This window comes from Thioalkalivibrio sp. ALE17 (assembly GCF_000425605.1).
GTDB lineage: Bacteria > Pseudomonadota > Gammaproteobacteria > Ectothiorhodospirales > Ectothiorhodospiraceae > Thioalkalivibrio.
The window spans coordinates 55,695-171,037 of record NZ_AUDT01000007.1 but is presented as its reverse complement, the minus strand read 5'-3'; the positions used below and the strand labels follow the sequence as shown (position 1 = coordinate 171,037).

Here is a 115,343-nt window from a genome sequence, read left to right as displayed (position 1 = left end):
CGGATCCCGGCGCTGGAGGTGTTCGCCATCCAGCCGCCGCAGCTGCCCACCCCGGGCGATGGCGCGCCGGTCAGCGTGGTCCTCGGGTCGACCGGTTCGTTCGAGGAACTGGAGCAGTTTGCCGACGAGATCGTGGGTCGGGCGATGGAGACCGGGCGCTTCATCTTCATGGATACCGATCTCGACTTCGACCAGCCCCAGGTCGACCTGAAGATCGACCGCGAGCGCGCCGCCCAGCTGGGCATCGACATGGCCACGCTGAATGCCGATCTCGCGACCATGCTGTCCGGCGGCTTTGCCGGGCGTTTCGCGATGGAGAACCGCAGTTACCGCGTGATCCCGCAGGTGCAGCGCAGCGAGCGCCTGAACCCGGAGCAGCTGGAGGAGTTGTTCACCCGCACCCGCGATGGCGAGCCGATCCCGCTGTCCAGCATCGTGACGCTGGAGGAGACGGTGACCCCGCGCTCGCTGAAGCGCTTCCAGCAGCTCAACGCCGTGACGCTGTCCGGCGTCCCGCGCCCGGGGGTGACCCTGGGTGAGGCGCTGGACATCATCGACGAGATCGCCGCGGAGGTCCTGCCGCCGGACGTCAGTGTCGACTACGCCGGCCAGTCGCGGCAGCTGAAGGCCGAGGGCGGGGACCTCGTGGTCACCTTCTTCTTTGCCCTGCTGGTCATCTTCCTGGTCCTGGCGGCGCAGTTCGAGTCGTTCCGCGACCCGCTGATCATCCTGACCACGGTGCCGATGTCGATCGCCGGGGCATTGATCTTCATCAGCCTCGGCGTGACCTCGCTGAACATCTACACCCAGGTCGGCCTGCTGACGCTGATCGGACTGATCGCCAAGCACGGCATCCTGATCGTGGAGTTCGCCAACCAGCTGCAGCGTCAGGGGCGCAGCCTGCGCGAGGCCATCGAGGAGGCCGCGTCCCTGCGTCTGCGCCCAATCCTGATGACCACCACGGCGACGGTGGTAGCTATGGTGCCGCTGCTGATGGCCGCCGGGGCTGGCGCCGGCTCGCGTTTCGCCATGGGGCTGGTGATCGCCAGCGGCATGGCGATTGGCACGCTGTTCACCCTGTTTGTGGTGCCGGCCATCTACCTCTACCTGGCCCGTGATCACCAGGCGGCCAGCGGCGCCGAGCCCGCTGCGGACGCCGCTTCCTGAAGCCGTCCGCCCCGACCCGGGCGTCGGGGTCCGGGCGGTCGGTGAAGCCGTCTGTGCAATCCGTCGCGACAAAGGCATGCACGGACTACGGTCTTGGACTACAATCGCAAACCGCATTGCGGCGCGAGCGACGGATTGAGGTCTGGCCGCGCCGCTGCGAACCGAACCCCTGCCGGTCAGCGGCCCTCCCGCTGCCCGGCTTTTATATAAACGATAGTCTATTGGTCGTATCTAGATTATTTATTTGTTATTAGTGATTGCCCTCCCTAATCTAGTCGACCGTCACGATTAACCAACGCGTAGGAGAAAGCCACATGGCCGCCAAGAAGTACTCCGCGGGTGTCAAGGATTACCGCGAAACATACTGGATGCCGGAATACATGCCGCTGGATACCGATCTGCTGGCATGTTTCAAGATCACCCCGCAGCCGGGCATCGACCGCGAAGAAGCGGCAGCCGCTGTGGCGGCCGAGTCGTCCACCGGTACCTGGACCACGGTGTGGACCGACCTCCTGACCGACATGGATTACTACAAGGGTCGGGCGTACATGATCGAGGACGTCCCGGGTGACGACGAGTCCTTCTACGCGTTCATCGCCTACCCGATCGACCTCTTCGAAGAAGGCTCGATGGTGAACGTGTTCACCTCGCTGGTCGGCAACGTGTTCGGCTTCAAGGCCATTCGTGCCCTGCGCCTGGAAGACGTGCGCTTCCCGATGGCCTACGTGAAGACCTGTGGTGGTCCGCCTTCCGGTATCCAGGTCGAGCGCGACAAGATGAACAAGTACGGTCGTCCGCTGCTGGGCTGCACCATCAAGCCGAAGCTGGGTCTGTCCGCGAAGAACTACGGCCGTGCCGTGTACGAGTGCCTGCGTGGCGGCCTCGACTTCACCAAGGATGACGAGAACATCAACTCGCAGCCGTTCATGCGCTGGCGTGATCGTTTCGAGTTCGTGCAGGAAGCGACCGAAAAGGCCGAAGCCGAAACCGGCGAGCGCAAGGGTCACTACCTGAACGTCACCGCGCCGACCCCGGAAGAGATGTACAAGCGTGCCGAGTTCGCCAAGGAGATTGGCGCGCCGATCATCATGCACGACTACATCACCGGCGGCTTCTGCGCCAACACCGGCCTGGCCAACTGGTGCCGCGACAACGGCATGCTGCTGCACATCCACCGTGCCATGCACGCGGTGCTCGACCGCCATCCCAAGCACGGTATCCACTTCCGTGTGCTGGCCAAGATCCTGCGTCTGTCCGGTGGTGACCACCTGCACACCGGTACCGTGGTCGGCAAGCTGGAAGGTGACCGCGCCGCGACTCTGGGCTGGATCGACCTGCTGCGCGAATCCTTCGTGCCGGAAGACCGCTCGCGCGGCATCTTCTTCGATCAGGACTGGGGCTCCATGCCGGGCGTGTTCGCCGTGGCCTCCGGTGGTATCCACGTCTGGCACATGCCGGCCCTGGTCTCCATCTTCGGCGACGACTCCGTGCTGCAGTTCGGTGGCGGTACGCTGGGTCACCCGTGGGGCAACGCCCCGGGTGCGACGGCCAACCGCGTTGCGCTGGAAGCCTGTGTGCAGGCGCGTAACGAAGGTCGCGAGATCGAAAAGGAAGGCAAGGAGATCCTCACCCAGGCCGCCCAGCACAGCCCCGAGCTGAAGGTGGCGATGGAAACCTGGAAGGAGATCAAGTTCGAGTTCGATACCGTCGACAAGCTGGATACCCAGCACAAGTGATCGCCCGAGTGCGGGCGGCCTGACGGGTCGCCCGCACCCTGACAGAACAAGAGCATAGGATTACCGACATGTCCGATATTCAGAACTTCAAGCCGGTACAGAAGTACGAGACCTTCTCCTACCTGCCCGAGATGAACGCCGATCAGGTGCGCAAGCAGATTGAATACTGCCTCGCCCAGGGCTGGAACCCGGCGGTGGAATATTCCGAGAAGGAAAACGCCATGTCCCATTACTGGTACATGTGGAAACTGCCGTTTTTCGGCGAACAGTCCGTGGAAGCGGTCCTTCAGGAAATCGAAGAATGCCGCCGCTCCAATCCGGGCATGATGGTTCGCTTCATCGCCTACGATAACTACGCCCAGAGCCAGGGCATGGCCTTCGTGGTCGATCGCGGTCGTTAAGAGAGGCCCCGGTGCCTGCCGGGCCCGGTTGCGGGCCCGGCAGTTCAGTTCAGCGTTATTTACCGTTGCTGCCGCCAACTGTAAGGAAGTGCCATGAGTAATCCGACATCTGCGTCTGAAGGTCTCTCGGGGCGCGAACGTGCCCTGGAACGGCGCAAGGCCATGTCTCGTAATGGCAAGGCTGCCGTGAAGTCGACCGGCCAAAACAAGGGGAACAGCCGTTCCGCCGCGGCTGCGCAACAGGCGCGCCAGGCGAAAGCGGAACCCGCCCCGGCACCCCAGGCGCGGGAGCCGGAGACGCACTCCAGCGAATCGTCGTCGCCGGTCTCCTTCGAGACCCGCGACACCACCCCCGAGCGCCGTCCCGAGCCGGGCGCGCACGCGGGTGCCTCCAACGGCCGCCAGGCCGCCCTCGAGCGCCGCCAGAAGATGGCGCGCCAGGGCAAGAAGGCCGTAGGCCGCACCAACACGCGAGCGCAGGTATCCGGCGGCATGGCCCGCGCCGGCGCCGAGCGTTCGCGCCAGCTCGACGCACTGGCCCAGTCGCAGAACGTCGAGGTCGACTGCTCGAACATGAGCGGTCGCGAGATTTGCCGCCTGCGCCGCCAGGCCCTGTCGACCGACGGCAAGAAGGCCGTGGCGCCGGAGCCCCGGCGGGAAGACCGCATCAAGGGCACCGAGCCGACCGCGTCTGATCGCAGCGAGGCGAAGAAAGACTGCGGCTGCGGTTGCAAGGGTGACAAGTCCGGGCGGGAAGAGGCCCGCGACACGGCCCCGTCGCAAGAGAATGCCGTGGTCGAGAGCGGTCTCGATCAGCTGTGCGACAAGGTCGAGTCCGGAGGCGAGGCCGCCGGTCCGCACCCGATGATCTCCGAGGTCCGTGCGATCTGCATGGCCCGCCGTGATGCGATGGCGCAAAACGGTAAGCAGGCCCTGCGCCGCCGCTTCAAGAGCGGACAGGCCCGGGGCACGCTGCCGCAGGAAGGTGCCTGGAAGGCCGCCAAGCGCAAGGGCATGTCCACGCGCGAAGTGGCGCGCCAGCGGCGCGAGGAACTCTGCAAGCTGGGGCGCGGCTCCTCCGAGCCGGGCCGCCCCTGCGGACGTCCGCGTCCGGCCGAGGGCGAAGCCCCGCCGAAGGTCGAGGAAGGCACGACGCTGGCGGGCAGCCATGTTAGCGGCACCCAGGTGGAGCGTACCTCCAGCGTGACCGGGACCGAGGCGGGCAGCTGCTCGTCGATCACCGGCACCGAGTACCTGGGCCTGGAGCACTACGAGCGCTACTGCGGCGTGCGCCCGACGGGCAACCCGCCCAAGGTCGGCACCTCGCATACCTCGCATGGCCAGTCCGTGAGCGGTACCGAGGTGGGACGTTCGACCCGCGTGACGGGTGACGAGCGGGGTTCCTGCGAGACGATCACCGGTACCGAATACCTCAGTACCGAGCAGTACGAAGGCTTCTGCGGCACCCGCCCGCAGGCGGGTCCGGCGCGCACCAGCGTGATGGTGACGCGGCATGGTGAAGGCGTGTCGGGGACGTCCGTCGGGCGCAGCCCCAAGGTGACCGGTGACGAATCCGGGTCCTGCCGCGACGTGACCGGTACGGAGTACCTGAACACCGCCGCCAGCGAGGTCCCCTGCAGCACGGGAAAGCCGAACGGAGCGCCGATGAAGGTCGGCGTGATGCATACCCTTCGCGGTCGTGAACTGACCGGTACCGAAGTCGGGCGCTCCGTCCACGTCACGGGTGATGAGTACGGCAGCTGCAAGCCGGTCACCGGAACCGAATATCTTGGCACCGAGCAGTTCCAGGGCTTTTGCGGCACCCGCCCGGAGCCGACGCCGGCGAAGGTGCAGGAGTCGCATACCATGGAAGACCAGAGCGTGACCGGCGTGGCCGTGGGCCGCAGCCCCAAGGTCACCGGCGACGAGAGCGGTTCCTGTGCCTCGTTGACCGGTACGCCGTACTACAACAAGTCCGACTTCGGGGATCTTTGTGATCGTCCGGCAGCCGGAGGCGTGCCCAAGGTCGGCGTGATGCATACCCTGCGCGGTCGCGAGGTGTCCGGTACCCAGGTGGATCATTCCATCCACGTCACCGGTGACGAGTACGGCGGCTGCAAGCCGATCACCGGCACCGAGTACGCCGGCTCCGAACATTATGACGCCTTCTGCGGCGGCCAGCGTCCGGATGCGGCGCCGGAAAAGGTGACGGTCGGCCGTACCTGGAACCAGCAGTCGGTGTCCGGGACGGCGGTGGGTCGTTCCGCCCGGGTGACGGGTGACGAATACGGTGCTTGCAAGCCGGTGAGCGGCACGGCGTACATCGGGCCCGACCAGTACGACCAGTTCTGCGAGACGCAGGATGCACGGGTCGCCGAGACCCGCGTGGCGGAGCGTCATTCGACGCCGGCCCATCCGGTCTCCGGCAGCCAGCCGGGTTACGACGAACGCGTGACCGGTACCGAGCGCGGTGCCTGTCAGGATGTCTCGGGGGCCCCGTATGTGGGTGCCAACGAGTTTGCCCAGACCTGCGCCAGCGCGCCCGGCAGTCTGCATCCACGTCTGCGCCCGGAAGGGATGCAGGCTGCGGCTCCGGCTCAGCCGGCACCGCAGGCGGCGGAGCGTCCGATGCCGAACGCCGGGTTCAGCGTGGCGACGCCCGCCCGGTCGGCAGCGGAACGCCGCGAGCGCGTTACCGGCACTGCCTATGGCACGAGCGGGCGCCTGACCGGTTCGATCAACAAGGCCATGGGGCTGGTGTCCGGTACCGAGGAGTTCCGCTACAACGGCGGCCAGCAGGCCGTCGCGGCGGCCCCGGTCGAGGAAGGCCAGAAGATCGGCGCCGATCGTGTGACCGTGAACGGCAGCAGCAATGGCGTCTCCATTACCGGCGATGACTGGCAGCGCGGCGACCGGGTCACCGGCACCGAGGGCTTTTCCACGCGCCGTAACGCGACCCAGAAGGGCAATCCGCGCGGCGAAGGCCGCAGTGCCTACGTGAATCGCGAACTCGAACGCAAGGACGTGCCGCCGAGCAAGATCACGGGTTCCTCCGGGAACAGCGACGCCGGTTCCCTGGTGACGCTGTCCGGCGGGGCGCGGGGCTAAGGCCGGGCGAGGGCACAGGACGCCATGGTGCGAGGTCGTCGCAAGAACAGCACCCCGGGTTCGCGGTTCGCGAAGTCCCGGGCGGTGGCTGCGCGCGCGGCGTCCCCGTCCCCGGCGGCGCCCGTTTCCGCCGTGCCACCGGCGGCGCCGACCGGCTCGGCCGGTATGGAGGCGACCCGGGAGCTGCAGCCGGGCCATCCGCTGGCGGATGTGGCGATGAACGAGCGGCTGCATGCCTTCGAACGGGGGTTCCGCGAGCGCTTCGCGCAGCTGGTGCCGGTTCTCAAGGAGGTGCACGCGCTGCAACACGAGCGTGACTTCGAGGAACGGGCCCAGGCGATTGTGCAGGAGCAGCTGGGTTACCGCCTTCCGGAGAAGGCGCTGGAAGATGCGTGGATCAACGACCTGGACACCCGCGAGCTGTACCTGCACGGGACGTTCGAGCTGTTTGACCAGGTGGTGAACGAGTACTGGGCGGGTCGGGATGACCTGGTCGCGGAGGCGGAAAGCGCGATTGCGTATTTCCTCGACTGCGACTTCCACGAGGTGGACATCTCGCCCTGTTCCGATGGCCGTCTGCTGGGTCTGCGGCGCTTCATCCTGCGCCTGCCGGACCTGGCGGTACGGGTGAAGAGCTATGCCGGCGCGCAGTTCGACATCGAGGAGGATGTGCGCCACTGGACCAAGCGCGAGTTGCTGCGCTTCCGCGAGGGGCGGCCGACGACGGCCGATGTCCCCAGCCGCTATCTGAAGATCGCGGCCTACCACTACAGTGGCGCGGATCCGCTGCATCAGGGTTGCGCGGCGCACGGGAACAGCGAACGCGACGCGGCGGATGGCGCGCTGCACCAGTTGCGCGCGTTTCGCCAGGCGATCGAGAACACCTACTGCTGTGGGGCCTCGGTGGACACGCTGCTGATTGGCGTGGATACGGATACGGATGCAGTGAAGATCCATATCCCAGATGCCGATACGCGCATGAGCCTCTACCGCTTCGTGGACAGCGCCGAGCTGTACCGCGCGACGCAGGGGCTGGACGAACAGACGGCGTCGCTGCGGGTGTACCAGGCGATCCAGGACGCGATCCACCAGCAGGGCTGGGGACGCGGGAACGGCGCCCCGCACGAGGGCATGCTGCGGCTGATCTCGCGGCTGCTGCTGAACAATATTTCGCAGCTCGACTATGTGGCGCGTTACCACGGGGGGCACTACGCCGACGTGGGCCACCGGGAACGGGTGATCATCGTCGGCCAGGAGATCGAAGAGATGCAGGTGCGGAACTTCGCATACTTCGCGCACCTGGAGACGATGGAAGAGGGCTCCGAAGGTACGGACGTCGGGGTGAACAAGATTTTTCGGAAGTTGAATGTCGAGCGCGGCCTGCCGGTGCCGGTGGTGATTCATTACCGCTATGACCGCAAGGTGCCGGGATCGCGGGAACGGGTGGAGGCACGCTGCCGTCGCATCCGCGACCAGATCATGGATCGCTATCGCGACCTGGCAGAGAAGGGCCTGATTGGCTGCCACATGGTGATCCGCGACAAGCGTAGCGGAAGCCGTCTGGAACCGCTGGCCGCCTGACGCACACGGGAACGGGAATGAAGATCTGCAAGGTTGAGAAGACGCTGGTTTCGACCAACCGCATCCGCGATCTGGGGCACCGGCCGTTGCTGGTGGTCCAGGAGAAGGCCGGTGGTCCGCGCACCGTCGCGGTGGACGCGGTCGGCTGCGTACCGGGTGACTGGGTGATCGTAGTCGGTAGCTCGGCGGCACGTGAGGCGGCCGGTGACAAGTCCTATCCCAGTGACGCGACGATCGTCGGGATCATCGATTACTGGGAGGAGCAGTAGCTCCATGGAAATCATGCAGGTGCAGGACGAACTGGTGGTGACCCGTCGCGTGGACGGGCTCAAGACCATGTCGCTGCGCGTGCTGGTGGACCAGAAAGGGGCCCTGAACGTGGCGGTGGACACGGTCGGGGCGCATCCGGGCAACTGGGTGTTCACCATCAGTGGCTCGGCCGCGCGCTACGCGCTGGACGACAACAGTATTCAGACCGATCTGACGATCGGCGGCATCATCGACCACTGGGACGATGGTGGAAAGAAGACGGAAGGGTCGAAGGACGAGGCAGGACGAGACCAGACCGATGCACAGCGCTCTGCTGGTTCCCGCAAGGCGGCGTGAGCGTCATTTTTTGAAAAACTGTAACTCCAGGAGAGAAGACAATGGCAACTGAACGTTTTGGTGTGGCGCTGGGCATGATCGAGACCCGTGGTCTGGTGCCGGCGATTGAAGCCGCGGATGCGATGACCAAGGCCTCCGAAGTGCGCCTGATCGGTCGTCAGTTCGTGGGCGGTGGCTACGTGACCGTGCTGGTCCGTGGCGAAACCGGTGCCGTGAACGCTGCCGTGCGCGCCGGTGCGGATTCCTGCGAGCGTGTGGGTGACGGCCTGGTGGCCGCGCACATCATCGCCCGCGTGCATTCCGAAGTGGAAAGCATCCTGCCCGAGCAGGTTGAAAAGTAATTCATCTGTAACGCTTGATAGGAGTTGAGTAATGGCTAGCGAAAACTTTGGTGTGGCCCTCGGCATGATCGAGACCCGTGGTCTGGTGCCGGCGATCGAAGCCGCCGACGCGATGACCAAGGCCTCCGAGGTGCGCCTGATTGGTCGTCAGTTCGTGGGTGGCGGCTACGTGACCGTGCTGGTCCGTGGCGAAACCGGTGCCGTGAACGCCGCGGTGCGTGCCGGTGCGGATTCCTGCGAACGGGTGGGTGACGGCCTGGTGGCCGCGCACATCATTGCTCGCGTCCATTCCGAGGTGGAAAACATCCTCCCGGAAAAGCCGTAACTCGCGGTAGTCGAACGCCGTCGGGCCCCGGTGGGTCCCGGCGGCTTTTTTCAAGAAGAGGTAGATGATGGCTAGCGAAATTTCTGGTGTGGCCCTTGGCATGATCGAGACCCGCGGTCTGGTCCCGGCGATCGAGGCCGCGGATGCGATGACCAAGGCCTCCGAAGTGCGCCTGATCGGTCGTCAGTTCGTCGGTGGTGGCTACGTGACCGTGCTGGTCCGTGGCGAAACCGGTGCCGTGAACGCCGCCGTGCGTGCCGGTGCGGATTCCTGCGAACGCGTGGGTGACGGCCTGGTGGCCGCGCACATCATTGCGCGTGTGCATTCCGAAGTGGAAGGCATCCTGCCGACGGCCCCGACCGCCAGCGGTTCGGCCAGCTGAGGCGACATCCATGTCCGATCCACGGATCGTGGGATACCTGAACCGCGCGGTCGCGCACGAGCTGTCGGCGGTTCAGCAGTACCTGGCCCAGGCGCGGCTGACCGCGATGTGGGGTATGAATGACGTGAGCGACTGCCTGCGTCGGGATGCCCAGGAAGAGCTGGATCATGCGGATCGCTTCATGACCCGCATGTTTCACTACGGGGTCGCCCCGAACGGCAGCCAGCTGGCGCCGGTCCGGCTTGGCCGCTCCATGGCCGAGCTGATGGCCCGCAACCGCGAGCTGGAGATGGAGGCAGTCCGTCTGTATGACGAGGCGGCTGTCTACTGCCGGCGCGTAGGCGCGGTGGACGATGCCGCGTTGTTCGAGAGCATCCTTGAGGATGAGCTGGAACACGTGCGCGAGATCGACGCCCAGGGCAGTCCCGCGTGATGCACGCGGACGCGGCAAGACGAGCGGAGTAGGCAATGGCGGATACCGATCTGGTGGTTCCGGCCGGGTGGGAGCCCGGCAAGGGGACCTCGGCGTCCATGAGCAAGCAGTTCACGTTCGAGCGCTACGGCATCACCCGGGAGTTTCTCGACCGCGTGGCCGAGCTGTCCGAACAGGACGGGTATCATCCGAACATCAGCTTCGGAACCACGTACGTGAACATCACGATTGACGCCCGAGACGGCGAACAACTGGGAGAGGGCGACAAGGCCTTTGCCCTGGAGGTCGATCGCCTGGCCGCTGCCACCACCGGCTGAGCCGGGGGCATACTTGACGGGCCGGGTCCGTCCCGGCCCCTTCCGCAGGAGGCTGTTGCGTGGGTTCGAGGGTAATCGCGGTAGTCAATCAGAAGGGCGGTACCGGCAAGACCACCCTGACCATGAATCTGGCCGCCGGGCTGGCGCGCCGGGGTCGAACCCTGGTGGTCGATGCCGACCCGCAGGGCTCGGCCGCCCAGTGGGCCCGCATGGCCTCGGATGAGCGGCCGTTCCCCGCATCGGTCTTCGCGGTAGCGGGTCCCCTGGATCGGGAGCTGAAAGCGCTGCGCAAGGATTACGAGCACATCGTGGTGGACTGCCCGCCGACCCTGGAGGGCGGTGCGGTCAACGGCGCGCTTGCGGCCTCCGACGAGGTGCTGATCCCCGTGCTGCCGTCTCCGGTCGATCTGTGGGGCAGTGTCCGAATGGGCCGGGGGCTGGAAGAGGCGCGCCTCAAGAACCCTAGCCTGCGCCCGTTTATCGTGGTCAATCAGCTCGAGGTCCGCAGTGCGCTGTCGCGCGCGATGAAGCATGCACTGATGGAGATTGACATCCCCGCCCTGGAGCAGACGCTGCGCCGGCGGGCCATCTATCGGCGCTCGGCGCTCGAGGGCTGTTCCGTCTTTGATCTGGGCAAGCCCGGCGAGGCCGCGGCGTCGGAGATCGAAGCCATCATCGAGGAGGTGTCGCAATGAGCAATCTGCAAGACAAGCTGGCAGCCGGCGTGCGCAGTGCACGCGAGGATCAGGACAAGGACAAGAGCCAGGACGCGGGCGCCAAGCCCGAAGCCTCGGGCCAGAAGGACACCAGTCAGGAGCCGGCGAGCAGCCAGCCGCGGGCCGCCGCCAGCACCAAGGCCGCCGCCACCAAGAAGGCGGCCACCACGACCGGCAAGGCACCGGCACGCAAGCGCACGACCACGCGGAAGAAGCCGGCCGCGACGCGCAAGTCCGGCGCATCGGCGCAGTCCACATCCGCCAGCCGGAAGTCGACCCCCGCGAAAAAGCCGGCGGCGAAGAAGGCGCCCAAGGCGGACAATACCGGAACCGACCTGCATCCCGAGCGGATCTGGCCCGACTGAGGGGCAGGGTTCCGGCGGCCGGGGCTTGCCCCGGCCTTTCTGATTGAGGAGTCGAAAAGATGCAGGACGAACTACGCGATCACCTGATCACCGAAGAGCCGTACTACCAGCCGACCGCGGACGAGGTGGAGCTGTACGAGGCGGCCTATTCGGTGCGCATGCCCATGATGCTCAAGGGACCGACTGGCTGCGGCAAGACGCGCTTTGTCGAGCACATGGCATGGAAGCTGGGCAAGCCCCTGATCACCGTGGCCTGCAACGAGGACATGACCGCGTCGGATCTGGTGGGGCGCTACCTGCTGGACGCCGACGGAACGCGCTGGCAGGACGGGCCGCTGACCCAGGCGGCACGGCATGGTGCGATCTGTTATCTCGATGAGATCGTCGAGGCGCGTCAGGACACGACCGTGGTCATCCACCCCCTGACGGACAACCGCCGCGTCCTGCCCCTGGAGAAGAAGGGCGAGATGGTGGAGGCGCACCCGGACTTCCAGGTGGTGATCTCCTACAACCCCGGGTACCAGAGCCTGATGAAGGATCTGAAGGAGTCCACCAAGCAGCGCTTCGGCGCGCTGGACTTCAACTACCCCGATCACGAGACCGAGGCGCGCATCGTGGCGCACGAGGGCGGGATCAACGAGGAAATGGCCGGGAAATTGGTCAGCGTGGCCGAACGGGCCCGCAACCTGAAGGGACATGGTCTGGACGAGGGGATCTCCACCCGCATGCTGGTGTATGCCGCATCGCTGATTGCCAACGGCGTGGCCCCGCTGGCCGCCTGCCGCATGGCGCTGGTGCGCCCGATCACGGATGACCCGGACATGCGCGACGCCCTCGACTCCGCCGTCACGACGTTCTTCTAGACGCCCGCGCGGGATACGATGAGCATCCATCTGGAGGACTACCAGGACCTCCTCGAAGACCTCGGGGGACAGGCGGCCGAGGTGCTCGAGGCCTCGTGGCAGGAGGCTTCGCGTGCGTTCAGTGCCGCGGGCCTCAAGCGCTACTACCTGGAAGGGGCGCGCAGCCTGCACTCGCTCGGGCGCGGCTCCGAGATGGTGATCGCCTTCGTCCAGGAGACGCCGGATGTGGCGCAGGAACTGGGCGAGGACGCGGTCGGCGAGCTGGTCAGCTCGGCGATCAAGATGTACTCCAAAACCAGTGCCGCGGTAATCACCCTGCTGATCTCCACCAGCCCCATCGCCGCGCGGCGACTGGGGGACCAGGGTCTGTTCTCGGGCTATCTGCGCCTGGTGGATAACCTGCTGGGGCAGGCGCCGCGCGGCGTACGCCCGATGCTGGAACACCTCGACGAACTCCTCACCCACCTCACGCTGGGGGGGCTGCGTCGCTGGGCGAGCTGGGGGGCGCAGGCCCACCGCACGGACCTGGAGGCTCAGATCGCCTATTTCGGCCTGGAGTCGCCGGAGTCCCGTTCGGTGTTCCAGAAGGAACGCCGCGGGACACTGTTCGTGGATGTCCAGCGCCGCATCAACCTCTATCTGCGCTCGCTGTGGGCGCGCGACTTCTTCATGCGCCCCACCAGTGGCGACTTCGAGTCGCGCGAGGGCTACAAGCCCTACATCGAGGGCTTCACGATCTTCCTGCCGGACGCCTTCGACGACTGGGAGGGTCTGACCGGTCTGGATCTCTATCGTGCTGCGGCGGCGCATGCGGCGGCGCACGTGGTCTTTACCCGCGAGATGCAGCCGGAGGAGGCCCCGCGCGGCGTCATCGGGGTGCTGACCGAATTGTTCGAGGATGCGCGCGTCGAGGCCCTGGCGACGCGAGGCTTCCCCGGACTGCGCAACCTTTGGATCCCCCTGCACACCGCGACGCCGGATGACGGTGAGGCCCCGCAGGCGCTGCTGGCCCGCACCGCGCGGGCCCTGCTGGACCCCGACTACCGCGACGATCACCCGTTTGTAGGCAAGGCGCGCGCGGCGCTGGCGGAGCGGGCGGAGGGCCTCGAGGCTGCGGGTCTGGCGCGCGAGCTGGCCGAAGCCCTGGCGTCGGAGTTCCCGGAAAAGGGTTACATGAATCCGCGGCAGGTGGCCCCGGATGTCCTCTACCGCGATGACAACCGCTATATCTGGGCCTTCGGCCGCGAGGAAGACGACTTCGAGACGCTGATGGCCAGTGGCTCGAACCAGGAGCGCGTCTACGTCACACCCATGGAGATGATCAACACCCTGGATGTCCCCGGGGCCGGGGATGATGCCCAGATGATCATGGTGCTGGCGACCGAGTGGTTCCGCGACGGTGAAGACGAAAGCATCAACCAGCAGGAGGGCAAGGAGCCGATCTCGCTGCCCTACCACTACCACGAGTGGGACTACCAGATGCAGCTGGAACGGCCGCACTGGGTCACTCTGCTGGAGCGGCGTCCGAAGAAGGGCGACGTGGAAGAGATCGATGCCATCAACGAAAAGCACAAGCCGCTGATCTCGCGTCTGAAGTTCCTGATCGAGGCAATGCAGCCGCAAGGCGTGCAGCGCATGCGCAAGCAGGCCGAGGGCGACGAACTGGACGTGAACGCCCTGGTCGAGGCACAGATCGATCTGCGTATGCGCCGCCAGCCGGACGAGCGGATCTACGTCCGCAATATCCGTCAGGTGCGCGACCTGTCCGTGCTGGTGCTACTGGATCTGTCCGAGTCCACCAACGAGCCCCTCGCCGATGGCGAGACAACCGTGGTCCAGCTGGCGCGCGAGGCCACCGCGCTGCTGGGCGGGGCCATCTCCAAGATCGGCGACCCTTTCGCGATCCACGGCTTCGCCTCCGATGGCCGCCACGATGTCGAGTATTACCGCTTCAAGGATTTCGATGCCCCCTACGATGATCACGCCCGGGCGCGGCTGGCCGGGATGAAGGGGCAGTTGTCCACGCGCATGGGCGCGGCGATCCGGCACGCCGGCCACCTGCTGCACCAGCAGGGCACGCAGAAAAAGCTGCTGCTGATCGTCACCGACGGCGAGCCGGCGGATACCGATGTGCGCGATCCGCAGTACCTGCGCCAGGATGCCAAGCGTGCGGTGGAAGAGGTGGGCAAGAACGGCGTCTACAGCTTCTGCATCAGCCTGGATCCGCAGGCCGACGAGTACGTGGAACGCATCTTCGGTGCGCAGCACTTCATGGTGCTGGACCACATCGAGCGGCTCCCGGAAAAGCTGCCGATGCTGTACGCCGGCCTGACCCGTTAGGGCGCACACGGTACTCGCATGGCCAAGACGGGGGGCAGCTCGACACCGCCGAAGGAGTCCAGCCTTCCGCAGGTGATGTTGAAGTCCGAGCTGCCCGCGCATCTGATCCGGCATGCGACCCTGCGCCAGTTGCAGGTGTTCGAGGCGATCGTGCGCCTGGGCAGTTTCACCCGGGCGGCGGAAGAGCTCTATCTGACCCAGCCGACCGTCTCCATCCAGATCAAGAAGCTCTCCGGTGCGCTCGGCCTGCCGCTGTTCGAATACGTCGGACGCAAGGCCTTCCCGACCGAGGTCGGGCTGCTGCTGTACGACACCTGCCGCGAGATGCTGGGGGCGCTGACCAATCTCGAGATGAAGCTCGCGGAGATGCACGGACTGAAGCGCGGGCGCCTGCGCCTGGCGGTCATCACCACGGCGCAGTACTTCGCGCCCACGATCCTCGGGCAGTTCGCCAAGCGCTATCCGGATATCGAGCTGTCGCTGGAGGTCAGCAACTTCGACCGGGTGCTGGATCGCCTGGCCAGCAACGACGATGACCTGTACATCATCGGGCACGTACCCGAGCGGCTGACCGATATCGCCGTCTACCCGTTCGCGCCGAACCCGCTGGTGGTGATGGCCAGCCGCGACCACCCGCTGGCGGGGCAGCGCAACATCCCGATCGAACGCCTGGAGCAGGAGACCTTCCTGATGCGCGAGCCGGGTTCCGGCATCCGCGAGGCGACCCTGAAGCTGTTCCAGGAGCACGGCATCAACCCCACCGTGCGCATGGAGCTCGGCTCCAACGAGGCAATCAAGCAGGCGGTCATCGGTGGCCTGGGGATTGCCGTGCTGTCGCTGCATACCCTCAGCGCGGAAGGGGCCGGGGGGCCGGTCGCGCTGCTGGATGTGGAGCACTTCCCGATCCACCGCCAGTGGCACATCGTCCACCCCAGGCAGAAGGTCCTGTCGGTGGTCGCCCAGACCTTCCTGGATTTTGCCATCCAGGACGAGGCGCGGGTGCGCGGTCAGGTCGAGGACCTGCTGGCCGCGTTCAAGGCGCAGGCGAGCTGACCAGGCGGCCCGCGACCGGCGCCCTGACAGCCCCTCCAGGGTCCCTTATAATTCACGTTTTATCCGGCCGGCAATGGCCGTATGCGGAGATCAGTCAGTGACCAAGAGCAGCCGGCCGCGTATCAGCGGCACCCAGTTCATCAATGCCGACGAGTCGCCCCGTGCGCGCCTGAGCCTCAGCGCCTCGCATCGCGACCAGCACCACCCGGTGACCGGGACGGGTGGCGATCCGGCGTTCGGTGCCATCGACACCCCGCCGAACGAGAGCTGCGTGGTCTGCGCCCCGGCGACCCGTCGCCTGGCCGAGGAACTGTTCGAGGGCTGGAACGACGCCCTGCAGACCGGGGATGCGCGCAAGGTCACCGAACGCTATGCCGAGGATGCGGTCCTGCTGCCGACGGTCTCCAACGTCCCGCGAACCACGCACGCCGAGATCCAGGACTACTTCGAGCACTTCCTCGAGAAGAAGCCCTTCGGGACGATCAACACCCGCAACGTGAAGCTCGGCTGCAACAAGCTGACCGACGCCGGCACCTATACCTTCCGCGTCACCGACGGCGGCGAGACCAAGGATGTCCCCGCGCGCTACACCTTCGTCTACGAGAACCGCGACGGCGAGTGGAAGATCGTCCACCACCACTCCTCGATGATGCCGACCGACTAGTCTTCACGGGGCGACCGTGCCCGGCCTTTTGGGGCTCGCAAGAGTAGGCGGTCTCCCTCTCGATTAGTGGCTTTCTGTGAGGGTTGGCTGTATTCCGGCATGACCAGTGTGTGATACTCGTCACGTTTCTGCGCAAACACCGCGCGGTCGGGTGGCCCCGTTTCCGGCGTGGCGCTTGAACGTACGGCAGGGGACGGCGCCCAATCGGGCCATGACTGGCGGGACGGATGACAAACGGGTCGGCACAACGGGAAAGCACTTCACCCCATTTGGTGGTTTTTACTCGGCAGTCGGGGCTGGCGGAGCGACTGGCAACGGGGCTTGCATGTACCGCCTTCGAAACCGTAGCCGATTACGAGGCCAGCCGGATCGATGGAGCCGGCATGCTGGCCTTCGTGATCGATGCGGATGCGCTGCCCGACACCGCAGCTGTGGCGCGGGCCTTACGGTGTCATCCACAGGACCGAATGCGGTTGCTCTGGCTGCATGGCGACGCCGATGCCGAGACGCGGGCCCTGTCCGACGGTCCCTTTCACTCCGTAGATGAGCCCTCCCAGCGTATCGTGGATTGTGCAGCACGCCTGGAAACCGCCAATGGCGGGCGGGCCCCCCGTAGTCAGGATGAAGTGCTTCTGGCTTTGCTGTGGAGTCACCCGGGCCTGCATCTGGTGCCGGTGCGGGACTGGCATGCCCAGCAGCTGTATCGCTATCCGCTCCTAGATGCTTTGCTCGAAGAAGATACGCCCGAGTTCTGGTTGCGGGGGGTGCGCCAACGCCGCCTTCTCGAAGGTGTGGAGCTGGTCGACCGCGTGCGCCTTTGCCCGGGATGCCGGCAAGGGCATCTGAGTTTTGTTGATGTGTGCCCGGAATGCGACTCGCTCGACATACGCACCGAGCCCGGACTGCATTGCTTCGCCTGTGGGCATGTGGGGCCGCAGCGTCTATTCCAGGATGGCGGCATGCTGCGGTGCCCGAACTGTTCGGCGGTCCTGCGTCATATTGGCGAGGACTATGACCGACCACTGGAGAATCACGTCTGCGGCAGTTGCCAGCATATGTTCATGGAGGGCCGCGTACTGGCGCGCTGCATGGGGTGTGGCCAGGCCCATGACCCCGATGAACTTGAGCCCATGGGAATTTACCGCTACCGGTTATCGGAGGCTGGGCGGTTACTGGCCCGGACAGGGGAGCTGCGGGATCTCTACGGAGCCTTCGACGAGATCAACCATGTGGCGCCGGAACACTTCGAGTTCTTCGTGGACTGGTCGCTGAAGCTGCGGCAGCGTCATGACGAGATCGGATTTGGCCTGATCCTGCTGCATTTGAACGGCATGGCCCGGGTCATCGATGCGCTGGGTCATGGGCGCGGTGTGGCACTGGTGGACACCTTCGCCGAACGCGTCAAGGCCCTGGTTCGGTCCACGGATTTGATGACCCGTACCGGTGACGACCGCATCTGGCTGTTTCTGCCACAAACGACCGCGAGCGGCGTCGACGTGCTGGCCAAAAGGCTCGGAGAGCTGCTGGAAGATGTCGTGTCCCAGGTGGATGTGGGGCGTCTCGGAAACGTGTATCACGAATCTTCTATGGGCATGGCGGAAGCCGAGGATGCGGCTGCGGTCATGGCGCGACTGGTCTCGCGGTCGCAATGAACGAAATGCTTTCGCTTCCGACCGAGGCCGGGGCCTTGCTGGCTACGTTGTTCCTGGAGTCGGACGCCCTCACGCTGGCGTACATGTTCATCCCGTTCGTGGTGTTTCTGGAATTGCCGCTGAACCTGATGATTTGGCTGGGTGTGCTGCGCCACTACACTCGACGTATCTATGCGATTCCTACCCAGTACCCGTACACACCGCGGATCACCTGCATTGTGACGTGCTATGCCGAAGGCCGGTCGGTACAGGGGACGATTCGCACGCTGCTGGAGCAGGTGTACCCGGGGCAGATCGAGATCATCGCGGTGGTGGATGGCGCTGATCAGAATCTGGCCACCATGCAGGCGCTTCGCGACATCCAGCCCGAGGCAGAGCATTACGCCAGTCGCCGGCTGATCATCCTGCCAAAGGTACCCCGGGGTGGTCGGGTCTCGTCGCTGAACGCCGGGCTTCAGTTGGCGCGCGGGGAAATCGTGATGGCAGTGGATGGCGATACCTCGTTCGACAACAGCATGGCCCTGCATGCAGCGGGCCATTTCCGCGATCCTAATGTGATCGCCATGGCCGGCTCGTTGCGCGTTCGCAACTGGAATCAAAACCTGATGACCCGCCTTCAGGCGCTGGAGTATATGATCACCATTCACCTGGCCAAGGTTGGCCTGGGTGAGTTCCGCGGCATCAACAATATTTCGGGTGCCTTCGGGGTTTTCCGGACCGAGTTTGTCCGTAAAGTGGGCGGGTGGACAACGGGGTCGGCGGAGGATCTCGACCTGACCTTGCGGCTGAAGCAGTATTTTGGCCGTCACCCGGGGTTCTACATCCCCTTCGAACCCCAGGCGATGGGGCACACAGATGTCCCGGATACCCTGGTGGGATTCCTGAAGCAGCGTCTGCGCTGGGACGGGGACCTGTTCTTCATGTATGTGCGAAAGCATCGCAACGCCTTTTCGCCGCGCCAGATGGGCTGGTGGAATGTAATCATAGGCGTCTGGTACGGGATGCTGTTCCAGATGGTGATGCCGGTGCTGATCGTGCTGTACACCCTGTGGCTGGTGGTGATGGCCGATCCGGGTGTCGTGCTGGCCACGTTCATACTGATCATGGGGCTCTACGCGATCCTGACGGCCCTGATGTACATCACCGCGCTGGTGTTCATTTCGGAACGCCGCGGGCGTGATCTCCGCCTGGCCTGGCTGATTCCCGTGTTTCCCTTTTTCGCATTGGGCATGCGGGTGTGGTCGTTGGTCGCCATCATTAACGAGTGGTGGCGTCATTCGAGCCAGGAGTCGTCCATGGCCCCCTGGTGGGTACTACGCAAGAGCAAGCGGTAATGGCGATGCGAGGCGGGATACTGCTCGGGTGCATGCTGATGGCGGGGCTGCCGGTCATGGCCAGCGCGGAGAGCCTGCCCCGGCTGCTGGATGCGGTCGAAGAGGCACCCTCGTTGCTGGCCGAGCAAGCCGCGTTCGAGCAGGCGGACGCCTTGCGGGAGCGCCGGCATCAGGAGGGTGGCTGGGAGCTCTTCGGAAGCGCTGGCGCTGGGGTTTACCGCGAACCGGTGGTCGAAGGGCTCAATCGGCGATATCGCGGCACCAGCGGTTCGATCGGGATACAGCGTCCGCTGCTGGGCACCGACGAACAGCAGCGAAGGGCGGAATGGCAGGCCCGTGGGGAGGCCGGTGCCGCCTGGTACCGGTATCAGGAAGCATTGCAGACCCTGAGCCGTGACGTGGCCGAGTCCTACGCGCGGGTCTGGCATGCTCGCCAGCTCCAGTCCCTGGGCCAGGCGCTGCTGAGCGTCGAGCCGGATCTCGAACGGACCCTTGCGGAACGCGGGGACGAACGGCTGATTCGCGCGGATGAGGCGGCGAGTTTGCGGCGCAGCCTGGATGCCGCGCGCCTGGACGTGGACGAGGCTCGGGTGGACGAGCACGAGGCCCGGGTGGAGCTGGAAAATCTCCTGGGCCGGCCGGTTACTCTGGAATCAACCTCAGCATGGTTTGATCCACACCAGGCGACTTGCGGTACTCCCGGGATGGACCCCGCACCGGAAGTCCTGGCGGTGGAGGAAGAGTTGCGCGCAGTCGAGGAGCGTGAGTCCCTGACCCGGTTCCACGCGGTGCGGTCGAACCTCCAACTGCGTTACAGCTCGAGTTACGAAGACGATGTTAGTCGCCTGGGGAGTGGGTTGGAGGTTGTCTGGTCCGTCTCCGTGCCCTTGCGCGCGCTGGGTGGAGACAACGCCCTGCAGAGAGAACTGAGGGCTGAACAGCGGCAGCTCCGGCACCAGCGTACATCGGCCACCCACGCCGTAGAACAGCGCAGGGATTTGGCGCGGCAGCGCCTGGAGGTCCATTCGCGCCGACTGGATTCCCGTTTGCAGGAGATGGAAGCGGCGGCTCATGCGCTGGCGGTGGTGGAGGAACGGGCGGAGAGCCGTGTGAGCGTCCCCTGGGAAGAGGTGTTGCCCGCTCGGCAGGCGTATTATCAGGCCGCGCGAGGCTGGCTCGACAGCGCGCTGGAGGTCTGGCGCGCGCAGATCGGTTGCGACCTCCTGGCCAGCGATCGTCCCCGGCCAATGGAACCCATCCGGCAGGCGCGAGCCACGCTGGGCGTCGATCCGGTAACGGACGCCCGCTTGCCCTACGCGGGGCGAATCTATCTGTGGGATAGCGAACCCGTCATTCGGGGCGAGGATCCCGAGTTCTGGGGCTTGCTGCGCCGCGCCGGCGTGGAGCATGTATGGCTGTCGCTGGATGGCGAACAGATCGATCGATACAGCGAGCATCCCGGTGTGCTGGCGGATTTCCTGCATCAGGCGCGGCAGCGGCAGGTGGATGTGGGGTTGTTGCTCGGCGAGCCCACCTGGGTGTTGCCCGAAGCGCGGGATGACCTGGTCCGTATCATCCAGCGTCTGAAGGGGGTCGACTTCGCCGATCTGCACCTGGACATCGAGATCGACCAGCTGGACAGCCATGGCTACGAGCGTGACGAACTCATTGAGGAGTGGCTGGAGACGGTCGCTGCCGCAGTCGAAGCCTCCCCGTGGCCGGTGGGGCTGAGTGCCCATCCGCGCGACTTTGGTGGCCCGGATCGTTGCCTGGCTTGCGACTTCGCCGAGGTGGGGGCAACGGAGCTTGCCCTGATGACCTACGTGACGCATGCCGATGGGATGGTCCACCGCCTGGAGCCCGTGCTCGCGCGGAAGCCCGGGCTCACGATCACCCTGGCTCAGAGTGTGGAATCGATCCTCTCGCCGCAAAACAGCTGGTTCCATCACGGCTGGGACGCGATGCTGAGCACTCTCGACACTGCGACCGAACGGCTGGACCACCTCCGTCTTCCGGTGGCGATCCAGAGCTACTCGTACCTGAGGGAAATGTGGGCCCATGAAGATTCGCTTTGATGCCACCGGCCGCCGGCGGTCAGATCAGGATGGCGGCATGAAGGTGCGCTATGGGCCCGCCCGTCGGGTCGCGTTCCGGCTGCGCTGGTATCTGATCCTTTTGCTGGTGGCCAGCCCGGTGCTGTACTTCCTTTACACGCTGGTCAACGACGCCATATCGACCGAGGTCCCGGCTCTGGTCTGGTACCCCCAGCATCAATTGCTGGCCGAGGTTCCGGGTTTTGTGGAATCGATCGCCGTCGAGCCCTGGGACCGTGTGACCCGGGGGGAAGAGGTCGTGCGACAGCACAGTCCGCAGTTGGAACGGCGCGGTCGGCAGATCGAACAGGACCTCGAGCGCCTGCGCGAGCGGGTGGCGCTTTCCGGGCAGGAACAGGGCGCGGACCTCGAGCGCCGGATCGAACTGCTCCAGCAAAGCCTGGACGAATTCCGTGCGCAGGAACGCCGTCTGGAGCGCCTGATCGACAGGGGGGCGGCGGGTCGTGGTGAACTCCTTCCGGTCCGCGCGGAGCGGGCACGCGTGGAGGAGCGTCTCGCCGAGCTGGAAGGCAATCTGGCGCGTGTCCCGCGGGGTGATGCGGTGGAATCCTGGCCGGACAGTCTCCAGTTACGACATGACGACCTCCTCGGAGAGCGAGCGGAGGTGCGGCAGGAAAGCCGCCAACTGGTCAAGGCGGCCGATCTGGATGGCGTGGTGACGGAGATCCTGGTAGAGCCAGGGCAATTCGTGGCCGTCGGCACGCCCCTGCTGCGGTATAGCGGGACGCGGCTTCGTGTGGTGGCGTATGTGGAGCCCCGCCACCTGGAGCGGCGGCTGGAACCGGGGCGTGAGGTCAGCCTGATCCTTCCGGATGGCGAGCGGCGAAGGGCTGCTGTGACAGCTACCGTTGGGGCGGCCGATCGGCTTCCGGCGGCCTTCCGGTCGGGGCTGGGTGGAGGCGAGAGCGCGGTCCCGGTGATTGTTGAGCCGGTGTCCGAATTGCCGGAGATATGGCGCGTGGATCGCCTGCCTCTGCGGGTCAAATTCTAGGGAAACATCGATTTTTTCGGGCATTCGCGCCGTCAAGGTTGTCGAATGCAACGCCGCCCTGATGCGACTTGGACCCATGCGGGTGCACCCGGGGTCAGTTCTTCCTCTGGACCCTGCCCAGCCGGATGCCGGTCGCGATCAGGCCGACGTGGCTGAAGGCCTGCGGGAAGTTGCCGAGGAAGGCCCCGCTGGCCGGGTCGATTTGTTCCGGCAGAAGGCCCAGGTGGTTGGTGCGTTCGCACAGCGAGTCGTAGAGTGCCTGGGCCTCGCCCAGGCGACCCTGACCCAGCAGGTTGTCCACCAGCCAGAAGCTGCACAGCACGAACGCGCCCTCGTGTCCGGGCAGCCCGTCCGGGGATTCCTCCGGCAGATAGCGGTAGAGCAGGCCGTTTCCGGCACCCAGGCGTCGCACGACGGCCTTGGTGGTGGCGATCATCTTCGGGTGATCCGCGGGGATGACGCCGCGTCCCGGCAGGGCCAGCAGGCTCGCGTCGATGCCGCCGCCACCCAGATGCTCGGTGAGGCTCTGGAGTTCGGGGTCCCAGGCCTGCTCCAGGATCGCTTCGCGGATCTGCCGCGCCTCGTCCCGCCAGAGGGCACTGTTGCCTTCCATGCCATTGGTCTCGGCCAGCGCGGCACCGCGCTCCAGCGCGACCGCGCAGAGGGCGGCGGAGTAGGTGAAGGGGCGCCCGGCCGTGCGCACTTCCCAGATCCCGTGGTCGGGGTTTTTCCACTCCGTGTTGGCGGATTCGACCAGGCGCCGCAGGCGCCCCCACAGGTGATTGTCCAGCGTGCCGCCCCAGCGGACCCAGCGCCAGGCGCAGTCGAGGATCTCGCCGAATACGTCGTGCTGGCGCTGCTCGACCGCGCCATTCCCCCAGCGTACGGGGCCCGAGCCGCGGTATCCCTCCAGTTTGGGGTCGCTGCGCTCGGGTTGCGGGAGGTGGCCATCCACGTCGTACAGCACCCGTGGCCAGCCTGCGCGATCGACCGCGTCCAGGGCCCAGCCGATGAAACCGGCGGCCTCGTGGGTCATGCCGATATCGCTCATCGCATAGACCGAAAACGCCGCATCGCGGATCCACGCGTAGCGATAGTCCCAGTTGCGGGGGCCGCCGATCGCCTCCGGCAGGGAGGAGGTGGGGGCCGCGATCATCGCCCCGGTGGCGGTGTAGTCCATCAGCTTGAGGGTGACCGCCGAGCGGCGGACGAGCTCTTCCCGGGGACCTTCATAATCGAAATGCCGCATCCATCGTCTCCAGACCAGCAGCGTGGCCTCGAGCAGTTCCTGCGGGGTGCGGGCCTGGAACCGGTGCGTGTGCGGCCCCCAACCGAGCAGCAGGTGATGCTGCTCGCCGGCCTCGAGTTCATGCAGGCTGTCCAGCGCCTCCAGTGGCAGGGAGGTGTTCAGCGCCAGGTCCAGCTCCGGCTGGTGGTGCAGGGCCAGGCGCAGGCCGGCGCCATGCGGCGCAACGGTCGCGCCACCGCGGGGCGCGATCTGCACTCGCAGACGTACCCGGCCCTCCAGCACCTCGATCCGGCGCAGCAGCTCGTTGCGCCCGGCGGGGGCGTCCTCGGAAAGGTCCGCCCCCGCGCGCAGGGGCAGGCAGTCGGTGATGCGAACCCGGCCCTCCGGGCCGGTCATCTCGGTAATCAGTACGGCGGTGTCCGGGATGTAGCGCTGGTGCGAGGCGATCAGCGGTTCCGGGGCCAAGCGGAAGGCACCACCGCGCTTTTGGTCCAGCAGGGCGCAGAACAGGGGCTCGGAGTCGAAGCGGGGCACGCACATCCAGGGGATGGCGCCGTCGCGGCCGACCAGCGCGGCGGTGGTGCAATTCCCGATCAGGCCGTGGTCTTCGATGGGCAGGTAGCCGTCGATGCGTTGTACGGGACGGTCGGACAGCGTCACTGCATCACTCCCTCGCCACGCAAGGTGGCCCAAGTGGATCGGTCAGTCCCCAGGATGACCACGGATTCGCCGGGCAGGGTCAGGCGATCCGAGTCCACCACGATACCCGCATCGGAACACAACAGGCTGTGCAGCCCCCGGGCCCCCGGGCAGTGCAGGCGCTGCGGGGCCGGGGTCAGATTGCAGGCCAGCAGCAGCCCCGGCCGCTGTATCTCCAGCCAGCGCGCCGCTTCGTCGAAGCGCACCTCGATCGACTCCAGGCGGTCATTGGCGAAGGTCCAGTGGGTGTGGCGCAGGGCGATCAGCGCGCGATACCAGCGCAGGATCCGGGCATGGGGTGCGCGTTCCCGCTCGTCCCAGTTCAGCCGGGAGCGTACGAAGGTCTCGCGGGATTGTGGATCGGGGATGTCGCGGGGATCGCGCAGGAAGGCCGCGAACTCGCGCCGGCGGCCTTCGCGAATCGCCCGCCCGAGCTCGGCATCGACATGATCGGTGAAATACAGAAACGGCGCTGTGGCCGCCCATTCCTCGCCCTGGAACAGCAGGGGCACGAAGGGGCTGGTCAGCACCAGTGCGGCCCCGATCTCCAGCAGGCCGGGGGCGAGTTGCGCACCGATGCGGTCGCCGCGCGCCCGGTTGCCGATCTGGTCATGGTTTTGCAGGCAGCCGATGAAGCGCCGCCCGGGCAGGTCGGATGCCGGGCGGCCGTGGGTACGCCGACGGTAGTGCGAGTAGCGGCCGTCGTAGGCGAGGCCCCGGTTCAGCACCCGGGCGAGATCCGCGAGCTGTCCGAAGTCCGCGTAGTAGCCGTCGGACTCGCCGGTCAGCAGGGCATGCAGGGCGTGGTGGAAGTCCTCGTTCCACTGCGCGTCCAGGCCGTAGCCGCCGACCTCGACCGGCCGGGTCACGCGCGGGTCGTTGCGGTCGTTCTCCGCGATGACCACCAGATGCCGCCCGAGCGCGCGCCCCAGGCGCTGCACCTCGGCGGCGAGCTGCTCGAGGAAATGGGTGGCCGAGGTATCGATGATCGCGTGCACCGCGTCGAGGCGCAGGCCGTCGAGGTGATAGTCACGCAGCCACATCCGGGCGTTGTCGATGAAGAAGCGGCGCACGGCATCGCTGTCGGGCCCGTCGAGGTTGACCGCCTCGCCCCAGGGGGTCTGGTAGCGGTCGGTGAAATACGGGCCGAACTGCGCCAGGAAGTTGCCGTCCGGGCCGAGGTGGTTGTAGACCACGTCCAGCAGCACCGCGATGCCGCGCCGGTGGCAAGCATCGACCAGGCGTTTCAGACCCTCGGGGCCCCCGTAGGCGTGATGCGGGGCATACAGGTTCACCCCGTCGTAGCCCCAGCCGCGCGGGCCGGGGAACTCCGCCACCGGCATCAGTTCCAGATGGGTCACGCCGAGCTCGGCCAGATGGTCCAGGCGCTCGGTCACGCCGTCGAAACTGCCCGCCGGGGTGAAGGTGCCGACGTGGATTTCCTGTATCACCGCCGCGGCCAGCGGCGGCGCCTGCCAGCCGGCGTCGTGCCAGTCGAAGCGGGCATGGTCCAGCCAGCGCGACGGGCCGTGCACGCCCTGGGGCTGCCAGGCGGAGCGCGGATCGGGGAACGGGCCGTTGCCGTCGACGCGGAAGGCGTAGTCGCTGCCGTGCACCACTTGCTCTGTCTCCAGCGACCACCAGCCGTCTGCCTGGTGGTCCATCGGCATGCGATTGTCAACGCACTCCAGCTCGACCCGATTCGCCTCCGGGGCCCACACGCGCACGGTCGTCATGGCGCGGCCTGCGCGCGTTCGAGGAGGGCCACCGGAAACGCCGCCAGGATCTCCGCGACCGGATGCTCGCCGCCTTGCAGCGTCGCGCCGCACAACCGGTTGTGCCAGGTGCCGGGCGGCAGCATCAGCCGGGTATCGCGCCAGTCGCCCGCGAGTCCGAGCACCAGACGCGGGACCAGCACCAGCGCTCCTTCGCCGCGCAGGTAGGCGACCACGTGACTGGCGCGTTCGCCGCTGGCGCGCAGCGGGGTGTACGCGGCATCCGGGTCGAACCATTCCGGGTGACGGCGGCGCAGGGCCAGGGCCTGCTGCACCACCCACTGCTTGGGCAGGCCCTCGTCGGCACGCGCCTGGATCTGTGTCGCGCTCAGGTGCTGAAGCTCCTCCAGTAGCCGGGCACGCGTGGCAAAGTCCACCGGGCGGCGGTTGTCCGGATCGACCAGGCTCAGGTCCCACAGTTCGCTGCCCTGGTAGAGGTCCGGGACCCCGGGCGCGGTCAGCTTGATCAGCGTCTGCGCCAGGCTGTTGGTGCGCCCGGGGGCGACCAGTGGCCGCAGGAATGACTCCAGCGCCTCGCGAAACCCGGGGTCGCCGAGGGTCCCTGCCACGAACGCGCGCAGGGCCTGGTCGTAGTCCTCCTGGGGCTGGGTCCAGCTGGTTTGCCGCTTGGCCTCGCGTGCGGCTTTTTCCATGTAGGCGGTCATGCGTTCGACGTCGATCGGCCAGGCGCCCACCAGAGTCTGGTAATAGAGATACTCGATCGCCGGGTCCGGCCATTCACCGGTGCGGTGGCGAGCGTTCTGGCGCATCCATCCGCGCACGCCTGTGGCCCATGCCTCCGGGATCTCCGAGAGCAGTAGCAGCCGGGCGCGCACGTCCTCGCTGCGCTTGGTGTCATGGGTCGAGGTGGTCAGCATGGCCTTGGGGTGTCGGGCCCGGGCGCGGGCGCTGGCCGCGTGGAATTCGTCCACCGCTATCCCGAAGCGACCGGGGTCACCGCCGACCTCGTTGAGGGCCGTCAGGCGGTGGAAGCGGTACAGAGCGGTATCCTCCACACCCTTGGCCATCGCCGGGCCGGTCAGCTGCTGGAAGCGCAGGGCCAGCTCGGTCGCGTGCTCGTCGGGGATGCGCAGCAAGAGCAGGTCACGCAGGAACTGCAGCAATTCGCTGTCCAGTTCCGGGCGGCGCGCGGCGGCCTGCTCGATCGCGGTCTCGACGCGGGCGATGTCCGCCGCCGTCACGCCACCTTCGCGCGGGGCGAGGTAGGTGCGGTAGACCGGGAAGCAGGCGGCCGCCTCCAGCAGGGCGAGGTACAGCTCGTGGCGGGTGTAGTCGCGGTGGCGCCGGTGTTGCTCGCAGATCGCCACGAACAGCGAGCTCAGGCGGTTCAGCTCGCTGCCGAGCAGGTCCTTCAGCACTAGGCGCTTGCATTCGTAGACCCGCCCCGGGTAGTCGGCGTCTTCGCCCGTGATCTCCTCGAACAGCCGCGTCAGCGGGGCCTCGCCGGCCGGGTCCACGAACAGCCCCTGCACGCGGTTGAGGAAGTCGTAGCCGGTGGTGCCGGCGATTGGCCAGTCGCGCGGCAACGACTCGTTGGGCTCGAGGATCTTCTCGGCGACGATCCAGGTGCCCGGACAGGCGCGGCGCAACTGGTTGAAGTACTGCCCGGGATCGCGCAGGCCATCCGGATGGTCGACTCGCAGGCCGTGCACCGCGCCTTCCGCCACCCAGCGCACCGGCAGTGCATGCACGGCCCGGAACACGTCCTCCCGCTCCTGGCGCAGTCCGGCCAGGTCGTTGATGTCGAAGAACCGCCGGTAGCCGAGGTCGCGTCCGGCCGTGCGCCACCAGGCGAGGCGGTAGTTCTGCTTCTCGATCAGGGCATCCAGCGCATCGGGATCGGCGTTGATCCGGGCCACCTCGGCCGCGATGGCCTCGGCGGCCGCCGGGTCGTCGCGGGTGATTTCGTCCAGCAACTGGCGAATGACGCCCTGGTCGCGGTGCCGGCGTGCTACCGAGTCGCGCCCGGTGAGCTGGGGCTGCGGGAGGCGTGCGCAGGATTCCGCGAGAAAGCCCAGAAACTCGATGCCCGTGGCGCGACCGGCGCGGTCGAGCAGGTCATTGAGCGAGGATGGATCCAGCGGGAAGCGGTGCTCGTAATAGGCAAGATCGAACAGTCCACCATCGTATTGCAGACGGATCTCGCCGGCCTCGAGGACGCGGCCGTAATGATCACCCAGCACCGGGAGCAGGACCTTGTTGGGCCAGCGCTCCTCCGAAGACTCCCAGTCCACGTCGAAATGCATCGCGAACCGGCTGGACGGCCCGTTCTCCAGCACATCCCACCACCACGGGTTCTGGTCTCCGGCCACCGCCATGTGGTTGGGTACGATGTCCAGCACCAGCCCCATCCCGGCGGCCTCCAGCGCCGCGCACAGGCGCTGGCGCGCCGCCTCGCCGCCGAGTTCGTCGTTGACCCGGGAGGGGTCGACGACATCGTAGCCATGGGTGCTGCCGCGCACCGCCTGCAGGATCGGCGAGAGATACACGTGCGAGATGCCCAGCCGCGCCAGATAGGGGACGACCTCGGCGGCGTCGTCCAGCGTGAAGCCCGGGTGCAGCTGCAGGCGGCAGGTCGCGATGCGTTCGGGCGGCACGCGCTGCCCTTCGCGGCGCTCGGCGGCGTCCGCGCTTGCTGTGCTGCCGAAGGATTCCTGCATCGCCCTCCGCCCCGACGCCCGACCGGCCCGCGAACGGGGCCCTGCTCAGCGACTGCGTCATGCAAATATGGACCAGATTCCGGGGGAAGGGAATGCATGCCCGACCGCAAGCAGCCATCGGCGCAGCGCCAGCGGTTGAGAGCGACCCCCTGCCGGGCCTCGGGGGGTGCGCAGTGGAATGGGGTAAGCTTCCATTCCGTACCCATCCCTGCAAAGGAGTTCCCGCATGCGTCGTGCGCTGGTATTGCCTGGCGGTTTGCTGTCGGTGTTGGCCGTTTCTCTGGTTTCCGTGAATGCGCAAGCGGCCGAGGCCGCGACCCTGATCCTGGATGGCGAGGAATACGTGCTGGAGATGGAGGTCTGCGATTTCTCCGGTGATGCGGATGATCGCTACCAGACGCTGGTGGCGCGCGCCGATACTGACCGCGGTCCGCTGCGGGTGTTCGCCTCGCGCAACGAGGTCGCCGGGATGCTGACGCATTCGATTTCGGCCCAGTTTGGCGATTTTCGTGCGGGGGGCGAGGTGCTGGAGGCCAATCGGACGCGCATGGGCGGGCAGTGGATCAGCGCCGCCGGCGGTGCGTCGGAGCCGCTGATCCGGATTGATGGCGGTGAACTGCATGCCGAAGGCCGGTTCGTCGATACCGGGATGACCACCGAGCCAGTGGACGGGCGCCTGACCGCGAGCTGCGATCGCCGATAAGGTTGGCGGAGCGGCTGCGGCCGCTGCATCATTTCCCAGCTGTTGGGCGTGCATCCGCCTGACCCCCTGACGTGTCGAATTTCAGGAGGCCTCCGGGATGATCAAGGAATCGGACTGGAAACGGTTCAGCCAGTTGAAGAAGACCGCGCTGGATCGCTACTGCGAGCGCGCCCTGGCCGATTGCCGGGCGGCAATGGAACAGGAAGACCGCTCGAATCACGAACGCTTTCTGGATCTCTATCAGCAGCTGAACGAAGCGAACGAGCGGCTTGCATTCATCTTCGATGGCCATGCCCGCTCGAAGGCGCTGGATCAGTTCCTGTGTATGCGGCGCGAAGGGCTGATCGAAGATGCAGAGCTGGAAGGCTTTACGGAGGCATTTCTGGAGCAGACCCGGCCGATTCGCCCGTAGCCTCGGCGCAGGCCGGCCCGATGCAGCAGGCATTGGCGATGACCATATGGCCAATGTTCCGGGGGCGGAAAGACGAAGGCCCGGCGGGTGCCGGGCCTTCGGGGGGTAGGTCAGGAGGCGAGTCGCTTGTATTTGACCCGGTGCGGCTGGTCGGCCTCGGCGCCCAGGCGCTTGTGGCGGTCTTCCTCGTATTCCTGGTAGTTGCCGTCGAAGAACACCACGTTGCCGTCCTCCTCGAACGCGAGGATGTGGGTGGCGATGCGGTCCAGGAACCAGCGGTCATGCGAGATCACGATCGCGGAGCCGGGGAAGTCCAGCAGGGCCTCTTCCAGCGCGCGCAGGGTCTCCACGTCCAGGTCGTTGGTCGGTTCGTCGAGCAGCAGGAAGTTGCCGCCGCTTTGCAGCAGCTTGGCGAGATGCACGCGGTTGCGTTCCCCCCCGGACAGTTCCTTCATGCGCTTCTGCTGGTCGGTGCCCTTGAAGTTGAAGCGGCCGACGTAGGCGCGTGACGGCATCTGGAAGTTGCCGACCTGGATGATGTCCTGGCCGTTGGAGATTTCCTCCCAGACGGTCTTCTCGTCCTGTAGCGCGTCGCGGCTTTGGTCCACGTAGGCCAGCTGCACGGTCTCGCCCAGCTCGATCGAGCCGTCGTCCGGCTGGTCCTGCCCGGCAATCATGCGGAACAGGGTGGTCTTGCCGACGCCGTTCGGGCCGATTACACCGATCAGCGCGCCGCGCGGCACGGAGAACGACAGGCCCTGGTAGAGCACACGGTCGCCAAAGTGCTTGGACAGGTTCTCCACCTCCAGCACCTTGTCGCCCAGGCGCGGGCCCGGCGGGATGTAGATCTCCTTGGTCTCGGAGCGCTTCTGGTAGTCGGTGGAGGCGATCTCCTCGAAGCGCTTCAGCCGCGCCTTGCTCTTGGCACCCCGGCCCTTCGGGTTGGAGCGCACCCACTCGAGCTCGGATTCCATCGCCTTCACGCGGGCGGCCTCGGCCTTTTCTTCCTGCTTCAGGCGCTTTTCCTTCTGTTCCAGCCACTGCGAGTAGTTGCCCTGGAACGGGATGCCCTGGCCGCGGTCCAGCTCGAGGATCCAGCCGGCCACGTTGTCGAGGAAGTAGCGGTCATGGGTGACGGCGACCACGGTGCCCTGGAACTCCTGCAGGAAGCGCTCCAGCCAGGCCACGGACTCGGCGTCCAGGTGGTTGGTCGGCTCGTCGAGGATCAGCATGTCCGGGCTGGACAGCAGCAGGCGGCACAGCGCCACGCGGCGGCGTTCCCCCCCGGACAGGGTCTTCACGTCGGCATCCCACGGCGGCAGGCGCAGGGCGTCCGCGGCCACCTCCAGCTTGCGCTCGAGGTTGTGGCCATCGGCGGCCTCGATCTTTGCCTCCAGCTCGCCCTGCTTGGCGGCCAGGGCATCGAAGTCCGCATCCGCCTCGGCATAGGCCGCATACACCTGATCCAGCTCGGCCAGCGCCTCCTTGATCGGGGCCACGGCCTCTTCGACATTGCCGCGCACGTCCTTGCTCTCGTCGAGCTGCGGCTCCTGTGGCAGGTAGCCGATGTTGATGCCCGGCTGCGGCCGCGCCTCGCCGACGATCTCGGTGTCCACGCCCGCCATGATGCGCAACAGGGTGGATTTCCCCGCACCGTTGTAGCCCAGCACGCCGATCTTGGCGCCCGGGAAGAAGTTCAGGTTGATGTCCTTGAGGATGTACTTCTTCGGCGGGACGATCTTGCCCACGCCGTTCATCGTAAAGATGTACTGCGCCATGATGCTCCTGCGACCTAAGCGGTTTGAATGAGGGGCGGGCCACTGACGACCCGCGCTGGGTCCGCACTTTACCATTCCGACGAGGGTGAAGCCCGAATGCCGGAGGATTTCGACGCCCGCCCGCGCGCTGGCCGGCCAGGGCGCTCGACAGCCTGGCCGGTGCCGCTGACAATGGCGCCATGATGGCGTGGTGGGAGGGCCTGTTGCTGGTGGGAGCCGGGGGTGCGCTGGGGGGACTGGCGCGCTTCTGGCTGTCGCAGTGGATCGACAACCGCACCGGGGGCGGCCGTTTCCCGTGGGGGACGCTGGCGGTGAATGCCTCCGGTGCGCTGCTGATCGGGCTGGCGCTGGGCTGGGCCTCGGGGCCGGCGTGGACCTCCTGGCTCTGGCTGTTGCTGGTGGTGGGTGTGCTCGGCAGCTTTACCACGGTCTCCTCGTTCAGCCTGCAGGTGGTCGGGGTCGCGGAGCAGGACGGGCTGCGCCCGGCGCTGGTCTACGTCGTGCTGACCCTGGGCGGGGGGCTGGCGCTGGTGGCCATCGGGCACGCGCTGGGCCGTCTGGCAGGGGGTGCGGCGTGACCGGGTTTTCGCTGCGGCTCTCGCTGTTCGTCGCGCTGGGGGCCGCGCTCGGCAGCATGGCGCGCTACGGCGTCTCCTGGACCGGGCTGCACCTGGCCGGAACCGGCTTTCCCTGGGACACGCTGGCCGTGAACGTGGCCGGGTCGTGGCTGATCGGGCTGTATGCGGTGATCAGCGCGCTGGGCGGTTGCCGCCCGGCCGACCCGGTGTTTCGTCACTTCATGCTGGCGGGGGTTTGCGGCGGTTTCACGACCTTCTCGGTGTTCAGTCTCGAAAGCCTGTGGCTGATGCAGTCGGGTGCGGCGGGCCGCGCCGGGCTTTATGTGGGCGTGTCCCTGGTGCTGTGGATCGCCGGGGTGTGGCTGGGCAGCCGCATGGGGCGGCGCTGGAACGCCACTGCGGCGCAGGGTTGAACCCCGCGGGGCGTGAGACTGAGTGCCGTTTCACGACCCGCGCGTCGGGTGATTCCGCGGTCGCTGGCGTGGCCCGGTCAACGGGCCAGCGGTTCGATGCGCGTCCGGCTCGGGCCCGCGCGTTCGATCCAGCCGTGGAGCATGCGCGGGGTGGTGGTACCGGCTGCGCAGCGCCCGTTGCGGTCGATCACGATGGCCCCGCCGTAGCCCGCGAGCCGCTCCCGCAGGCGCTGCAGGCTCGCGTTCAGGGCCTCGGCGGCGCTCAGTCCAAGATATTCGACACGGTCGGCCAGTTCCCGGGCAAACACACTGCGCAGGAAATGCTCGCCATGCCCGGTCGCGGAGATGGCGGCGCTGTGATCGTCCGCATAGACGCCGGCACCCGGGATCGGCGAGTCCCCGACACGACCGGGGCGCTGGCCGGTCATCCCGCCGGTGGAGGTTGCCGCGGCCAGATGGCCGTGCCGGTCGCGCGCAATGGCGCCGATGGTGCCCGGGGCGTCGTCATGGTCCAGCGTGATCCGGTCCCGCTGCAGCGCGCGTTGCAGTTGTTCCCGCCGCTGCGGGGTGATCAGCAGGCGCTCGTCGACCAGCGCAATCCCGGCCTGCCGGGCGAAGTCCGCGGCGCCGTCCGCGACCAGCAGCACGTGTTCCCCGTCTTCGAGGATCGCCCGCGCCAGGCGGATCGGGTTGGCAATACCGCGAACCGCCGCGACCGCACCCGCGGCCAGAGTGGCCCCATCCATGATCGCGGCATCCAGCTCCACGCTCCCGTCCCGGGTCAGGGCGGCACCGGTGCCGGCATTGAACAGCGGGTTGTCCTCGAGCCGCGCCGCGCAGTACTCCACGGTATCCAGGGCGGTATCGCCCCCCGCCAGCCGCTCGCGACCGGCCTCCAGTACCGTGTGCAGCGCGGCGTGGTAGCGGCCGGCGGTCTGTGGATCCCCGGCCTCGCGGATCTGCCCGGCGCCGCCGTGGATCATCAGCGAGAAGGGTTCGGATGGCATCTGTCCTCCTCGATCTGGCCGCGGATCAGCAGGATGTCGCTGTGGCTTGCCGGGATGAAGCGGCTCTGAGCAATCGCGATAGCCCCGTGGCGGTTGACCGCCATGCGTCGTTTCAACTGCCCCTGCAGGCCCCCGCTGTAGGGGGTGTCGAGCGTGCCCCGGACCGCCTCGACGGGGCCGAACCGCGCGGACTTCAGCGGCGCGTGGGTGAATGCCAGGCCCCAGGGCCGATCGGTCGGGTGGGGATAGCGCTGCCAGACCAGATACAGACACCGGTCGTCCCGGGCCAGAGTCGGGAAGCCGCCAGGCCACTGATCCGCGTCGATCCGGGTCGGCGGTGCAAAGTTCAGGGTGTCGGCGTCTGCGCGACTGACATGCACGCGGCGGAAATGGGGCTGCCGGTAATCCTCCAGATCGTTGGCCGGGATCGCCCCGAAGGCCAGGTGAACAACGCCCTTCGCGTCCACCACCAGCGTCGGGGCGTCGGCATGGCCCGGGTGCTCCAGCGCGGTGGCCGGTTCGGAAAAGCCGGCGTCCAGGTTGTTCGAGTGGGCGATCCGGATGTCTGCGTACGGACTGTCACCCTCCGACCAGGCCAGCAGCACGCGACCGGATGGCGCCTGTGCCAGGCTCGGGGCGCGGGCCGGCACCGCGGGGTCCGGGTTGACGGTCACGGGTTCGGCGAAGGAGGCGCCATGATCCGCGGAATAGGTGACACGCAGCGGACCCTGGTACTCGGTCCAGGCCGCGACCACCTCGCCGGCGGTCGTCAGCAGCAGGTCCAGGCTGCCGTTGTCCCAGCGCTGTGCGGTGATGCGGCCCTTGCCGGCGCCGTCGCGCGAACGGGACAGGTTCTGGTGTCCCTCGAACGAGCGCCCCCCGTCGCGGGAGCGGGCGTACAGGATCTCGCCGCCGTGGTCGCCGCCGGTAAACAGGATCTCCTGCCACAGCAGGTGCACGTCGAAGGCGTCGGCGTCGTCCGGCGCCGGTTCGACCGCGACCCGCGGCAGCCAGGAAAAGGTGCCCGGCACGCCGCCGATCCGGGTCGGTCGCTCGAAGATCGCCCGGCCGTCGCGGTCGTAGCGCTGCAGGAACAGGGCCTGCTGCGCCTGGTCGGCCCAGACGACCAGCGCGTCGCCATGGTCATTGATCGCCACCGAGGCATCGTCGACATAGCGAAAATCCGAGGCGTTCATGCGCCAGGGGCCGCGGAAGGCCTCGCCGCGCGCGACCTCGACCGGCTCCTCCCAGGCGACCCGGGATTCGGGTGCGTCTCCCGCCAGGGCCGCTGGCCCCCACAGGGCAAGGGCGAGCGCGCACAGGGGGGCCAGCGAGGCCCCGGTCGGGTGCAGCGCAGGGGGCGTATGAACGCTGGCGTTGGGGGCGGGGTATCGATTTACGGGCGTGTCTGTCGCGGCCATGGGCAGCCTCCCGGGAATACCCTACTGGTGGGGGTTGAAACCGCGTCGGCGCAGCAGCGTCTTTTCGAGTTCGACCAGGGTGAACAGGATCAGGCCGAAGGCGAGGATGCGCAGCCATTCCTCCAGCCCGATGGCGGTGGTGCCAAACAGCAGCTGCAGCGGTGGGGCGTAGGTGAAGAGGCCCTGCAGCACGACCAGGATCCCGATTGCGATTATGGCCGGTCGACTTGCGGCCAGGCTGGCACGGCTGAGGGCAGGCGCCAGCAGGGAACGGCTGGCCAGCATGAAGAACAGCTGCCCCATGACCAGGGTGTTGATGGCCACGGTGCGGGCGAATTCGAGCTCTACCCCCTGCTGCTGTAGCCACAGGAAATGGCCAAAGGCCCCTGCGACCAGCAGGGTGGACACGAAACCGACCCGCCAGAGCAGGAAACCGGACAGGATCGGGGTGTTGGGCGGGCGTGGCGGGCGTTGCATGGTGCCGGGTTCGGTGGGTTCGAAGGCCAGTGCCAGGCCGAGGGTGACGGCACTGACCATGTTGACCCACAGGACCTGTACCGGGGTGAGCGGCAGGGTCAGCCCCAGCAGAATCGCGGCGACGATCGTGAAGGCCAGTCCTCCGTTGTTGGGCAGAAGGAACATGATTGCCTTTTTCAGGTTGTCATAGACCGTTCGGCCTTCTTCTACCGCGTTGGCGATGGACACGAAGTTGTCGTCCGCCAGGATCATTGCGGAGGCCTCGCGCGCGGCCTCGGTGCCCTTCATGCCCATGGCCACGCCGACATCGGCGCGTTTGAGTGCAGGGGAGTCGTTTACGCCGTCACCGGTCATGGCCACCACGTCGCCGTGGCTCTGAATCGCGCGCACGAGGCGTAGTTTGTGCTCCGGTGTGGTGCGGGCGAATACGTCGACGCGCTGGACTATCGCCTTGAGGTCATCGTCCGAGGTGTTGTCCAGTTCGTGGCCGACCACGACACCGCCTTTGGTGTTGATGCCCAGTTCGTCGGCGATCGCCCGTGCGGTGACGCCGTGGTCGCCGGTGATCATCTTCACGCGGATCCCGGCTCCCTGACAGTGAGCCACCGCTTCGATCGCCTCTTCACGCGGCGGGTCGATGATTCCGCAGACAGCGACCAGGGTAAGCCCCCCGTCCTCGATGTCGGCAAACTCGAGCTCTCGACGGTGCCCTTCCATGCGCCGGGTAGCGAGAGCGAGCAGGCGCTGACCACGGGCGGCGACATCATCCATCCACTGCTGCCAGTGTTCGGTGTCCAGCGGTTCATCCTCATCGTTAGTGCGCTGGTGGCTGCACAGGGCCAGCACGCGTTCTGGCGCGCCCTTGAGGAAGAGGAAGGCGTGACCCTCATGATCGTGGTGAAGGGTGGCCATGAACTTGTAGGACGATTCGAACGGGATCACGTCGTCGCGCACAAATTCCTTGTTCACGAGCTTCGGCTCCAGCCCGCCCTTCATCGCGGCGACGATCAGGGCGCCCTCGGTGGGGTCGCCCTCTATGGTCCACGTGTCGTCCTTCCGGTAGACCTCGGCGTCGTTGCACAGGAGGATGCCGTGCATCACCTCGGCCAGCAGGGGATCGGTCTCCGGGTCGGCTTCCTGGCCGTCGCGGGTGATCCCGCCATGCGGTTCGTAGCCGACGCCATCCAACTCGTATTCCGCCTCGGTGGTGATGATGCTCTTCACCGTCATCTCGTTGCGGGTCAGGGTGCCGGTCTTGTCCGAACAGATGGTGGTGACCGAGCCCAGGGTCTCCACCGCCGGCAGACGGCGGATGATGGCGTGGCGGGCGGCCATGCGCTGCACGCCGATCGCCAGGGTGATGGTCATGATCGCCGGCAGGCCCTCGGGGATCGCTGCCACCGCCAGGCTGGCTGCGGCGAGGAAGGTCTCTACCAGATCGTAGTCGCGCACCCAGTAGCCGAAGGCGAAGGTCGCCGCCGCCAGGATGCCGATGGCCACCGACAGCCAGCGGCCGAACTGGGCGATCTGGCGCAGCAGCGGCGTGGTCAGGGTCTCGACCTCGCTGATCAGGGTGGAGATGCGACCGATTTCGGCATCGGCCCCGGTGCCGACTACCACCCCGCGCCCCTGGCCAAAGGCCACCAGCGTGCCGGAATAGGCCATCGAGCGACGATCGCCGAGGTCGGATGCGGCCTCCACCGGCTCGCTCTGCTTGTCGCTGGCGACCGATTCGCCGGTCAGCGCGGCCTCGTCGATGCGCATGTTGTGCGCCCCGGTCAGGCGCAGGTCCGCCGGGACGCGGTCCCCGGCCTGCAGATACACGATATCGCCGGGGACCAGTGTCTCCGCGGGGACTCTGTGGCGCTGGCCGTCACGCAGCACCTGGGCACGCGGCGAGAGCATCTGGCGGATCGCGTCCAGGGCCTTCTCCGCCTTGCCTTCCTGGATGAAGCCAATGGTGGCGTTGATCAGCACCACCCCGAGGATGACGCCGGTATCCAGCCAGTGACCGAGGAACGCGGTCCCCACCGCCGCGGCGATCAGTACGTAGATCAGCACGTTGTGGAACTGCAGCAGGAAGCGCCGGACGGGGCCGGTGCGCGCGGCCTCCGGCAGGCGGTTGGGGCCGACATCCTGAAGCCGCTGTTCCGCGACGGAAGAGGCGAGCCCGTGCTCGTCTGTCTCCAGACGCCGGAGCACTTCGTCGGTCTTCAGGGCATGCCAGTCGCGTGACGGGTCGCGATCGCTCATGGGTCTCCCGGAGATGTATCACCCAGTGGATCCGGACCTGCTTATCATGCGCCGGCGCGGCCCGCGCTGTCAGGCCATGGCGCGCAGCCGGGGTGGAATTTTCCCGGCGCGAACGGGTCTATTTCCGGACGACTCAATAACAGGAGGTTCCCATGTCTCGCTGGATTGCCACGGCTGCCCTGACAGTGGCCGGATTGGTCGCGGCCTCGAACGTGATGGCGGCGGAGAAGGTTACGCTGGAACACGATGACCGAACCCTGATCGGTCATATGAAGGAGGGCATGGGGGCGAGCCCCTCCGACGGGGTAGTCCTGATGCTGCACGGGACCCTGGCGCACGGGCGCATGGAGGTGATGGCCGCGGTGCAGGATCTGCTGGCGGACCATGGCCTGAATACGCTGTCCGTCAATCTGAGCTACGGCATCGACGCGCGCGAGGGGATGTTCGAATGCGATGCCCCGGTGCGTCACGGCGTCGATGACCATCTGCAGGAGTTGAGCCTGTGGCATCAATGGCTGCAGGACGAGGGCTATGGTCCGGTCACCCTGTTTGGCCACTCGCGCGGTGGCAACCAGGTGGCCCGCTACCTGACCGAGCATGACCCGGACGGCATCCGCGCCCTGGTGCTGGTGGCCGCGTCCACCTATGACGAGGACGAGGCTGCGAGCGAGTACGAGGAACAAAGCGGTATGCCGCTTCAGGTGCTCCTGGATCAGGCCCGCGAGCTCCAGCGCATGGGCCAGGAAGAGACCCTGATGGAGGATGTGCGTTTCCTCTACTGCGAGGAGCTGGACGTGACCCCGCGCGCTTTCCTCGGCTACTACGAGCCGACCCGCCAGAACGACACCCCGACGGTGATCCGCGGGATGCAGATCCCGACGCTGGTGATCACGGGTTCCGAGGACGACGTGGTGCCGGACCTGCCGGAGAAGGTCGAGGCGGTGAAGGACAGCGGTGACATCACCCTGATGACCGTGGACGGCGCGGGGCACTTCTTCCGTGACTTCTTCGCGGACGACGTGGCCGACTTCACCGCGGACTTCATCGATCAGAACTGAGCTCCAGCCCGCAATAGGAACGGCGCCTGAAGGCCGGCCCGGGGCAGTCCCGGGCCGGCCTTTTTCGTGCCTCGCTCGAGGGCGGCCTTATCCGGCGAGCAGCGTCAGGTAGAGCCCGAGCATCGCTGCGGAAAACAGCAGCCCGATGGTCTCCCAGCGGGTCAATATGCGCTCGGCGGCCTCCAGGCGACGGCGCGCGCCCAGGCGCAGCGCACGCATGCGGGCCGGTATCCGGGGTGGCCAGGGCCCCGGCAATGCCAGGCGGCGTCGAGTGCGGCGGGCGCCGTCCCAGGCGGCCTCGGCCAGCACGGCCAGATCCCCCTCCGGCACGCGCGGGGTCTCGCGGTCGCGAACCCCGCGCCAGGCCAGAAGGGCTAGGCCCAGCCCCAGCATGACCGGCCACAGCAGGGACGAGCCGTACAGGTCATGGACGCTCAGGGGCAGGGCCGTGGGGCCGGCCAGCAAGGTTGCGAGCGGGAGCAGGAGTGCCATCAGCGAAAGGCCGCCCCAGGCCCACCAGCGCGGTCGGTCGAGGCCGTCGGCCGCGGTCTCGAGATCCGCCCGCCAGCGCCACAGGAAGCGCAGTAGCAGCACCGTGGTGCCGGCCGCCGCGAGGGTCAGCAGCCACTCGGTATGGGCCAGCCAGCCCGACAGGGCCTCCGCCGCCAGCGGCTCCTTCAACGCGTTCTTGGCCAGCGCGCCACTGGTGAAGGGCAGGCCCGCCAGGGCCAGCGCCGGCAACAGCGTGAACAGTGCAAAGGCGGTCCGCGCCGGGCGGGTGACCGGCCACTGCCGCTGCATGCCGGCGGTCAGGAACAACGCCCCCTTGGCCAGACCATGATGCACGGCGTACAGCGTGACCGCTGCCAGCAGCCAGCCGCGCGCCTCGGGCAGGAGCAGGGCCAGGCCGATACCCGTGGTCATCAGCCCCATCTGCGAGATGCTGGAGTAGGCGAGCAGGGTCTTCGGCCGTACCTGCAGCACCCCGACCAGTACGCCGAGGAAGGCCGCCGCCAGGCCCAGCAGGACCAGCGCCTCGCCCAGCACGGCGTGGCCGGCGGCGTCGATTGGCAGCAGGCGCATCCAGCCCAGCAGGCCGGCCTTGATCATCGCCCCGGACAGCACGGCGCTCGCGGGTACCGGCGCGGCCGGGTGGGCCAGCGGCAGCCAGAAATGCAGCGGCAGCATGCCGGCCTTGATGCCGAGCCCCAGGACCAGTAGGACCAATGCCCAGCCCTCGGGGCGCGCCGCGGCCACGGCCGCCAGGCTGGACTGCCCCGCCGCATGGACAGCCAGTACCAGACCCGCGAACAGCAACACCTCGCCCAGTACCGCGAGGATCAGATACACCCGTCCGGCCCGCCAGGCCTCCGGCTTGCCGGAATGGATCACCAGTCCGTAGGCCGACAGGCTCATCAGCGAAAAGAACAGGTAGAAGGCGATCGCGTCCTGCGCCAGGATCAGGCCCAGGTTGCCGGCCAGGGCCAGCAACCAGAACACATAGAAGCGATGCCGCCGGGGATCGTCGCGCCGATCGGAGAGCGCGAACAGCCCGGCGGCCAGCCACAGGCCCGCGGTCAGGCCCAGGAAGGCCCGGCCGGTCGGGTCGACCGCCAGGTGGGTGCCCATCAGCAGGCCGGAGAGGGTCGCCTCCAGCCCGGGCGGGGCCAGGGCGGCCAGCGCCAGGCCGGGGAGCGCCGCCCAGGGCACCAGGCGGTTCAGCCGCGCCCGCCCCGGACGCAGGCCAATGAACATCGCCAGCAGCAGCGGCACGAGCGGGACGGCCAGCAGCGCGGCCCCGCTCACAGCCCGAACTCCGGCAGCGCATAGTCACGCTGGACGATCAGGCTGACCCAGCCGAGCGGGCTCAGCCCCAGCCCGGCAAACAGCCCGACCAGGAGCCCCAGCGCGGCGGTAAAGACCACCGGGAACAGCAGCATCCAGTGGGTCTCGAAGCGGGTCGGGCCGGCATGGGCCTGCAGGGGTTCATGCCACGGCTCGCGGCGCTCGCCCAGCCAGCCCCGGATCACCGGGGGCAGGAAATAGGCCGCGTTCAGCAGGCTCGACAGGACCAGCACTCCGAGGATCCAGGGCATGCCGGCCTCCAGCGCCCCCAGCCCCAGGTGCCACTTGGTCACGAAACCGGCCAGGGGCGGCAGGCCGATCATGCCCAGCGCGCCCGCGGTAAACGCCAGCATGGTCAGCGGCATGCGCCGGCCCACGCCGTCGAGCTCGCTGATGCGATGGATGCCCAGGGTCTCGGCGAAATTGCCGGCGCAGAAGAACAGTGTGATCTTGGTAATGCCCTGGTGCACCAGGTGTACCAGCCCGCCGATGACCCCCAGGGGCCCGGCCAGCGCGACGCCCAGGATGATGTAGGAGACCTGACTCACGGTGGAGAATGCCAGGCGCTGCTTCAGGTCGTCGGTGCGCAGGGCCTGAATGGAGCCATAGATGATCGTGACCGCCGCGATCACCAGCAGCCCGGCCGTCAGGCCCAGCTCGATCGCCAGTTCCGCCCCGTAGACATCGTTGACCACGCGGATGATGCCGAAGGCCCCGGCCTTGACTACCGCCACCGCGTGCAGCAGCGCGCTGACCGGCGCCGGCGCGACCATGGCGATGGGCAGCCAGGAGTGCAGCGGCACCAGCGCGGCCTTGACCCCGAAGCCGACCATCAGCAGCACGAACAGGACCTGCAGCGTGACCGCGTGAGTCTCCGCGAGGCCTTCAAGGTAGCCGCCCGGGGTGAAGCCCTCGGCCCCGGCCAGCAGCGTGAGCCAGACGATGGCCGTGAACAGTACCAGTCCGCTGGTCAGGGTGTAGCCGAGATAGAGGCGTCCGGCCCGCAGGGCCGCCGGCGTGCCGCGATGGACCACCAGGGGCCAGGTCGCGAGGGTCAGGATCTCGTAGAAGATCAGGAAGGTGATCAGGTTCCCGGACAGGGCAATCCCCACCGTCGCGCTGACGCACAGCGAGAAGAAGCCGAAGAAGCGGCTGCGTCGCGGTGAGCCCTCGAGGTAGCCGATGGCGTAGACCGTGGTTACGAACCACAGCACGGCCGAAAGGCTGGCGAACAGGAGCGACAGCGCATCGGCCGCGAGCACCAGGTCGATGCCGGGCATCAGCGGCAGACTGAAGCGGTATTCGTCACCGCGCAGTACGCCCGCCAGCAGCACCCCGACCAGCGCCAGCTTGGTGCCGGCGCCGCCCAGGTTCAGCGCCGTGCGCAGGCCCTGTCGGTGCTCCGGCAGGAAGAAGATCGCGATGCCCGGTCCCAGCGAGCTGAACAGGATCGCGAGCAGCAGCCAGCCACCGTCCATCACGGGGCCCCCGGGGTCAGGGCAAGGGTGTTCAGCGTCAGCACGCCGGCCAGCCCGGCCAGCGCCGCGACCGTGGCCAGAGCCAGCGGGACCCAGTCCATCCACGGCGACACTGCCTCGCCGGCGTCGCGGCGGCCGCGATGAAACGCCGGGGCCACCATGCGCAGCACGTAGGCCGCCGCCAGCAGCCCGCCGCCGGCGATCGCCAGCACCCACAGCACGCCGATCAGGCTGCCGGCGAGGACCGTGCCCAGGCCGGCCTCCAGCAGCAGGTACTTGGCGATGAAGCCACCGGTGAACGGCAGCCCCATCAGGCTGACCCCGGCCAGTCCCAGGGCGAACACCGTGCGCGGCCGGGCCCGGAGTACCGCGCCCAGCTCGGCCAGGCGGTCATGCCCGGCGGCGTGTTGCAGGGTGCCCGCGGCCAGGAACACCGAGGCCTTGGCCAGGGCATGGACCACCGCGAAGAACACCACCACCCGCCAGGCGCCCGGGTCCACCAGCATCAAGGGGAAGGCGACCAGCAGATAGCCGAACTGGGCGACCGTGGAATAGGCCACGATGGATTTGAGCCGCCCCGCGCGCAGCGCCTGCAGCGAGCCCCAGATCAGCGCCCCCACCCCGAGAAGGCCGACCAGGATGCCGAAGGCCGGGGTCGCCAGCGGGGCAAACACCCCCATCCACAGCCGCAGGATCAGGTAGAACGATCCCGTGACCACCAGCCCGGAGAGGACCGCACTGACCGGTGCCGGGGCTGACCCATGGGCCGGCGCCAGCCAGACATGCAGCGGGAACAGGGCGGCCTTGAGCATCAGGCCCGCGGTCATCAGCACCGCCGCCATGCGTTCCGTCGGGCCCGCTTCGGTACGGGCCTCCAGCAGCACCAGATCGAGTACCCCGTGTTCCCCGAACAGCAGAACCACGCCCATCAGGAAGCTGAGCGAGCCGAGGATGTTGACCAGCAGGTAGCGCACCGCGCCGGACACCGCGGCGGCCGTGCCGGTGAAGGCCACCAGGGCGACCGCCGCGAGCGACACCACCTCCAGGGTGATGTACAGGTTGAAGGCATCGCCGGAGAGAAACAGCATGTTGAGCCCGGCCCATAGCCACAGCCACAGGGGCCAGAACTGGCGACGCTCGATGCGGTCGTGCACGTAGCCGAGGCTGTAGAGGCTGGTGGCCAGGGCCACTACGGCGGTAAGCACCAGCAGGGTCATGGACAATCCGTCCAGCTGCAGCATGAGCCCCAGCGGGGCCTCCCAGCCGCCCAGGGCCACCCGCGTCGCGGCGGTCTCCGGGTCCGGCCCGGCGTGCAGGAAGGTCGCGCTCAGACCCAGCACCCAGGCCGTCACCGCGAGCGCGCCCAGCAGGCCGATCCGGTGGGCCTGGCGCGGCCATGCCGTTGCCAGCACGGCCACTCCCAGAGACAGCGCGACCAGTCCGGCGCTCCCCGCCGGGAGCCATTCGGGGTTTGCCGGGATCACGCCGACCGGTCCTCGCCGGCGGACGATTCGGCCGGACCCCCATCCGCGTGGTGCTCCTCGCGCGAGATGTCCTCCACCGGGGCGTCGTCATCGGGCGGCCCGGGCAGCATCACTGCGTGGCCGGTCAGCCGCGTCAGGTGCACCACCAGGGCCAGGGCGAAGGCGGTTGCGCTGACCGCCACCACGATGCCCGTCAGCGTCAGGGCCTGCGCCACCGGGTCCGGCGGGCCCTCGCCGCGGGCGGCGACACCCAGCAGCACCATGAATACGCCCGAGCCCATGATATTCAGGGCCAGGATGCGCAGTACCAGGTGGTGGCGGCGGATCAGCCCGTACAGGCCCAGGGCGAACAGGATCGCACCCCCGGTGGGATACAGCAGGCCCGGGGCCAGGGTGTGCGCGACGGTCTCCGCCAGCCCGTTCATGTGTCGTCTCCGGCCGGGCGGCCGGCCACGAACAGGGCCACCAGGGTCAGGGCAATGGACAGCGTCGCCGCCACCTCGATCAGGATGATGAGCGGATAGGCCCACGCGTCGGCGTAGCCGAGAAAGCCGTGCCCGGCGACGAGACCATAGGTCCCCACCAGCAGGAACAGCGCGACACCCGCGGTGATCCCCAGACGCAGCGGCGCCCCGGGGGCCATCGGCAGTTGCCGCGGCCGGGCCAGCACCAGCAGGATGCCGGCTGCCCCGAGGATCGCCCCGGCCTGGAAGGCCCCGCCGGGGGCGTGGCTCCCGGCCCACAGCACGTACACCCCGGTGACGATCGCGACCGGTACCAGCAGCCGCAGGGTGCCGGGCAGGATCGGGCCCGGGGCCGGGCGGGCCGGGATCAGGTCGTGCCGCCCCAGGGACCACGCGCCCAGCAGCGCGATCAGCACGATCGCCAGTTCCAGGAAGGTGTCGTACGCGCGGAAGTTCAGCAGCACCGCGGTGATCGGATGATCGACCCCGGAGACGTCCATGTGCGCATCCACCACCGGCTCCAGACCGACGGACTGCGGCTGGTGCCACAGCGCGGTCACCAGCAGGCCGCCGACCACCAGGGCGAAGGTCAGCGCGGGGAGGAAGGTCCGGCGTTCGGGCGGCGGGTCATGCAGGGCGCGCAGCAGGGCATGGGGCCCGGTGGGGTCGGGCGGTGGCGTATGCGGCCGCCCGCTGCGGCGCTCGGCCATGATGCTGCGCAGGCGCTCCAGCGTCACCAGCAGCAGGGCGCCGGTGATGCCCGCGCCGATGGCCGCCTCGGCCAGCGCGATGTCCGGCGCCTCCAGCCGCACCCAGGCCAGCGCGAGCAGCAGCCCGAAGGTGATGAACAGGACGACGGCCCGGAACAGGTCGGTGCTCGCCAGGCAGCGCCAGGCCACCCCGACGATGCCGGCCAGCAGGACCAGATCGAAGAGGACCAGCAGGGCGTTCATCGGTCCGACTCGAACTCCCCGTGGGTCCAGGTGCGTTGCGCGACCATGTGCGCGGCCGTGGTCCCCGCCGCCAGTACCAGCACCCAGATCAGCAGCAGCTTCAGGATGTCCGCCGGTCCGCCGGCCTGGAACATCAGTCCGAGTATCACCAGCCCGAGCCCGACGTTGTCGGCCTTGGTCAGGGCGTGCAGGCGCGAATAGACATCGGGAAAACGCAGCAGCCCGGCGGTGCCGGCCGCGAAGAACACCAGTCCGGCGAGGATCAGGATCACGGTCAGTGCGTTAGCGATCATCGTGGCGCCTCTCGGGGCCGGGGGTGTCCGGCGGCTGGCGGTGGATCGGGGTATCCGGTGGTTCCGGCAGACCGTGCTGGCGGACGAAGGCCACCGCGGCCACGACAGCCAGCAGGGCGAAGACCAGTGCCACGTCCACCAGGGCGGATGCCTCCAGTGCCAGCGACAGGAGCAGCAGGATCGTGACCCCGGTGGTGCCGAACAGTTGTGCGGCCAGCATGCGGTCGCCGGAACCCGGGCCGCGCAGCACGCGGACCAGTCCGAGCAGTATGGTGCCGAGCAGGAACAGGGCGGCGGCCAAATAGAAGAGGCTCATGGAGCGGCTCCGTCGTCACTGGCGCGGCGGTCACGCGGGTCGTGGAATGCCGCACGGATCCGTTGTTCCAGGGCGATCAGTGCCGCCCGCGTATCGGCGTCCCGGTCCAGCACATGCAGGGTCAGCAGGCGCCCCTCCAGGCGTACGCTGAGCGTGCCGGGCAGCAGACTGACGACCGCCATGAACAGGGTCAGGGGTGGGCCGTGAGCCAGTTCCGTGCGGTAGGTCAGGAAGTCCGGCTGGATCGGCAGGCGCGGGTCCAGGGCGCGGCGGGCGACGTCCAGCCCGCCGAGGAACGAGCTGCGCAGGAAGAACCCCAGCAGGCCCGGAAGCGCGCCGGGTCGCAACGGCAGCGGCCGTCCGGCCGGCAGCAGCAGGCTCGCGACCGCGGCCAGGATGATTGCGAGCAGGGCCAGGGGTTCCAGCAGGGCGGCGCTGCCGGCCAGGACCCACCAGAGCAGTGCGGCGGCCGCGGCGGTGGCCAGTGCCCGCCGTGCCCGCGACCGGCCGCGACCGGCAAATCTGCGGCCGGCATGGGACGGGACCGAGGCGCGCGCCATCGTGTGATCGCTGGGTGGGGTCGCTGGTGCGCCGCCGGTTATTACAGCTGGTTGCTGGCGTCAGTGAAGCCCATCAGGGATACGTCGAACACGAACGGCTGTTCCTGGTGCAGGGCACGGAAGGCGACGGTCAGGGCGCGCCCGCCGCGCAGCGCGCTCATCTGTTCGCTGTTCAGTTCGCGCCCGGCGACGCAACCCTGCTGCACGCAGGTCACGTAGCCCGCATCCATCTCTTCGCCCGCATCGTCCACCTGCATGCGGATGCCGGGGCGCAGGTCGACGCCCAGCGGTACCAGGATCTCGATGATGTGCTGTTCGCCTTCGCGGCGCACGGTCGCCTGCAGGAACAGCCCCTGCGCCTGCTCGTCCTGGATCTCCAGCGTCTGCTGCATCCGGCAACGCTCGCCTTGTGGCGTGTCGATGCACGCCACCTCCCAGTCCTGGTAGACCGTGGTCTCCGGCTCCTGCTGCTGCATCTGTTGTTGCATCTGCGGATCGGCCTGCTGGGCCAGCGCCAGGCCGGGCAGGAGAAGAAACAGGGCCGGGATCAGGCCCGCGCGCAGGGGGCGGATAGTCATTCGGTGTGCTCCGAAACGTGTGTTCAGCCGTACAGAATGGCCAATGGCGGCCCTCGGTCGCAACCGTGGCCGGGAGAACTACAGACCGTCCTGACTGATGCATGTTCCCCGCACAGGGGCCCGATGAGCGTCTCGCAGGCCTCGCTGTCAGCGCGGTGGGTTGTGCATTGCAAACAGTTCCTCCAGGGGCTGCGGGCGGTGCAGCCCGTAGCCCTGGGCGAAGTCCACCTTCAGCTCGCGCAGGCGGGCGATCGTCGATGCGTCCTCGGCAAACTCGGCGATCGTCTTTTTGTCGAGCAGGTGGCCGATATCGTTGATGTTGCCGACCAGGGCGTCATTGACCGGGTCGGTGGCGATGTTGCGCACAAAGCTGCCGTCGATCTTCAGGTAGTCCACCGGCAGGGTCTTCAGATAGGCGAACGACGACAGCCCGGAGCCGAAGTCGTCCAGCGCGAAGCGACAGCCCATGCCGCGCAACTCGCGGATGAAGCGCATTGCCGCCTGCAGGTTGGAGATCGCCGCGGTTTCGGTGACCTCGAAGCAGAAAATCTCGCCAGGCAGCTGGTGCAGGCTCAGCTGGTTGCGGATGAATGGCAGCAGGGTCTCGTCACTCAGGGTCGCGCCGGAGAGGTTGACCGCGCAATGCTCGATGCTCGCCGGGCCGTGCAGGCGGATGTGGTCAGCCACCATGGAGAAGGTCCGGGTGATGATCCAGCGGTCGACGATGGAGATCAGGTCAAAGCGTTCGGCGGCCGGCAGGAAGACCCCGGGGGGGATCAACTCGTCGTCCTGGCTCCGCAGGCGTACGAGCACCTCGAAGGAGAGTCCCGCGGGCGGTGCGCCGGAGTCGGGCTCGGCCAGTGGGTGAATCATCTGGGCAAACAGCACCAGGCGCCCCTGTTCGACGGCGTCGGAGATCTGTGTGGCCCAGTCCATCTCGCGCCGGTGCTGCTGCAGGTCCTGGTCCTCCGGGCGGAAGATATGCGAGCGCCGTCGGCCGGCGTTCTTGGCCGCGTAGACCGCGATGTCGGCATCGGCGAGCAGCTGGTTCATGCTGCGCTCGCCGGGTTGGAACTCGATGATGCCGATGGAGGCGCTGATGCGGAACACGCGGTCTTCCCAGGCAAAGCGCAGTTCGTCCAGGACCGTATGGATGGCGTTGGCGATGCGGTCGGCGTGGGCGATGTCGCAGTGCGTGAGGATGATGCCGAACTCGTCGCCCCCAAGGCGGGCGAGCAGGTCGGTTTCGCGCACCTGATCCAGCATCAGTTCGCCGACCTGGCGGATCATCTGATCCCCGGCGACGTGGCCGGCGACATCGTTCACGACCTTGAACTGGTCGAGGTCGATGTACAGCAGGGTATGGTTTTCGTGCCCCTTCTGGCTTTCCGGGTAGCGCGCCAGCTGTTCCAGGCGCTGCTCGAAGGCGTGGCGGTTGGGCAGCCCGGTCAGGGCATCGTGGGTGGCCTGCCAGCTGAGCTGGTTGGCCAGCTCGCGCGCCTGGGTCACGTCATGGAACACCAGCACCACACCCACGATCTCGCCGTCCCGGTCGCGGATCGGCGCGGCCGAGTCCTCGATCGCGAATTCCTGCCCGTCCTTGCGCAGCAGCATGGTGTGGTTGGCCAGTCCGACGATCCGACCTTCCTTGAGGCAACGCTCGACCGGGTTGACCGCCGGTTTGCGGGTGATCTCGTTGAGGATGTTGAATACTCGCGTCAGCGGTTCACCGGTGGCGGCATCGGTGGTCCAGCCGGTCAGGTACTCCGCGATCGGGTTCAGGAACGTGACTCGGCCCCGGGTATCGGTGGTGATGACGCCGTCGCCGATGGAGGCGAGCGTGACCTGGGCATATTCCTTTTCGCGGAACAGGGCCGCCTCGGCGCGCTTGGTCGCGGTGATGTCCTGCACGATGCCGTACATGCGCCGGGGCTGGCCGTCCGCGTCGCGCAGCACGTCGCCGCTCCCGAGCAGCCAGCGTTCGTCGCCATCTCGCGTGAGTACGCGGTGCTCGATGCTGTAGGCGGTACCCTGCTCGAGGGACTGCTCCACCGCGGCCTGGACCCGCGCACGGTCGTCGGGATGGACCCGCTCCAGGTAATGCTCGAAAGTGACCTCGGTGGTGTCCTCCGGCAGGTCGAACAGCTGGTAGGTCGGACGGGTCCAGACCAGGTCGCCGCTGGCGATTTCCCATTCCCAGGTGCCAACGCCGGAGAAGGCCTGGGCCAGATACAGCCGCTGCTCGCTTTCGCGCAGGCGCGCCTGTTCCTGCACCAGGCCATCGGCCATACGGTCGAAGGCGCGTGCAAGTCGGCCGATCTCGTCGCGCCCGGTGACCCCGGCACGCTGGTGGTGCTCGCCGCCGGCGATCTGCTCCGCGGTCCGGCTCAGGCGGCTCAGGCGCCGCCCCAGTGCCTGGTAGATCAGCCACCACAGCGCGGCGAGTGCTGCGATAAGGATCGGCGCGAGCAGCAGCGCCGAGTTCAGGGCCGCGGTGCGCGCCTGCCGGAAAGGCAGCGACAGATCCCATGCGAGGATGACCGCGCCCGAGGGGCTGCGCCCCAGGTCCACCAGAGGCCCGGTGAACTGCAGCGGCGCCACCGCGATCAGGGTGTTCTCGCCCGCGACATGGCGCACCTTGGCGGCGCGGCGGTCGCGGGCGTCGGTCAGCAGCGTGCGCAGCGGGTCGGCCAGCGCGGCCATGGGTTCGGCGTCCAGGGTCTCCGCGAGCGGGCGTTCGCGCATGCCGCGGTTCAGGGCGGCAACGTAGTGCTGGCGTTCATCGACCACCCCGGCCAGGCGGACCCGGATATCGACATTGAGCGCCGCGATCTCGTCCTGAATGGCCTGCGTGCCGTTGTTTGCCAGGTGGTTCTGGACGATGCGCTGCATGCGGCTGATCTCGGTCGCCAGTTCGCGTTCGGCGTTCGCGAGGATGCTGCGCTGCTGGTTGTGGATCAGGGTCAGGGTGTAGAGGGTGCCGAGAATGAGTGCTACCACCAGCAGGAAAAGCGGCAGCGTGGTGTTGATCGGATAGCGGAACAGGCCCTGCCACATCAGCCGTCTTCCGATGGCGGGCAGCCCGCCGCCTGCAGGACGCGGTCATCGAACAGACGATCGAGGTTCACCTCGCGCTCCAGCAGGCCCTGCTGCTGCATCAGGGTGGCCAGGCGCTCGCTGCTGGCGCGCAGGGATTCGCCACCGGAGGCCAGGGCTGTGCAGTTTTCCGCCCGCGAGGGAAAGTGGACCCCGGCCAATGCACCCGCCAGTTCCTCCGCGCTGAGGTCGCTATACCGGGCCATGGCGGCCTTTGCGGGTTCCGGGTCGGTATCCAGATATTCGAGCGTTCCAAACCAGGCATCCACCAGCTGCCGGAGATGTCGCGGGTGGTCGTCGAGCGCTTGGCGCTGAACTACCAGTACATCGACGATTTCGCCCGGGATCCGGGTGCTGTCGAACAACTCCTCGGCACCGGCATTCAGCAGCCGGGTGCGGGTCGGTTCGAAGGTCGCCAGGGCGTCGACCTCCCCGTCGCGGAAGGCCTCCTCGTGGCGCCCGGCATCCACACGCACGATATCGACTCTCTCGCGGTCGAGGCCGCCGTGTTCCAGGCCGCGAGCGAGCAGGTAGGCGGTGGCGGCGTCATTCTCGACCCCGATGCGGCGGCCCTCCAGGTCGGCCATGCGGGTGATGCCGGGCTGCGCCAGGATGGTGTCGCCGCCATGCGAGTAGTCCAGCAGCAGGATGACGCGGATATCGTGGCCGTCGGCGCGTAGCAGCAGCGCCTCGTCGAGGGTCAGGGCGGCGGCATCGACATTGCCGTTGCGAAAGGCGCGCAGTGACTCCACGTTCGAGCCGAAGCGGGCGAGGCGGATCTCGTCGGTGGGAAACCGGCCCTCGGAGGCGGCCAGGTGGAGGGGCTGGTAGCCGATCCACTCGATGGTGGCCACCCGCAGCGGGGTCTCCTGGGAGCCACCACAGCCGAGCAGCAACAGCGGCAGCAGCAGAACGACCACGGCGAGACCACAGCGCCAGCGGGTGCGTGCGCTCGCTTGACGCTGGCGGGCAGGGATCGCCGCTCCGGGTGCGATCATCGCTCGCCCCTCCCTGGATGAAGTCGATGGCTCACGGACAACAGTATCCGGGGGGACGATTCCCTGGTCAACGCAGGGTCTTATTCCCGGTTCGTGTAGCGGTCGGTGAAGGCGCAGCGGCCCTCGGGTAGCCAGTCCGGGAAGTCGTAGTAGCGGGCGAGCACCGGTTCCAGGATCTGGTCTTGGTAGGCGGCGTAGTCGAAGCCGCGGCCTTCGGCGAGGGTCCATTCGACGCCGCGGATGGTGACCTCGCGCAGGCGCAGCTCTTCGAAAAAGGGTTCCACGTGCGCCGGGTCCAGCTCGCCGCGCGTGGGCAGGTAGAGGATGTTGGCGCTATCGAGGGCGCGGAAGTCGGTCAGCAGGTCGTCCTGGCGGCCATAGTGGGAACCGGGGCCGAACACGCCGACCTCGCGCCCGGCGTAGTAGGCGAGCACCGCCGAGCGCGAGTAGCTGCGGGTGAAGATGTGCCACTCCGCTTCGTATTCGTTGACCACCTCGGCCACCGACTCCGGGGTGAGGTAGAACACCGCATCGGCGTAGCGGTCCTGGCCCTTCAGCCATTCCACGGGCATCAGCGCGAGGGTCAGGATCGCGATCGCATGCAGCACGGCGAGGGCCCCGGAGAGCCAGACGCTGATGGTCAGTGCACGCACACTCAGGAACAGCGCCGGCAGCAGCAGGAAGGGGGCGAAGGCGGCCAGCCAGTGCAGCCCGATGCTCTTGAACGGGGCGAGCAGGGCAAACAGGAGCAGGGGGATCAGTCCGGCGGACAGGAAAACGCCCAGCTGGTGCTCGCGGATGCCGGCGGCCAGGGCCCGCCACTGACGCGCATAGAACCACAGCAGCCAGGGCGTGAACAGGTAGATCAGCAGGATCGCGTAGGTCAGCCAGTTGCCGGGGTCGAAGCCGCCGTCGCCGTGCCGGTTCACGATGTTGAACATCACGTTGTACCAGCAGTTGCCCCAGTTCCAGTACAGATTGAGCGCCACCGCTGGCACCACGCCGAGGATGATCAGCAGGAGGCCGCGCCAGTGCTGCCGCGCGAACAGCAGGATATGCAGCCCCAGTGCAATCCCCAGCAGGACCGCGAAGTACTTGGACAGGAACGCCAGCCCCAGGGCCAGGCCGGCGAGCAGGAACCAGTGCGCGGCGCCGGTGCGCAGGGCCTGCCAGGCAAGGCCGGTAGCCAGCAGGCTGAACAGGATCAGCGGGGTGTCCGTCGCGGTGATCACCGCGATGAAGAACAGCGGCATGAACAGCGCCAGCAGCGAGACCAGGCGCGCGCGGATCGGATCGGTATGCCGCCACCAGAGGAAGATCGCGAGCGCCGGTGCCATGGAGACGAAAATACCCAGGGCACGGATCGCCAGCGGGTGCTCCGACAGGGGCAGGATGGCGCCCAGCCACCAGCCGATCATCGGCGGGTGGTCGTAATAGCCGAGATCCGGGTTCTGTCCCCAGGTCAGGAAATAGGCCTCGTCGCCGGTGATTGGCAGGGCCCAGGCCATGCCGATCTTGACCAGCAGCACGGCCAGCAGGATCGCGCCGTAGTGACGGGCGAGCCAGGGCCAGGAGGCGGTTGTCGGGTTCACTCGGGGGCCCCCTCTACCGACGGCCCGTGGACACGCCGGAAGCGGCCCCGGCGCAGGCGGTAGCCGCTGCCGGCCATCTCCAGAAGCGGCTGGTCAGCTGCGCTGTCGCCGTAGGCCGCGACCAGATCGACCGGTTCGTCCGGGGGCAGGGTGGCCAGCCAGGCGGCGACCGCCGCCGGCTTGGCGGCGCCGCGGCAGTTGGTGCCGTCCAGGCGTCCGGTGACGCGACCGGCGTCATCCACCGCGAGGCGCGAGCTGACCACGCCGGTGAGCCCGTAGCGCTCGGCCCACGGTTGCAGCCAGACATCCAGCGAGGCGGAGACCAGTACGCAGTCATGGCCTGCGTCGCGATGGGCCCGCAGGGCGCGCATCCCGGCCGGGCGCAGCAGGCGGTCCAGGCCGCGGTCGGCGAATTCACGGCCCCTGGCCTGCAGGTGGGCGAGGGTCTCGCCGGCGAGCATATGGGTCAGCACCGCCCCCTTGGCATCCTGATTGGACAGGCGCTTCAGCGCCAGGCCGGTCAGCGCCGGGAGGCAGTCCGGCAGGCGGCGCAGGAAGGCCGGTGTCCCCAGCGCGTGGCGCAGGAAGGGGAACAGGCTGTCGCGCCGGGTCAGGGTGCCGTCGAAGTCGAACAGCACGATCTGCCGCGTGTCATTCCGGTTCATCGTTATGGCTTCAGGGTTATAGCTTCAGGCGCTTGAACAGGTATTCGGGGATCAGGCGGATGATGGTCATGATCACCCACCACTTGCCGGGCAGGTAGGCGACGTCGCGGCCACGGCGCATGGCGCGGACGATGCCGCGGGCCACCGTTTCCGGTTCGGCCCACAGGGCGCCGGCGCGGTTTAGGCCCTCGGTCATCGGGGTGCGCACGAAGCCGGGCTTGAGCGTGACCACGTCCACGCCGCTGAAGAACAACCGGTTGCGCAGCCCCTGCAGGTAGATCGCGAGCATGCCCTTGGCGGTGCCGTAGGCGTAGTTGCTCTGGCGTCCGCGATCCCCGGCCACCGAGCCGATCGCGGCGATCACGCCGCGGCCCCGGGCTTCGAAGTCCGGGGCGATGCGGCCCAGCAGGGCGATGGCACTGGTGCCGTTGACGTGGATCGCCTGCAGGGTCGCGTCCACCGAGGCGTTGCACGCGGCCTGGTCCGGCAGGGTGCCCCAGGCGAGCAGTACGCTGTCCACCTCGCCCAGGGCCTCCTGCGCCTGCTGCCACAGCGCCGCGTGCCCGTCGATATCGGCCAGATCGGCGCGGGCACCGAGGATGCGGTTGCCCTCCGGGTCGTCGGCGCGCACCCGCAGGTCGGCCAGCAGGGCCTCCAGGGCGTCGCCGTCGCGGGCAACGCAGAACAGCCGCGCGCCGGTATCCACCAGCTCCCGGGCCACTGCGGTGGCAATGGCCGAGGTGGCACCAAAGAGGACAACGTTGTTCATCGGGTTCATGCGGTCACCCTGCGCCAGAAGCCGGAGGAGAATTCGGGGTCCACATACTCGGCGAAGGCCTCCCAGCCGGGGAACCCCTGGCGGAAGACTTCGGCCGGCATGCGCGCGTCCTTCGCAGGGTACAGGGCACCGTCGGTCTCCTGCACGATGGCGTCCAGGCGCGCGAACAGCCGTTCGGTGTCGCGACCCTTTTCCGGGAAGTCCAGCGCGAGGGTGGCACCCGGGCGGGGAAAGGACAGCATGCCCGGCGCGGGCCGGTCGCCGAAGGTCTTGAGCACCGCGAGAAACGAGCCCTGGCCGCTGGCGGCGATGGCATCCAGCAGGGCCTGCACGCCGTCCCGTGCGGCATGGGGGGGCAGGACGCACTGGTACTGGTAGAAGCCCTGGTGCCCGTAGATGCGGTTCCAGTGGCGGATCGCATCCAGCGGGAACAGCCAGGGCTGGTGGTGCACGGCACGGGGTGTCGCGTGCACCGGCTGGCGGTAGTAGAGGTGGTTGAAGGCGCGCAGCGTCAGGCGGTTGACCAGCGAGACCGGCGGGTCCAGCGGGATGCTGCGCCGGTGTTCGCGGTAGTCCCCGCGCACAGGCGCGGTGGCCGCGTGGCGCGCCGCGCCGTAGATGCCGCGCCCGACGCGCCCGTCCGGGCCCGGGTTCAGGCAGTCGATCCAGGCGACGGTGTAGGGCCACTCGCGCTCGGCCTGCGCATTCAGCTCCCAGAACGCATCCAGCGAGTCGAAGCGCTGCGACCAGGTGCGCATCCAGCCGGAGCGCACCGGCATCAACTGCAGGGTCACGGTCTCGATCAGTCCGGTCAGGCCCAGCCCCCCCAAGGTTGCGGCGAACCAGTCGGGGCTGCCCTCGGGGGTGACCTCCAGGACCTGGCCATCGGAACGGCGCAGGGTCAGCCCGAGTACGTGGTCGCCGAAGCTGCCGGCCTGATGATGGTTCTTGCCGTGCACGTCGTTGGCCACCGCGCCGCCGAGGGTGACAAAACGGGTACCCGGCACCACCGGCGGGAACCAGCCGCGCGGCACCGCGAAGCGCAGCAGGGCATCCAGCGACAGTCCGGCCTCCGCGGTGATCCGCCCCGTGGCGGCGTCGAAGGCCACGAAGCGATCCAGCCCCGGCGTATGCAGCAAGGTGGCCCCCGGATTCAGGCAGACGTCGCCATAGCTGCGCCCGAGGCCGTGGGCGAGCAGGGGGCGGGGCGTGCCCGGGGGAAGCGGCCGGCCGCGGTGAGCAAGCTCGACTTCGGCGGCATGTTCGACCCGCGGGATGCGGTTCCAGCTGCCAGTCATCACCCGCCCACCTCGTCGTTGCGATCCCCTGCAGGAGGCCAGCCCCCTGGCCGATTGGGCGCAGCTAATATCCTCTGCGCTTGAATGCGCGGGCGTCCACGCATCCGCAGGCCCCCGGTTGCCGGGGGTGCGACATTCCCTCGGGTACAGCTCGACCGCACGCCCAATCGGCCAGGGGGCTGGCCTCCTACAAAGGAACCGTTACGCATGGGGTTGCACCGGGTGTTCGTGGCCGCGCGCCTCGGGGTTGGTGGCCAGCGCGATCAGGCCCAGGATCACCGCGAACCAGAGGGTGGTGAAGCGGATCAGCATGGTCGCCGCGATGGCGTCGGCCGGTGGCATGTCGGCCCACAATAGCAGGGCGACCATCACCGCTTCGGTACCCCCCAGTCCCCCAGGCAGGAAGCTCAGCGCGCCGGCCAGCATGGCCAGGGCGAAGACGAAAGCGGCAAAGGCGAAGCCGGCCTCGAAGCCCATGGCGTTGAGGATCCACCAGAAGGCGAGGGCCTCGGCGCTCCACGCGATGACGCTGAGGGCAGTGGCCGCGGCCAGCAGGGCCGGGCGGTGGCAGCGCCGTGCCTGCAACAGGATCGTGGCGACATGGTGCAGGCTGCGCCAGACGCGCTGCCCCGGGCGGTCGCTGATCGTCTGTATCCAGGCGAGCGGGCGTCGCCACGACAGGATCACCAGCGCCGCGAGGATGCAGGCTGCGCCGGCCGCGATCAGCCAGGTGCCCTGGGCCACCAGGGTCAGGCCTAACAGGGACAGCAGCACGACCGCGATGAGGTCGGACAGGCGCTCGGAGACGAAGGCGGCGAAGCTGTCCGGGTAGGGCACCCGGCGGCGCTTCAGCAGCACCCCGCGCAGGGCCTCGCCGGCCTTGCCGGGCGTGGTGGTCAGGGCGAAGCCGGCCACATAGATATGCAGGCTGGCGCGCGTCGGGATGGCATGGCCCAGGGTGCGCAGGTAGAGCTGCCAGCGGGTGAAGCGCAGGCTGTAGTTCACCAGCGACAGCGCCAGGGCCAGCAGGACGCCGCCGACGCCCACCAGCTTCAGGGCGCGCCAGACCTCGTCCGCCCCCGCCCACAGCACGACCCCGAGATACAGCGCGACGGCAACGATGATCGAGAGCATCACCGCGCGCAGGCGCCAGCCGGAGAGCAGGACCGCACTCATGCGAGTACGGCGAGGGTCACGCCCATCCATACCGCGACCGTGGCCAGCAGGTGCGGGTCGGTGACCAGGTCGCGCGAGGTGTCGTTGCCGGCGCCGCGCGCGTGCAGCAGGAACAGGTAGCGAAAGATGCCGTAGATCACGAACGGCAGGGTGTAGATCAGCCCATCCGTGCCGTGCAGCGCGATGGTCTCGGCGCTGACGGTGTAGAGCCCGTAGGCGAGCACGGTGCAGGCGGCGCTGATGGCGATGAACTGATCCAGGAGACTGACGCTGTAGTCGTGCAGCACGCGCCGCGTCCCGTCCTGATCCGGTGTGTGTTCGATGGCGCCATCGGCAAGCTCCGCGCGCCGCTTGGCGAAGCCCAGGAACAGCGTCAGCATCAGCCCGCACAGCAGCAGCCATTGCGAGGGCTCGATGCCCAGCCCGAGGGTGCCGGCGAGGATGCGCAGCATGAAGCCGGCGGCGATGCTGAACACGTCGAGGATCACGATGTGCTTGAGCGACCAGGAATAGGCCACGTTTAGCACCAGGTAGGTCAGGATCAGCGCGATCACCCAGGTGCTGACCAGCGCCGCGAGGACCAGCGCGACAATGACCGCGGTGGCGAAGATCGCCCAGGCGGTGGAGATCGCGATCGCGCCGCTGGCGATCGGGCGTTCGCGCTTGGTCGGGTGGCGGCGGTCGGCCTCGACGTCGACGATGTCGTTCAGCACGTAGACCGCGCTGGCGATCGCGCAGAATGCGAGGAACGTGACGCTGGCGGCGAGCACCGTCCCGGGTTCGCCCCACTCGTGCGCGAACACCACGCCGAGGAACACGAAACCGTTCTTGATGTACTGGTGCGGGCGCAGCAGCTTGATCAGCGAATGCAGCATGCGGGCGGTCGTCCGTGAAGGTGGTTGCAGTCTACTGACGCGCTCGATGCGTTACCATCGGCGCCGCTGTCGCGCGCACCCGCGTGTGTTTCGATCCCATGTCTCGATCCGCAGGAGAACTGCCATGTCGCTTGTTGCCCGATCCCTTCTGCCCGCCGCCCTGCTGCTCGCCGCCGGGCTGGTGGCCGGCTGCATGTCCGGGGGCGGTCCGGAGCCCGAGTTCGCCGAGGGCCAGCCGTTTCCCGAGCGCACCCTGAATGACCAGCACGGGAACCCGGTCGAGCTGCCGGGCAATGCCCGCGTGATCCTGAAGACCGTCGAGGCGGCCCCGGCCGGCGTCGCCAACGCGGTCCTGAGCGAGATGAGCCCCGCCGAGCGCGAGGGGATCGTCTACATCGCCGACATCCACGAGATGCCGCCGCAGCCGATGCAGAACGTGGTCCTGCCGCGCATGCAGGCGCGGGACTACTCCATCGTGGTGACCTCCAGCGAGGCCGATGCCGGTTTCCTGCCGCACGAGCGCGAACAGGTGACCGTGGTCCTGCTGGATGGCGAGGGCGTGGTGACCGGTGTTGGCCATGCCGGGAGCGAAGAGGCCCTGAAGGACCTGCTCGACGAGGCCGGCGAGTAAGCCACGCGCATGAGGCTTCCGAGCCCGGGCCGGGGCTGACATGGCCTTTTTCCTCGGCCTGCTGACGGCCCTGGGCTTCGGCGCTGGCGACTTCTTTGGCGGCCTGGCCTCCCGGCGCATCCCGGCGCTGGTGGTCGCCTGCTATTCGCAGATCCTGGCCACCGTCGTCCTGCTGGTGATCGCTCTCCCGCTGGCGGGCCTGCCCGGGACCCAGGCCCTGATCTGGGGCGGGGCCTCGGGGCTCGCCCTGGCCCTCGGGCTGCTGGCCTACTACCACGGCCTGGCCAAGGGCTCGATGGGGCTGGTCGCCGCCGTGACCGGCGTGATCTCGGCCCTGGTGCCGCTGCTGGTCGGGCTGGTGATGGGCGAGCAGCCGGGCCCGCTGGCGCTGGCCGGGATCGCGGCCATCGTGATCGCGATCGGGATGATCTCCGGCGGTTCGCGCAAGGCGAGTCCACGCCGCCTGGACGAGCCCGTGCGTGGCCTGATGGCGCTGGCCCGGGGGGCGCACCCGGTGCGCGGGCTGGTGGACGCGACCATCGCCGGCGTCTGCTTCGGGCTGGTCTTCGTGTTCCTGAACGAGGCCGAGGCGGGCTCGCCGCTGTGGCCGGTGGTGGCGACCTCGGCGGTGGGCGCGCTGGCGCTGCTGGCGGTGATGCTGGTGCGCCGGCCGCAGACCGGGATGAGCCGCTCCACGCTGGTGCTGCTGTCGCTGGCCGGTCTGTTCCAGGCCGCGGCGACGCTCGCCTTTGTCGTGGCCGTGCGCATGGGCCTGCTGTCGATCATCGCGGTGGCCGGGGCGCTGTCGCCGGCCCCGACCGCGCTGATGGCGCGTTTTTTCCAGGCCGAGCGCATGTCGCGGGTGCAACTGACCGGTTTCGTCTTCGCCCTGGCGGGCATCGTCCTCATCGTGCTCGGCGGGCCCGGGTAGGGAACCGGCAAGTCTGTTAAGTTGGCGGCGTGACCCAACCCACAGGAGGTGCCAGGTGTCCGAAGATCCCAAGCCGGAAGTCGTGCGCAGCGACGTCAGCGAGCCCGCAGCCGGGCCGCGCAAGGACGTCACGATGGTCACCGTGGTGTACGTGCTGTACCTGGTGAGCTTCCTGACCGCGCTCACCGCGATCGCCGGCCTGATCATCGCCTATATCAAGCGGGGCGAGGCCGATAGCGTCAGCGTCTCCCACTTCACCTATCAGATCCGCACCTTCTGGATCGGGTTGCTGTTTGCCGTGATCGGAGCCATCACCACGCCCATCGGCATCGGCTTCCTGATCTTCCTGGCCCTGATCATCTGGCTGCTGGTGCGCTGCATCAAGGGCCTGCTGGCGAACAACGACAACCGCGCCATCGAGCAGCCCGAGACCTGGCTCTGGTAGTTCTTGTGCGCCGCCCTTGAGCGGCGTTGGCGAATGCGCGCGCGCCTGGAGCAATACCAGGTACTGATCTATCTGGTGGCCATTGCCCTGGGGCTGGGCCTGGGCCTGTCCGCGCCGGAGTTCGGGGCGATGCTGGATGCCGTGCTCTGGCCGGTGCTGGGGCTGTTGCTGTACGCCACGTTCGCGCAGACGCCGCTAAACCACATGGGCGCGGCGTTTCGCGAGCCGCGCCTGCTGGCGGCGGCGGTGATCGGCAACTTCGTGGTGATCCCGCTGCTGGTCTGGGCGATCCTTCAGGTCGCGCCGGGCGGTCCGGCGGTCCTGCTGGGCATCGCGCTGGTGCTGCTGGTCCCGTGCACCGACTGGTTCATCACCTTCACCCATCTGGGTGGGGGTGACACGCGCCGGGCGATCGCCTTTTCTCCCCTTTCGCTGTTGCTGCAGCTTTCCCTGTTGCCGCTGTATCTGTGGTGGCTCTTCGGTGGCGAGTTCACCCTGGTGCTGGCCGGCGGAGACGTGCTGAAGGCCTTTGCCGGCCTGATCCTGGTCCCGCTGGTTCTGGCGTATCTGACCGAACGCTGGGCCGGGGAAGATCCCGGTCGCGGGCGCGTGATCGCCGGCCTGGGGTGGTTGCCGGTGCCGCTGCTGGCCCTGGTGGTGCTGATCGTCGCCGCATCCCAGGTCCAGACGGTGCTCGACGGGGTCGGTGTCCTGCTGCCGTTATTGCTGATCTTTTCCGGTTTCCTGGTGGTTGCGGCCCTGCTGGCGCGGGCGCTGGCGCGAGCGTTCGGCCTGCCGGTCGCACAGGGGCGGGTGCTCGCTTTCAGCCTGGGATCGCGCAACTCCTTCGTTGTGCTCCCGATCGCACTGGCATTGCCGCAGGGACTGGAGTTGGCGGTGGTCGTGGTGGTGTTCCAGTCGCTGGTGGAGTTGGTCGGCATGGCCCTGTACCTGTGGTGGGTCCCTCGGCACCTGTTTCCCGCCCGGGCGCCGGCGCCTTGATCGGGCGGGTGTGCCCGCCCGCAAGCCATCGTAATGCGGTCCATGCCGGTTGTGTCTGGATGATCGTCGCGGCCCGAGGGAAGGCGTTGAGCCGGCCGTGGCGAGGGCGCGGGTGTCGTGAATTCGACAGGTTTCTGCGGCGGCGGCCTGCTGTTTTCTGTTTGTCACGGTTTTTTGACGATGCCGGCCTATACTCCGAAACGTGACGGGCGTCTCCCCGGGACCGGGGAGCCAGGGATTTTTTCGGACACGCGGGGAAGACCATGTCCGGATCAGGAAAGATCAACGGGGCCTTGTGGCCCGTAAGGCGCAGCGGGATCCTCGTCGCTGATGGAGACGCGCGGGACTTTGGTGCGGAGATCTACCGGATGTGTTCCTCGGACACACCCCGTGAAGTCGCCTGGCTGGATATGGGAGGGCATCCCGGGACTCCCGTGCCGCAACTTTCGAGTGCCTGGCATCTGCGCCGCCTGACGTTCCCGATGCCCCGGCCCTGGCCCGATCTGGGCGGGGTTCGGGTCGGCCTTCTGGATCTGGGACGCTCCCTGCCATCGCAGCTCGTCGACTTCGTCCACGCGCACCAGCACGTGAAGTGGATTGCCCTGGTCGATCCGGCGTTGTTACCGAGTCCGGAATTGCGCGACCTGATTCGGGACAGCTGCTACGACTTCCATACCCGGCCGCTGGATCAGGCCCGTCTGGAAGTGACCCTGGGCCGCGCCTGCGGGATGGCCGTTCTGGAGACACCCGCGGAGCCCGCCGCCGGCCTGCCGTCGGTGGACGAAGGCCGACCCATTATCGGCCACAGCGCTCCGATGCAGGCCCTCGCGCGGCAATTGAGCCGGGTCGCGGGATCGGACGCGCCGGTCCTCTTCCAGGGCGAAAGTGGAACCGGAAAAGAGCTTGCGGCTCGCACGGTGCACCGTCAGTCGCGGCGCAGCGAGGGTCCGTTTGTTGCGGTCAACTGCGGGGCGTTACCGGCGCAGTTGATCCAGTCCGAACTGTTCGGTCACGAGGCCGGCGCATTCACCGGTGCGACCCGCCGCAAGATCGGTCAGCTCGAGCTGGCCCATGGCGGGACCCTGCTGCTGGACGAGATCGGGGATCTGGGGCTCGACCTGCAGGTGAATCTGCTGCGTTTCCTGCAAGAGGGGACGCTGCTGCGTCTGGGTGGCCTGCAGCCGATCCAGGTGGATGTGCGTGTCCTGGCCGCGACCCATGTCGATCTGTTCAAGGCCGTAGAGGCCGGCCGATTCCGGGAAGACCTCTATTACCGCCTGAATGTGATTCAGCTGGACGTGCCCCCGTTGCGGGAGCGTGGGGCCGACCTGGTGGAGCTGGCCCATTTCTACTTCGACCGGTTTCGTGGCCAGAACCCGCGCCTGCGCGGATTTACCCGTGCGGCCATCCAGGCGCTCTACAGCCATCGCTGGCCGGGCAATGTCCGGGAGCTGGTCAACCGTATTCAGCGGGCCGTGACCATGGCGGACGGGCGCCTGATCCGGCCGGAGGATCTGGGGCTTGCGGCGCCGCTCGAGGGCAGCGGCCGGGAGACGCTGGCGCAGGCCCGTGCCCGCGCGGAACGCGAGACGGTGATGCGGGCGCTGGGGCAGTGCGACAACAACCTGTCGCGCGCCGCACGCGAGCTGGGAGTAGGGCGGGTGACGCTTTATCGCTTGCTCGACAAGTACGGGATGCGTCCGTCCAAGCACTGAACCCCGGGTTCAGGCGCGATGGAGCGGTCCCGGTTCTGGGGGGCACGCCGCGGTGCGCCGTCTGGCGCGCGGCCGGTGTGTTCCCGTTTGCACGGCCCCGAGGGGGCATGGAGAACGCACGTGAACAAGATCCGGGTCGGGAGGTGGGGGGCGGGGCTGGTCCCGCTGTTTCTGGGGTTGTCGGCCACGGTCGCCGCGCAGGAGCCCCGCGAGGCGGTCGGGGACGCGCCACGGGACCAGGGCCCGCAGGTTACGGTCTTCGAGGAGCGCGGCATGCTTACGCCGCAGGGGCAATGGGTGATCGAGCCTTCGCTCGCCTATGTGCACAGCAGCGCGCTGGATGTCTCGATCGAGGGCTTCACCATCATCCCGGCCCTGGCGATCGGGCTGATCGATGTCAGCGAGACGGAACGGGACACGCTGACGGCCGCGGTGGCATTGCGGTACGGGCTCACCGACCGGCTCGAGGTCGGGCTCAAGATTCCCTGGGTCTACCGCGAACAGCAGGTGCGCCGGCGCGACATCCTGGAAGGAACGGAACTGGAGCGGGTGACCGGGTCCACCGGCAGCGGCCTGGGGGATGTCGAGTTCGGGCTGTCCTACCAGTTCAACACCGCCGATCGCGGGCGCCCTTTCTTTATCGGCAATCTGAAGGCAAAGAGCCGCACCGGGACGGACCCGTTCTCGGTGGATCGACGCCGGATCGTGGACGAGGACGGGAACCGGCTCGGCGAGATCTTCCTGGAACAGCCCACCGGATCCGGCTTCTGGGCCGTGCAGCCCAGCGTGACCATGATCTACCCGACCGATCCCGCCGTACTGTTCGCGAACGTCAGCTATCTGTGGAATATCGAGCGGGATGTGGGTCCGGACTACGGCACGGTGGATCCGGGGGACGCCTTCGGCGCCAGCCTCGGCATGGCCATCAGCCTGAATGACCGTACCTCGATGAGCCTGGGTTATGACCACAGCGTGGTGTTTCGGACCCGCGTGGAGAACGATCCCGGGCTGGAGCCCGTGTTCGGTCGGCGCCAGGTGGGGACGCTGCTGTGGGGGGTGTCGCATCGCCTGACTGAACGCACCAGCCTGAACTTCTCGCTGGGGGTGGGGGTGACCGAGTCCGCGCCCGATGTGCAGATGACCGTGCGGGTGCCGATGCGTTTCTGAGATCGCTGCCGCGAACGACGGCGGCGGGGCTACCAGCCGCGACCGCCGTCGGTTAGCTGCTGCTCCAGGGCCCGGCCAAGGTCGCTGCGCGGCATCTGCAGGTTGCGCAGCTCCAGTTGCAGGATTGTCTGGTGCTGGATGGCCTGACCGTCCAGCTGGTTCTGGATGGTCGTGACCCAGCCCTGGCCGCTGGCCGTTTCCGAGACGAACGTCTGTGCCGGGAGGCCCGCCGTCGCGTTGAGAATCGTGATGCGACCGGCGGAGGGGTGGCTCGTCGCGGCGCCAAGGGTTCCCAGTGGATGCAGCGTGCTCTGGTGCAGGATCTCGCCATTCAGGGCCGTGATCTGTTCCAGGCCGATCGCGATCTGCAGCCCGTCGCGGCCGAAGAAGCCACCGCGCTGCTCGGCCAGCACCGCATCGGCGACCACCCGCGGGTCACCCGCGCCGGGAAGCGTTTCCAGTGCCTGGGCCGCGACGGGCAGGCCGACGGCGAGGATGCAAAGCGCCAGGCGGGCAAGCGTCGAACCGGTCCGCGGCCCTCGGGGGGGCGAGGCATCGCATCGCTGCGGGGATATGGGGGCCATGGACGTTACCATTCCCGGGCCCGTGGCAGATTCAGGGTGAAACTGGCCAGGTCGCGGCGCACCACGCCGTCCTCGACGGGTGCGCGGGTGATGGCGGCCCACGTCTGGGGGGCGTTGAAGTTCGCGCGGGCGCGCTCGACCTCTTCGCGGATGATGAACAGGATGTCGTTTACCCAGGCCGCCTCGAACTCGGGTCGGCGGTAGCTCTTCAATCCCAGGGCCGGGTCCCCGACCAGGACCTCGCCCTCGCGCAGGCCCTTGATGACCACAAAGTGCCGATAGCCGCGCGTCTCGATCATCGCGATGGCGGGCACGCCCAGCCCCTCCAGGTCGTCCAGGCCGATCCGGAAGCCGTCCGCCGCCAGGCCGGCCTCCGCCCCGAGGTAGTTCTTCATGTCCAGCAGCGAAAAGCCCTGGGCCCGGATCAGGTCCTGGTCACCGCGGCGGAACATGCCGTCAAAGGTGGTGGTTTCCACCGTGGGCCGGTCGTAGTGGTAACTGAGCAGGGTGGCCAGTGCGGCGGAGCCGCAGCTGAAGTCGTATTGCTGCGGGACCACCGAGCGAAAGCGCAGGGCCTTCATGCTCTCGACCGGGACGTTCATGCTGCCAATCATCCCGGGAACCTGCGCCCCGCCCGCCTGGGCCTGCAGCGCCTGGGGTGCCAGCAGGGCAAGCACCAGGATCCCCGGCGCAAGCAGAAGGTGGTGGTGCCGCATGTTCACGGGTGGATCGTGACGTTCACGATCATGGATTCCTGGATGGCCACGTTATGGCCGGTGTTCTGGATGACGGTGGAAAACCCGCGGGCATTGTCGAAGGCGCCCGGCGCGATCAGGTTGGTGCCGCTATGGCCGCCCATAACGACGTTGTCATGCAGGGCGATCTGGGAGTGGACCTGGCCCAGCTGGATGTTGCTGACCCCCTGGCGCGCCCGTTGCTGGTTGAGGGTGTCGGCATCCACCGACGTCAGGCCCTGAAGGTCCAGCGTGCCGGATGCGGCGAGGTTTGTTTGACTGTCGCGAGGGTCGGCCGCGCTGGCGGAACCGGCCGCCAGGAGCAGCGTGCCCAGCATCGCGGCGAACAAGGATCGGGTGAACAAGGATCGGGTGAACAAGGATCGGGTGAACAAGGATTGCGAATATCTCGGATGGAGGCGCATGACCGGATTCTCCAGTGCAGGGCCGTGACGCGACGGGTCTCGGACCCGCCGCGTGGCACGGACTAGTTGCCCAGATTGAGGTGTGCCTGCACCGATACCTGCTGTTGCGTCAGGCTGTTGGCCCCGCTGTTCTGCGAGACCTGGGTGATGCCGGCGGGGGCCACGAAGGAATCGGAACCGATCGAGTTGCGGGCGATGTTGCGCGCACCCTCGGCGATGTCCACATAGTTCCCGGTGACCGTGCCGGACAGCTCGTTCTGGCTCACCACCGCGTTGACCTGCAGCATGGTGTTGAAGCTGTCGGTGGCGGTGTTGTTGCCGGAATCCATGACCGCCAGGCTGTTGTCCGAGTTGTCGCTCTGATCGCGGGTCACGCTGGCAGTGGAGCCGTTGTTGGCCGCGGCACTGTTGTCGTCGGCATTGGCCGAGCTGTTGTCGGAGCTGTCGTTGCCCGAATCGGAGATGTTCAGGCTGTTATCGGAGCTGTCATTGCCCGAGTCGGCGATGTTCAGGCTGTTATCCGAGTTGTCATTGCCCGAGTCAGCGATGTTCAGGCTGTTATCCGAGCTGTCGTTACCCGAATCAGCGATGTTCAGGCTGTTGTCCGAGTTGTCGTTGCCCGAGTCGGCGATATTCAGGCTGTTGTCGGAACTGTCGTTGCCCGAGTCGGAGACCGTGGTGTTTCCGGAGTCCGCCACATTCGTGCTGTTGTCCGAACTGTCGTTGCCGGAGTCGGCGATGTTCAGACTGTTGTCGGAGCTGTCATTGCCCGAATCCGAGACCGTGGTGTTGCCGGAGTCGGCCACACTGGTGCTGTTGTCGGAACTGTCGGACAGATCGGAGTCATTGATCGCCACCGCCAGCGAGTTCTCGTTCGCGGATGCGCCGCCATTGTCGGCGGTCGAGGAGGCGGTAGCGGTTTGGTCGCCGACCTCGCCTTCCGCCGTGTTGGTCGGATTGGCCAGTGCCAGACCGGAACTCAGGCCGAAGGCAAGTGCGATCGCGGAAGCAATAAGCGTTTTTTTGAAGTCCATGATGAATCTCCTTGTGATAGCGGAACTGCATTTGTGGACGTCGTAATGACCCGGTGCCTGGCACTGGGCATTACGGTCCAATTTTCTGCAAGGCTTGGGCCAGATGGTCAGTTCTTTTTTATTTCAATGGCTTGGGATGCATTCACTGGCTACGCTCAGGGTCATCTGTACCGCTGATGGAACACCGGTTCACGTCGCTTGCGTTGACAAATTCCGTAAGCGACGGAAATACATGAGAAAAGCGGGTGAATCCGGACTGATCCGCCAGCGAGACATGGCCCCCGGATCTCCACGGGGAGGCTGGCTGGGTCTTGCACTTGTGCTCGGGCCGCGCGCTGTGCGGAGCCGATGCAGTGACTGCCGCGCTGACGCGCTACTCCGGTACGGCAGCTGCTGGCAAACCGCGCCGGGTCTTGCAGCGATGCCGCATGCCGGCAGGCGACTGCAGCGGGCCGTGCGCGCTCAAGTCTTCCGGCAGCGTGCCGTTATCGCAATATATGGAGGGCGTTATGTGCGTCCGGGCCCCGGGATCGGGAACCCGCGCCGGTGCCCGCCGCTCTATCCGTAATCTGGACCGAGGTGCATTCCGCGCTCGGCACTGCCTTGGGTTCACGACATGACGACCGACGCCTTCACCCTTGACCGTCTGCATCGCCAGGGCGATCGCATCATGGTCGCGGTCATGGGATTTCTCTTCATCCTGACACTGGGGCTTTCCGCCTGGCACGGCACCCTGACCGCCGCGCTCGCGTTCGGCCTGCCGGCGCTGGCCATCGCGGGGACGCTTTTGTGGGCATCACCCGGGAGCCTTCTTAACCGGCTGGTGAATGGCGGTTTCCTGATGGGCTTTGCGGCGCTGATGATCCATCAGGGGCAGGGCATGATCGAGATGCACTTCGCGATCTTCGTGCTGCTGGCCTTCCTGCTCTACTACCGCGACTGGCGTGTATTGGTACTTGCCGCGGCCGTGATCGCGGTCCATCACCTGTCGTTTCATTACCTGCAGGAGGCCGGGGTGGGGGTTTACGTCTTCCCGCCGCACGCGGGCCACGCACACGGGCTGGGGCTGGTGATGCTGCACGCGGCGTTCGTGGTGTTCCAGACCGGCTTGCTGGTGTACATGGCCCGGCTGCTGCATCGCGAGGGCCAAGAAGCCGAGGAACTGCATGCCATCACTGCTCAGCTCCAGGTCCGGGATGGTGTTGTGAACCTGAGCCTGGATGCGGCGCAGGGGCATAGCGCCATTGCCCGGCAACTGGGCGATTACCTCGGCGCGGTGCGGCGTGCGGTGCTGGAGACTCGTGCGACCGCCTCGGCCCTGGGGGAGATGTCGGCACGGTTGGGGACGACGGTCAACCGCAGCGAACAGGCGGCGCAAAGCCAACAGTCGAATACCGATCAGATCGCATCGGCGGTTACCGAGATGGAGGCCAGCGCGCGCGAGGTCTCGGGCCATGCCCGCGATGCCGCGGCGGCCACCGGCAGCGCGGATGAACAGGGGCGTAGTGTACGGGCGGAGCTGCAGGATACGGTTGCCATGATCGAGTCCCTGGCGCAGCAGGTGGAGACGTCCGGCGCCGGGGTGCGCGATCTCGTGGCCCAGGCGGAGACGGTGGGCGGTGTGCTCGAGGTTATTCAATCAGTCGCCGAAAAGACCAACCTCCTGGCCCTGAACGCCGCTATCGAGGCGGCACGGGCCGGCGAGCAGGGCCGTGGCTTTGCGGTGGTAGCCGACGAGGTGCGTAGGCTGGCCTCGCAGACCGGTGAGTCCACCGAGGAGATTCGGGGTATCGTCGAACGCCTGCAGGAAGGCGCCAGGCGCGCGGAGGTGGCGAGCCGCGAGGCCGGCGAGCAGGCGGCGGCCGGGGTGGATCGGGTACGTGAGGCCACGCATGCCCTGCAGGCTATTGCCGACGCCGTGAGCCATATCCGGCAGATGAACGACCAGATTGCCCTGGCCGCCGAGGAGCAGACCCGCGTGACGGGCGAAACCGCGGAGAATGTGGAGCACGTGTCGGAGGTCGCCCGAGCGGTGGCCGAGGATTCGGTCGCCAGCCGCGAGGTGGCGGACCAGCTCCAGCGTCTGAGCCAGGATCTGGGCGCGGGGATGGAGCGTTTCCGGATCGACGGCGAGCGCGCCTGAGCTCAGGCGGGCGTTTGCAAGCGGTTAAGACGGCCGCACGCGCGAGGGCCCGCAGCCGTCCGTTCCCGGATTAGCGTTCCAGGTACTGCAACTTGTTCTCGACGCCGTCCCATTCCTCGGCGTCTTCCGGCGGGTCCTTGCGCGCGGTGATCACCGGCCAGGTGCGCGAGAGCTCGGCATTCAGCTCGATGAAATGCATCTGGTCCTCTGGTACGTCGTCCTCTGGCAGTATGGCTTCGGCCGGACATTCCGGTTCGCACAGGGTGCAGTCGATGCACTCGTCCGGATCGATGGCCAGGAAGTTCGGGCCTTCGTGGAAGCAGTCGACGGGGCAGACCTCGACGCAGTCGGTGTACTTGCACTTGATGCAGTTATCGATAACGACGAACGTCATGGTGTTTCTCCCTTTTTGTTCAGTCTTGTGACCGGTCGTTTCCGCTGACCGCCCTGGCCGAGCGTGAACCGGCCGTGGCACCGACAGCCGGCAGGATTTCGCCGCATTGTAACGCCTCCCCCGCGGCTGTCGGGAATCCCGGGCGAACCCTGGCCACATTCGGGGGCTTCGCGCCAGCGGCGGACCGATTGCCGCGGCCCTTCCGGGACCTCGCAATGACAGGGAAACCATCTCGTCACCGCAAGGAGTGGTCACTCCTCAACCCCTCATCGCAGGGCGCAACCCTCCCCTTAATCCATCATTGCCAGGAGCGGCCATCCCCTTCTCCGTCATCGCGAGGAGCGAAGCGACGTGGCGATCTCTCGGTGGACCCCCGGCGCGGGGTCCCTCGGTGAATTCCGATGGTTCCGAAAGTGGTTGCCACGGCCCCTTCAGGACCGCACAACGAGCGCGTCAATCCGGGTTGCGCAGCGCGTCCTTCATGCGGTAGAGCGCGTCCAGGGCCTCGCGCGGGGACATCTCGTCCGGGTCCAGGGTGTCGAACAGGGCCTTCAGGGCGCGTTCTTCCGGGGCCGGCGCGGGGCGCGCCTCGGGCTCCGGCTCGGCGGCCGCTGGCCCGGGCGGCGCGGTGAACAGGCCGAGCTGGGGCGAGTCGGCGGCCGCGGCGCGGTCCTCCAGCTCGCGCAGGTGGGTGCGGGCGAGTTTCAGCACGTCGGCCGGTACCCCGGCCAGTTGCGCGACCTGCAACCCGTAGCTCTGGTTGGCCGGCCCCTCGCGGACCTGGTGCAGGAACACGATGCTGTGTTCGTGCTCCATGGCGTCGGTGTGCACGTTGGCCACGGCCGCTTCGCGTTCGGCCAGTGCGGTCAGCTCGAAGTAATGCGTGGCGAACAGGGTCAGCGCGCGGTTGTGGCGCGCCAGGCGTTCGGCGCAGGCCAGCGCGAGCGCCAGCCCGTCGAAGGTGCTGGTGCCGCGCCCGATCTCGTCCATCAGCACCAGGCTTTCGGGACCGGCGTTGTGCAGGATATTCGCGGCTTCGGTCATCTCCACCATGAAGGTGGAGCGCCCGGAGGTCAGGTCGTCGGAGGCCCCGATGCGGGTGAAGATGCGGTCCACCGGCCCGATCTGCGCCCGCGCGGCCGGCACGAAGCTGCCCATGCAGGCCAGCAGCACGATCAGGGCCGTCTGGCGCATGTAGGTGGACTTGCCGCCCATGTTGGGCCCGGTGATCACCAGCAGGCGGCGCTCTTCGGGGTCCAGTTCGGTGTCGTTGGCGACAAACGGCGCGTCCAGACCGGCCTCCACCACCGGGTGGCGCCCCTGCTCGATGCGGATGCCGGGATTCTCCACCAGTTCCGGGCAGTGCCAGTCCAGGCGCTGGGCGCGCTCGGCCAGGCAGGCGAGGGCGTCCAGTTCGGCGAGCGCGTCGGCGATGGCGCGCAGGCGCGGGGCGCGGCCCTGAAGCTCGGTGATCAGGCCGTCGAACAGGGCGCGCTCGCGGGCCATCGCCTGCTCGCGGGCGGAGAGGATCTCGTCCTCGAAGCGCTTGAGTTCCTCGGTGGTGTAGCGCTCGGCATTCTTCAGGGTCTGGCGGCGCATGAAGCGTCCGGGCAGCTCCGCCGAGCGCGTGCGCGAGACCTCGATGTAGTAACCGTGCACGCGGTTGTAGGCGACCTTCAGGGTGGGGATGCCGGTGGCCTCGCGCTCGCGTGCCTCGATCTCGCGCAGGAACGAGTCGGCGTCGTGCTCCAGTGCGCGCAGGCGGTCCAGCTCGGCATCGAAGCCCGGTCGGATCATGCCGCCGTCGGTGACGCGCAGCGGGGGCTCCTCGACCAGCGCGGCGGCCAGAGTGGTGCTCAGGTCGGCCTCCGGGGCCAGGGCCTGATGCAGGGCCTGCAGGGCGTCGCTGTTCCCGGCCACGGGCGTCAGGGCCTGGTGCAGCGGCGGCAGGCGTTCGAGGCTCGCGAGCAGGGCGGTCAGGTCGCGTGGGCGCGCGCTGCCGAGGACGATGCGCGACAGGATGCGTTCGACATCCGCACTACCGGCCAGGGCCTCGCGCAGCGGCGTGGTGGCGCCGGCCTCCAGCAGCGCGGTGATGGCGGTCTGGCGCTCGCGGATGACGGCGCGGTCACGCAGCGGCTGGTGCAGCCACTGCAGCAGCCGGCGCGAACCCATCGCCGAGCGGGTGGTGTCCAGCAGGGCCAGCAGCGATCCCTGGCGTTCGCCGCCGAGCGTCCGGGTCAGTTCCAGGTTGCGGCGGGTGGCCGGGTCGAGCACCAGCATCTGGCTGCGCAGTTCGTGCGCCAGACCGGTGATGTGGGCGAGATCGCCGCGATAGCGGTTCTGCACGTAGGCGAGCAGGGCGCCGGCGGCGGCGATGCCGAGGTCGAGGCCGTCGCAGCCGAAGCCGGAGAGGTCGCGGGTGCCGAAGTGTGTGGTGAGCACGCGCCGCGCGGAGACGCCGTCGAAGTGCCAGTCCGCGTGGCGTTGTGGCGCGAATCCGTCGATCCCGGGGATCGGCGCGGCCTGATCGGGGATCAGGCATTCCACCGGGTCCAGACGCGCCAGCTCGGCGGCCAGTTCGGTCGCGTCGCGCACCTCCAGCAGGCGGAACTGGCCGCTGGCGAACTCCAGACTGGCGATCCCGTAGCCCTCCTTGCGGCCCTTGATTGCGGCCGAGCCGGCGGGGCAGACGGCGACCAGCCGGTTGATGCTGCGGGCCTCCAGCAGGGCCTCTTCGGTAACCGTGCCGGGGGTGACGATGCGCACCACCTCGCGTTTGACCGGGCCCTTCTGCGCGCCTACCGCGCCGGTCTGCTCGCAGATGGCCACGCTCTCGCCCAGCTTCAGCAGGCGCGAGAGATAGCTCTCCAGGGTGTGCACCGGGATCCCGGCCATGGGGATCGGCTGCCCGGCGGACTCGCCGCGCCGGGTCAGGGTGATGTCGAGCAGCGAGGCCGCGCGCTCGGCATCGTCGTAGAACAGCTCGTAGAAATCGCCCATGCGATAGAGCAGCAGCGTGTCCGGGTACTCGGCCTTGATGCCGAGGTACTGCTGCATCATCGGGGTATGGGCGGAAAGGGGTTCGGCGGTGCTCATCGGTTCGGCTGCGCTCGATCCGGGCAAACGCGCAGTATACGGATGCAGCGCGCCACATGGCAGGTGGGTCTGGCCTGGCATGTTGTGCCACACTCGAGGCCGTGCGGCGGACGCCACGTCAGGGAGGGGCGAACATGATCGGGGAAGAGGATCGGCGCAATCACCGGCGGATGCAGGTGCAGGGCGAGGCGCGCATGACCTGGCGCTCCAGCGGCGAGTCGGTCGCGGTGCGGCTGGAGGACCTGTCGGCGACGGGCTGTGCGTTCGTGGTCCAGCGCGAGACCGACCCGGGGGTCGATGTCAGCGTGGTGGTGCCAAGTCCCGATGGCCGCCTGGCGGGGCTGGAACGCCACGGCCGCGTGGTGCGCTGCGACGCCGTCGATCCAGCCGATGGCGGCGGCTGGCGGGTTGCGGTCGCCTTCGATACGGAGGGATGATCGCGCCATGACCGCCGCATCCAGCAGCACGATCCTGACTTCGGGGGAAACCGACGCCCCCGGCCTCTCCGCGCTGGTGTACGACCTGGGCGAGCGCCTGATGGCACGGGGCGAGCGTCTATGCACCGTGGAATCCTGCACCGGTGGCGGCATCGCCCAGGCGATGACCGATGTTCCGGGCAGCTCGCAATGGTTCGAATGCGGCTGGGTGGCGTACTCCAACGCGGCCAAGACGGCGATGGTCGGGGTCCCGGCCGAATTGATCGCGGAACACGGCGCGGTCAGCGAGGCCGTGGCCCGCGCGATGGTCGAGGGCGCACTGGCCCGCTGCGATGCGGATCATGCGCTCTCGGTCACCGGGATCGCCGGGCCCGGTGGCGGGACCGCGGACAAGCCGGTCGGTACGGTCTGCTTCGGCTGGCAGACGCGCGGCCAGGAGGTGCGCGTCGCGACCCGCCATTTCCCCGGCGAACGCCACGCCGTTCGTCTGCAGTCAATGCTCCACGCCCTGAGCGAACTGCTCGCCCACGAGGCGGCCTGACGCCGCTCGGGGCGGGTTTCGTGCCCGGCATTGATCCGCGCAGGATCCCGGGTTGGGTCGTTCCCCGCCCTGTGGGATACTGCGGCCCCGTATCCGGCCCGCAACGGGTCGGAAATCATCGCTGCAAGTATCGGGAGGCAAACCGTGGACGAGAATCGCAAGAAGGCCCTGACCGCCGCACTGGGGCAGATCGAACGCCAATTCGGCAAGGGCGCCGTGATGCGCATGGGCGATCAGCAGGCGGTCGACGTCCCCGCGATCTCCACGGGCTCCCTGGCGTTGGACATCGCGCTGGGCATCGGCGGCGTGCCGCGCGGGCGCGTGGTCGAGATCTACGGGCCGGAGTCCTCGGGCAAGACGACCCTGACCCTGCAGGTGGTGGCCGAGGCGCAGAAGGTGGGCGGTACCGCCGCGTTCGTGGATGCCGAGCATGCGCTGGACCCGACCTACGCCGAGAAGCTGGGCGTGAACGTCGATGACCTGCTGGTCTCGCAGCCGGATACCGGGGAGCAGGCCCTGGAGATCGCCGACATGCTGGTGCGCTCCGGCGCGGTGGACGTGGTGATCGTCGACTCCGTGGCGGCGCTCACGCCCAAGGCCGAGATCGAGGGCGAGATGGGCGACTCCCACGTCGGCCTGCAGGCGCGGCTGATGTCCCAGGCCCTGCGCAAGCTGACCGCCAACATCAAGCGTTCCAACACGCTGGTGATCTTCATCAACCAGATCCGCATGAAGATCGGCGTGATGTTCGGCAGCCCCGAGACCACAACCGGCGGCAACGCGCTCAAGTTCTATTCCTCCGTGCGCATGGATATCCGCCGCATCGGCGCGATCAAGAAGGGCGACGAGGTGATCGGCAACGAGACCCGCGTAAAGGTCGTGAAGAACAAGATGGCGCCCCCGTTCAAGGAGGCCTACTTCGAGATCCTCTATGGCGAGGGTATCTCGCGGGTCGGCGAGATCATCGAGATGGGCGTGAAGGAAGGCCTGATCGACAAGGCGGGTGCCTGGTACAGCTACAACGGCGAGCGTATCGGCCAGGGCAAGGAGAACGCCCGCCAGTACCTGAAGGACAACCCGCAGATCGCCGAGGAAGTCGAAAAGACCCTGCGCGAACGCCTGCTGCCGAAGCGCAACAAGGCCGCGGCGGAGGACGAGCCGGTCGATGCCCCGGTCGAGGAGCAAGGCTGACCCGGCCGACCCGGACGCCGCACTGGAGGCCGGGCTCCGGCTGCTGGTGCGGCGCGAGCACTCCGCGCTGGAGCTTGCGCGCAAGCTGGCCGAGCGCGGGTTCGAGCGCGACGCGGTGGACGCCGCACTCGAACGCGCGCGCGAGCTCGACTACCTGAGCGACACCCGCTACGCGGATTTTATCGCCCGCCACCGCACCGAGCAGGGCTACGGCGAGCAGCGCATCCGCGCCGAGCTCGCCCACAACGGCATCGGCAGCGATACCGTCAATGCCGCCCTCGAGGCCCTGGAGGTCGACTGGACCGATCAGGCCCGCGGCCAGCTCGAACGCCACTTCCGCCACCGCCCCGATACCCGCGAAGACGAGGCCCGCATGCTCCGCCACCTGGCCGGCCGCGGCTTCCCCAGTGGCGTTGCCCACCAGGCCCTCGCCGCCTGGAAAGACGCATCATCCAGGGACTGATGTGGGAGCGGGCTTGCCCGCGAATGCTCCCGCCGATGGTTATGTTGGCGTTTTCGCGGCCAAGGCCGCTCCCACAATGCACTTCCCGAGCACCGGAAGCATGGCCCGAAGGCGGGCCCGGCAATACGCGGCTGGGGCGCTTGCGTGATAGCATTCCGGGTTTGACCCCAACGCTCACCGGAACCGCATGAAAAGCGCCGACATTCGCCGGAGTTTCCTCGAATTCTTTGAAGGGCATGGCCATACGATCGTGCCGTCCAGCCCGCTGGTACCGGGCAATGACCCCACGTTGCTGTTTACCAACGCGGGCATGGTGCAGTTCAAGGATGTGTTCCTCGGGCGCGAGAAGCGTCCGTATACCCGGGCGGTGTCCACGCAGCGCTGCGTGCGCGCGGGCGGCAAGCACAACGACCTCGAGAACGTCGGCTATACCGCGCGCCACCACACGTTCTTCGAGATGCTGGGCAACTTCAGCTTCGGCGACTACTTCAAGCGCGACGCGATCCACTACGCCTGGCAGTTCCTGACCGAGTCCATTGGCCTGCCGCCGGAGAAGCTGTGGGTCACGGTCTACGAGACCGACGACGACGCCTACAGCGTCTGGGCGAACGAGATCCAGGTGCCGGCCGAGCGCATCATCCGCATCGGCGACGACCCCGATGGCGGTTCCGACAACTTCTGGCAGATGGGCGACACCGGCCCCTGCGGCCCCTGTACCGAGGTCTTCTATGACCACGGTCCGGAGGTGGAGGGCGGCCCGCCCGGTTCCCCGGACGAGGACGGCGATCGCTACATCGAGATCTGGAATCTGGTGTTCATGCAGTACGACCGTGACGCGGACGGCACGCTGAACCCGCTGCCGCGCCCGTCGGTGGATACCGGCATGGGCCTGGAGCGCCTGGCCGCCGTACTGCAGGGCGTGCACTCCAATTACGAGATCGACCTGTTCCAGGACCTGATCGCGGCCGCCGCACGTGTGACCGGGGCGAAGGAAAGCGATTCCGCCTCGCTGCGCGTGATTGCCGACCACATCCGTTCCATCGCCTTCCTGATTACCGACGGCGTGCTGCCGTCCAACGAGGGCCGTGGCTACGTGCTGCGCCGCATCATCCGTCGCGCCGCGCGCCATGGCTTCAAGGTGGGCGCGCAGGACGCCTTCCTCTATCAGATGGTCGGCGACCTGGTGCGCGCGATGGGCGAGGCCTTCCCGGAGCTGGCCGAGGCGCAGGCCCAGGTCGAGAAGGTGCTGGAGAAGGAAGAGCGCAAGTTCCTGGAGACGCTCGACAAGGGCATGAAGATCCTCGAGGACGACCTGCGTGATCTCGAAGGCCAGGTGATCCCGGGCGAGACCATCTTCCTGCTGTATGACACCTACGGCTTCCCGGTGGACCTGACCGGCGATATCGCCCGCGAGCGTGGCCTGGAGCTGGACATGGCGGGCTTCGAGTCCGCGATGGCCGGTCAGCGTGCCCGGGCCCGCGCCGCCAGCCACTTCTCCATGGACGACGGCGGCCTGCCGCAGGTCGATCTCGAGACCACATTCTCGGGCTACGAGACCGTCGACGACGAGGGCCGCGTGGTCGCGCTGTACCAGAACGGCGAGCCGGTCGAGCGACTCGAGGTTGGCGCCGAGGGCCTGGTGGTGCTGGACCGCACGCCGTTCTACGGCGAGTCCGGTGGCCAGGTGGGCGATGTCGGCACGCTCAGCGGTTCCGGCGTGCGTTTCCAGGTCGGCGATACGCGCAAGCAGGGCGCGGCGCATATCCATGTCGGCCAGGTACGCGCCGGCACGCTGGAGGTCGGTCAGGCGCTGCAGGCCTCGGTGGAAGGCCCGCGCCGCGAGAACATCCGTCGCCATCACTCGGCGACCCACCTGCTGCACAAGGCCCTGCGCGACCAGCTGGGCGATCACGTACAGCAGAAGGGCTCGCTGGTCGATGCCGAGCGCCTGCGTTTCGACTTCACCCACATGGAGCCGCTGACCGACGAGCAGATCCGCTCCATCGAAGCCCAGGTCAACGCCGAGATCCTGGCCAACGAGGCCACCGATACCCGCGTGATGGACATCGAGTCGGCGATGGAGTCGGGCGCGGTCGCGCTGTTCGGCGAGAAGTACGGCGATCAGGTCCGGGTGCTGAAGATCGGGACCTCCGTGGAGCTGTGCGGGGGCACGCACGTGGACCGCACCGGCGATATCGGCCTGTTCCGCATCACCTCCGAGGGCGGGGTGGCCGCCGGCATCCGGCGCATCGAGGCGGTGGCCGGCGAGGTCGCCCTGCGCTGGGTGGACGAGCAGCTCGGGTATCTGGATGCGATCGCCGACCGCCTGCGCGCCGGGCGCAGCGAGGCGGCCGACAAGGTCGCCCAGCTGCAGGAGCGCTCGCGCGAACTCGAAAAGCAGATCGATCAGCTCAAGGGCAAACTGGCCAGCCAGGCCGGCAGTGACCTGGCCTCGCAGGCGCAGGAGGTCGGCGGGGTTCAGGTGCTGGCCGCGAAGGTCGAGGGCGTGGAGCCCAAGGCCCTGCGTGACATGGTCGACCAGCTCAAACAGAAGCTGGGGCAGGGCGTGGTGGTACTGGGCACCGCCACCGACGAGGGCAAGGTCAGCCTGGTGGCCGGCGTGACCAAGGCCGAGACCGACCGCTTCAAGGCCGGCGATCTGGTGGGTCACGTCGCCGCGCAGGTCGACGGCAAGGGCGGCGGCCGCCCGGACATGGCGATGGCCGGTGGCCAGAGCCCGGACAAGCTGGAGGCCGCGCTGGCCTCGGTCGCCGACTGGGTACGCGAACGCGCCTGATCGGCCACGAGTCTGCGCAGCCGTCATCGCGAGGCGCGCAGCGCCGCGGCGATCTCCAGGGGTTGCCCCGGCGCTGGAAGGCGGGTGGTTCCGGTGGTTTCGGACGGCGGTTGCCGCGGCCCCTGACGGGGCCTCGCAACGACGGTGGTCTTTTCATCGCGAGGCGCGCAGCGCCGCGGCGATCTCCTTGGGATAGCGCCGCCGCTGACGGGCCTCGCAACGACGGATATTTTGTTGTCTAATGGTGGCCTTTTAAGTAAACGCTAATGGATGGGGTGCGCCCTGTCCGGACGGCCGCAAGGGCCGGGCACGGAACGGAATCTTCAAATGGCGTTGCTGGTACTCAAATTTGGCGGCACCTCGGTGGGCTCGCCCGAACGCATCCAGGCGGTCGCGGAACGCGCCCTGAAACTGCGCGAGGAAGGGCACCAGCTGGTGATCGTGGTCTCCGCGATGAGCGGCGAGACCGATCGTCTGCTGGGGCTCGCCCACGCGCTGAACCCGCGGGCGGATGGCCGCGAGCTGGACGTGCTGCTGTCCACCGGCGAGCAGGTCACCATCGCGCTGCTGGCGATGGCGCTGGAGGCGCGCGGCTGCGACGCGCGCTCCTACACCGGCGCGCAGGTGACCATCCGCACCGACAGCGCGCATAACAAGGCGCGCATCCGCAGCATCGACGATGCCCGCGTGCGGGGCGACTTGGACGCCGGGCGCGTGGTGGTCGTGGCCGGTTTCCAGGGCGTGGACGAACACGGTGCGATCACCACCCTGGGCCGGGGGGGCTCGGATACCACCGCAGTCGCGCTGGCCGCGGCGCTCAAGGCCGACGAGTGCCGCATCTACACGGATGTCGACGGCGTCTACACCACCGATCCGCGCCTGGTCCCGAATGCCCGCCGGTTGCACAGCATCACCTTCGAGGAGATGCTGGAGATGGCAAGCCTCGGTTCCAAGGTGCTGCAGATCCGGGCGGTGGAATTCGCCGGCAAGTACAACGTCCCGTTACGAGTGCTGTCCTCGTTCGAGGAAGGACCGGGGACCCTGATTACCACGGAGGAGGATGCGCAGGTGGAACAGGCGCTGGTTGCGGGTATCGCGTTCAATCAGAACGAGGCCCAGCTGACGATTCAGGGCGTCCCCGATCAGCCGGGGGTCGCGCATCGCATCCTCGGCCCGATCGCGGAGGCCAATATCGAGGTGGACATGATCGTGCAGAACGTGGGCGCGGATCAGACCACCGACTTCACCTTTACGGTTCATCGCAACGACTACGACAAGGCCCTCGAGATCCTGCAGGCGGCGGCCAGGGACCTCAACGCCCGCGAGGTCGCCGGCGACACCCACATCGTCAAGATCTCCGTGGTGGGCGTCGGCATGCGCTCGCACGCCGGCATCGCCAGCAAGATGTTCGAGGCCCTGTCGCGCGAAACCATCAACATCCGGATGATCTCCACCTCGGAAATCAAGATCTCCGTGGTGGTGGATGAGAAGTATCTCGAACTTGCGGTACGTGCATTGCACGATGCATTTGAACTCGAACACGACCCAGCCGGTCAACAGGAGGACGGTTAAGGATGACAGACCGTAAAACGGTTACCGGACGACCGACTCCGTCCGACACAGGCACTGCGGAGAAGAGCATGCTCATTTTGACTCGACGTGTGGGCGAGACCCTCATGATCGGCGAGGATGTGTCCGTCACCGTCCTGGGGGTCAAGGGCAATCAGGTCCGCATCGGCATCAACGCGCCCCAGGACGTCGCGGTCCATCGCGAGGAGATCTTTCAGCGCATCCAGCGCGAATCGAACGTCGCCGGCGGTGACGGCGGCGGGGAGAACTCCGGTGGCGGTGGTAGTACCGGGGCCGGGGGTGTGGCCGCAGGCGCACGCGACGACTGAACCCTCGGCAGGCAATGTCAGGGCCCGGAGGCGGATCACCGCCTGCGGGCCTTTCATTTGGCCGCCCAAGAACGTATCCTGTGCCGCGTTTCCGGAGAGTTGGCCGAGCGGTCGAAGGCGCTCCCCTGCTAAGGGAGTATGGGTCAAAAGCCCATCGAGGGTTCGAATCCCTCACTCTCCGCCAAATACCGCAAAGGGGCCCAAGTGGCCCCTTTCGCACGTCTGGCCCCCGAGGGTTCCGGGATTCGAACCCGAGATATGAGAACGATGGTTCGACCGGTGGCGCGCAGCGACACCGGAACGCCGCAGCGCAGCGAAGGCGGCCCGAAGGGCGACCGGCGCAGCCGGGCGTAATCCTCACTCTCCGCCAAATCCTGTGAAGGGGCCCAAGTGGCCCCTTTTGCACGTCTGGCCCCCGAGGTTTCCGGGATTCGAACCCGAGATATGAGAACGATGGTTCGACCATTGGCGCCCTGCGGCGCCAGCACGCCGGAGGGCGGGCGGCGGAGCCGGCCGTCACCCCCTTACTCTCTATATTCCCCGGCGACGAGGTCCGCGCGGCGCTGTTCGCATTTCGACTGCGGGGGTATCCCTTCGGTCCGGGTTCAGGAGGGGGCGGGGCGGCCGAGATCGAGGCGGGGCCAGTCGCGCGGCAGGGATTCCGGGGCGTGGGTCACGAGCAGGCACTGGCGCTGGTTCAGCCACGGGCCGATGCGGGACAGGACGCGCTCGAGGGTCCTCGGGTCGAGGCCGGCGAAGGGTTCATCGAGCAGGACGACGGGACGGTCCTGAAGGAGGATCGCCGCCAGGGCGAGCCGGCGCCGCTGGCCGCCGGAGAGGTACGAGCCAGCTTCGCCGATGCGGTAGTCCAGACCTTCTTCCGTGCCACGCACGGCGTTCGCCAGATCCACCTGCTCCAGAGCCTCCCACAGGGCCGCATCGCTGAGAGGCGTGTGACGCGGCTCCAGGATGTCGCGGAGGGTGGTGTCCGGCAGTTGCAGCCCCTGAGGCAGGTAGCTGAGATGGCGGTACCGGGTGTCGGCCGAGATTCGATCGAGATCGTCGCCGCCAAGCGCGATGCGCCCGGTCAGGGGCGGCAGTTCGCCGGCGAGGGTGTCCAGCAGCGTGCTCTTGCCGCGCCCGCTGGTCCCGCTGATCACCAGCGGACGGCCGCGCGCGGGGGCGAGGTCCAGGGGGCCGAGCAGCGGGCGTTCGCGGTGAAAGCCGATGGTCAGGCCGTGGGCCTGCAGCACGGGGGCGTGGCCGGCAGGGGCCGGGCGTGCGGCCCCTGCCGGGGCCTGCCCGATTGCATCGAGATGTTGCACGCGCCCGGCGGCCTTCAGGCTCTCGCCGGCACGCCACCACGCCCCGGGCAGGCTGCCGAGGACCTCGCCCAATCCCAGGGTCATCAGCGGCAGCAGTACCGCCACAGGCGCGCTCAGGGTCCCGTCGCGGTACCAGCCCAGGGCGAGGACCAGCATCAGCAGCGCGGATGCGCCGACCACGGCCTGCACGGCCTGTTCGGACCCGACGCCAAATGTCTCCTGGGCGCGTTGCTGGCGCGCGTAGGTCGCGTTCTCGCGGCGCAGCGAGGCCTCGTGTCCGCGCGCGCGGTCGTAGGCCAGAAGCTCGGCCAGGCCGCCAATGTAGTCGAACAGCCCGATGCGTTCGCGCGCCCGGGCCTGCACCAGCGCGTGGCTGCGGCGCTGCCCGGCCAGTGCAAGCAGCGCGGAGACGGCAAGTGTTGCAAGACCGGAGACGGCGAGCACGGCCGCGGCGGGCCAGGGCGCCAGCCAGATGGCGATGACCAGCGTGACCACGAGGCTGATGGCTGCGGCGACCATCGGTCCGACCACCCGCAGGGGCATCCCATCGAGGGTGTCGATGTCGCTGGTCAGGCGGGTCTGCAGGTCGCCACTGCGGTAGGCGCGAACGCGTGCCATGGGCAGTGCGGCGAGCCCGCGGAAGCTGTGGCCGCGCAGATCGGCCAGGCTGCGCAGCACCGCCTCGTGACTGACCAGACGCTCGAAATAGCGTGCCAAGGTGCGGCTGATCGCGGCGGTACGGATGCCACCGGACGGTACGTAGAGGTCCAGGGTGGCCAGAAGTCCGGCGCCGGCCAGCGCGGTCGCGGTGATAAACCAGCCGGACAGCGCCAGCAGGGCGATCCCGGCGATCCAGGTCAATGCCAGCAGGCCCCAGGCGCCCCAGTACCAGACGCGGCGCCGGCGGAAGACGCGGTGCAGAAAGGCGAGGTTGGCGCGGGTTTCGTCACGCATGGGGTGTCTCCGGCGTGACCGGCGCCAGCTCCAGCTGTTGCGGGCAGCGCCGGTGGATGGCGGCATGATGGCTCGCGATCACCAGCGTCAGGCCACGGGTGTCGGCCAGCCGGAACAGCGTGTCCAGGAGTGCCTCTTCGGTCTTCACGTCGAGCGCGCTGGTCGGTTCGTCGAGCAGCCAGAGGCGGTGCCCGGAGAGCAGTGCGCGCGCGACGGCGACCCGCTGGGCCTGGCCGCCGGAGAGGCCGTGCCGGGCCTCGCCGATGGCGGTGTCCAGGCCGTCGGGGAGCTCGGGCGCGTCGAGGGGTAACCCGGCCTGTTCCAGTGCCGTGGCCATCTCTGCATCGGGGATCATTGCGTGGCGGGCCAGCTGCAGGTTTTCGCGCAGGCTACCGTGGAACAGATGGGCATCCTGGTCGATCCAGGCGAAATGGCGGGCCCGGGCATGGCGTTGAATGCGGCCCTCGGTGGGGGGCAGAAAGCCGGCACATACCGCCAGAAGGGTGGATTTTCCGCTGCCACTGGGGCCGGTCAGTGCGAGATGCGCCCCCGCTTGAATCTCGAGGTCGAGATGCTTGAGGACCGGTGTGCGCTGACCCGGGTAGTGCACCATCACATCCTCGAGTTTCAGCAAGGGGTCGGTCTCGTCCCCGCCGGTGACCTCGGTGACCGCGGCTGAAGCCTCGGCCCCGTTGGGCGAAGCAAGCGCGGGAGCGAGGCTCTCGGCGGCGGCCAGCGCACCGGCGCGGTCATGGTAGCTCTGGGCGAACTGGCGCAGGGGCAGGAAATACTCCGGCGCCAGCAGCAGGATGAACAACCCGGTGAACAGGGTGATGTCCCCGGCCGGGCCATAGTCGATGGCGCCGAACAGGGCGAAGCCGATGTAGATCGCGACCATGCCGATCGCGACCGCGCTGAAGAACTCCATGATCGCCGAGGACAGGAATGCGACCCGGAGGGTGCGCATGGTCAGGCGGCGTTGCTGGTGGCTGCGCTCGACGACCTCGATCTCGGTGGCCGTGATGGCGCGGGCCCGGCGCAGCCAGTCCAGGCTGCGGATGCGGTCGAGGAAGTGCCCCGCCAGACGGTTGGCCTCCTCTTGCTGACGCCGGTGGATCTGTTCCGCACCCATGCCGACGATCGCCATGAACGCCGGAATCAGCGGGGCGGCGAGCAGCAACAGCAGGGCGGCGAGCCAGTCCAGCCAGAAGGCCGCGGCCAGAATGGCCAGTGGCGTCAGGATGACCGCCTGGCGGGCCGGCAGGTAACGCGCATAGTAGCCGGTCAGGTCATCCACCCGCGTCTGGAACTGCTCCGCCCAGGCGCCCGCGGTCGTCTGTCCGGCCAGGCGCGCGGGCCCGGCATGCCGGACCTGTTGCAGGAGATCGGTGCGTAGCTGCTGCTTGACCGCAAAGGCGAGGCGGTGTCCCGCCAGGTCGCGCAGGGCCTGGGCGGCATAGCGCAGACCGAGCAAGGCGAGGCCGCCCAGCAGGATGCCCGGCAGGTACGGGGGGGCGGCGGCGAACAGCGTGCCGTGCACCGCCCAGGCCACGAGCCCCGCCAGCGCAATGGTCGCCAGCGTGGCCACCAGCGTGCTGGCGGCACTGAGCACCAGCCAGTGGCGGTGTGGCCGTTGCCGTGCGCGCAGCCATGGCCCCGGCGCGGCACGGTGGTCCGGCGGCGGGGCGCCTGTTTCGCCCGGTTGCGGCATTGACTAGCGCAGGTAGCGCCCGCGCAGCATGTTGAAGTACAGCGGCTTAATCATATGCACCTTCAGGCGCCACCACATCCAGCTGGGTTCCCCCTGGTCGAGGAAGCTGAAGGTCGGCACCTCCTGCAGGGTGTAATCGAATTCCACCAGCGCGGCCTTGCCCACTTCGGTGATCAGCGGGCAGGAGGTGTAGCCGTCGAACTGCCGCGACGGTTCGCGATCCTGGATCACGTCCACCAGGTTGTCCGGCATCACCGCGCCATGCGAGCGCACGGTGGAGGCGGTCTTGCCGATCGCGGTCGCGACCACGTCGCCGGCGCCGAAGATGTTCGGGTAATCCGTATGCTGCAGCGTGCGGTCATCCACCGCCAGCCAGCCTCCGGCCGCCAGGGGACCGTCCTCCACCGCCAGCCCGGCGTCGCGAACAAAGTCGTGCGCGCGCATCGGCGGGGTCACGTGAAGATAGTCGTAGTCAACGGTCTCGCGCCCGCCGTCGCGGGTCTCGAACTGGGCCTGGCGGGCGGCGACATCCACCGCCACCAGGGCGCCGCCGTCGTTCACGCTCACGCCGCGTTCGGCATACAGGTCGCGCACCAGGTGGTCGAAGCGCTGCACGCTGAACAGGGTGTCCGATCCCGTGTGATAGTGGAAATCGGCCCCGTTACGCTGGCCGGCCGAGCGCAACAGGTCATCGGCGATGAAGGTCGCCTTGATCGGCGCACCGGCACACTTGATCGGTGTATTGGGGATGGTGAAACGCGCGACCCCGCCGTTCTCGCCGAACGCATGGATCTGTTCGTAGGCATCACGCGCGGCCTCGGCGCTGGCATACAGGCTGGTCAGGCCGGGACGCCCGATATCCTCGCGGCGCAACCCTTCGATGGCTTCAAAGTCCAGGTGCAGCCCGGTGGCGACCACCAGGAAGTCGTAGTCCAGCCGGTCGCCGTCGGTCGTCTCGACCCGTTGCGATTCGGGATCGATGGCCGCCACCGCGGAGCGCACCCAGTCGACGCCGCGCGGGATATAGCGTTCATTGCGGCGCTGGACCTCGCCCACGGAATAAACGCCCGCGGCCACCAGGGTCCAGCCGGGCTGGTAATGATGGATCTCGCTGGGCTCGACGATGGTGATGCGTGCGCCGTCAAGCAGGTCGCGCAGGCGGGCGGCCATGGTCATGCCGGCGGCCCCGCCACCGAGCACCACGATGCGCGCCTGGCTGGAGACCGCCGCGCGGGCCGGGGCGGCCTGCACGCCAGTCGCCGACACCAGGCCGGCGGCACCGGCGATCTTCAGGAAATCGCGCCGGGACAGTCCTCGCAAGGTCTCCCGGGCCTGCCGGGCCAGGGCCTGGTCAATCTCGGGGTGCTTCGGGTCTTCGGGCTGATGCATGGCTCTCTCCGCGTATCCGTCTGCCGCTCCGGGGACCGGGCGGGCCAGTTCTGAGGGTCGCGCCGTCTGCCGGGCGCTTCGTGTGACGGAATGCTTACAAGTTGCATGCCAACACCGGCAGACCGCCCCGTCGGGGCCTGGGCGCCCGTGCTGGCGGTGACGGCCTGCCATAAATGGCAGTCCCCTGTAGCCCGGCTGCCAAAAATGGCAGAACCGGGGCGGCGTTGGCGGGCGTTGGCCAGGCGCCAAGACACGGACCAGTCGCCTGCAGCGCGCCGCCGGGGTCCGGACCGGAACTCTGGCACGGTACTTGTTAGGGGTTCATCGATACGTCATCCCGGCGTGCCCCTGATAACGGAGGAAAGGCCATGGAGCTCGACCCCATACTACTCTCGCGAATCCAGTTCGCGTTCGTGGTTTCGTTTCACGCGATCTTCCCGGTGTTCACGATCGGGCTGGCTTCGTTTATCGCGTTTCTGGAATTTCGCGCCTGGAAGACCGGTGACACGATCTATACCCAGATCTCGAAGTTCTGGATCAAGATCTTCGCGGTGGTCTTCGGTATGGGCGTGGTCTCCGGCCTGGTGATGTCGTTCCAGTTCGGAACCAACTGGAGTGCGTTCTCCTATGCCACGGCCAATTTCCTCGGGCCGGTGCTGTCCTACGAGGTGCTCACCGCATTCTTCCTGGAGGCGGCGTTCCTGGGCGTGCTGCTGTTCGGGCGTGACCGGGTGCCGCAGGGCGTGCACCTGTTCTCGGCCCTGATGGTCGCGCTGGGCACCTTCATCTCGTCGTTCTGGATCCTGGTGGCCAACAGCTGGATGCAGACACCGGTCGGCTTCGAGCTGCAGGACGGGGTGTTCCATGTCACGTCCTGGATCACGGCGATCTTCAACCCGAGTTTCTGGCCGCGCTTCTTCCACATGGGGCTGGCCTCTCTGCTTACCGCCGGCTTCGTGGTCGCCGGGGTCTCCGCCTGGTACCTGCTGCGCCAGCGCGACGTGGTGATGAACCGCAAGGCCCTGGGCACCACCATGTGGGTGCTGCTGTTCGCGGCACCGGCGCAGCTGGTGGTCGGTGATATCCACGGCCTCAACACCTTCGAGCATCAGCCGACCAAGGTGGCGGCGATGGAAGGCGTGTGGGAGACCGAGCGCGGGGCGCCGCTGCTCTTGTTCGCGATCCCGGACTCGGCCAACGAGACCAATCACTTCGAGATCGGTATCCCGAAGATGGCGAGCTTCATCCTCACCCACGAGATGGACGGGGAAGTGCCTGGCCTGCTGGAGGTTCCGGCCGAGGAACGTCCGCCGGTGGGCATCACCTTCTGGTCGTTCCGCGTGATGGTGGCGATTGGCATGGTGATGATCCTGTTCGCGCTGGCGGGTGCCTGGCTGCGCTTCCGCCGCCGGATGTATGCCTCGCCGCTGTTCCTCAAGGGGCTGGCCTGGATGATCCCGGCGCCGTTCCTGGCGGTGGTCGCGGGCTGGTTCGTGACCGAGACCGGGCGCGCGCCCTGGCTGGTCTACGGCGTGATGAATCATGCCGAGGGCATTACCCCGGCCCTGACCGGTGGCATGGCCCTGTTCACCCTGATCGGCTATGTGGCGGTCTACGCGGCGGTGTTCACCGGGGGCGTCTACTACCTGGTGCGCATCGTGCGTCAGGGCCCGGAACCGGCCGATGCCGTGCATGCGCCGGCGCACGCCAAGCGTCCGCTGTCGGCCGCTGACACCTTCGTCGATGACGCCGCGGTCAGCGGTGCAAGGAGCTAAGTGATGGAAACCACGATCGATATCACGCTGATCTGGGTCGTCATCATTGCCGTGGGCGTGATCGCCTACGTGCTGATGGACGGGTTCGACCTCGGGGTGGGGATCCTCTTCCCCTTCGCCCCGGGGGAGACCTCGCGCGACGTGATGATGAACTCCGTCGCCCCGGTGTGGGACGGCAACGAGACCTGGCTGATCCTCGGCGGCGCGGGCCTGCTGGCCGCCTTCCCGCTGGTGTACTCGGTGTTCCTGCCGGCGCTTTATATCGGGGTCTTCCTGATGCTGGCGGGGCTGATCTTCCGCGGCGTGGCCTTCGAGTTCCGCTTCAAGGCGCACCGCTCCAAGGGCCTGTGGAACGCCGCCTTCGCGGTCGGCTCGGCGGTGGCGGCCTTCGCCCAGGGCGCGGTAGTGGGTGCCTATATCCAGGGCTTCGAGATGGACGGCTTCAGCTTCGCCGGCGGTCCGCTCGACTGGCTGACGCCGTTCACCGTCCTCACCGGCATCGGGCTGCTGGCGGGCTATGCCCTGCTGGGCGCGACCTGGCTGATTGTGAAGACCGAGGGTGATACCCAGGCCTTTGCCTATCGGGTGGCGCCCTGGATGCTGGCGGTCGTGCTGCTGGTGTTCGGCGCGGTGAGCCTGATTACCCCGTTCATCGACCCGAAGGTGATGGAGCGCTGGATGGGGACCTGGCAGTACCTCTGGGTGCTCCCGGCGCTGGCGCTGTTCTCCGCCTGGGTCCTGATCCGCGCGGTGCGCCGGCGAGATGAAGGGATCCCGTTCGTCGCCACGATTGCCCTGTTCATCACCACCTACCTGGGACTGCTGGTGAGCAAGTGGCCGTACGTGGTGCCGCCGGACTACACCTTCTGGGATGCCGCCTCCTCGCCGGATGCGCAGCTGTTCATTCTGGTGGGGGCGTTGTTCGTGATCCCGATCATCCTGGGCTACACCGCCTGGACCTACTGGGTCTTCCGCGGAAAGGTGACCCCGGAGACCGGGTATCACTAGGCGGGAGCGTCCGGCGCGTGCCACAGGGCCGTTCGGGAATGCGCGAGTCCGCCATTCAGGACACCCATCCTCGCGGCTGCAGGGAGCCGGCAGCGGGGCAGGGTCCGGATGGCGGGCCGTCAGGTCACCAGTAAGGGGTGATGCCATGGTGTTGAACATCGCTCGGCTGAACGTGTCTATGGGACAGCGTGACGGCGTCGGTTCCGGCGTCGGATACGCCTTCCAGGACCCCTTGTTGCGAGGCGACGTGACCAGCATCCCGAAGAAGGAGACGGCACCCCTGGACCCCCACGTGGGGACCCTGCGCCAGGTGCTGGAGGTATTTCGTGAACCGGCCATCCTGCTGTCCCCGGATTATCGGATCCTGGCGGCCAATGGCGCCTACCAGCGCATCTACGGGACTGATCGCGATGGCTCCGGTCGCACCTGCTTCGAGGCCTCCCATGGCTTCCGCCGCCCCTGCGACGAGGCGGGGGAGTCCTGCCCCCTGCGGGCCGCGCTGGGCAGTGGCCACCGCGAACGCGTGCTGCACGTGCATCACACCGAGGCCGGGCGCGAGCACGTGGACGTCGAGTTGCTGCCGATCCGGGATGCTGACGGGGAGATCCGTTACCTGATCGAACGCCTGCATCACCTGCCGGTGTCTGCGCCACAGGCGGGCAGCGGCGGGCTGGTCGGTCGCTCCAGGGCCTTCAATGCCATGCTGGGGATGATCAGCCGGGTGGCGCCGAGTAATGCGTCGGCCCTCCTGCTTGGCGAGTCCGGCACGGGCAAGGAACTCATCGCCCGCGCGATTCACGAGGCGAGTCCGCGGCACAAGTCGCCGTTCGTGCCCGTGGAATGTTCGGGGCTGACCGAAACCCTGTTCGAAAGCGAGCTGTTCGGCCACGAGCGCGGTGCCTTTACCGGCGCCGCGTCGGCCAAGGCCGGGCTGGTCGAGGCGTCAGCCGGGGGCACCCTGTTCCTGGACGAGGTGGGGGATATCCCGCTGAGCCAGCAGGTCAAGCTGCTGCGGCTGCTGGAGACCCATGCCTATCGCCGGGTCGGAGGCGTCGAGTCGCGGCGGGCGGATTTCCGCCTGGTCTGCGCGACCCACCGCGACCTCGAGTCCATGGTGCGTGCCGGCGAGTTTCGCGAGGACCTCTACTACCGCATCAACACCTTTCCGATCGAGGTGCCCCCGCTGCGCGAGCGGGTGGAGGACATCCCGTTGCTGCTGGAGGCCCTTGGCGAGCGCCTGGATCTGGTCGTGCCACCGCGCCTGGAAGACGAGACGCTGAGAGTTCTCGAGCAGTATTCCTTCCCCGGCAATGTGCGCGAGCTGCGCAACATCCTCGAGCGCGCGGCCTTGCTGGCAGACGGCGAGGCGATCCGTCCGGAACACCTGCCGGACCGCGTGCGGCAAGGCGGTCCGTCCCCGGTCGGGGCCAGGACTGGCGGACTGGAAGGGTTGCTGCACCCGCAGTCACTGCGCCCGCTGGACGAGATCGAGCGCGAGTACCTGCGGCACGCGGCTGCGGTGTACCCCGGGGACCGCCGTGCGCTGGCAAGGACCCTCGGGATCAGCGAGCGCAGCCTGTACCGCCGTCTGAGCCAGCTGGAGGGCGACGCCGACGAGCAAGACTGAAAGTGCCCGGGCGGGTCGGGTAACGCGTCTCGCCCGGGTTTAAACGACGTCCGCGTGGGCGGTCGGACGTCCGGCCACTGCCTGTCACAAGGGACGGGAGTGGTGAGATACCGCCATAAGCATCAGTAAAACACGATATTCCAATACAGCTTAAAGACCGGAGTCTCTGATGAAAAAGACCGCAATGACCCTCTCCCTGTCCGCCGCCCTACTGGCGACCCCGATGCTGGCCGCTGCCGAGCCCCTTTCGTTTGGCGAGCAACAGACCATCCGCTCCATGGCCAGTGCCGGGGTCGGGCAGGCCATCGTCAACCAGATGGGCGCCGGTTCGATGGCCGTGATCAATAATCCGTCACCCATCTGTGGTGCCCTGGCGGGTGGCCTGGGCGCATCCATGCTCTCGGCCGATCCGCGGGCGGGCTTCCAGATCGCGACGCTGCGCTCCGGCGAGGATGCCGCCGCCGCGGTGCATGTGACCGCGGACAAGGACGTGGCCTACCTGGCGCTGGGGGGCGAGCTGGATCGCGATGAGAACGTGGCGCTGGCCCACGCCTACCTGCAGGAGCTCGCCGCCTCGGAGTGGGACGGCACCCTGGTGCTGCACATCTCCTCGTGGATGCAGAAGCAGGTCCAGGCTGTCGCGGAGGCCGACGAAGCGGTGGCTGACTATCTGGAAGGGCTCCGCATGGTGGCGCTCCAGCCCGACCTGGAGGCGGGTCAGGCGGTGATGCTGGGCGTGAACTTCGATGGCGACGGCTTCACGACCGAGGAGATGGGTCGTCAGGACATGCGTGAAGACCTGGTGGACTTGTTCCGTCGCATGTAGGCCCGTGGTCAGCGGGCTGGGGCAGGGGCCGTCTTGCCTGGCCCGCTTTAGTGAAAAACTATCGTTGCGTTAAGAAATAAGTAATTCACTATATTCGGGTCGACAGATAAAGTAAGACGTACATGGAGGCACGACCCCATGAACGACCCGATCAAACTTTCAAAGCAAGGAGTACATCATGGCACTGCGTTTGGGCGATACCGCACCGAATTTCCAGATTGACACCACCAAGGGCAAGATCGACTTCCACGAATGGATTGGCGACTCCTGGTGCTTCTTCTTCAGCCACCCGGCCGACTTCACCCCGGTGTGCACCACCGAGATGGGCCGTACCGCGCAGCTGGCCAAGCAGTTCGCGGACCGCAACACCAAGCCGCTCGGGCTGTCGACCGACACGGTCGAGGAGCACAACAAGTGGATCGAGGACGTCAACGACACCCAGAACACCACGCTGGAGTTCCCGATCGTCGCCGACGCCGACAAGAAGATCTCGGAGCTCTACGAGATGATTCACCCGGGCGAGAGCGAGACCGCCGCCGTACGCTCGGTCTACATCATCGACCCGAACAAGAAGATCCGGCTGATGATGACCTACCCGATGTCGGTGGGCCGCAACTTCGACGAGATCCTGCGCGTGATCGATGCGCTGCAGACCGGTGACCAGCACGGCATCGCGACGCCGGCCGACTGGACCCCGGGTGCTCGCGTGATCATCCCGCCGACGGTCAGCAACGAAGATGCGCAGAAGAAGTTCCCGCAGGGCTTCGAGGAGATCCGCTCCTACCTGCGCTACACCCAGGTCTAAGCGATCGGGCGACGATCGCACCGGCCGCTAACGCCGGAACGCTCTGGAGAGTGGAGGGCCCCGCAAAGGGGCCCTTTTTATGTTTGGGTACAGCGCCCGCTGAGGTGAATCGCTGGCCTTTTCCGGTGAGCCGGGGCTAGCCCCAACCCTGCAGGAGCGCGCTCGCGCGCGAAGCCCCCGCCAGCGCCGGTGGCGGGCAACACCTGGCGGCGCCACCCGCTCGGTTGGCGGTGGGGCCTACCGCCCCAGCCCCGTCAGACGGCTGGGTTCGAGGATCTCGATCCAGTAGCCGTCGAGGTCCTTCACGAAGGCGATGTCCTTCAGGCCGCCCTCGTCCGGGCGCTTCACGAATTCAACATTGTTCTGGTCGAACCAGCGCACGGCCGCGTCCAGATCCGGGACCGAAAAGCAGATGTGGCCGAAGCCCTGCGGCTCTTCGTTGCCGTCGTGGTAGTGGAAGCCGGCGTCCTTCTCGGTGCCGTAGTTGTAGGTCAGCTCCAGGATGCCGCGCTGGCTGAACATCCAGCGGGTGGCCTCGCCGGCGTCCTTGGGCGGCTGCGGTTCGTCCTCGCCGATCTGCGCCAGGAAGTAGAGCGTGAACTCGAACTCCGGGAAATCCAGCGTCTTCACCAGCTGCATGCCGAACACGCGCTGGTAGAAGTCCAGCGCCTTCTGCGGATCCTTCACGCGCAGCATGGTGTGGTTGAAGCGAAAGCCGGCCGTGGGATTGTCGCTCATGGTGCGTCCTTGTAGTCCGTAAGAGGGTACTCCGGAGACTGGAACACGGCCGGACGGGTTCCCTCAAGTGCCGCCGTCACGCCTCGGGCCCCGGTTCCGTCACTGCGAGGAGGCAAAGCCGACGCGGCAGTCTGCTGGGGGTATCCCGACGCCGGGGGATGCGTCGGGCGATTGCTTCGCGGCGCTCGCAATGACCGGATGTTGGAGCGCTCGGGAATACCCCCCTCGGTCACTGCGAGAAGGCAAAGCCGACGTGGCAGTCTGCTGGGGCTATCCCGACGCCGGGGGCTGCATTGGGAGATTGCTTCGCGGTGCTCGCAATGACGGGATGGTGAATTGGCCGGGGAACCAAATGCCCGTCACTGCGAGGAGGCGCAGCCGACGTGGCAGTCGGTCGGGGTTGCCTCGACGATGGAAGTCCCCGGGAGATCGCTTCGCGGTGCTCGCGATGACGATCTGTTGAGAGGCGCCGGATCGGTTTCGCCTACTGTCGGCAGAAGGGCCAGACCTGGTAGAAGCGGCGGCAGCGGAACTCGGATTCGCAGCTCGCCAGCTGGGACTCGTAGCGGTCGGCCCGCTGGGCGACCTGGCGCGCCGCGGCCCGCACCTGCGGCTTGTTCTGATAACTGCCACGGCTGTAGCCGCCCTGACCCTCGTGGTAGGCGAGGTAGAGGTGCTCCGCGTTGTGCAGCGGTACGCCGGTCATGCGCCGGGTGCGATCGTTGTACCAGCCGATGAAGTCGGTGGCGTGTTTCATGTGCGTGCGCCGCGCGAAGCGACTGCCGGCATCCTCCCGGTATTCGCCCCAGACCGGATCCTGCGCCTGGGCGTAGCCCCGCGCGGAGGATGGCCGGCTCCACGGGATGAAGCCCAGCAGCCGCTCGCGGTCGGGGCGCACGTGGCTGCGGAACGAGGACTCCTGCTGGATGAACGACATCTGCGTGGCGATGGGCGTGCCCCATTCGCGTTCGGAATCACGCGCGTAGTCGTACCAGCGTGGCTGCTCGCGGAAGATCTCGCAGATATTGCTCTGGTCCTGGGGTGGCGATGGCGCCAGCGTCGCACAGCCCGCCGTGATCACGGCCAGCGCCAGCAGCAGGCCCGCGCGCAGCCCGTTGAGCGCCATGGCCCGCCATTCCTCCTGATCTGCCTTGCCCACCCGAATCTCCCGCTCGGTTCCCCTAATGGCCGGGAGTATAAAGCACCCGCAACGGGGGCCAAGGGTGCGCCGGCTGACGTGCCCGGTTTCGGAGGCTGCCCCGGCCCCTGCGGGCGCCTCGCAGTGTCGGGCATACGGGTTCCCGGTTGCTCCACCATCCCGTCATTGCGAGCGCCGCGAAGCAATCGCCCGACGCAGCCCCCGGCGCCGGAATACCCCCAGCAGACTGCCACGTCGGCTGCGCCTCCTCGCAGTGACGGGGGCGGGGGCGAGCGGGGAGGGAGCTCTGTGGAGGGAGCGGGGGGGTGTGGCAGTGGCGTGTGGGAGCGGGCTTGCCCGCGAAGCCCCTGCCCGCGTCGGAACTTGGTAAAAGCCATTCGCGGGCAAGCCCGCTCCCACAAAGAGCATGGGCGACACTGTTGTTATGCGGCGGTGTTCCAGCCGGGGTCGAGGGGGCTCAGGGTCGGGTCGGTGCGCCACGGGCCGGGTTCGACGGGTTCGTTCGCGATGTCACGGATGCGGGCGATGAACTCGCGGCGGGGCAGGGTCACGGCCCCCAGGTTGAGAAGATGGGCGGTCTCCATCTGCACATCCACCAGGGGCCAGCCCCAGGCGACCAGGTGGCGGCTGAGCCAGGCGAGCGCGATCTTGGAGGCGTCGCGCTCGCGCGAGAACATGGACTCGCCGCAGAACAGCCGCCCCACGGCCACGCCATAGAGCCCGCCGATCAGGCGCGGACCGTCCCAGACCTCCACCGAGTGTGCGTGCCCCGTGCGGTGCAGGGCGATGTAGGCCTGCTGCATGCTGGCGGTGATCCACGTCCCGTCGGCGTAGTCGCGCGGCGCGGCGCAGGCCTCGATCACGGCCTCGAAGGCGCGATCGAAGCTGACCGTGTAGCCACGGTTGCGGATCGCCTTCTTCAGGCTGCGGTGCAGGCGGAAGTGGCCCGGCTCCAGCACCGCGCGCGGGTCCGGGCTCCACCACAGGATCGGCTGCCCGGCCTCGAACCAGGGGAAGATCCCGGATCGGTAGGCATTCAGCAGACGTGGCACGGACAGATCGCCCCCGGCCGCGAGCAGGCCGTTGGGCTCGGCCAGGGCATGCGCCGGGTCCGGGAACGGGGCCTCCGGGTGCTCCGGATCCAGCCAGGGCAGGGTGATCTGCGGGCTGGAGTTCATGGGGCGCTTCCGTGCATGCCCCGAGATTGGAGGCCCGGGTTTTGTAGGAGCCTGCTTGCAGGCGAAGGGCCAGTGGCGGCGCCCCGCGCGGGCAGGGGCTTCGCGGGCGAGCCCGCTCCCACGAAGATCGTCTCTGCGGGGCGAACCGGGCCCCGGTTGTATGCCAAGCCTTGTAGGAGCCGAGCCCTCTCGGCGATTGCGGCATTGGCTACGCCCCATCGGCCAGAGGGCTGGCCTCCTACGGGTTGGGTCCGGCGTGCGGGGTGTTGTAGGAGCGCAGCCCCCTGCGCGATGGGGCGTGGGGGTGGCCCCCATCGGCCAGAGGGCTGGCCTCCTACAGGGGATGGTTCAGGCGCGAGGTGCATCGTTGGGTTGGGCCTGCCGGTAGGGCGAGTGTTCGTGCAGGCGTTCGCAGTGGGCCTGCATCATCTGGGCCTCGCGTTCGCAGAAGTCGCGTACGGGCTGGTCGAAGCCCTCGGTCAGGATCATGTGGGCGGAGTAGGTGGGCGTGGGCAGGAAGCCGCGCGGGATCTTGTGTTCGCCCTGGGCGCCGGGTTCGAAGCGGGCCAGGCCTTCGCGGATGCAGAATTCGATGCCCTGGTAGTAGCAGGTCTCGAAGTGCAGGTCGGCCAGCTCGTCGGTGCAGCCCCAGAAGCGCCCGTACAGGGTGTCGTGGCTGCGATAGCAAAGGGCGGCGGCGATGGTCTCGTCGTCGCCCGCCGCGCCGGGTCGTCGGGCCTCGAACAGCACCACCTGATCGGCCAGCGCCGCAGCCGTCTCCACAAAAAAGGCCTCCGACAGCGTCGGGATGCCCATGTGCTTCTTGAAGGTGTCGACGTAGAAGCGATGAAAGCGCGCCCAGTCCTCGGGCGATCCGGTGGCCCCGGTCAGCGTGCGGAACTCGATGCCGGCCTCATTGACGCGCCGGCGTTCGCGCTTGATGTTCTTGCGCTTTTTCGAGCTGAGCGCGGCCAGGAAGTCGTCGAAGCTTGCGTAGTCCGCGTTGGTCCAGTGGTACTGGCAGCCCATGCGCTCGGCCAGCCCCAGTTCGCGGGTCACGTCCAGATCATCCTGGTTGGGGAACAGGATGTTCACGCCCGAGGCGTTCAGCTCGCGCCCGCGGGTGACCAGGGCGCGCACGAGCAGGGTGCGCAGGTGATCGAAGTCCGGCGCCTCCGGGTGCACCAGCAGGCGTGGGCCGGTGGCCGGGGTGTAGGGCACGGAGACGACCAGCTTGGGGTAGTAGTTAAGCCCCTGGCGGTTCCACGCGCTCTCCCAGGCGAAGTCGAACACGAACTCGCCGTAGTTGTTGGTCTTGGCGTAGGCCGGCGCGGCCGCGACGAGCTGGTCGTCGCGGAAGATCAGCACATGCTGCGGGAACCAGCCGAACTGGCGCCCCAGGCACTCGTGGCGTTCCAGGCCCTCCAGGAAGGCGTGGCGCAGGAACGGCTCGGTGCCGCCAGTGAGGGCGTCCCAGGCGGCCGGGTCCACGTCGGCCAGGCCGTCGCGCAGTTCGACACGTTCCGGCGTGTCGCCCGAGTCGTCCTCCGGCGGGTGCGGTGCCTGGGTATCGCCCTCGGCGCTCACGTGATCAACCGAGCTTGTCCAGGTACTTCTCCGCGTCCAGTGCGGCCATGCAGCCGGTGCCGGCGGAGGTGACCGCCTGGCGGTAGACATGGTCCATCACGTCGCCGGCGGCGAACACGCCCGGTACGGAGGTGGCGGTGGCGTTGCCCTCCAGGCCGCTTTGCACCTTGATGTAACCGCCTTCCATGTCCAGCTGGCCCTGGAAGATGTCGGTGTTCGGCTTGTGGCCGATCGCGATGAACACGCCCATCACGTCGATCTCCTTCGTCTCGCCGCTCTGGGCGTGCTTCAGGCGGGCACCGGTCACGCCGGTCGCGTCGCCGAGAATCTCGTCCAGGGTGTGGTTCCACTCGATGGTGACGTTGCCGTTCTTTTCCTTCTCGAACAGCTTGTCCTGCAGGATCTTCTCCGCGCGCAGGGCATCGCGTCGGTGCACCAGCACCACCTCGGAGGCGATGTTCGACAGGTACAGGGCCTCTTCCACGGCGGTGTTGCCGCCGCCGATCACCGCGACCTTCTGGTTGCGGTAGAAGAAGCCGTCGCAGGTCGCGCAGGCGGAGACACCCTTGCCGGCGAAGGTGGTCTCGGACTCCAGCCCCAGGTACTGCGCGGAGGCCCCGGTGCAGATGATCAGGGCATCACAGGTGTATTCCCCGGAGTCGCCGATCAGGCGGTAGGGCTTGTCCTTCAGCTGCACCGTGTGGATGTGATCGAAGATCACCTCGGTGTCGAAACGCTCGGCATGCTTCTGCATGCGCTGCATCAGTTCGGGGCCCTGCACGCCCTCGTTGTCGCCTGGCCAGTTGTCCACGTCGGTGGTGGTCATCAGCTGGCCGCCCTGTTCCAGGCCGGTGATCACGACCGGGTTCAGGTTGGCGCGCGCGGCGTAGACCGCGGCGGTCCAGCCGGCCGGGCCGGAGCCCAGGATCAAGAGCGGGCAGTGGCGCGCTTCCTTGCCGCTGCCGCCCTTTTTCGGTTCGGACTCGGTGGCGCCGCCCAGCTGGACGGCGCCGGTGGCGGCCTGCACGGCCCCGGTGGCGCTGGCCATCTTCGGGGTCTCGGCCTGGGCCTTGCCGGATGCGTTCTTCTTGTCCTTCTTGGACTTCTTGGCGTCGCTCATGGCGCTCTCCATCTCGCAACAATGAATTCCGTGGCGGGGGCGGCGGGGCCGTCCCTGCGAGTGCTGCACACGATACCGGATCGTCGGGCGTGGGCCCGGGTTCCATGAATCGGGTAGCGGGATCCGGGGTGCGCCCACAGCTGGCGGGCCATCCCGGATCGGGGATCGATATGGCGGGGATTATTGGGAGGCCGGACGGCTTTGTCCAACGCGGTCACGGGCACCGGGGGAACGCCGCGCCGGCGGGAAGGGCGGGACGCATTTGGTTAATCGCGGTCGATAAAACATTTTCATGATCGCGCGGGCCGGATCGCGGCCCGGGCAGTCACTACATCGGCGTTTGGTGGATAACCCGGGCGCCCCTCCGGGAACGGCGGCAGGACGGGGAATCGCCGTTTTTATCCACAGCTTGCTCACGGGTTGTGCGCGGCTTGTTCTTTCGCGAACCACTATATCTAGTGGCTATGCAGTTCCGGATCCCCGATCTATAGTACTTCACGTTCGATCCAACACCAGCGCGAGGCCGTCATGAACAGCGAACCCTACACCGCCGAAGCCCCCGAGGGCACCCAGTACCCGCCGCAGGCCGAACCGTCGGCCGAGGTCCTGGCGACCAGCCCGGGCCAGCACCAGGTGATTCGCCGTAACGGCAAGGTCACGGGCTTCGATGCCTCCAAGATCGAGGTGGCGGTGACCAAGGCCTTTCTCGCGGTGGAGGGCGGCAATGCCGCGGCCAGCCGCCGCATCCACGAGGTGTCCAAGGAAGTGGCCGGGCAGGTGGTGGACAGCCTGTTCCGCCGCGCCGGCACCCAGGGCATGACGGTGCACATCGAGGACATCCAGGACCAGGTGGAACTGGCCCTGATGCGTGGCGGCCACCACAAGGTCGCGCGGGCCTACGTGATCTATCGCGAGCAGCAGGCGCAGAAGCGCGCCGCCGAGGCCGCCGAGCAGTCCCCGGAAGAGCAGGAGGCCGCCGCCAGCCTGAACGTGACCCGCGCCGACGGCACCCAGGCCCCGCTGGACGAGGCGCGCCTGCAGGCGGTGGTCGCCGAGGCCTGTGACGGCATCGAGCACGTGGACGGCCAGAAGATCCTGACCGAGGCGCGCCGCAACCTGTTTGACGGCGTCGCCGAGAAGGATGTGGCCACCGCGCTGGTGATGGCCGCCCGCGTGATGATCGAGAAGGAGCCGAACTACTCCGAGGTCACCGCGCGGCTGCTGATGGACGCCCTGCGCCGCGAGGCCCTGAGCTTCGTGCATGGCCGCCCGGAAGAGGCCACCCAGGCCCAGCTGGCCGAGCGCTACGCCGAGTACTTCGGTGCCTACATCCGCCGCGCCGCCGATCTGGAGCTGGTCGACAGCGAGCTGACCCGCTACGACCTCGACAAGCTGGGCGCGGCGATCAAACCCGAGCGCGACCTGCAGTTCACCTATCTGGGCCTGCAGACCCTGTACGACCGCTACTTCATCCATTCTGACGGCACGCGCTTCGAGCTGCCGCAGGCGTTCTTCATGCGTGTGGCGATGGGCCTGGCGATCAACGAGATCGACCGCGAGGCACGCGCGATCGAGTTCTACAACCTGCTGAGCTCGTTCGACTTCATGAGCTCCACGCCGACGCTGTTCAACTCCGGCACCCTGCGCCCGCAGCTCTCCAGCTGCTACCTGACCAGCGTGCCGGACGACCTGGACGGCATCTACAGCGCCATCCGCGACAACGCGCTGCTGTCCAAGTTTGCCGGCGGCCTCGGCAACGACTGGACCCGCGTGCGCGGCATGGGCGCCCATATCAAGGGCACCAACGGCAAGTCGCAGGGCGTCGTCCCGTTCCTGAAGGTCGCCAACGACACCGCCGTGGCCGTGAACCAGGGCGGCAAGCGCAAGGGTGCCGTGTGCGCCTACCTCGAGACCTGGCACATCGATGTCGAGGAGTTCATCGAGCTGCGCAAGAACACCGGCGACGACCGCCGCCGCACCCACGACATGAACAGCGCCAACTGGATCCCGGACCTGTTCATGAAGCGCGTGGCCGAGGACGGCGACTGGACCCTGTTCTCCCCGAACGAGACCCCGGACCTGCACGACCTGGTCGGCGCCGAGTTCGAGAAGCGCTACTGCGAATACGAAGAGAAGGCCGCGCGCGGCGAGCTGCGCGTGCACAAGACCATGAAGGCCGTGGACCTGTGGCGGAAGATGCTCGGCATGCTGTTCGAGACCGGCCATCCGTGGATGACCTTCAAGGACCCGTGCAACCTGCGCAGCCCGCAGCAACACACCGGCGTGGTCCACAGCTCGAACCTGTGCACCGAGATCACCCTGAACACCTCGGATGACGAGATCGCGGTGTGCAACCTGGGCTCGATCAACCTGGCCGCGCATGTGAACGAGGCCGGCGAGCTGGACCAGGACAAGCTCGAGCAGACCGTGAACACCGCCATGCGCATGCTCGACAACGTGATCGACTACAACTACTACTCCGTGCCGCAGGCGCGGCGCTCCAACCTGCGCCACCGCCCGGTGGGGCTGGGCGTCATGGGCTTCCAGGACGCGCTGTACAAGCTGCGCGTGCCGTATGCCTCCGAGGCGGCCGTGGAGTTTGCCGACACCTCCATGGAGGCGGTGTCCTACTACGCCATCAAGGCCTCGACCGACCTGGCCGAGGAACGCGGGCGCTACGAGAGCTTCCCCGGCAGCCTGTGGAGCCAGGGCATCCTGCCGATCGACTCGATCGACAAGCTGGCCGAGACCCGCGGCGACTACCTGCAGATGGACACCACCCAGCGCCTGGAGTGGGACAAGCTGCGCAAGCGGGTGAAGAAGGTCGGCATGCGCAACTCCAACACCATGGCGATCGCGCCGACCGCGACCATCTCCAACATCTGCGGGGTCAGCCAGTCGATCGAGCCGACCTACCAGAACCTGTTCGTCAAATCGAACCTGTCCGGCGAGTTCACCGTGATCAACCCGTACCTGGTGCGCGACCTGAAAGACCGCGAGCTGTGGGACGAGGTGATGGTCAACGACCTCAAGTACTACGACGGCTCCGTGCAGCCGCTGGACCGCGTGCCGGAGGACATCAAGGCCCTGTACGCCACCGCGTTCGAGCTGGACACCCGCTGGCTGGTCGAGGCCGCCTCGCGCCGGCAGAAGTGGATCGACCAGGCGCAGAGCCTGAACCTCTACATGGCCGAGCCCTCCGGGCCCAAGCTGGACGCCCTGTACAAGCTGGCCTGGGTGCGCGGCCTGAAGACGACCTACTACCTGCGCTCCATGGGCGCGACCCACGTGGAAAAGAGCACCGTGGCCGACTCCTCGCGCGCCAACAAGCTGAACGCCGTCTCCGGCGGCCAGCAGGCGGCCGAGCCGGAAGCACCCAAGGCCTGTTCGATCCTCGACCCGGACTGCGAGGCCTGCCAGTAAGGCGGCCCCGCCCACGGGCACCGAATACGCAGCACGCACTGATCACAACGCACTGAACAAAAGGCCCGGCCACCGCGCCGGGCCGCCACCGAAAAGAAGAGGGGACACTATGCTTTCCTGGGACGATCCGATCGCAGCCATCAAAGGCGAAGGCCAGAAAGAACCCGCCGTCCGCCCCGGCATGGGCTTTCAGGAGAACGAAGCCCTGATGAGCACCGCCGGCGCCGCACCGAGCGTCTCGCCGGAGCCGGAAAACGCCGGCCAGCCGCTGGCCGAGCCGAACGAAGACGCCCTGACCGGCACCGGTCTGGAAGACCTGGAGATGGGGGCCGAGCGCATCCGCGTCGATGACAAGAAGATCATCAACTGCCACGCGGACCTCAACCAGCTCGTGCCCTTCAAGTACAAGTGGGCCTGGCAGAAGTACCTGGACGGCTGCGCCAACCACTGGATGCCGCAGGAAATCAACATGAACGCGGACATCGCCCTGTGGAAGGATCCCAACGGGCTGACCGACGACGAGCGCACTATCGTCAAGCGCAACCTGGGCTTCTTCTCCACCGCCGATTCGCTGGTGGCGAACAACCTGGTGCTGGCCGTGTACCGCCACATCACCAACCCCGAGTGCCGCCAGTACCTGCTGCGCCAGGCCTTCGAGGAGGCGCTGCACACCCACGCCTACCAGTACTGCGTGGAGTCCCTGGGCCTGGACGAAGGCGAGATCTTCAACATGTACCGCGAGGTGCCCTCCGTGGCCACCAAGGCCGAGTGGGCGCTGCCGTTCACCAAGCACCTGGCGGACCCGAACTTCCGCACCGGCACGCCGGAGGCGGACCAGAAGCTGCTGCGCGAGCTGATCGCCTTCTACGTCGTGTTCGAGGGCATCTTCTTCTACGTCGGCTTCGTGCAGATCCTCTCCATGGGCCGGCGCAACAAGATGACGGGTGTGGCCGAGCAGTTCCAGTACATCCTGCGCGACGAGTCCATGCACATGAACTTCGGGATCGACGTGATCAACCAGATCAAGCTCGAGAACCCGCACCTGTGGACCGAAGACTTCAAGAACGAGATGCGCACCCTGATCTCGGATGCCGTCGAGCTGGAGGCGCAGTACGCCCGCGACACCATGCCCCGCGGCGTGCTCGGCATGAACGCGCAGATGTTCGAGGAATACCTGCACTTCATCGCCAACCGCCGCTGTGCGCAGATCGGCCTGGCCGAGCTGTATCCGGGGGCTGATAACCCGTTCCCGTGGATGAGCGAGGTGCTTGATCTGAAGAAAGAGAAGAATTTCTTTGAGACGCGGGTTACGGAGTATCAGACGGGTGGGGCGTTGAGCTGGGATTGAGGCGGCGAAGCCAAGCCTCAACTAAGCGGAGCCAGGGAAATGGCCGTGCAGCAACAGACGAGGGCGCCGCAAGTTGGCGCCCTCGTTGCGCTTGGCGGCCTGGAAGCGACGACGGGTGTCACGCAATCGACACCCCCATCGTTCTTACGGCAGATGATCCAGTGGGCTTCGTACGCCCGCGAAGCGATCGCCCAGCACATGCGTGTAAATCTGGGTCGTCTCCAGGCTCTTGTGGCCCAGAAGCTCCTGCACCGTCCGAATATCCGTACCGCGCTGCAGCAACTGCGTCGCAAAGCTGTGCCGGAGTGTATGGCACGAGCCAGGACGAACCAGCCCAGCGCCCCGCATCGCACGACTAACGGCGCGTTGCACCGCCGATGGATGGATATGGTGCAGCACCACTCGCCCATCGTTGTCTACGCACGGTCGGCTCGCCGGCACAAGCCATTGCCAGCCCAGCGCTGTGCCTGCGTTGGGATACTTCCGCGCGAGTGCATGCGGCAGCGAGACCGGGACTCCCGGTACCTGGCGTTCACTCCTATCCGCTTCCAGCTCCCGAATCCTTTCGCGGATGGATTCCCTGCAGCCCGGTGGCAGCAGGGTTACCCGATCCTTGTCGCCTTTGCCGCTGCGCACGGTGATGGACCCGCGTTCAAAATCGAAGTCACGCACCCGGAGACGACAGGCTTCCGTGACGCGCAAGCCTCCTCCGTACATCAACGCCCCAAGAAGCCACATTGGTCCCTCGAGTCGCTCCAGTACCGCCATCACTTCCTGGTGCGACAGCACTACCGGCAGGCGCCGGGGGCGACGGGCACGCGTGACCTCGCCGATGTCGCCCAGCGGCTGTTCAAGCACATGCCGATACAGGAACACGAGTGCATTCAAAGCCTGGTTCTGCGTGGCGGCCGCAACCTTGCGTTCCACCGCGAGGAACTCCAGGAACCGCCGAACTTCCGGTCCGCCCATCGTGGCGGGATGCTGGATGCCGTGAAACCGAATGTAGTACCGAATCCAGTAGCAATACGTCTTTTCCGTCCGCGGGCTGTACCGAAGGGTGCGCAGCGTTGTGCGCACCCTCTCCATCAACCGGGGTCCCTTCGAAGTGGCATCCATGCCAAGCCTCCACTCAAACAGTGCACTGTCGATATATACAGTACCCTGCCATGTGGCGCAACGGCCGTGCGAGATATTCCCGGCGTAGATCGCACCGAAAACCCGCAACACACTGATTGTCGACCAGAATCCCGGATTCCTGCCCCGGTCCAATATCCGAATGAACACGCGCGCACGTTCATCTCATATCCGTGCGCGCTACCCAATCACTGTTAGCGATGGAAGCGCATACATTTTCTGAGGATAGTTAATGAATCAAGTAAAATTTCCCCTCAGCGAGCCGGATCATCTGTTCGGAAACGAAGCTGCGGAAGATGAACCGTACGATATCCTTGAGTCGTATGCCGTTAAGCGTCCGGAAATCAAAAGGTTCCTCGACCCGAACAGGTCTGTCCAAGTTATCAGGGCCTACAAGGGCGAGGGCAAGTCGGCGCTCTTGCGGCTTGTTGAAGGGAGCTTGTCTGAACAAAACCCAAGGCCGCTAGTCATCCGCTCAACTGCCCAAGCGCTATCTCCTTCACTGGATAGCGATGATTCGGATGACTGGGTGCGATCCTGGAAAGCGAATATATTTCGTCAAATTGCTAGCGAAATTGGTGGGCGGCTAAACCTTGCGTTCAGCGACGACGCAATGTCTCTCGTAGAAGAGGCTGAGCGGAATGGATTCAAAAGCAGGTCGCTGGTCTCGTCAATCGTGGACCGCCTCCAGTCTAAAGCTGTGCCTCTAGAGAGAACACGGCCGCCTCTGGGGAACGCTGAAGCCCTACTAAAGCGATGGCTGGCGAACGGCGCTCCTGTTTGGTTAATCCTAGATGACATTGACCAAAACTATCAGAACACCTCAAAGCAAAAGATGAAGGTTGCATCTTGCTTCATCGCTGTACGACAGATTTTTGCGCAGGTGCCTGAGGTGCGAGCGCGCCTATGCGTACGACCGAATGTGTGGGCAAGCATTAAATCGGACTTCGAGGCTCTGTCGCATGTCGAGCAGTACATGGTTGATCTCTCTTGGGACAACGACAGAGCGTTCGAAGACATTCTAGCCCGCCGTGTTGAAGGTTTCCTGAAACGCACGGATCAGTGGTCCGAGGTTGTTAAAACGTTGAGCCCAAGCTTGGCTCACCGGAATACTCAGCTTGTCAATTTACTGTTCGAGAGCCCTGTTGCGTGGGGAGGGCGTGGAAAAAAGAGGCCCATTCATGTCGTACTGCATACGTTGTCAAGGCATCGCCCGCGATGGCTGGTAGAGCTTTGCAAGCTGGCATCTATAGAAGCGGATCGGCAGCGGAATACCCAGATCACACTTGACGACATAACCAAGCAGCTTGATGAGTTCGGTCGCCGCCGCATAGGCGACACGGTTGCGGAATTTCGCGCACAGTGCCCACAGATTGAAAATCTGATTATAGCCTTTGCCGATCAACCTGAGCGTTTCACCACGGACCAACTCCTACGAGCCCTCCGTGACAGAGTTCTTCAGGGGGTGGATCCGAAGATTGAAGGCGTCATAGGTAAGCCGGGAGCGCGCGAGGTCGCACACTTCCTTTTTCAGATTGGTTTCTTGTCCGCCCGCAGAGATGAGCCGGACGGTAGCTATGAGCACCTAACGTACGCAGCTAGGCCGAACCTGCTCCGGGCTACAACCAATCTGGATGAAGGGGTGTCCTGGGAGATCCATCCTGTTTTCCGCCAAACGCTTCGGCTGAAGGATGTCGAGTCGAAATCGGAAAGGGCGCGCTCCGACAGGAATGGTCGCTAACAAACGCATGGAGCCGACCGCGTGCCGCGGCGGCTCATGCGCGGCGTTAGAGCTCATTTATGAACGTAGTTGAAATCCGGGAGGACTGGTGATGGCGAAGGGCTTCATTTACGTCGCGCGAAATGAATCGATGCCTGGGCTGCTCAAGATCGGGCGTACTGAGCGTATACCTGATGCGCGGATGTCAGAACTATTCAGTACTGGAGTTCCTGAACCCTTCCAAATCGTTTACTACGCTCTGACTCAGGATGCGAAATCTGATGAAGCGAAAGTACATCAACTGTTATCCAGATTTCGCCACCGCGAAAACCGGGAATTCTTTGCGGTTAAAATCGCATCAGCAATTGGTGCAATAACTCACCTATGTGAGGTCGAGCACGACTGGAAGAACGAGGGGCTTTCTGCATATATGCCGGATGGCACCGTCGGATTTGGGGAGCATCAGTCAGTAGATGTTTCCAGCCGACATGGAGTCGAAAGCGAAGAGAACGAGCTGGCAGATTTTGTGCGAGCGCTGAATGTGGCTTCGCTAGAAGCATTCGTGGTCTCTGCGTTTTACGACAGCAACTCTTGTTGCTGCAGTATCGCATTAGCCAGCGGAATCGACGAATACTCGGAGGCTGCGGCGCACATTCACGCGATCGCACAAGATACCTTGAGCCAGTTCGAATGGTTTGGCGCAATCGGCCATGGGCGCCGTGCAAATGAGCTCTAACAAATCGTTGCAGCGGACATTTGACCCGCCACCCATTTTTGCTGCCGCAAAAACGGGCGTCGCCTCAAATGCCGCTGAACTCAGGCGTTGGGCGCCAAGCAAGGGAGCACTATGAAAGCTGTCGAAATTAAAATCCACAACTTCCGTTCAATCTGCGATGCGTCCATAACGCTAGCGGAATACGGAATTCTTGTGGGCGTCAATAACGCAGGGAAAACAACAGTCATTGATGCGATCCGGGCCTTCTATGGAAAAGGGGTCAAGTTTGATAAGAGTCGTGACTTCCCTCACAAAGGTGCGGAAGATAATGAGTCATGGGTTGAGATTGAGTTTAAGCCTTCTGCTGAGGAGATCGGTACATTAAAAGATGAGTACCGGTCGGAAAACGATACGTTTAGAGTAAGAAGTTATCTCTCCTCAGATCAAAAAGACAAGGAAGGAAAAGAGCGTTCTGGCCCATATGCCTATGTGAATGGTGAATTATCCGAAGAAAGATTTTACGGCTTCAAAAACGTGGGGCAGGGTAAATTTGGCGAGATCATCTATATTCCGGCAGTTTCTAAGATTGACGAGCACACGAAATTAACAGGCCCCTCGGCACTCAGAGACCTTGTAAATACGGTTCTCTCAAGGGTAATGGAAGAGTCAGGTGCCTACCAGGCATTAAGTGAGTCATTCAGTGAGTTTGAGGGCGCGATCAAGACTGAATCTACTGCGGAGGGTTATTCGCTTCAAAGTATTGAAACTGACATTTCGGAGGAACTGTCTGATTGGGGGGCGGGGTTTAGGCTGAATATAAGCCCAGTTGGCGTAGATGACATTATAAAAGGCCTTGTTAATCACGAGATCATTGATGAGTCAATGGACAGAGCTCAACCAATTTCCGCGTACGGCCAAGGATTTCAAAGAAGCGTTATCTATACTTTGATTCGTGTAGCGGCGAGGTACGGTCCCAAAAAGAAGTCCCCAAAAAAGAAGGAATTTTCGCCTGAGCTGACATGGATATTGTTTGAAGAGCCAGAAGCATTTCTACATCCAACTCAGGTAAGCTCATTGAACTCAGATCTGAGGTCTTTGTCAGAAAGTTTAGGCTCGCAGGTGCTTCTGTCTACTCACAACCCGCAATTCGCTACTCACAGTATCCGCAATATCACGGCAATCTGCAGGTTGCAGAGAGAAGATTGCAGAACAAGAAGCTACCAAGTATCGAGTGACGAGCTAGACAGGGTTCTAACAGTGAATCAACAGGATGCCCAGGCGTGGCAGGCTGCAGGCATCCCCATTGACCAAGACGATCTCCAGACTGACATGGAGGCCGTAAAATACGCGCTTTGGTTGGACCAAAAACGAAGTTCAGCATTCTTCGCCGAAAAGGTGCTGTTAGTCGAGGGCCCAACCGAAACAGCTCTCTTAACCTATATGTTTGACCACGGATTGTTGCCGGATTGTAAGGGTGTATTTGTTCTCGACACTATTGGCAAATATAACATTCACCGGTTTATGCGGTTATTCCAGTCTTTTGGCATCAGGCATTATGTGCTTTACGACTTCGATAATGGAAGGCATGCGCCAATAGACCAGACGATTCAGGCAGCATCCAATGAGTTTACCGGAGGTATAGATACGTTTCCTGAAGACTTGGAGAGGTTTATTGGTATCGCGCCGGCAGGGCGTCGTCACCGAAAACCCCAGCATGTGATGCTTCAGGTGGCGCAGAACGGTATTGATCTAAATCCTCTTGCTGCGAAGATTAATGCGCTCGTTTCACAGTAGAAAAGCGCCCAACAAGGCGCTCCACTTGACCGCTACTCCGCTGCCGCTCCATAGCGGCAAGTGAGCTTGGACGTTAGACAGAGCTATGGGGTCAGACCTTGCCTTTTGCCCTACGTCGCCACCTTCCGAGGCAAAGTCGCAAAAGGCAAGGTCTGACGCCAAGAAGGGGACACCCATGATTTCTTGACGGTCGGAGGCGGGTTGTCTAGGTTTCAGGGGAGTGCATGGACCAGGGAGGGTCCGGAGATGACGCGAGCCAGGAAGGAGCTCGTCTCGGTCGAGACGACGCCGTATTACCACTGTATTTGTCGCTGTGTTCGCCGCGCGTTCCTGTGTGGCGGGCGAGACGAGGACACCCATGATTTCTTGAAAACCAAATAACGGGGTCGGACCACGGTAACCCCCGGAAAGATCGCATGAAAATGGTCTAGAAAGGGTGTAATGAGGAAGAAGAGGACACCCATGATTTCTTGACGGCCTGAGGCGGGCTGACTAGGTTTGTGGGGGAGTGCGTGGACCAGGGAGGGTCCGGAGATCAAGAAGAGGACACCCATGATTTCTTGACGGTCTGAGGCGGGCTGTCTACGTTTCAGGGGAGTGTATGGACCAGGGAGGGTCCGGAGATGACGCGAGCCAGGAAGGAGCTCGTCTCGGTCGAGACGACGCCGTACTACCACTGTATTTGTCGCTGTGTTCGCCGCGTGTAAGGAAGAGGACACCCATGATTTCTTGACGATTAGAGGCGGGCTGTCTAGGTTTGTGGGGGAGTGCATGGACCAGGGAGGGTCCGGAGATGACGCGAGCCAGGAAGGAGCTCGTCTCGGTTGAGACGACGCCGTACTACCACTGCATTTGTCGTTGTGTTCGCCGCGCGTTCCTGTGTGGCGAGGATTCCTATTCGGGCAAGAACTACGAGCACCGGCGCGGCTGGGTGCTGGAGCGTCTGCGTGAGCTGCAGGGCGTGTTCGCGGTGGACGTGTGTGCGTATGCAGTGATGTCGAACCACTATCACCTGGTGGTGCGGCTGGATTCGGATCGGGGCGCGGCATGGAGCGAAGACGAGGTGATGGAGCGCTGGGAGCGGCTGTTCTCCTTGCCGGTGCTGGTAGCCCGTTATCGGGAGGGGCAGACGAAGACGGTGGCGGAGCGCGAGCGGGCGCAGCTGCAGATTGCCGAGTGGCGGGGTCGGCTGCAGGACCTGTCCTGGTTCATGCGCAGCCTGAACGAACACCTGGCGCGGCGGGCGAATGCGGAAGATGGCTGCAAGGGCCGCTTCTGGGAAGGCCGCTACAAGAGCCAGGCGCTGCTGGATGATGCGGCCGTGCTGACCTGTATGAGCTACGTGGATCTGAACCCGGTGCGCGCCGGGATGGCGGATGCGCCCGAGGCCTCCGATTTCACCTCGATCCAGCAGCGCATCCGGGCACTGGCTCGTAAGGATCAGGGGCATGAAGGTCCGGCGGGTGAGGGAGACGAGCCTCGCCTGACCGTATTGGGGCGGGAAGGCGACGATCCACATGGCAATGCGGTGGCCTTTACTACGGAGGACTATCTGGAACTGGTGGACTGGACCGGGCGCGCGATCCGCGAGGACAAGCGCGGGGCTATCCCGGAATCCATTCCGCCGATCCTGGAACGTCTGGGGATCGATCCAGTGCATTTCCTGCGGCATGTCGGAAGGGGACAGAGGTCGCACCATGTATCGGCCCTGGGGCACGTGGAGCGTTTTCGCGAGGCGGTGAGGCAGCTCGGCCGTTGCAGCATCAAGGGTGTGGGGATATCGGTTCGGATGTTTCTGGCGCCAGCCGGTTGTCGTTGAACCAGCCCGGTTTCAGGGGACCGAAGAAAGGGACAGCCATGATTTCTTGCGACAGACGATGGAGACAGCCTGGATTGATGTGATGTGGCTTCGTGGGTCGGTGCGCCCATAGCGCCGGCGCCCGGGGGCGCCGACGCATTGGGTCAGAACAGGCCGCAGGCGGGGCCGGTGCGCGCCGAGCGGACGTTGCGGATGTCCGGGTGGGCTCGCAGGTCATCCACCATCTGGCTGTACAGGCCGTCCGGGACGTCGCGCGCGAAGGTGATATCGACGGTGCCGTTGCGGCGCATGTTGTAGGCGGTGAAGGCGTCCGCCTCGTAATCGAACAGGATCTGGGCGAGCGCATCTTCGGAAGCGAGTGCTTCCGGTGTGTTCGGCTGGGAGGTGGATGCGCAGCCGCTAACGGCGAGCGGAAGCGAGATCAGGAACAGCAGGGCAAGGGTGAAGCGGATGTTCATGGCGGTGTCTCCTTGCTGGGAGCGACAGGAATGCTCCCCCAGACCATGGCGTTCGGTGCCCACTGACTCGCAGCGGCAGGTCCACGGGCTTCTTACAAGCATATGTTAAAACCAGAAGAAAACAAGGGTAGGGGGTTGGGGCATGCGACTTGGGGCCGCGTGAATGGAACCCGCTGTGGTCCGCCTTTGGCGTCATGTGGCACCTGGTTTGGGTGTCCACTCGTTCGCATAGCGGGGCAGGGTCTTGCGGAAGACCTTACAGGAGCCGGATTCCAGTTCGCCGCGGTTGCACAGGTTGTTGATTCGAGTGAATCCGATGGCATCCATTAGGAGTGCGGATTCGAGCGTAGAACGATCTGATTTGGCCCAGGCCTGAAGGAATTGAACACCGCTTTCATCGAACTCCCAGTGGCGAGCGATGGCAACAGAGACGCTGCGTGTCAGTCCCTCGAACTCGCCGATGAAGCCACGGGAGAGGGTGGATGCGCTGAGTGTTTGTAGTTCCCGCAGAAGAACCATGAGTCCGGTGCTATGTGCCAGGGCGGATAGATAGAGTGCGAATCCTTCGCACCCTCCGCCTAAATGCTGGGCACCAATTTTGACATTCATGGCCGTTTGCAGCGTTTCTGGCCAGATTTTCTGGATCCCGGCTGGGCTCAGACGATTGTCCCTTTCGAACTGGGCTATGGGGCTTACGATGGCCGCTGCGACTGCTTCCCTCATGCGCTGATTGCCGAGGATCGTAACGGCCTGTTCGATGCTCAAAATCTCAGACCGGGTTGGGCGTACGGACGGGCTATTGACGACCTTGAGCATGTTTCCGGCCAGAACCGGATCGCTTTCCAGCATTTTCGCGATCTCTTTTGACCGGTATTGCTCGGGGTCGCGCAGCGTGGCCATGAGCCGGGGTGCGATTCGGGGAAGCCGCGGCACTTTGGCACTGAATGAGGTGGCATTCTCCATAAGCCGGTCGCGGAGGCCACGCAGCCAGGCTCGTTCTTCCGGGGAGGGCTCGTCCCGGGAATCGAGCCCTATTTCGAATAGGCCCGCACAGTAGCGCGAGGAGAGCTCTCGTTCCGAGAGAAGCTGCTCCATGCCGTCGTGTTCTTGTTCCCGAGGGCTGTTGGCGGATTCCTTGTTGGACGGAGGCGGGTCGCTGGGTGGCAGATGTTTGTTGTCGCCCACGCGACTGAACCATCGGCGAAGGCGAGAGAGCATCATGGCGGATAGCCGTCCTCGAGTACGGTATATGGCTAGTGGCAGCCGGCGCTGGCTGGCGGCCGCGAGCCCCGACTGGCGTGTACGGGATAGATCTCAGGTTACTTGCTGGCACAGACCCGATTGAGCGTTTGGCGGCACGAACGTGAGGCCGACGTTAGGGAGTCACATGGTTCGTGCGTTCGGTGAGTCAGTCCCCGCCATGTGTCATGTTCCGGAACGCAAACACAGCGCTGGCGATGATCACCGCGATGGCGAGGCCGTAGTAGAGCGTTTCCAGTGATGCGCCAACCTCCACTGCCTGCTCCAGAAAAAGCACAACCAGGATCACGATCGCGACCTGAATGATCGTGACTTTGAGGTCGTGGAAATGCCGGATCTCCAACACGGAGAGCAAGCTGCTTTTGCTGCCGGAATCCGGCTTGATGAACAGCCGAAACAGGCCAACCGCGATGATCTGGAAAGTCAGAGCGATGAGCAGCATGTCGAGGACCTTCAGGAACCTCACCGCCAGGCTCTTGCCCTCATCGACCGAGCTGGGTACCTGCTGGACAAAATCGACCACGATATTGAACCCGATGTATACATTGGCGGCATACAGCAGGAGAGCCGCGATGGTGCTGACCACGACCGTCACCAGTACCAGCAGCCGGCTGGTGGTGAACATTCTTTAGATCATTCGTGCATGACTCCATGGCGGGTAGTGGCGATCCGGAGAATGGAATATGAGGCGGACCGGCGGATATTGATCTATCGAGTGTGGGCCAGCTGGTTCCGGACGATACTGCCGCCCTTCATGATCAGGTCCAGGTGGTCGGCGGGTGCATCCAGCCAGTCCAGGCCGGCTGCCGGGTCGGCATCGACCACGAGCAGGTCGGCCAGGGCCCCTTCGGCGATGACGCCGAGGCGGCCGGGGTAGGGGGCGCGGTCGCCGGACAGGGCGAGCAGTTGGCCGGCCGCGCCGGTGGCCATGTGCAGGGCCTCCAGCGGGGACATGAAGCGGGTCAGCTTGGCGAGCTGGCGGCCCTGGCTGGCGGCGCCCTCGGGGCTGAACAGGATGTCGGTGCCGAAGGCCATGGGCACGCCGTACTGGCGGCCCAGTTCGAAGGCGCGCTCGGTGCCCGCGCTCACCTGGAGCTGCTTGGCCCGGGAGACGGGGTCCGTCTTCGGGTTGGCGTCCTCGTCGTCCAGGAAGGGCTGGATGCTCCACCACACGTTGGCATCCGCCAGCATGCGCACCGTCTCCTCGTCGGCGAGCTGGCCGTGCTCGATGGAGCGCACCCCGGCGCGGATCGCGCGCTGGATGCCCTGCGGCGTGTAGACATGGGCGCATACGTAGGTGCCCCAGTCGGCGGCGGCGCGCACGGCGGCACGCATCTCCTCTTCCAGGTACTGGGCGGTATCCAGTGGGTCGTACAGGCTGGAGACGCCGCCCCCGGCCATGATCTTGATCTGGCTGGCGCCTTGCATCAGCTGTTCCCGGGTGCGGCGCAGCACCTCGTCCACGCCATCGGCGATCGCAGCGACACCGCTGCTCTCGATGTAATTCGGCGGGGTGCTCGGCATGCGTGGCAACTCGTGGCGCTGGCGAAAATCGCCGTGCCCGGAGGTCTGGGAGATCATCGCGCCGCAGGGGAAGATGCGCGGGCCGGCCACCGCGCCGCGGTCGATGGCCATCTTCAGGCCGAAGGCCGGGCCGCCGAGATCGCGCACGGTGGTGAAGCCGCGCATCAGGGTCGCGCCGGCCTCGCGCCCGGCCATCAGGTGCAGGAAGCCGATGTCCGCGGTCATGGCGGTCATCTGGCTGACCCCGACCAGCGTGCTGTGCCAGTGAGCGTCGATCAGGCCCGGGATGACCGCGCGCCCGCCGCAGTCGATTATGCGTGCGGCGGTCGGGCCCTCGCCGCGCCGGGGCAGCGCGGCGATGCGGCCGTCCTCGATCAGGATGTCCACGTCCTCGCGCATCTCGAGGGTCTCGCCGTCGAACAGTCGCAGGTGTGTGAGCAGCAGCGGCTGCCCGGGCTCGCCGGCCTTGAGCTCGCGCGGGGCGAGGCCGAAGCCCGCGAACATGCCCAGCACGGCGGCGGCACCGCCGAGGAACTGGCGCCGGTTCAGGTCGGCCTCGATGCGCCGGAGGGCTGCCTGGGTATGGGCCGCGCCACAGTGGCAGGGGTTGATGCCGGCGTTTGCGCCGTGCGGTGCACAACAGGCCATGCCCATGACGGTGTGGCTCCTGGTTAACGCACGCGACATCGGGATGCGGCGCCGCGTGGTTCGGGACGCGCCCCGACGCCCGTGCGGGTGCCGGAATCCCGGCCGCTGCCGATCGCGAGCGATAGCCGGGGCTATGCTTGCAGCATACCCAAGATCTGGCGCGCGTCTACTGGCCTGACCGGGGCGCTGGCGAAAAGATGAAAAGATAAGGACACCCATGATCTTCCCAGGCCAAGCCTGCTCGAAGTGCGGCAGCGACATGGTGAAGCGCAAGGCCCGTCGGGGCTCCAAACTGGGGCAGGAGTTCTGGGGGTGCCCGCAGTATCCCGGCTGCCGCGGGACGAGGGCAGTCCAGTAGGCGGTGACCGGGCGAGAAGATGCCCTTGTCGCAGGTTAGTTGTCCCGCCGAGCCAACAGGTTGGTTACGGCACGGATGAGCTGCCACTGGCCCACCAGGCTCACGCCTCGCGCATCGATGTGGGAGAAGCCATCGATCAGATGCAGGTCGGTCTCGCCGACTGCATGGGCGAGGCGCTCGCTTTCGGTGTGGGGAATCATTTTGTCGTCGCGGCCGTGGATCAGGAGCACCCCGCTGGAAAGGTGCGCGAGGTCCCGGTGGGCCAGGGATAGCGTCTCGATGGCCTCCTGCGCGCTTGCAGGTAGGTCTTCGAGGAGCCCTGGCACTCGTTCCTGGTGATCGTTCCGAATTAACGCCAATAGGCTTCGCCCCTCTTCGCCGAGACCGGTGGCCAGCTCGTCGATCGGGGCCTCGGGATCGTGCATGCGCCGCCAGGCAATTTCGTCGAGGATCTCGCGGTCTGCTGGGTCATTAAGCATGTGCAGATTGCCGCGCAGGAATAGCCACTTCGCCAGTGGATCGGGCGTCCTGGTCATCCAGCGGTCTGACCCGGGCTCCTGGAAGGCCCCGGTCGTGGCGAAGGTGATAACGTTCTTCGTGTCGTAGTAGCCGCCGATCCCGACCAGGAAGTCGATGCTCGCTTCTCCCTGTGGCGTTAGCGTCGCGAGCGTGGCCAGGCCCACGGCGTAAGAGATTGCCGCGACCCCGACGTCCTGGTCATCCGGGGCGCGCTCTTCCTCCAGGCGGGACAACAGGGCAGCGGCATCCGCGATGGCGGCGGCATCCTGGGTGCGGATCCTCAGGGCTTTCGTGCCCTCCAGATCGGGGACCAGCACCAGGAAGCGTGCCCGGGCCAGTGTATTGGCGAGTTGTACCAGGCGGGGGTCGTCCTTGCCCTCTGGCGTAAAGCCCGGCACAAGGACAATACGGGCGCCGACATCCTGCCGGGGATGGTAGAGGTCGGCTTCGATGGCCCCTTCGCTCGTCGTGACTGCAAGCGTTTCGCGCGCGGGTTCCGGGGTGCAGTCCTTCAGCGCGCTCGGTCCGTCACCGGCCTCGATGTCCTGGAGCACCCGCATGGCCTCCCAGTTTTGCACTCCGATGTAGCTGGCAAGCATCACAACGCCCAGCAACACGGCAGCGATGCGAAGCACTAGTCCTGACCTTCTGGGGGTTCTGGTTCACTCATTTGGAAGACGACTCGGTTCCACCCGGCGTTTTTGGCTTGATACAAAGCGGCATCGGCTTGACGGATGAGGGCGTCCGGATCAAACCGGCGACCGGCTGAAGGGGCCATGCCAAGCCATTGGAAGGGGCTTGCACGTTGAGGCTCGAAACTGGTGGACAGCAGGGGTGGAGTGCACTTCATTTTCAACGTGTTATGTCGCACAGCATGGCAACGGACCCGAATCAGGTTTGGCTTCCATGCAGTCTGCCATTAACGGAACATCGAATGTCCCGTCTGCCACGCGCAGACACTGAAGGCAAGATGAAGTAGGAAGGTGGATCCCGACGCGCAGGCGAGTAGATTTCGGTGTGCAGCCCAGTACAATCCGGAGCTTGAGTGTTGTAGTCCTGACTAGCCCGCGAAGGAGACCAATGTTTCGTATCCGGGAAAGTCAGGATCGGCGAGATGCGGCTGATTCACGCCATGGGTCCGGTCCCTCCGGATGCCTGACAGGAAAGGGAGCGCCCATCATCTGTCCTGCTAACCGTAATCTTCCCTCTGCGGGATCTGCTGGTGAGTGCGTCCCTGCGCGACGCGGCGCGCTTCGGCTGTTCATCGCGCTTTGGGTGGGTGCCGCTTTCGGCATCACAGGTCTGTCGAAGGCGGATGATGAAGCGGTATTCGTGGTCGCCCATCCAGGCGTGTCGACCCAGACCCTGACCCGCGACACGACCCGGGCCTTGTTTGGCATGCGCCAGCGCAGCTGGCCGGACGGCGAGATCGCGCGCGTGTTCGTGCTGGGGGACAACGACCCCGTACATGTGCGCTTTGCGAAGGAAGAGCTCGGGGTCTTCCCCCATCAATTACGCCTTGCGTGGGACCGAGCGGTATTTTCCGGCACCGGCCAGGCACCCCGTCGAGTGGGATCTCTGTCGGAGATGCATGAGCGTGTGGGCACCACGCCCGGCGCGATTGGCTACCTCACAAAGGAGTACCTGGATGAGCGTATCCAAGTCATCGAGATGGAATAAGGTGCGGCCTGCCCTGGGCGGGACCCTGTTACTGATTGCGTCATCGGCAGCCGGCCCGGCGATGGCCGACGAGGGTGCGCTGGGGACCTTGCAGTTGCACGGGTTTCTCAGTCAGGGCTGGGTGACGACGGACTACAACAACTTTTTCGGATCCAGCAGCGACGGCAGCGGCAGCTTCGACTTCACGGAGCTTGGGGTTAACGCCTCCCTGCGGCCCCGTGAAGACTTGCTGCTCTCGGCGCAAGTGCTCAGCCGGCGTGCCGGGGAGATCGGGGATGATGGCCGGCCGAAACTGGATCATGGTTTGATCGATTACCAGGCGCTATCCGGGCCCGAGCGAACGGTGGGTGTGCAGCTAGGGCGAGTGAAGAATCCTTTCGGCCTCTACAATCAAACCCGCGATATGCCCTTTACCCGGCCGGGCATCCTTCTGCCTCAATCCATCTATTTCGATCGTGCCCGTTCGCTGGCGCTGGCCTCCGACGGTGGCAAGGCCTATTTCGAGGAGCGGATAGGCGATGCCGGGCTCCTGCGCGGCGAGGTCGGTTTCGGACGGCCTCAGGCCGATGACGATCTACAGGGGGCGCTGCGACTGGATAACGTCCCGGGTTCTATCGAGCCGCGTAACTCGACGATCGCGCAGCTGCTCTACGAGCACGATGGTGGCC

At 66.6% G+C, this 115,343-nt stretch carries 98 protein-coding genes, 1 tRNA gene and 3 pseudogenes (2 of these 102 cut by a window edge); 58 read left to right on the top strand and 44 right to left on the bottom strand.

Features of this window, described 5'->3' with window-relative positions; genetic code table 11:
- From H609_RS0106890 to H609_RS0106775, 22 genes are all read left to right on the top strand, one after another.
- On the top strand, positions 1 to 1,167 hold the final stretch of the coding sequence (locus tag H609_RS0106890; RefSeq protein ID WP_028484634.1) for an efflux RND transporter permease subunit. It extends 1,932 nt beyond the left edge of the window; 1,167 of the gene's 3,099 nt are visible here — the last part of the coding sequence; its start codon lies beyond the left edge, outside the window; the stop codon is at positions 1,165 to 1,167.
- Between the two features lie 314 nt (positions 1,168 to 1,481).
- The gene (locus H609_RS0106885) at positions 1,482 to 2,903 is read left to right on the top strand and encodes a form I ribulose bisphosphate carboxylase large subunit (protein WP_018865975.1); all 1,422 of its coding nucleotides are present in this window, start codon (positions 1,482 to 1,484) and stop codon (positions 2,901 to 2,903) included.
- 68 nt (positions 2,904 to 2,971) lie between these two features.
- Positions 2,972 to 3,304, top strand: a complete 333-nt coding sequence (locus H609_RS0106880) for a ribulose bisphosphate carboxylase small subunit (RefSeq protein WP_018865976.1) — start codon at positions 2,972 to 2,974, stop codon at positions 3,302 to 3,304.
- A 162-nt stretch (positions 3,305 to 3,466) separates the two neighbouring features.
- Positions 3,467 to 6,412, top strand: a complete 2,946-nt coding sequence (locus H609_RS0106875) for a CsoS2 family carboxysome shell protein (RefSeq protein WP_028484633.1) — start codon at positions 3,467 to 3,469, stop codon at positions 6,410 to 6,412.
- Positions 6,413 to 6,577: 165 nt separating this feature from the next.
- Positions 6,578 to 7,993, top strand: coding sequence for a carboxysome shell carbonic anhydrase (locus tag H609_RS0106870; protein ID WP_028484632.1), 1,416 nt, complete (start codon positions 6,578 to 6,580; stop codon positions 7,991 to 7,993).
- 17 nt (positions 7,994 to 8,010) lie between these two features.
- On the top strand, positions 8,011 to 8,262 hold the full coding sequence (locus H609_RS0106865) for a carboxysome peptide A (protein WP_017940626.1): 252 nt from the start codon (positions 8,011 to 8,013) through the stop codon (positions 8,260 to 8,262).
- A 4-nt stretch (positions 8,263 to 8,266) separates the two neighbouring features.
- The gene (locus H609_RS0106860; protein WP_017940627.1) at positions 8,267 to 8,599 is read left to right on the top strand and encodes a carboxysome peptide B; all 333 of its coding nucleotides are present in this window, start codon (positions 8,267 to 8,269) and stop codon (positions 8,597 to 8,599) included.
- A 41-nt stretch (positions 8,600 to 8,640) separates the two neighbouring features.
- Positions 8,641 to 8,940 carry a BMC domain-containing protein gene (locus tag H609_RS0106855; RefSeq protein ID WP_012982275.1) on the top strand — a complete coding sequence of 100 codons (300 nt, stop codon included), beginning with the start codon at positions 8,641 to 8,643 and terminating at the stop codon, positions 8,938 to 8,940.
- Between the two features lie 31 nt (positions 8,941 to 8,971).
- Entirely contained in the window at positions 8,972 to 9,265 is a 294-nt protein-coding gene (locus H609_RS0106850; RefSeq protein ID WP_012982276.1) for a BMC domain-containing protein, read from the top strand.
- Positions 9,266 to 9,332: 67 nt separating this feature from the next.
- Complete coding sequence (locus H609_RS0106845) at positions 9,333 to 9,647, top strand: BMC domain-containing protein (RefSeq protein WP_026181393.1); 315 nt, start codon at positions 9,333 to 9,335, stop codon at positions 9,645 to 9,647.
- Between the two features lie 10 nt (positions 9,648 to 9,657).
- Complete coding sequence (locus tag H609_RS0106840) at positions 9,658 to 10,080, top strand: bacterioferritin (RefSeq protein ID WP_018865979.1); 423 nt, start codon at positions 9,658 to 9,660, stop codon at positions 10,078 to 10,080.
- Positions 10,081 to 10,115: 35 nt separating this feature from the next.
- Positions 10,116 to 10,397, top strand: a complete 282-nt coding sequence (locus H609_RS0106835; RefSeq protein WP_018865980.1) for a 4a-hydroxytetrahydrobiopterin dehydratase — start codon at positions 10,116 to 10,118, stop codon at positions 10,395 to 10,397.
- A gap of 59 nt (positions 10,398 to 10,456) precedes the next feature.
- Positions 10,457 to 11,092, top strand: a complete 636-nt coding sequence (gene parA, locus H609_RS0106830) for a ParA family partition ATPase (RefSeq protein WP_018877705.1) — start codon at positions 10,457 to 10,459, stop codon at positions 11,090 to 11,092.
- Positions 11,089 to 11,478 (top strand): hypothetical protein, encoded by a 390-nt coding sequence (locus H609_RS0106825; protein ID WP_028484631.1) that lies wholly within the window; start codon positions 11,089 to 11,091, stop codon positions 11,476 to 11,478. Before parA ends, H609_RS0106825 begins: the two co-directional genes overlap by 4 nt.
- A gap of 59 nt (positions 11,479 to 11,537) precedes the next feature.
- Positions 11,538 to 12,341, top strand: a complete 804-nt coding sequence (locus H609_RS0106820) for a CbbQ/NirQ/NorQ/GpvN family protein (RefSeq protein WP_018877703.1) — start codon at positions 11,538 to 11,540, stop codon at positions 12,339 to 12,341.
- A gap of 18 nt (positions 12,342 to 12,359) precedes the next feature.
- Complete coding sequence (locus H609_RS0106815; protein WP_028484630.1) at positions 12,360 to 14,681, top strand: nitric oxide reductase activation protein NorD; 2,322 nt, start codon at positions 12,360 to 12,362, stop codon at positions 14,679 to 14,681.
- 75 nt (positions 14,682 to 14,756) lie between these two features.
- On the top strand, positions 14,757 to 15,734 hold the full coding sequence (locus H609_RS0106810) for a LysR family transcriptional regulator (RefSeq protein ID WP_018865985.1): 978 nt from the start codon (positions 14,757 to 14,759) through the stop codon (positions 15,732 to 15,734).
- A 97-nt stretch (positions 15,735 to 15,831) separates the two neighbouring features.
- Entirely contained in the window at positions 15,832 to 16,398 is a 567-nt protein-coding gene (locus H609_RS0106805) for an SgcJ/EcaC family oxidoreductase (protein ID WP_028484629.1), read from the top strand.
- A gap of 383 nt (positions 16,399 to 16,781) precedes the next feature.
- Entirely contained in the window at positions 16,782 to 18,050 is a 1,269-nt protein-coding gene (locus H609_RS14235) for a diguanylate cyclase domain-containing protein (RefSeq protein WP_231369971.1), read from the top strand.
- Between the two features lie 5 nt (positions 18,051 to 18,055).
- A complete protein-coding gene (locus H609_RS0106785; RefSeq protein ID WP_018876257.1) occupies positions 18,056 to 19,384 on the top strand; it encodes a glycosyltransferase in 1,329 nt (442 codons plus the stop codon).
- Positions 19,384 to 21,459: a TolC family protein gene (locus H609_RS0106780; RefSeq protein ID WP_028484626.1), complete on the top strand. Its 2,076-nt coding sequence runs from the start codon at positions 19,384 to 19,386 to the stop codon at positions 21,457 to 21,459. Before H609_RS0106785 ends, H609_RS0106780 begins: the two co-directional genes overlap by 1 nt.
- On the top strand, positions 21,443 to 22,489 hold the full coding sequence (locus H609_RS0106775) for an HlyD family secretion protein (RefSeq protein ID WP_028484625.1): 1,047 nt from the start codon (positions 21,443 to 21,445) through the stop codon (positions 22,487 to 22,489). Before H609_RS0106780 ends, H609_RS0106775 begins: the two co-directional genes overlap by 17 nt.
- 94 nt (positions 22,490 to 22,583) lie before the next feature.
- Here the strand turns inward: H609_RS0106775 and H609_RS0106770 are convergent, their stop codons facing one another.
- The 3 genes from H609_RS0106770 to treY are packed head-to-tail and all read right to left on the bottom strand — an operon-like array spanning position 22,584 to position 28,893.
- The gene (locus H609_RS0106770) at positions 22,584 to 24,398 is read right to left on the bottom strand and encodes a glycoside hydrolase family 15 protein (protein WP_028484624.1); all 1,815 of its coding nucleotides are present in this window, start codon (positions 24,396 to 24,398) and stop codon (positions 22,584 to 22,586) included.
- Complete coding sequence (gene treZ / locus H609_RS0106765) at positions 24,395 to 26,173, bottom strand: malto-oligosyltrehalose trehalohydrolase (protein ID WP_028484623.1); 1,779 nt, start codon at positions 26,171 to 26,173, stop codon at positions 24,395 to 24,397. Before treZ ends, H609_RS0106770 begins: the two co-directional genes overlap by 4 nt.
- A complete protein-coding gene (gene treY, locus H609_RS0106760) occupies positions 26,170 to 28,893 on the bottom strand; it encodes a malto-oligosyltrehalose synthase (protein ID WP_028484622.1) in 2,724 nt (907 codons plus the stop codon). The genes treZ and treY overlap by 4 nt, the downstream gene beginning before the upstream one ends.
- Before the next feature lie 226 nt (positions 28,894 to 29,119).
- On the opposite strand from treY, the gene H609_RS0106755 reads away from it, so the two are divergent.
- Both H609_RS0106755 and H609_RS0106750 read left to right on the top strand, forming a co-directional pair.
- A complete protein-coding gene (locus tag H609_RS0106755) occupies positions 29,120 to 29,596 on the top strand; it encodes a hypothetical protein (RefSeq protein WP_018865990.1) in 477 nt (158 codons plus the stop codon).
- 97 nt (positions 29,597 to 29,693) lie between these two features.
- Complete coding sequence (locus H609_RS0106750) at positions 29,694 to 30,008, top strand: hypothetical protein (protein ID WP_018865991.1); 315 nt, start codon at positions 29,694 to 29,696, stop codon at positions 30,006 to 30,008.
- 110 nt (positions 30,009 to 30,118) lie between these two features.
- Here the strand turns inward: H609_RS0106750 and ettA are convergent, their stop codons facing one another.
- Positions 30,119 to 31,786 carry an energy-dependent translational throttle protein EttA gene (gene ettA / locus H609_RS0106745; RefSeq protein ID WP_018865992.1) on the bottom strand — a complete coding sequence of 556 codons (1,668 nt, stop codon included), beginning with the start codon at positions 31,784 to 31,786 and terminating at the stop codon, positions 30,119 to 30,121.
- A 179-nt stretch (positions 31,787 to 31,965) separates the two neighbouring features.
- Between ettA and crcB the strand changes: the two genes are divergently transcribed.
- Positions 31,966 to 32,364, top strand: a complete 399-nt coding sequence (gene crcB / locus H609_RS0106740) for a fluoride efflux transporter CrcB (RefSeq protein ID WP_026280904.1) — start codon at positions 31,966 to 31,968, stop codon at positions 32,362 to 32,364.
- Positions 32,361 to 32,777, top strand: a complete 417-nt coding sequence (locus H609_RS0106735) for a CrcB family protein (RefSeq protein ID WP_028484620.1) — start codon at positions 32,361 to 32,363, stop codon at positions 32,775 to 32,777. The genes crcB and H609_RS0106735 overlap by 4 nt, the downstream gene beginning before the upstream one ends.
- Before the next feature lie 77 nt (positions 32,778 to 32,854).
- Here the strand turns inward: H609_RS0106735 and H609_RS0106730 are convergent, their stop codons facing one another.
- Genes H609_RS0106730 through H609_RS0106720 form a run of 3 tightly spaced genes read right to left on the bottom strand, consistent with a single transcriptional unit; the run spans position 32,855 to position 37,935 of the window.
- Positions 32,855 to 33,784 (bottom strand): isoaspartyl peptidase/L-asparaginase family protein, encoded by a 930-nt coding sequence (locus H609_RS0106730; RefSeq protein ID WP_028484619.1) that lies wholly within the window; start codon positions 33,782 to 33,784, stop codon positions 32,855 to 32,857.
- On the bottom strand, positions 33,760 to 35,205 hold the full coding sequence (locus tag H609_RS0106725) for a sialidase family protein (protein WP_028484618.1): 1,446 nt from the start codon (positions 35,203 to 35,205) through the stop codon (positions 33,760 to 33,762). Before H609_RS0106725 ends, H609_RS0106730 begins: the two co-directional genes overlap by 25 nt.
- 21 nt (positions 35,206 to 35,226) lie before the next feature.
- On the bottom strand, positions 35,227 to 37,935 hold the full coding sequence (locus H609_RS0106720; protein ID WP_028484617.1) for a cation-transporting P-type ATPase: 2,709 nt from the start codon (positions 37,933 to 37,935) through the stop codon (positions 35,227 to 35,229).
- 152 nt (positions 37,936 to 38,087) lie between these two features.
- Here H609_RS0106720 and H609_RS0106715 point away from each other — a divergent pair, with 152 nt between their 5' ends.
- Positions 38,088 to 38,993: an alpha/beta hydrolase gene (locus tag H609_RS0106715; protein ID WP_028484616.1), complete on the top strand. Its 906-nt coding sequence runs from the start codon at positions 38,088 to 38,090 to the stop codon at positions 38,991 to 38,993.
- Positions 38,994 to 39,080: 87 nt separating this feature from the next.
- On the opposite strand, the gene H609_RS0106710 is transcribed toward H609_RS0106715, so the two are convergent.
- The 17 genes from H609_RS0106710 to H609_RS0106630 all read right to left on the bottom strand — a co-directional run bounded on the left by H609_RS0106710 (position 39,081) and on the right by H609_RS0106630 (position 57,442).
- A complete protein-coding gene (locus H609_RS0106710) occupies positions 39,081 to 40,799 on the bottom strand; it encodes a complex I subunit 5 family protein (protein WP_028484615.1) in 1,719 nt (572 codons plus the stop codon).
- Positions 40,796 to 42,316: a complex I subunit 5 family protein gene (locus H609_RS0106705; RefSeq protein WP_028484614.1), complete on the bottom strand. Its 1,521-nt coding sequence runs from the start codon at positions 42,314 to 42,316 to the stop codon at positions 40,796 to 40,798. Before H609_RS0106705 ends, H609_RS0106710 begins: the two co-directional genes overlap by 4 nt.
- Complete coding sequence (locus H609_RS0106700; protein WP_028484613.1) at positions 42,316 to 43,800, bottom strand: complex I subunit 5 family protein; 1,485 nt, start codon at positions 43,798 to 43,800, stop codon at positions 42,316 to 42,318. Before H609_RS0106700 ends, H609_RS0106705 begins: the two co-directional genes overlap by 1 nt.
- A complete protein-coding gene (locus tag H609_RS0106695; RefSeq protein WP_018866002.1) occupies positions 43,797 to 44,225 on the bottom strand; it encodes an NADH-quinone oxidoreductase subunit K in 429 nt (142 codons plus the stop codon). The genes H609_RS0106700 and H609_RS0106695 overlap by 4 nt, the downstream gene beginning before the upstream one ends.
- Positions 44,222 to 45,217, bottom strand: a complete 996-nt coding sequence (locus tag H609_RS0106690) for a hydrogenase subunit MbhD domain-containing protein (protein WP_018866003.1) — start codon at positions 45,215 to 45,217, stop codon at positions 44,222 to 44,224. The genes H609_RS0106695 and H609_RS0106690 overlap by 4 nt, the downstream gene beginning before the upstream one ends.
- The gene (locus tag H609_RS0106685; protein WP_018866004.1) at positions 45,214 to 45,510 is read right to left on the bottom strand and encodes a monovalent cation/H(+) antiporter subunit G; all 297 of its coding nucleotides are present in this window, start codon (positions 45,508 to 45,510) and stop codon (positions 45,214 to 45,216) included. The genes H609_RS0106690 and H609_RS0106685 overlap by 4 nt, the downstream gene beginning before the upstream one ends.
- Entirely contained in the window at positions 45,500 to 45,826 is a 327-nt protein-coding gene (locus H609_RS0106680; RefSeq protein ID WP_018879561.1) for a monovalent cation/H+ antiporter complex subunit F, read from the bottom strand. Before H609_RS0106680 ends, H609_RS0106685 begins: the two co-directional genes overlap by 11 nt.
- Positions 45,823 to 46,386 (bottom strand): Na+/H+ antiporter subunit E, encoded by a 564-nt coding sequence (locus H609_RS0106675; RefSeq protein ID WP_018882676.1) that lies wholly within the window; start codon positions 46,384 to 46,386, stop codon positions 45,823 to 45,825. Before H609_RS0106675 ends, H609_RS0106680 begins: the two co-directional genes overlap by 4 nt.
- A 41-nt stretch (positions 46,387 to 46,427) precedes the next feature.
- Positions 46,428 to 46,964, bottom strand: a complete 537-nt coding sequence (locus tag H609_RS0106670) for an invasion associated locus B family protein (protein ID WP_028484612.1) — start codon at positions 46,962 to 46,964, stop codon at positions 46,428 to 46,430.
- Positions 46,965 to 47,111: 147 nt separating this feature from the next.
- The gene (locus tag H609_RS0106665) at positions 47,112 to 50,021 is read right to left on the bottom strand and encodes an EAL domain-containing protein (protein ID WP_028484611.1); all 2,910 of its coding nucleotides are present in this window, start codon (positions 50,019 to 50,021) and stop codon (positions 47,112 to 47,114) included.
- On the bottom strand, positions 50,021 to 50,980 hold the full coding sequence (locus tag H609_RS0106660; RefSeq protein WP_028484610.1) for an ABC transporter substrate-binding protein: 960 nt from the start codon (positions 50,978 to 50,980) through the stop codon (positions 50,021 to 50,023). Before H609_RS0106660 ends, H609_RS0106665 begins: the two co-directional genes overlap by 1 nt.
- Positions 50,981 to 51,138: 158 nt before the next feature.
- Positions 51,139 to 52,650: a glycosyltransferase family 39 protein gene (locus H609_RS0106655; RefSeq protein WP_028484609.1), complete on the bottom strand. Its 1,512-nt coding sequence runs from the start codon at positions 52,648 to 52,650 to the stop codon at positions 51,139 to 51,141.
- On the bottom strand, positions 52,647 to 53,315 hold the full coding sequence (locus H609_RS0106650) for an HAD-IB family hydrolase (protein ID WP_028484608.1): 669 nt from the start codon (positions 53,313 to 53,315) through the stop codon (positions 52,647 to 52,649). The genes H609_RS0106655 and H609_RS0106650 overlap by 4 nt, the downstream gene beginning before the upstream one ends.
- 16 nt (positions 53,316 to 53,331) lie before the next feature.
- Positions 53,332 to 54,084 carry an SDR family oxidoreductase gene (locus H609_RS0106645; RefSeq protein ID WP_369772233.1) on the bottom strand — a complete coding sequence of 251 codons (753 nt, stop codon included), beginning with the start codon at positions 54,082 to 54,084 and terminating at the stop codon, positions 53,332 to 53,334.
- A 5-nt stretch (positions 54,085 to 54,089) separates the two neighbouring features.
- Positions 54,090 to 55,391, bottom strand: coding sequence for an FAD-binding oxidoreductase (locus tag H609_RS0106640; RefSeq protein WP_028484607.1), 1,302 nt, complete (start codon positions 55,389 to 55,391; stop codon positions 54,090 to 54,092).
- A gap of 201 nt (positions 55,392 to 55,592) precedes the next feature.
- Entirely contained in the window at positions 55,593 to 56,567 is a 975-nt protein-coding gene (locus H609_RS0106635) for a lysylphosphatidylglycerol synthase transmembrane domain-containing protein (protein WP_028484606.1), read from the bottom strand.
- Positions 56,564 to 57,442: a decaprenyl-phosphate phosphoribosyltransferase gene (locus H609_RS0106630; RefSeq protein WP_018866015.1), complete on the bottom strand. Its 879-nt coding sequence runs from the start codon at positions 57,440 to 57,442 to the stop codon at positions 56,564 to 56,566. The genes H609_RS0106635 and H609_RS0106630 overlap by 4 nt, the downstream gene beginning before the upstream one ends.
- Positions 57,443 to 57,566: 124 nt before the next feature.
- Between H609_RS0106630 and H609_RS0106625 the strand changes: the two genes are divergently transcribed.
- The 6 genes from H609_RS0106625 (at position 57,567) to H609_RS0106600 (ending at position 63,333) form a co-directional block, all read left to right on the top strand.
- The gene (locus H609_RS0106625) at positions 57,567 to 58,073 is read left to right on the top strand and encodes a hypothetical protein (RefSeq protein ID WP_028484605.1); all 507 of its coding nucleotides are present in this window, start codon (positions 57,567 to 57,569) and stop codon (positions 58,071 to 58,073) included.
- A gap of 40 nt (positions 58,074 to 58,113) precedes the next feature.
- Positions 58,114 to 59,004, top strand: a complete 891-nt coding sequence (locus H609_RS0106620) for an EamA family transporter (protein ID WP_028484604.1) — start codon at positions 58,114 to 58,116, stop codon at positions 59,002 to 59,004.
- Between the two features lie 55 nt (positions 59,005 to 59,059).
- Positions 59,060 to 59,449, top strand: coding sequence for a membrane protein (locus H609_RS0106615; RefSeq protein ID WP_028484603.1), 390 nt, complete (start codon positions 59,060 to 59,062; stop codon positions 59,447 to 59,449).
- Between the two features lie 33 nt (positions 59,450 to 59,482).
- The gene (locus H609_RS0106610; protein ID WP_028484602.1) at positions 59,483 to 60,451 is read left to right on the top strand and encodes an arsenic resistance protein; all 969 of its coding nucleotides are present in this window, start codon (positions 59,483 to 59,485) and stop codon (positions 60,449 to 60,451) included.
- Between the two features lie 368 nt (positions 60,452 to 60,819).
- A complete protein-coding gene (locus H609_RS0106605) occupies positions 60,820 to 62,166 on the top strand; it encodes a sigma-54 dependent transcriptional regulator (protein WP_028484601.1) in 1,347 nt (448 codons plus the stop codon).
- 120 nt (positions 62,167 to 62,286) lie between these two features.
- Positions 62,287 to 63,333: a transporter gene (locus H609_RS0106600; RefSeq protein ID WP_018876287.1), complete on the top strand. Its 1,047-nt coding sequence runs from the start codon at positions 62,287 to 62,289 to the stop codon at positions 63,331 to 63,333.
- A 29-nt stretch (positions 63,334 to 63,362) separates the two neighbouring features.
- Here the strand turns inward: H609_RS0106600 and H609_RS0106595 are convergent, their stop codons facing one another.
- The 4 genes from H609_RS0106595 to H609_RS0106580 all read right to left on the bottom strand — a co-directional run bounded on the left by H609_RS0106595 (position 63,363) and on the right by H609_RS0106580 (position 66,110).
- A complete protein-coding gene (locus tag H609_RS0106595) occupies positions 63,363 to 63,842 on the bottom strand; it encodes a hypothetical protein (RefSeq protein WP_028484600.1) in 480 nt (159 codons plus the stop codon).
- Positions 63,843 to 63,922: 80 nt separating this feature from the next.
- Positions 63,923 to 64,639 (bottom strand): C39 family peptidase, encoded by a 717-nt coding sequence (locus H609_RS0106590; RefSeq protein ID WP_018877672.1) that lies wholly within the window; start codon positions 64,637 to 64,639, stop codon positions 63,923 to 63,925.
- Positions 64,636 to 64,989: a hypothetical protein gene (locus H609_RS0106585; protein WP_018876289.1), complete on the bottom strand. Its 354-nt coding sequence runs from the start codon at positions 64,987 to 64,989 to the stop codon at positions 64,636 to 64,638. The genes H609_RS0106590 and H609_RS0106585 overlap by 4 nt, the downstream gene beginning before the upstream one ends.
- A 149-nt stretch (positions 64,990 to 65,138) precedes the next feature.
- The gene (locus H609_RS0106580) at positions 65,139 to 66,110 is read right to left on the bottom strand and encodes a hypothetical protein (RefSeq protein ID WP_028484599.1); all 972 of its coding nucleotides are present in this window, start codon (positions 66,108 to 66,110) and stop codon (positions 65,139 to 65,141) included.
- Positions 66,111 to 66,726: 616 nt separating this feature from the next.
- Between H609_RS0106580 and H609_RS0106575 the strand changes: the two genes are divergently transcribed.
- Positions 66,727 to 68,253, top strand: a complete 1,527-nt coding sequence (locus H609_RS0106575; protein WP_028484598.1) for a methyl-accepting chemotaxis protein — start codon at positions 66,727 to 66,729, stop codon at positions 68,251 to 68,253.
- Between the two features lie 70 nt (positions 68,254 to 68,323).
- On the opposite strand, the gene fdxA is transcribed toward H609_RS0106575, so the two are convergent.
- Positions 68,324 to 68,647 carry a ferredoxin FdxA gene (gene fdxA / locus H609_RS0106570; protein ID WP_018876291.1) on the bottom strand — a complete coding sequence of 108 codons (324 nt, stop codon included), beginning with the start codon at positions 68,645 to 68,647 and terminating at the stop codon, positions 68,324 to 68,326.
- 453 nt (positions 68,648 to 69,100) lie between these two features.
- Positions 69,101 to 71,746, bottom strand: coding sequence for a DNA mismatch repair protein MutS (gene mutS, locus H609_RS0106565; RefSeq protein WP_018882664.1), 2,646 nt, complete (start codon positions 71,744 to 71,746; stop codon positions 69,101 to 69,103).
- Between the two features lie 134 nt (positions 71,747 to 71,880).
- On the opposite strand from mutS, the gene H609_RS0106560 reads away from it, so the two are divergent.
- The 8 genes from H609_RS0106560 (at position 71,881) to H609_RS0106525 (ending at position 79,257) form a co-directional block, all read left to right on the top strand.
- Entirely contained in the window at positions 71,881 to 72,183 is a 303-nt protein-coding gene (locus H609_RS0106560) for a PilZ domain-containing protein (RefSeq protein ID WP_018877671.1), read from the top strand.
- A 7-nt stretch (positions 72,184 to 72,190) separates the two neighbouring features.
- The gene (locus H609_RS0106555; RefSeq protein ID WP_018877670.1) at positions 72,191 to 72,724 is read left to right on the top strand and encodes a CinA family protein; all 534 of its coding nucleotides are present in this window, start codon (positions 72,191 to 72,193) and stop codon (positions 72,722 to 72,724) included.
- A 144-nt stretch (positions 72,725 to 72,868) separates the two neighbouring features.
- Positions 72,869 to 73,915 (top strand): recombinase RecA, encoded by a 1,047-nt coding sequence (gene recA / locus H609_RS0106550; RefSeq protein ID WP_028484596.1) that lies wholly within the window; start codon positions 72,869 to 72,871, stop codon positions 73,913 to 73,915.
- On the top strand, positions 73,890 to 74,378 hold the full coding sequence (locus tag H609_RS0106545; protein WP_028484595.1) for a regulatory protein RecX: 489 nt from the start codon (positions 73,890 to 73,892) through the stop codon (positions 74,376 to 74,378). The genes recA and H609_RS0106545 overlap by 26 nt, the downstream gene beginning before the upstream one ends.
- A gap of 187 nt (positions 74,379 to 74,565) precedes the next feature.
- Positions 74,566 to 77,175, top strand: coding sequence for an alanine--tRNA ligase (gene alaS / locus H609_RS0106540; protein ID WP_028484594.1), 2,610 nt, complete (start codon positions 74,566 to 74,568; stop codon positions 77,173 to 77,175).
- 327 nt (positions 77,176 to 77,502) lie between these two features.
- On the top strand, positions 77,503 to 78,747 hold the full coding sequence (locus H609_RS0106535) for an aspartate kinase (RefSeq protein WP_018866033.1): 1,245 nt from the start codon (positions 77,503 to 77,505) through the stop codon (positions 78,745 to 78,747).
- Between the two features lie 68 nt (positions 78,748 to 78,815).
- The gene (csrA, locus tag H609_RS0106530; RefSeq protein WP_026279180.1) at positions 78,816 to 79,073 is read left to right on the top strand and encodes a carbon storage regulator CsrA; all 258 of its coding nucleotides are present in this window, start codon (positions 78,816 to 78,818) and stop codon (positions 79,071 to 79,073) included.
- Between the two features lie 93 nt (positions 79,074 to 79,166).
- Positions 79,167 to 79,257, top strand: a tRNA-Ser gene (locus H609_RS0106525).
- A 421-nt stretch (positions 79,258 to 79,678) separates the two neighbouring features.
- On the opposite strand, the gene cydC is transcribed toward H609_RS0106525, so the two are convergent.
- The 3 genes from cydC to H609_RS0106510 all read right to left on the bottom strand — a co-directional run bounded on the left by cydC (position 79,679) and on the right by H609_RS0106510 (position 84,452).
- On the bottom strand, positions 79,679 to 81,352 hold the full coding sequence (gene cydC, locus H609_RS0106520) for a thiol reductant ABC exporter subunit CydC (protein WP_028484593.1): 1,674 nt from the start codon (positions 81,350 to 81,352) through the stop codon (positions 79,679 to 79,681).
- Positions 81,345 to 82,964 carry a thiol reductant ABC exporter subunit CydD gene (gene cydD, locus H609_RS0106515; RefSeq protein WP_018881080.1) on the bottom strand — a complete coding sequence of 540 codons (1,620 nt, stop codon included), beginning with the start codon at positions 82,962 to 82,964 and terminating at the stop codon, positions 81,345 to 81,347. The genes cydC and cydD overlap by 8 nt, the downstream gene beginning before the upstream one ends.
- Before the next feature lie 102 nt (positions 82,965 to 83,066).
- Positions 83,067 to 84,452, bottom strand: a complete 1,386-nt coding sequence (locus tag H609_RS0106510; RefSeq protein ID WP_028484592.1) for an NAD(P)/FAD-dependent oxidoreductase — start codon at positions 84,450 to 84,452, stop codon at positions 83,067 to 83,069.
- Between the two features lie 368 nt (positions 84,453 to 84,820).
- On the opposite strand from H609_RS0106510, the gene H609_RS0106505 reads away from it, so the two are divergent.
- The 5 genes from H609_RS0106505 (at position 84,821) to H609_RS0106485 (ending at position 90,493) form a co-directional block, all read left to right on the top strand.
- Positions 84,821 to 86,227, top strand: a complete 1,407-nt coding sequence (locus tag H609_RS0106505) for a cytochrome ubiquinol oxidase subunit I (RefSeq protein WP_018866038.1) — start codon at positions 84,821 to 84,823, stop codon at positions 86,225 to 86,227.
- Between the two features lie 3 nt (positions 86,228 to 86,230).
- Positions 86,231 to 87,235, top strand: coding sequence for a cytochrome d ubiquinol oxidase subunit II (cydB, locus tag H609_RS0106500; RefSeq protein WP_018876313.1), 1,005 nt, complete (start codon positions 86,231 to 86,233; stop codon positions 87,233 to 87,235).
- A 145-nt stretch (positions 87,236 to 87,380) separates the two neighbouring features.
- Complete coding sequence (locus H609_RS0106495) at positions 87,381 to 88,862, top strand: sigma-54-dependent Fis family transcriptional regulator (RefSeq protein WP_028484591.1); 1,482 nt, start codon at positions 87,381 to 87,383, stop codon at positions 88,860 to 88,862.
- A gap of 169 nt (positions 88,863 to 89,031) precedes the next feature.
- Positions 89,032 to 89,688: a hypothetical protein gene (locus H609_RS0106490; RefSeq protein WP_018876315.1), complete on the top strand. Its 657-nt coding sequence runs from the start codon at positions 89,032 to 89,034 to the stop codon at positions 89,686 to 89,688.
- Between the two features lie 178 nt (positions 89,689 to 89,866).
- Positions 89,867 to 90,493 carry a peroxiredoxin gene (locus H609_RS0106485; RefSeq protein ID WP_018866042.1) on the top strand — a complete coding sequence of 209 codons (627 nt, stop codon included), beginning with the start codon at positions 89,867 to 89,869 and terminating at the stop codon, positions 90,491 to 90,493.
- A gap of 237 nt (positions 90,494 to 90,730) precedes the next feature.
- Here the strand turns inward: H609_RS0106485 and gloA are convergent, their stop codons facing one another.
- The 5 genes from gloA to trxB all read right to left on the bottom strand — a co-directional run bounded on the left by gloA (position 90,731) and on the right by trxB (position 96,275).
- Complete coding sequence (gloA, locus tag H609_RS0106480; RefSeq protein ID WP_018866043.1) at positions 90,731 to 91,231, bottom strand: lactoylglutathione lyase; 501 nt, start codon at positions 91,229 to 91,231, stop codon at positions 90,731 to 90,733.
- 484 nt (positions 91,232 to 91,715) lie between these two features.
- A complete protein-coding gene (locus H609_RS0106475) occupies positions 91,716 to 92,390 on the bottom strand; it encodes a hypothetical protein (RefSeq protein WP_028484590.1) in 675 nt (224 codons plus the stop codon).
- A gap of 422 nt (positions 92,391 to 92,812) precedes the next feature.
- Positions 92,813 to 93,568, bottom strand: coding sequence for a leucyl/phenylalanyl-tRNA--protein transferase (gene aat, locus H609_RS0106470; RefSeq protein WP_028484589.1), 756 nt, complete (start codon positions 93,566 to 93,568; stop codon positions 92,813 to 92,815).
- Positions 93,569 to 93,916: 348 nt separating this feature from the next.
- Positions 93,917 to 95,155, bottom strand: a complete 1,239-nt coding sequence (locus tag H609_RS0106465; RefSeq protein WP_028484588.1) for a GNAT family N-acetyltransferase — start codon at positions 95,153 to 95,155, stop codon at positions 93,917 to 93,919.
- A 4-nt stretch (positions 95,156 to 95,159) separates the two neighbouring features.
- Positions 95,160 to 96,275, bottom strand: a complete 1,116-nt coding sequence (gene trxB, locus H609_RS0106460; RefSeq protein ID WP_019583282.1) for a thioredoxin-disulfide reductase — start codon at positions 96,273 to 96,275, stop codon at positions 95,160 to 95,162.
- Positions 96,276 to 96,803: 528 nt separating this feature from the next.
- Between trxB and H609_RS0106455 the strand changes: the two genes are divergently transcribed.
- Together H609_RS0106455 and H609_RS0106450 are read left to right on the top strand one after the other, a co-directional pair.
- Complete coding sequence (locus tag H609_RS0106455; protein ID WP_019558590.1) at positions 96,804 to 99,698, top strand: ribonucleoside-diphosphate reductase subunit alpha; 2,895 nt, start codon at positions 96,804 to 96,806, stop codon at positions 99,696 to 99,698.
- A gap of 109 nt (positions 99,699 to 99,807) precedes the next feature.
- On the top strand, positions 99,808 to 101,046 hold the full coding sequence (locus H609_RS0106450) for a ribonucleotide-diphosphate reductase subunit beta (protein WP_028484587.1): 1,239 nt from the start codon (positions 99,808 to 99,810) through the stop codon (positions 101,044 to 101,046).
- Between the two features lie 144 nt (positions 101,047 to 101,190).
- On the opposite strand, the gene H609_RS0106445 is transcribed toward H609_RS0106450, so the two are convergent.
- On the bottom strand, positions 101,191 to 102,162 hold the full coding sequence (locus tag H609_RS0106445; RefSeq protein ID WP_028484586.1) for an integron integrase: 972 nt from the start codon (positions 102,160 to 102,162) through the stop codon (positions 101,191 to 101,193).
- Between the two features lie 250 nt (positions 102,163 to 102,412).
- Here H609_RS0106445 and H609_RS14295 point away from each other — a divergent pair, with 250 nt between their 5' ends.
- The 6 genes and pseudogenes from H609_RS14295 to H609_RS0106430 all read left to right on the top strand — a co-directional run bounded on the left by H609_RS14295 (position 102,413) and on the right by H609_RS0106430 (position 108,228).
- Entirely contained in the window at positions 102,413 to 103,921 is a 1,509-nt protein-coding gene (locus H609_RS14295) for a P-loop ATPase, Sll1717 family (RefSeq protein WP_231367126.1), read from the top strand.
- A 91-nt stretch (positions 103,922 to 104,012) separates the two neighbouring features.
- Entirely contained in the window at positions 104,013 to 104,636 is a 624-nt protein-coding gene (locus H609_RS13785; RefSeq protein ID WP_081623664.1) for a GIY-YIG nuclease family protein, read from the top strand.
- Positions 104,637 to 104,747: 111 nt separating this feature from the next.
- Entirely contained in the window at positions 104,748 to 106,409 is a 1,662-nt protein-coding gene (locus H609_RS13780) for an ATP-dependent endonuclease (RefSeq protein ID WP_081623665.1), read from the top strand.
- Positions 106,410 to 106,655: 246 nt separating this feature from the next.
- Positions 106,656 to 106,748: pseudogene (locus H609_RS14395) on the top strand (transposase); the annotation flags it as partial.
- Positions 106,749 to 107,032: 284 nt separating this feature from the next.
- Positions 107,033 to 107,098, top strand: a pseudogene (locus H609_RS14390) (transposase); the annotation flags it as partial.
- 104 nt (positions 107,099 to 107,202) lie between these two features.
- The gene (locus H609_RS0106430; protein ID WP_028484585.1) at positions 107,203 to 108,228 is read left to right on the top strand and encodes a transposase; all 1,026 of its coding nucleotides are present in this window, start codon (positions 107,203 to 107,205) and stop codon (positions 108,226 to 108,228) included.
- 143 nt (positions 108,229 to 108,371) lie between these two features.
- Here H609_RS0106430 and H609_RS0106425 read toward each other — a convergent pair whose 3' ends face one another.
- The 4 genes from H609_RS0106425 to H609_RS0106410 all read right to left on the bottom strand — a co-directional run bounded on the left by H609_RS0106425 (position 108,372) and on the right by H609_RS0106410 (position 112,124).
- On the bottom strand, positions 108,372 to 108,686 hold the full coding sequence (locus tag H609_RS0106425; protein ID WP_017940341.1) for a hypothetical protein: 315 nt from the start codon (positions 108,684 to 108,686) through the stop codon (positions 108,372 to 108,374).
- Between the two features lie 192 nt (positions 108,687 to 108,878).
- The gene (locus H609_RS13360; protein ID WP_231369970.1) at positions 108,879 to 109,871 is read right to left on the bottom strand and encodes an HDOD domain-containing protein; all 993 of its coding nucleotides are present in this window, start codon (positions 109,869 to 109,871) and stop codon (positions 108,879 to 108,881) included.
- Positions 109,872 to 110,094: 223 nt separating this feature from the next.
- Positions 110,095 to 110,571, bottom strand: a complete 477-nt coding sequence (locus H609_RS0106415; protein WP_028484583.1) for a YqhA family protein — start codon at positions 110,569 to 110,571, stop codon at positions 110,095 to 110,097.
- 83 nt (positions 110,572 to 110,654) lie between these two features.
- Complete coding sequence (locus H609_RS0106410) at positions 110,655 to 112,124, bottom strand: amidohydrolase family protein (protein WP_028484582.1); 1,470 nt, start codon at positions 112,122 to 112,124, stop codon at positions 110,655 to 110,657.
- A 232-nt stretch (positions 112,125 to 112,356) separates the two neighbouring features.
- Here H609_RS0106410 and H609_RS13770 point away from each other — a divergent pair.
- Positions 112,357 to 112,476 (top strand): annotated as a pseudogene (locus H609_RS13770) (topoisomerase DNA-binding C4 zinc finger domain-containing protein); the annotation flags it as partial.
- 35 nt (positions 112,477 to 112,511) lie between these two features.
- On the opposite strand, the gene H609_RS0106405 reads toward H609_RS13770, so the two are convergent.
- The gene (locus H609_RS0106405) at positions 112,512 to 113,630 is read right to left on the bottom strand and encodes a S9 family peptidase (RefSeq protein ID WP_028484581.1); all 1,119 of its coding nucleotides are present in this window, start codon (positions 113,628 to 113,630) and stop codon (positions 112,512 to 112,514) included.
- Between the two features lie 445 nt (positions 113,631 to 114,075).
- Between H609_RS0106405 and H609_RS0106400 the strand changes: the two genes are divergently transcribed.
- Positions 114,076 to 114,675 carry a hypothetical protein gene (locus H609_RS0106400; protein ID WP_231366594.1) on the top strand — a complete coding sequence of 200 codons (600 nt, stop codon included), beginning with the start codon at positions 114,076 to 114,078 and terminating at the stop codon, positions 114,673 to 114,675.
- 61 nt (positions 114,676 to 114,736) lie between these two features.
- Positions 114,737 to 115,343, top strand: the 5' portion of a protein-coding gene (locus H609_RS0106395; protein ID WP_018876330.1) for a hypothetical protein. It continues 521 nt past the right edge of the window; the window shows 607 of its 1,128 coding nt (coding positions 1–607); it begins with the start codon at positions 114,737 to 114,739; its stop codon lies beyond the right edge, outside the window.

Bases quoted from the DNA above. Each gene is read 5' to 3' on its own strand.
- H609_RS0106885 (WP_018865975.1), top strand. From the start codon at position 1,482: ATGGCCGCCAAGAAGTACTCCGCGGGTGTCAAGGATTACCGCGAAACA.
- H609_RS0106880 (WP_018865976.1), top strand. From the start codon at position 2,972: ATGTCCGATATTCAGAACTTCAAGCCGGTACAGAAGTACGAGACCTTC.
- H609_RS0106875 (WP_028484633.1), top strand. From the start codon at position 3,467: ATGTCTCGTAATGGCAAGGCTGCCGTGAAGTCGACCGGCCAAAACAAG.
- H609_RS0106870 (WP_028484632.1), top strand. From the start codon at position 6,578: ATGGAGGCGACCCGGGAGCTGCAGCCGGGCCATCCGCTGGCGGATGTG.
- H609_RS0106865 (WP_017940626.1), top strand. From the start codon at position 8,011: ATGAAGATCTGCAAGGTTGAGAAGACGCTGGTTTCGACCAACCGCATC.
- H609_RS0106860 (WP_017940627.1), top strand. From the start codon at position 8,267: ATGGAAATCATGCAGGTGCAGGACGAACTGGTGGTGACCCGTCGCGTG.
- H609_RS0106855 (WP_012982275.1), top strand. From the start codon at position 8,641: ATGGCAACTGAACGTTTTGGTGTGGCGCTGGGCATGATCGAGACCCGT.
- H609_RS0106850 (WP_012982276.1), top strand. From the start codon at position 8,972: ATGGCTAGCGAAAACTTTGGTGTGGCCCTCGGCATGATCGAGACCCGT.
- H609_RS0106845 (WP_026181393.1), top strand. From the start codon at position 9,333: ATGGCTAGCGAAATTTCTGGTGTGGCCCTTGGCATGATCGAGACCCGC.
- H609_RS0106840 (WP_018865979.1), top strand. From the start codon at position 9,658: ATGTCCGATCCACGGATCGTGGGATACCTGAACCGCGCGGTCGCGCAC.
- H609_RS0106835 (WP_018865980.1), top strand. From the start codon at position 10,116: ATGGCGGATACCGATCTGGTGGTTCCGGCCGGGTGGGAGCCCGGCAAG.
- H609_RS0106825 (WP_028484631.1), top strand. From the start codon at position 11,089: ATGAGCAATCTGCAAGACAAGCTGGCAGCCGGCGTGCGCAGTGCACGC.
- H609_RS0106820 (WP_018877703.1), top strand. From the start codon at position 11,538: ATGCAGGACGAACTACGCGATCACCTGATCACCGAAGAGCCGTACTAC.
- H609_RS0106815 (WP_028484630.1), top strand. From the start codon at position 12,360: ATGAGCATCCATCTGGAGGACTACCAGGACCTCCTCGAAGACCTCGGG.
- H609_RS0106810 (WP_018865985.1), top strand. From the start codon at position 14,757: ATGTTGAAGTCCGAGCTGCCCGCGCATCTGATCCGGCATGCGACCCTG.
- H609_RS14235 (WP_231369971.1), top strand. From the start codon at position 16,782: ATGCTGGCCTTCGTGATCGATGCGGATGCGCTGCCCGACACCGCAGCT.
- H609_RS0106785 (WP_018876257.1), top strand. From the start codon at position 18,056: ATGCTTTCGCTTCCGACCGAGGCCGGGGCCTTGCTGGCTACGTTGTTC.
- H609_RS0106780 (WP_028484626.1), top strand. From the start codon at position 19,384: ATGGCGATGCGAGGCGGGATACTGCTCGGGTGCATGCTGATGGCGGGG.
- H609_RS0106775 (WP_028484625.1), top strand. From the start codon at position 21,443: ATGAAGATTCGCTTTGATGCCACCGGCCGCCGGCGGTCAGATCAGGAT.
- treZ (WP_028484623.1), bottom strand. From the start codon at position 26,173: ATGACGACCGTGCGCGTGTGGGCCCCGGAGGCGAATCGGGTCGAGCTG.
- treY (WP_028484622.1), bottom strand. From the start codon at position 28,893: ATGCAGGAATCCTTCGGCAGCACAGCAAGCGCGGACGCCGCCGAGCGC.
- H609_RS0106755 (WP_018865990.1), top strand. From the start codon at position 29,120: ATGCGTCGTGCGCTGGTATTGCCTGGCGGTTTGCTGTCGGTGTTGGCC.
- H609_RS0106750 (WP_018865991.1), top strand. From the start codon at position 29,694: ATGATCAAGGAATCGGACTGGAAACGGTTCAGCCAGTTGAAGAAGACC.
- ettA (WP_018865992.1), bottom strand. From the start codon at position 31,786: ATGGCGCAGTACATCTTTACGATGAACGGCGTGGGCAAGATCGTCCCG.
- crcB (WP_026280904.1), top strand. From the start codon at position 31,966: ATGATGGCGTGGTGGGAGGGCCTGTTGCTGGTGGGAGCCGGGGGTGCG.
- H609_RS0106730 (WP_028484619.1), bottom strand. From the start codon at position 33,784: ATGCCATCCGAACCCTTCTCGCTGATGATCCACGGCGGCGCCGGGCAG.
- H609_RS0106725 (WP_028484618.1), bottom strand. From the start codon at position 35,205: ATGGCCGCGACAGACACGCCCGTAAATCGATACCCCGCCCCCAACGCC.
- H609_RS0106720 (WP_028484617.1), bottom strand. From the start codon at position 37,935: ATGAGCGATCGCGACCCGTCACGCGACTGGCATGCCCTGAAGACCGAC.
- H609_RS0106715 (WP_028484616.1), top strand. From the start codon at position 38,088: ATGTCTCGCTGGATTGCCACGGCTGCCCTGACAGTGGCCGGATTGGTC.
- H609_RS0106705 (WP_028484614.1), bottom strand. From the start codon at position 42,316: ATGGACGGTGGCTGGCTGCTGCTCGCGATCCTGTTCAGCTCGCTGGGA.
- H609_RS0106695 (WP_018866002.1), bottom strand. From the start codon at position 44,225: ATGAACGGGCTGGCGGAGACCGTCGCGCACACCCTGGCCCCGGGCCTG.
- H609_RS0106690 (WP_018866003.1), bottom strand. From the start codon at position 45,217: ATGAACGCCCTGCTGGTCCTCTTCGATCTGGTCCTGCTGGCCGGCATC.
- H609_RS0106685 (WP_018866004.1), bottom strand. From the start codon at position 45,510: ATGATCGCTAACGCACTGACCGTGATCCTGATCCTCGCCGGACTGGTG.
- H609_RS0106680 (WP_018879561.1), bottom strand. From the start codon at position 45,826: ATGAGCCTCTTCTATTTGGCCGCCGCCCTGTTCCTGCTCGGCACCATA.
- H609_RS0106675 (WP_018882676.1), bottom strand. From the start codon at position 46,386: ATGGCGCGCGCCTCGGTCCCGTCCCATGCCGGCCGCAGATTTGCCGGT.
- H609_RS0106670 (WP_028484612.1), bottom strand. From the start codon at position 46,964: ATGACTATCCGCCCCCTGCGCGCGGGCCTGATCCCGGCCCTGTTTCTT.
- H609_RS0106665 (WP_028484611.1), bottom strand. From the start codon at position 50,021: ATGTGGCAGGGCCTGTTCCGCTATCCGATCAACACCACGCTGCCGCTT.
- H609_RS0106650 (WP_028484608.1), bottom strand. From the start codon at position 53,315: ATGAACCGGAATGACACGCGGCAGATCGTGCTGTTCGACTTCGACGGC.
- H609_RS0106645 (WP_369772233.1), bottom strand. From the start codon at position 54,084: ATGAACAACGTTGTCCTCTTTGGTGCCACCTCGGCCATTGCCACCGCA.
- H609_RS0106640 (WP_028484607.1), bottom strand. From the start codon at position 55,391: ATGACTGGCAGCTGGAACCGCATCCCGCGGGTCGAACATGCCGCCGAA.
- H609_RS0106635 (WP_028484606.1), bottom strand. From the start codon at position 56,567: ATGAGTGCGGTCCTGCTCTCCGGCTGGCGCCTGCGCGCGGTGATGCTC.
- H609_RS0106630 (WP_018866015.1), bottom strand. From the start codon at position 57,442: ATGCTGCATTCGCTGATCAAGCTGCTGCGCCCGCACCAGTACATCAAG.
- H609_RS0106625 (WP_028484605.1), top strand. From the start codon at position 57,567: ATGTCGCTTGTTGCCCGATCCCTTCTGCCCGCCGCCCTGCTGCTCGCC.
- H609_RS0106620 (WP_028484604.1), top strand. From the start codon at position 58,114: ATGGCCTTTTTCCTCGGCCTGCTGACGGCCCTGGGCTTCGGCGCTGGC.
- H609_RS0106610 (WP_028484602.1), top strand. From the start codon at position 59,483: ATGCGCGCGCGCCTGGAGCAATACCAGGTACTGATCTATCTGGTGGCC.
- H609_RS0106605 (WP_028484601.1), top strand. From the start codon at position 60,820: ATGTGTTCCTCGGACACACCCCGTGAAGTCGCCTGGCTGGATATGGGA.
- H609_RS0106585 (WP_018876289.1), bottom strand. From the start codon at position 64,989: ATGCTGGGCACGCTGCTCCTGGCGGCCGGTTCCGCCAGCGCGGCCGAC.
- H609_RS0106580 (WP_028484599.1), bottom strand. From the start codon at position 66,110: ATGGACTTCAAAAAAACGCTTATTGCTTCCGCGATCGCACTTGCCTTC.
- H609_RS0106575 (WP_028484598.1), top strand. From the start codon at position 66,727: ATGACGACCGACGCCTTCACCCTTGACCGTCTGCATCGCCAGGGCGAT.
- fdxA (WP_018876291.1), bottom strand. From the start codon at position 68,647: ATGACGTTCGTCGTTATCGATAACTGCATCAAGTGCAAGTACACCGAC.
- mutS (WP_018882664.1), bottom strand. From the start codon at position 71,746: ATGAGCACCGCCGAACCCCTTTCCGCCCATACCCCGATGATGCAGCAG.
- H609_RS0106560 (WP_018877671.1), top strand. From the start codon at position 71,881: ATGATCGGGGAAGAGGATCGGCGCAATCACCGGCGGATGCAGGTGCAG.
- H609_RS0106555 (WP_018877670.1), top strand. From the start codon at position 72,191: ATGACCGCCGCATCCAGCAGCACGATCCTGACTTCGGGGGAAACCGAC.
- H609_RS0106545 (WP_028484595.1), top strand. From the start codon at position 73,890: ATGCCCCGGTCGAGGAGCAAGGCTGACCCGGCCGACCCGGACGCCGCA.
- alaS (WP_028484594.1), top strand. From the start codon at position 74,566: ATGAAAAGCGCCGACATTCGCCGGAGTTTCCTCGAATTCTTTGAAGGG.
- H609_RS0106535 (WP_018866033.1), top strand. From the start codon at position 77,503: ATGGCGTTGCTGGTACTCAAATTTGGCGGCACCTCGGTGGGCTCGCCC.
- csrA (WP_026279180.1), top strand. From the start codon at position 78,816: ATGCTCATTTTGACTCGACGTGTGGGCGAGACCCTCATGATCGGCGAG.
- cydC (WP_028484593.1), bottom strand. From the start codon at position 81,352: ATGCGTGACGAAACCCGCGCCAACCTCGCCTTTCTGCACCGCGTCTTC.
- H609_RS0106510 (WP_028484592.1), bottom strand. From the start codon at position 84,452: ATGCATCAGCCCGAAGACCCGAAGCACCCCGAGATTGACCAGGCCCTG.
- H609_RS0106505 (WP_018866038.1), top strand. From the start codon at position 84,821: ATGGAGCTCGACCCCATACTACTCTCGCGAATCCAGTTCGCGTTCGTG.
- cydB (WP_018876313.1), top strand. From the start codon at position 86,231: ATGGAAACCACGATCGATATCACGCTGATCTGGGTCGTCATCATTGCC.
- H609_RS0106495 (WP_028484591.1), top strand. From the start codon at position 87,381: ATGGTGTTGAACATCGCTCGGCTGAACGTGTCTATGGGACAGCGTGAC.
- H609_RS0106490 (WP_018876315.1), top strand. From the start codon at position 89,032: ATGAAAAAGACCGCAATGACCCTCTCCCTGTCCGCCGCCCTACTGGCG.
- H609_RS0106485 (WP_018866042.1), top strand. From the start codon at position 89,867: ATGGCACTGCGTTTGGGCGATACCGCACCGAATTTCCAGATTGACACC.
- gloA (WP_018866043.1), bottom strand. From the start codon at position 91,231: ATGAGCGACAATCCCACGGCCGGCTTTCGCTTCAACCACACCATGCTG.
- aat (WP_028484589.1), bottom strand. From the start codon at position 93,568: ATGAACTCCAGCCCGCAGATCACCCTGCCCTGGCTGGATCCGGAGCAC.
- trxB (WP_019583282.1), bottom strand. From the start codon at position 96,275: ATGAGCGACGCCAAGAAGTCCAAGAAGGACAAGAAGAACGCATCCGGC.
- H609_RS0106455 (WP_019558590.1), top strand. From the start codon at position 96,804: ATGAACAGCGAACCCTACACCGCCGAAGCCCCCGAGGGCACCCAGTAC.
- H609_RS0106450 (WP_028484587.1), top strand. From the start codon at position 99,808: ATGCTTTCCTGGGACGATCCGATCGCAGCCATCAAAGGCGAAGGCCAG.
- H609_RS0106445 (WP_028484586.1), bottom strand. From the start codon at position 102,162: ATGGATGCCACTTCGAAGGGACCCCGGTTGATGGAGAGGGTGCGCACA.
- H609_RS14295 (WP_231367126.1), top strand. From the start codon at position 102,413: ATGAATCAAGTAAAATTTCCCCTCAGCGAGCCGGATCATCTGTTCGGA.
- H609_RS13785 (WP_081623664.1), top strand. From the start codon at position 104,013: ATGGCGAAGGGCTTCATTTACGTCGCGCGAAATGAATCGATGCCTGGG.
- H609_RS13780 (WP_081623665.1), top strand. From the start codon at position 104,748: ATGAAAGCTGTCGAAATTAAAATCCACAACTTCCGTTCAATCTGCGAT.
- H609_RS0106430 (WP_028484585.1), top strand. From the start codon at position 107,203: ATGACGCGAGCCAGGAAGGAGCTCGTCTCGGTTGAGACGACGCCGTAC.
- H609_RS0106425 (WP_017940341.1), bottom strand. From the start codon at position 108,686: ATGAACATCCGCTTCACCCTTGCCCTGCTGTTCCTGATCTCGCTTCCG.
- H609_RS0106415 (WP_028484583.1), bottom strand. From the start codon at position 110,571: ATGTTCACCACCAGCCGGCTGCTGGTACTGGTGACGGTCGTGGTCAGC.
- H609_RS0106410 (WP_028484582.1), bottom strand. From the start codon at position 112,124: ATGGGCATGGCCTGTTGTGCACCGCACGGCGCAAACGCCGGCATCAAC.
- H609_RS0106400 (WP_231366594.1), top strand. From the start codon at position 114,076: ATGTTTCGTATCCGGGAAAGTCAGGATCGGCGAGATGCGGCTGATTCA.